This is a genomic window from Phaeobacter sp. B1627, assembly GCF_006265095.1.
Classification (GTDB): Bacteria; Pseudomonadota; Alphaproteobacteria; order Rhodobacterales; family Rhodobacteraceae; genus Epibacterium.
The window spans coordinates 1-115,343 of sequence record NZ_VCNK01000006.1 but is presented as its reverse complement, the minus strand read 5'-3'; the positions used below and the strand labels follow the sequence as shown (position 1 = coordinate 115,343).

Annotated in this window: 100 protein-coding genes and 3 pseudogenes (1 of these 103 running past the window's edge); 41 read left to right on the top strand and 62 right to left on the bottom strand. The window is 62.3% G+C overall.

Annotated features, from left to right (window positions below; translation table 11 throughout):
• From FGE21_RS05055 to trpE, 3 genes are all read left to right on the top strand, one after another.
• Positions 1–1,091: the 3' portion of an aminotransferase gene (locus tag FGE21_RS05055; protein ID WP_139662296.1), read on the top strand. Its footprint begins 85 nt before the window's first position; 1,091 of the gene's 1,176 nt are visible here — the last part of the coding sequence; the start codon falls outside the window, past its left edge; the stop codon is at positions 1,089–1,091.
• 172 nt (positions 1,092–1,263) lie between these two features.
• On the top strand, positions 1,264–3,099 hold the full coding sequence (locus FGE21_RS05050; protein WP_139662203.1) for a peptidyl-prolyl cis-trans isomerase: 1,836 nt from the start codon (positions 1,264–1,266) through the stop codon (positions 3,097–3,099).
• Between the two features lie 24 nt (positions 3,100–3,123).
• Positions 3,124–4,635 (top strand): anthranilate synthase component I, encoded by a 1,512-nt coding sequence (gene trpE, locus FGE21_RS05045; RefSeq protein ID WP_139662202.1) that lies wholly within the window; start codon positions 3,124–3,126, stop codon positions 4,633–4,635.
• Between the two features lie 35 nt (positions 4,636–4,670).
• Here trpE and FGE21_RS05040 read toward each other — a convergent pair whose 3' ends face one another.
• Positions 4,671–6,221, bottom strand: a complete 1,551-nt coding sequence (locus FGE21_RS05040) for a divergent polysaccharide deacetylase family protein (protein WP_139662201.1) — start codon at positions 6,219–6,221, stop codon at positions 4,671–4,673.
• A gap of 265 nt (positions 6,222–6,486) precedes the next feature.
• Between FGE21_RS05040 and FGE21_RS05035 the strand changes: the two genes are divergently transcribed.
• The 8 genes and pseudogenes from FGE21_RS05035 to FGE21_RS05000 all read left to right on the top strand — a co-directional run bounded on the left by FGE21_RS05035 (position 6,487) and on the right by FGE21_RS05000 (position 13,588).
• On the top strand, positions 6,487–7,068 hold the full coding sequence (locus tag FGE21_RS05035; protein WP_139662200.1) for an aminodeoxychorismate/anthranilate synthase component II: 582 nt from the start codon (positions 6,487–6,489) through the stop codon (positions 7,066–7,068).
• On the top strand, positions 7,065–8,087 hold the full coding sequence (gene trpD / locus FGE21_RS05030; RefSeq protein ID WP_139662199.1) for an anthranilate phosphoribosyltransferase: 1,023 nt from the start codon (positions 7,065–7,067) through the stop codon (positions 8,085–8,087). The genes FGE21_RS05035 and trpD overlap by 4 nt, the downstream gene beginning before the upstream one ends.
• A gap of 188 nt (positions 8,088–8,275) precedes the next feature.
• Positions 8,276–8,944 (top strand): uracil-DNA glycosylase, encoded by a 669-nt coding sequence (locus FGE21_RS05025; protein ID WP_139662295.1) that lies wholly within the window; start codon positions 8,276–8,278, stop codon positions 8,942–8,944.
• Entirely contained in the window at positions 8,937–9,749 is an 813-nt protein-coding gene (gene trpC / locus FGE21_RS05020) for an indole-3-glycerol phosphate synthase TrpC (protein WP_139662294.1), read from the top strand. Before FGE21_RS05025 ends, trpC begins: the two co-directional genes overlap by 8 nt.
• Positions 9,750–9,762: 13 nt before the next feature.
• Complete coding sequence (gene moaC, locus FGE21_RS05015; protein ID WP_139662198.1) at positions 9,763–10,239, top strand: cyclic pyranopterin monophosphate synthase MoaC; 477 nt, start codon at positions 9,763–9,765, stop codon at positions 10,237–10,239.
• Positions 10,236–11,408, top strand: a complete 1,173-nt coding sequence (gene glp / locus FGE21_RS05010; protein ID WP_139662197.1) for a gephyrin-like molybdotransferase Glp — start codon at positions 10,236–10,238, stop codon at positions 11,406–11,408. Before moaC ends, glp begins: the two co-directional genes overlap by 4 nt.
• Positions 11,409–11,535: 127 nt before the next feature.
• Complete coding sequence (gene lexA / locus FGE21_RS05005; RefSeq protein WP_139662196.1) at positions 11,536–12,282, top strand: transcriptional repressor LexA; 747 nt, start codon at positions 11,536–11,538, stop codon at positions 12,280–12,282.
• 284 nt (positions 12,283–12,566) lie between these two features.
• Positions 12,567–13,588, top strand: a pseudogene (locus FGE21_RS05000) (IS110 family transposase).
• 428 nt (positions 13,589–14,016) lie between these two features.
• On the opposite strand, the pseudogene FGE21_RS04995 reads toward FGE21_RS05000, so the two are convergent.
• Together FGE21_RS04995 and FGE21_RS04990 are read right to left on the bottom strand one after the other, a co-directional pair.
• Positions 14,017–14,914, bottom strand: a pseudogene (locus tag FGE21_RS04995) (IS110 family transposase).
• Between the two features lie 226 nt (positions 14,915–15,140).
• Positions 15,141–17,168, bottom strand: coding sequence for a ComEC/Rec2 family competence protein (locus tag FGE21_RS04990; RefSeq protein WP_139662195.1), 2,028 nt, complete (start codon positions 17,166–17,168; stop codon positions 15,141–15,143).
• Positions 17,169–17,247: 79 nt separating this feature from the next.
• On the opposite strand from FGE21_RS04990, the gene gltX reads away from it, so the two are divergent.
• Together gltX and gltA are read left to right on the top strand one after the other, a co-directional pair.
• Positions 17,248–18,648: a glutamate--tRNA ligase gene (gene gltX / locus FGE21_RS04985; protein ID WP_139662194.1), complete on the top strand. Its 1,401-nt coding sequence runs from the start codon at positions 17,248–17,250 to the stop codon at positions 18,646–18,648.
• Between the two features lie 143 nt (positions 18,649–18,791).
• Entirely contained in the window at positions 18,792–20,087 is a 1,296-nt protein-coding gene (gene gltA / locus FGE21_RS04980) for a citrate synthase (RefSeq protein WP_139662193.1), read from the top strand.
• Positions 20,088–20,353: 266 nt separating this feature from the next.
• Here gltA and FGE21_RS04975 read toward each other — a convergent pair whose 3' ends face one another.
• The 10 genes from FGE21_RS04975 to FGE21_RS04930 form a co-directional block, all read right to left on the bottom strand.
• On the bottom strand, positions 20,354–21,133 hold the full coding sequence (locus tag FGE21_RS04975; RefSeq protein WP_139662192.1) for an enoyl-CoA hydratase-related protein: 780 nt from the start codon (positions 21,131–21,133) through the stop codon (positions 20,354–20,356).
• Between the two features lie 185 nt (positions 21,134–21,318).
• Positions 21,319–21,810 carry a cytochrome c-type biogenesis protein gene (locus tag FGE21_RS04970; protein WP_139662191.1) on the bottom strand — a complete coding sequence of 164 codons (492 nt, stop codon included), beginning with the start codon at positions 21,808–21,810 and terminating at the stop codon, positions 21,319–21,321.
• Positions 21,807–23,774: a heme lyase CcmF/NrfE family subunit gene (locus tag FGE21_RS04965; RefSeq protein ID WP_139662190.1), complete on the bottom strand. Its 1,968-nt coding sequence runs from the start codon at positions 23,772–23,774 to the stop codon at positions 21,807–21,809. The genes FGE21_RS04970 and FGE21_RS04965 overlap by 4 nt, the downstream gene beginning before the upstream one ends.
• Before the next feature lie 79 nt (positions 23,775–23,853).
• Positions 23,854–24,387, bottom strand: coding sequence for a holin family protein (locus FGE21_RS04960; RefSeq protein WP_139662189.1), 534 nt, complete (start codon positions 24,385–24,387; stop codon positions 23,854–23,856).
• Positions 24,388–24,390: 3 nt separating this feature from the next.
• Positions 24,391–24,999, bottom strand: coding sequence for a holin-associated N-acetylmuramidase (locus FGE21_RS04955; protein WP_139662188.1), 609 nt, complete (start codon positions 24,997–24,999; stop codon positions 24,391–24,393).
• A 142-nt stretch (positions 25,000–25,141) separates the two neighbouring features.
• Positions 25,142–25,585 carry a cytochrome c maturation protein CcmE gene (gene ccmE / locus FGE21_RS04950; protein WP_139662187.1) on the bottom strand — a complete coding sequence of 148 codons (444 nt, stop codon included), beginning with the start codon at positions 25,583–25,585 and terminating at the stop codon, positions 25,142–25,144.
• Positions 25,586–25,601: 16 nt separating this feature from the next.
• Positions 25,602–26,630 carry an N-acetyl-gamma-glutamyl-phosphate reductase gene (argC, locus tag FGE21_RS04945; protein ID WP_139662186.1) on the bottom strand — a complete coding sequence of 343 codons (1,029 nt, stop codon included), beginning with the start codon at positions 26,628–26,630 and terminating at the stop codon, positions 25,602–25,604.
• A gap of 85 nt (positions 26,631–26,715) precedes the next feature.
• Positions 26,716–27,525 (bottom strand): glutamate racemase, encoded by an 810-nt coding sequence (locus FGE21_RS04940; RefSeq protein ID WP_139662185.1) that lies wholly within the window; start codon positions 27,523–27,525, stop codon positions 26,716–26,718.
• 27 nt (positions 27,526–27,552) lie between these two features.
• Complete coding sequence (locus FGE21_RS04935) at positions 27,553–28,431, bottom strand: lysophospholipid acyltransferase family protein (protein WP_139662184.1); 879 nt, start codon at positions 28,429–28,431, stop codon at positions 27,553–27,555.
• 139 nt (positions 28,432–28,570) lie between these two features.
• Positions 28,571–31,990, bottom strand: coding sequence for an indolepyruvate ferredoxin oxidoreductase family protein (locus tag FGE21_RS04930; protein ID WP_139662183.1), 3,420 nt, complete (start codon positions 31,988–31,990; stop codon positions 28,571–28,573).
• Between the two features lie 169 nt (positions 31,991–32,159).
• Here FGE21_RS04930 and FGE21_RS04925 point away from each other — a divergent pair, with 169 nt between their 5' ends.
• The 4 genes from FGE21_RS04925 to grxD all read left to right on the top strand — a co-directional run bounded on the left by FGE21_RS04925 (position 32,160) and on the right by grxD (position 36,763).
• On the top strand, positions 32,160–33,065 hold the full coding sequence (locus FGE21_RS04925; RefSeq protein ID WP_139662182.1) for a LysR family transcriptional regulator: 906 nt from the start codon (positions 32,160–32,162) through the stop codon (positions 33,063–33,065).
• Between the two features lie 508 nt (positions 33,066–33,573).
• Positions 33,574–35,739: a phosphoribosylformylglycinamidine synthase subunit PurL gene (gene purL, locus FGE21_RS04920; RefSeq protein ID WP_139662181.1), complete on the top strand. Its 2,166-nt coding sequence runs from the start codon at positions 33,574–33,576 to the stop codon at positions 35,737–35,739.
• A gap of 266 nt (positions 35,740–36,005) precedes the next feature.
• On the top strand, positions 36,006–36,242 hold the full coding sequence (locus FGE21_RS04915) for a BolA/IbaG family iron-sulfur metabolism protein (RefSeq protein WP_139662180.1): 237 nt from the start codon (positions 36,006–36,008) through the stop codon (positions 36,240–36,242).
• A 158-nt stretch (positions 36,243–36,400) separates the two neighbouring features.
• Positions 36,401–36,763 carry a Grx4 family monothiol glutaredoxin gene (gene grxD / locus FGE21_RS04910; protein ID WP_139662179.1) on the top strand — a complete coding sequence of 121 codons (363 nt, stop codon included), beginning with the start codon at positions 36,401–36,403 and terminating at the stop codon, positions 36,761–36,763.
• 328 nt (positions 36,764–37,091) lie between these two features.
• Here the strand turns inward: grxD and FGE21_RS04905 are convergent.
• Both FGE21_RS04905 and FGE21_RS04900 read right to left on the bottom strand, forming a co-directional pair.
• A pseudogene (locus FGE21_RS04905) lies at positions 37,092–37,502 on the bottom strand (cell division protein ZapA); the annotation flags it as partial.
• Positions 37,502–38,347, bottom strand: a complete 846-nt coding sequence (locus FGE21_RS04900; RefSeq protein WP_139662177.1) for a hypothetical protein — start codon at positions 38,345–38,347, stop codon at positions 37,502–37,504. The pseudogene FGE21_RS04905 and the gene FGE21_RS04900, both read right to left, overlap by 1 nt.
• Before the next feature lie 329 nt (positions 38,348–38,676).
• On the opposite strand from FGE21_RS04900, the gene tkt reads away from it, so the two are divergent.
• Positions 38,677–40,698, top strand: coding sequence for a transketolase (gene tkt, locus FGE21_RS04895; RefSeq protein WP_139662176.1), 2,022 nt, complete (start codon positions 38,677–38,679; stop codon positions 40,696–40,698).
• Between the two features lie 129 nt (positions 40,699–40,827).
• Here tkt and FGE21_RS04890 read toward each other — a convergent pair whose 3' ends face one another.
• Positions 40,828–41,778: a DUF808 domain-containing protein gene (locus FGE21_RS04890; RefSeq protein ID WP_139662175.1), complete on the bottom strand. Its 951-nt coding sequence runs from the start codon at positions 41,776–41,778 to the stop codon at positions 40,828–40,830.
• Positions 41,779–42,042: 264 nt separating this feature from the next.
• Between FGE21_RS04890 and gap the strand changes: the two genes are divergently transcribed.
• Both gap and FGE21_RS20015 read left to right on the top strand, forming a co-directional pair.
• A complete protein-coding gene (gene gap, locus FGE21_RS04885; protein ID WP_139662174.1) occupies positions 42,043–43,044 on the top strand; it encodes a type I glyceraldehyde-3-phosphate dehydrogenase in 1,002 nt (333 codons plus the stop codon).
• Positions 43,045–43,143: 99 nt separating this feature from the next.
• Positions 43,144–43,287, top strand: a complete 144-nt coding sequence (locus FGE21_RS20015; RefSeq protein ID WP_176695363.1) for a hypothetical protein — start codon at positions 43,144–43,146, stop codon at positions 43,285–43,287.
• A 146-nt stretch (positions 43,288–43,433) separates the two neighbouring features.
• Here the strand turns inward: FGE21_RS20015 and coaD are convergent, their stop codons facing one another.
• The 3 genes from coaD to FGE21_RS04870 all read right to left on the bottom strand — a co-directional run bounded on the left by coaD (position 43,434) and on the right by FGE21_RS04870 (position 45,438).
• Positions 43,434–43,952: a pantetheine-phosphate adenylyltransferase gene (gene coaD, locus FGE21_RS04880; protein ID WP_139662173.1), complete on the bottom strand. Its 519-nt coding sequence runs from the start codon at positions 43,950–43,952 to the stop codon at positions 43,434–43,436.
• A 99-nt stretch (positions 43,953–44,051) separates the two neighbouring features.
• Entirely contained in the window at positions 44,052–44,486 is a 435-nt protein-coding gene (locus tag FGE21_RS04875; RefSeq protein WP_139662172.1) for a CBS domain-containing protein, read from the bottom strand.
• A 55-nt stretch (positions 44,487–44,541) separates the two neighbouring features.
• On the bottom strand, positions 44,542–45,438 hold the full coding sequence (locus tag FGE21_RS04870) for a LysR family transcriptional regulator (protein WP_139662171.1): 897 nt from the start codon (positions 45,436–45,438) through the stop codon (positions 44,542–44,544).
• 147 nt (positions 45,439–45,585) lie between these two features.
• Here FGE21_RS04870 and FGE21_RS04865 point away from each other — a divergent pair, with 147 nt between their 5' ends.
• Positions 45,586–47,085: a CoA-acylating methylmalonate-semialdehyde dehydrogenase gene (locus FGE21_RS04865; RefSeq protein WP_139662170.1), complete on the top strand. Its 1,500-nt coding sequence runs from the start codon at positions 45,586–45,588 to the stop codon at positions 47,083–47,085.
• Positions 47,086–47,258: 173 nt separating this feature from the next.
• Entirely contained in the window at positions 47,259–47,876 is a 618-nt protein-coding gene (locus FGE21_RS04860) for a L,D-transpeptidase (RefSeq protein ID WP_139662169.1), read from the top strand.
• Positions 47,877–48,029: 153 nt separating this feature from the next.
• Here the strand turns inward: FGE21_RS04860 and FGE21_RS04855 are convergent, their stop codons facing one another.
• A complete protein-coding gene (locus tag FGE21_RS04855; RefSeq protein WP_139662168.1) occupies positions 48,030–49,877 on the bottom strand; it encodes a glycosyltransferase in 1,848 nt (615 codons plus the stop codon).
• 269 nt (positions 49,878–50,146) lie between these two features.
• Here FGE21_RS04855 and FGE21_RS04850 point away from each other — a divergent pair, with 269 nt between their 5' ends.
• The 3 genes from FGE21_RS04850 to mmsB are packed head-to-tail and all read left to right on the top strand — an operon-like array spanning position 50,147 to position 53,229.
• Positions 50,147–51,292 (top strand): acyl-CoA dehydrogenase family protein, encoded by a 1,146-nt coding sequence (locus tag FGE21_RS04850; RefSeq protein ID WP_139662167.1) that lies wholly within the window; start codon positions 50,147–50,149, stop codon positions 51,290–51,292.
• Between the two features lie 16 nt (positions 51,293–51,308).
• Positions 51,309–52,352 (top strand): enoyl-CoA hydratase/isomerase family protein, encoded by a 1,044-nt coding sequence (locus FGE21_RS04845; RefSeq protein WP_139662166.1) that lies wholly within the window; start codon positions 51,309–51,311, stop codon positions 52,350–52,352.
• A 4-nt stretch (positions 52,353–52,356) separates the two neighbouring features.
• The gene (gene mmsB, locus FGE21_RS04840) at positions 52,357–53,229 is read left to right on the top strand and encodes a 3-hydroxyisobutyrate dehydrogenase (protein ID WP_139662165.1); all 873 of its coding nucleotides are present in this window, start codon (positions 52,357–52,359) and stop codon (positions 53,227–53,229) included.
• Positions 53,230–53,322: 93 nt separating this feature from the next.
• On the opposite strand, the gene FGE21_RS04835 is transcribed toward mmsB, so the two are convergent.
• The 8 genes from FGE21_RS04835 to FGE21_RS04800 all read right to left on the bottom strand — a co-directional run bounded on the left by FGE21_RS04835 (position 53,323) and on the right by FGE21_RS04800 (position 67,188).
• On the bottom strand, positions 53,323–54,036 hold the full coding sequence (locus tag FGE21_RS04835; protein WP_139662164.1) for a GIN domain-containing protein: 714 nt from the start codon (positions 54,034–54,036) through the stop codon (positions 53,323–53,325).
• A gap of 189 nt (positions 54,037–54,225) precedes the next feature.
• Entirely contained in the window at positions 54,226–57,093 is a 2,868-nt protein-coding gene (gene uvrA / locus FGE21_RS04830; protein ID WP_139662163.1) for an excinuclease ABC subunit UvrA, read from the bottom strand.
• Between the two features lie 92 nt (positions 57,094–57,185).
• Positions 57,186–58,370, bottom strand: a complete 1,185-nt coding sequence (locus FGE21_RS04825; RefSeq protein WP_139662162.1) for an MFS transporter — start codon at positions 58,368–58,370, stop codon at positions 57,186–57,188.
• 232 nt (positions 58,371–58,602) lie between these two features.
• Positions 58,603–59,997, bottom strand: a complete 1,395-nt coding sequence (gene lpdA, locus FGE21_RS04820; RefSeq protein ID WP_139662161.1) for a dihydrolipoyl dehydrogenase — start codon at positions 59,995–59,997, stop codon at positions 58,603–58,605.
• Positions 59,998–60,311: 314 nt separating this feature from the next.
• A complete protein-coding gene (locus FGE21_RS04815) occupies positions 60,312–60,890 on the bottom strand; it encodes a DUF924 family protein (RefSeq protein ID WP_139662160.1) in 579 nt (192 codons plus the stop codon).
• A 147-nt stretch (positions 60,891–61,037) separates the two neighbouring features.
• A complete protein-coding gene (locus tag FGE21_RS04810) occupies positions 61,038–62,312 on the bottom strand; it encodes an MFS transporter (protein ID WP_139662159.1) in 1,275 nt (424 codons plus the stop codon).
• 292 nt (positions 62,313–62,604) lie between these two features.
• Positions 62,605–63,663, bottom strand: a complete 1,059-nt coding sequence (gene queA / locus FGE21_RS04805; protein ID WP_139662293.1) for a tRNA preQ1(34) S-adenosylmethionine ribosyltransferase-isomerase QueA — start codon at positions 63,661–63,663, stop codon at positions 62,605–62,607.
• A gap of 93 nt (positions 63,664–63,756) precedes the next feature.
• Positions 63,757–67,188 carry an AsmA-like C-terminal region-containing protein gene (locus FGE21_RS04800; protein WP_139662158.1) on the bottom strand — a complete coding sequence of 1,144 codons (3,432 nt, stop codon included), beginning with the start codon at positions 67,186–67,188 and terminating at the stop codon, positions 63,757–63,759.
• A gap of 61 nt (positions 67,189–67,249) precedes the next feature.
• Between FGE21_RS04800 and FGE21_RS04795 the strand changes: the two genes are divergently transcribed.
• The 4 genes from FGE21_RS04795 to FGE21_RS04780 all read left to right on the top strand — a co-directional run bounded on the left by FGE21_RS04795 (position 67,250) and on the right by FGE21_RS04780 (position 71,141).
• Positions 67,250–67,711, top strand: coding sequence for a peroxiredoxin (locus tag FGE21_RS04795; RefSeq protein ID WP_139662157.1), 462 nt, complete (start codon positions 67,250–67,252; stop codon positions 67,709–67,711).
• A gap of 453 nt (positions 67,712–68,164) precedes the next feature.
• Positions 68,165–69,007, top strand: coding sequence for a ferritin-like domain-containing protein (locus FGE21_RS04790; RefSeq protein ID WP_139662156.1), 843 nt, complete (start codon positions 68,165–68,167; stop codon positions 69,005–69,007).
• Between the two features lie 279 nt (positions 69,008–69,286).
• Positions 69,287–70,618, top strand: a complete 1,332-nt coding sequence (locus tag FGE21_RS04785; RefSeq protein ID WP_139662155.1) for a M23 family metallopeptidase — start codon at positions 69,287–69,289, stop codon at positions 70,616–70,618.
• Positions 70,608–71,141, top strand: coding sequence for a polymer-forming cytoskeletal protein (locus FGE21_RS04780; protein WP_139662154.1), 534 nt, complete (start codon positions 70,608–70,610; stop codon positions 71,139–71,141). The genes FGE21_RS04785 and FGE21_RS04780 overlap by 11 nt, the downstream gene beginning before the upstream one ends.
• 233 nt (positions 71,142–71,374) lie before the next feature.
• Here the strand turns inward: FGE21_RS04780 and FGE21_RS04775 are convergent, their stop codons facing one another.
• Together FGE21_RS04775 and FGE21_RS04770 are read right to left on the bottom strand one after the other, a co-directional pair.
• The gene (locus tag FGE21_RS04775; protein WP_139662153.1) at positions 71,375–71,923 is read right to left on the bottom strand and encodes a peptidylprolyl isomerase; all 549 of its coding nucleotides are present in this window, start codon (positions 71,921–71,923) and stop codon (positions 71,375–71,377) included.
• Positions 71,916–72,422, bottom strand: coding sequence for a peptidylprolyl isomerase (locus FGE21_RS04770; protein ID WP_139662152.1), 507 nt, complete (start codon positions 72,420–72,422; stop codon positions 71,916–71,918). The genes FGE21_RS04775 and FGE21_RS04770 overlap by 8 nt, the downstream gene beginning before the upstream one ends.
• A gap of 236 nt (positions 72,423–72,658) precedes the next feature.
• Between FGE21_RS04770 and pgk the strand changes: the two genes are divergently transcribed.
• From pgk to FGE21_RS04740, 6 genes are all read left to right on the top strand, one after another.
• Positions 72,659–73,849 carry a phosphoglycerate kinase gene (gene pgk, locus FGE21_RS04765; protein WP_139662151.1) on the top strand — a complete coding sequence of 397 codons (1,191 nt, stop codon included), beginning with the start codon at positions 72,659–72,661 and terminating at the stop codon, positions 73,847–73,849.
• Positions 73,850–74,098: 249 nt separating this feature from the next.
• Entirely contained in the window at positions 74,099–75,883 is a 1,785-nt protein-coding gene (locus tag FGE21_RS04760) for a methyl-accepting chemotaxis protein (RefSeq protein ID WP_139662150.1), read from the top strand.
• 360 nt (positions 75,884–76,243) lie between these two features.
• Positions 76,244–76,543, top strand: coding sequence for a septum formation initiator family protein (locus FGE21_RS04755; protein WP_139662149.1), 300 nt, complete (start codon positions 76,244–76,246; stop codon positions 76,541–76,543).
• Positions 76,544–76,722: 179 nt separating this feature from the next.
• Positions 76,723–77,736: a pyruvate dehydrogenase (acetyl-transferring) E1 component subunit alpha gene (gene pdhA / locus FGE21_RS04750; RefSeq protein WP_139662148.1), complete on the top strand. Its 1,014-nt coding sequence runs from the start codon at positions 76,723–76,725 to the stop codon at positions 77,734–77,736.
• 17 nt (positions 77,737–77,753) lie between these two features.
• On the top strand, positions 77,754–79,133 hold the full coding sequence (locus tag FGE21_RS04745; protein ID WP_139662147.1) for a pyruvate dehydrogenase complex E1 component subunit beta: 1,380 nt from the start codon (positions 77,754–77,756) through the stop codon (positions 79,131–79,133).
• Positions 79,134–79,144: 11 nt separating this feature from the next.
• Entirely contained in the window at positions 79,145–80,455 is a 1,311-nt protein-coding gene (locus FGE21_RS04740; protein ID WP_139662146.1) for a pyruvate dehydrogenase complex dihydrolipoamide acetyltransferase, read from the top strand.
• A 294-nt stretch (positions 80,456–80,749) separates the two neighbouring features.
• Here FGE21_RS04740 and cysE read toward each other — a convergent pair whose 3' ends face one another.
• Positions 80,750–81,556, bottom strand: a complete 807-nt coding sequence (gene cysE / locus FGE21_RS04735; protein WP_139662145.1) for a serine O-acetyltransferase — start codon at positions 81,554–81,556, stop codon at positions 80,750–80,752.
• 368 nt (positions 81,557–81,924) lie between these two features.
• Between cysE and FGE21_RS04730 the strand changes: the two genes are divergently transcribed.
• Complete coding sequence (locus FGE21_RS04730) at positions 81,925–82,131, top strand: cold-shock protein (RefSeq protein WP_139662144.1); 207 nt, start codon at positions 81,925–81,927, stop codon at positions 82,129–82,131.
• 62 nt (positions 82,132–82,193) lie between these two features.
• Here the strand turns inward: FGE21_RS04730 and FGE21_RS04725 are convergent, their stop codons facing one another.
• The 24 genes from FGE21_RS04725 to fabD form a co-directional block, all read right to left on the bottom strand.
• Positions 82,194–82,532: a hypothetical protein gene (locus FGE21_RS04725; protein WP_139662143.1), complete on the bottom strand. Its 339-nt coding sequence runs from the start codon at positions 82,530–82,532 to the stop codon at positions 82,194–82,196.
• 10 nt (positions 82,533–82,542) lie between these two features.
• On the bottom strand, positions 82,543–86,466 hold the full coding sequence (locus FGE21_RS04720) for a glycoside hydrolase/phage tail family protein (RefSeq protein WP_139662142.1): 3,924 nt from the start codon (positions 86,464–86,466) through the stop codon (positions 82,543–82,545).
• Positions 86,467–86,477: 11 nt separating this feature from the next.
• On the bottom strand, positions 86,478–86,921 hold the full coding sequence (locus FGE21_RS04715) for an NlpC/P60 family protein (RefSeq protein ID WP_139662141.1): 444 nt from the start codon (positions 86,919–86,921) through the stop codon (positions 86,478–86,480).
• Positions 86,918–87,805 (bottom strand): DUF2163 domain-containing protein, encoded by an 888-nt coding sequence (locus tag FGE21_RS04710; protein WP_139662140.1) that lies wholly within the window; start codon positions 87,803–87,805, stop codon positions 86,918–86,920. The genes FGE21_RS04715 and FGE21_RS04710 overlap by 4 nt, the downstream gene beginning before the upstream one ends.
• A complete protein-coding gene (locus FGE21_RS04705; protein ID WP_139662139.1) occupies positions 87,805–88,437 on the bottom strand; it encodes a DUF2460 domain-containing protein in 633 nt (210 codons plus the stop codon). The genes FGE21_RS04710 and FGE21_RS04705 overlap by 1 nt, the downstream gene beginning before the upstream one ends.
• 13 nt (positions 88,438–88,450) lie before the next feature.
• Entirely contained in the window at positions 88,451–89,110 is a 660-nt protein-coding gene (locus tag FGE21_RS04700) for a phage tail tape measure protein (RefSeq protein ID WP_139662138.1), read from the bottom strand.
• Positions 89,111–89,113: 3 nt separating this feature from the next.
• Positions 89,114–89,320, bottom strand: a complete 207-nt coding sequence (locus FGE21_RS04695) for a rcc01693 family protein (protein ID WP_139662137.1) — start codon at positions 89,318–89,320, stop codon at positions 89,114–89,116.
• The gene (locus FGE21_RS04690; protein WP_139662136.1) at positions 89,320–89,640 is read right to left on the bottom strand and encodes a gene transfer agent family protein; all 321 of its coding nucleotides are present in this window, start codon (positions 89,638–89,640) and stop codon (positions 89,320–89,322) included. Before FGE21_RS04690 ends, FGE21_RS04695 begins: the two co-directional genes overlap by 1 nt.
• 13 nt (positions 89,641–89,653) lie before the next feature.
• A complete protein-coding gene (locus FGE21_RS04685) occupies positions 89,654–90,067 on the bottom strand; it encodes a phage major tail protein, TP901-1 family (RefSeq protein WP_139662135.1) in 414 nt (137 codons plus the stop codon).
• A 35-nt stretch (positions 90,068–90,102) separates the two neighbouring features.
• Positions 90,103–90,510, bottom strand: a complete 408-nt coding sequence (locus FGE21_RS04680) for a DUF3168 domain-containing protein (protein WP_139662134.1) — start codon at positions 90,508–90,510, stop codon at positions 90,103–90,105.
• Positions 90,507–90,845 (bottom strand): head-tail adaptor protein, encoded by a 339-nt coding sequence (locus FGE21_RS04675; RefSeq protein WP_139662133.1) that lies wholly within the window; start codon positions 90,843–90,845, stop codon positions 90,507–90,509. Before FGE21_RS04675 ends, FGE21_RS04680 begins: the two co-directional genes overlap by 4 nt.
• Entirely contained in the window at positions 90,842–91,447 is a 606-nt protein-coding gene (locus FGE21_RS04670; RefSeq protein ID WP_139662132.1) for a hypothetical protein, read from the bottom strand. The genes FGE21_RS04675 and FGE21_RS04670 overlap by 4 nt, the downstream gene beginning before the upstream one ends.
• A 165-nt stretch (positions 91,448–91,612) precedes the next feature.
• The gene (locus FGE21_RS04665) at positions 91,613–92,809 is read right to left on the bottom strand and encodes a phage major capsid protein (RefSeq protein WP_139662130.1); all 1,197 of its coding nucleotides are present in this window, start codon (positions 92,807–92,809) and stop codon (positions 91,613–91,615) included.
• Between the two features lie 24 nt (positions 92,810–92,833).
• Positions 92,834–93,415 carry an HK97 family phage prohead protease gene (locus FGE21_RS04660; protein ID WP_370285474.1) on the bottom strand — a complete coding sequence of 194 codons (582 nt, stop codon included), beginning with the start codon at positions 93,413–93,415 and terminating at the stop codon, positions 92,834–92,836.
• 47 nt (positions 93,416–93,462) lie between these two features.
• Positions 93,463–93,687 carry a hypothetical protein gene (locus FGE21_RS04655; protein WP_139662126.1) on the bottom strand — a complete coding sequence of 75 codons (225 nt, stop codon included), beginning with the start codon at positions 93,685–93,687 and terminating at the stop codon, positions 93,463–93,465.
• Complete coding sequence (locus tag FGE21_RS04650) at positions 93,680–94,888, bottom strand: phage portal protein (protein ID WP_139662124.1); 1,209 nt, start codon at positions 94,886–94,888, stop codon at positions 93,680–93,682. The genes FGE21_RS04655 and FGE21_RS04650 overlap by 8 nt, the downstream gene beginning before the upstream one ends.
• A gap of 221 nt (positions 94,889–95,109) precedes the next feature.
• Positions 95,110–96,411 (bottom strand): DNA-packaging protein, encoded by a 1,302-nt coding sequence (locus tag FGE21_RS04645; RefSeq protein ID WP_370285452.1) that lies wholly within the window; start codon positions 96,409–96,411, stop codon positions 95,110–95,112.
• Positions 96,380–96,733, bottom strand: a complete 354-nt coding sequence (locus FGE21_RS04640; protein WP_139662123.1) for a hypothetical protein — start codon at positions 96,731–96,733, stop codon at positions 96,380–96,382. Before FGE21_RS04640 ends, FGE21_RS04645 begins: the two co-directional genes overlap by 32 nt.
• 311 nt (positions 96,734–97,044) lie before the next feature.
• The gene (gene mltG / locus FGE21_RS04635) at positions 97,045–98,199 is read right to left on the bottom strand and encodes an endolytic transglycosylase MltG (RefSeq protein ID WP_139662121.1); all 1,155 of its coding nucleotides are present in this window, start codon (positions 98,197–98,199) and stop codon (positions 97,045–97,047) included.
• Position 98,200: 1 nt separating this feature from the next.
• Entirely contained in the window at positions 98,201–99,469 is a 1,269-nt protein-coding gene (gene fabF / locus FGE21_RS04630; protein ID WP_139662120.1) for a beta-ketoacyl-ACP synthase II, read from the bottom strand.
• Between the two features lie 354 nt (positions 99,470–99,823).
• Positions 99,824–100,567, bottom strand: a complete 744-nt coding sequence (locus FGE21_RS04625) for a HisA/HisF-related TIM barrel protein (protein ID WP_139662118.1) — start codon at positions 100,565–100,567, stop codon at positions 99,824–99,826.
• A gap of 183 nt (positions 100,568–100,750) precedes the next feature.
• Positions 100,751–100,984: an acyl carrier protein gene (locus FGE21_RS04620; protein WP_005645147.1), complete on the bottom strand. Its 234-nt coding sequence runs from the start codon at positions 100,982–100,984 to the stop codon at positions 100,751–100,753.
• Positions 100,985–101,363: 379 nt separating this feature from the next.
• Positions 101,364–102,101 carry a 3-oxoacyl-[acyl-carrier-protein] reductase gene (gene fabG / locus FGE21_RS04615; protein ID WP_139662116.1) on the bottom strand — a complete coding sequence of 246 codons (738 nt, stop codon included), beginning with the start codon at positions 102,099–102,101 and terminating at the stop codon, positions 101,364–101,366.
• Between the two features lie 55 nt (positions 102,102–102,156).
• Positions 102,157–103,092 (bottom strand): ACP S-malonyltransferase, encoded by a 936-nt coding sequence (gene fabD, locus FGE21_RS04610; RefSeq protein WP_139662115.1) that lies wholly within the window; start codon positions 103,090–103,092, stop codon positions 102,157–102,159.
• A 198-nt stretch (positions 103,093–103,290) separates the two neighbouring features.
• On the opposite strand from fabD, the gene FGE21_RS04605 reads away from it, so the two are divergent.
• Positions 103,291–104,520, top strand: a complete 1,230-nt coding sequence (locus FGE21_RS04605; RefSeq protein ID WP_139662113.1) for a cytochrome b/b6 domain-containing protein — start codon at positions 103,291–103,293, stop codon at positions 104,518–104,520.
• Positions 104,521–104,677: 157 nt separating this feature from the next.
• Here FGE21_RS04605 and FGE21_RS04600 read toward each other — a convergent pair whose 3' ends face one another.
• The 3 genes from FGE21_RS04600 to FGE21_RS04590 all read right to left on the bottom strand — a co-directional run bounded on the left by FGE21_RS04600 (position 104,678) and on the right by FGE21_RS04590 (position 107,038).
• Positions 104,678–105,451, bottom strand: a complete 774-nt coding sequence (locus FGE21_RS04600) for a carbohydrate ABC transporter permease (protein WP_139662291.1) — start codon at positions 105,449–105,451, stop codon at positions 104,678–104,680.
• 207 nt (positions 105,452–105,658) lie between these two features.
• On the bottom strand, positions 105,659–106,234 hold the full coding sequence (locus FGE21_RS04595) for a YceI family protein (RefSeq protein ID WP_139662112.1): 576 nt from the start codon (positions 106,232–106,234) through the stop codon (positions 105,659–105,661).
• A 270-nt stretch (positions 106,235–106,504) separates the two neighbouring features.
• Positions 106,505–107,038, bottom strand: coding sequence for a hypothetical protein (locus tag FGE21_RS04590; protein ID WP_139662110.1), 534 nt, complete (start codon positions 107,036–107,038; stop codon positions 106,505–106,507).
• A gap of 324 nt (positions 107,039–107,362) precedes the next feature.
• Here FGE21_RS04590 and rpsF point away from each other — a divergent pair, with 324 nt between their 5' ends.
• From rpsF to rplI, 3 genes are read left to right on the top strand one after another with little or no spacing between them, the layout of a single operon-like run.
• Positions 107,363–107,731: a 30S ribosomal protein S6 gene (gene rpsF, locus FGE21_RS04585; protein WP_139662107.1), complete on the top strand. Its 369-nt coding sequence runs from the start codon at positions 107,363–107,365 to the stop codon at positions 107,729–107,731.
• Between the two features lie 28 nt (positions 107,732–107,759).
• Positions 107,760–107,987 (top strand): 30S ribosomal protein S18, encoded by a 228-nt coding sequence (gene rpsR / locus FGE21_RS04580; RefSeq protein ID WP_068246410.1) that lies wholly within the window; start codon positions 107,760–107,762, stop codon positions 107,985–107,987.
• A 12-nt stretch (positions 107,988–107,999) separates the two neighbouring features.
• A complete protein-coding gene (gene rplI / locus FGE21_RS04575) occupies positions 108,000–108,626 on the top strand; it encodes a 50S ribosomal protein L9 (RefSeq protein ID WP_139662103.1) in 627 nt (208 codons plus the stop codon).
• Positions 108,627–108,791: 165 nt separating this feature from the next.
• On the opposite strand, the gene FGE21_RS04570 is transcribed toward rplI, so the two are convergent.
• Positions 108,792–109,643 carry a flagellin gene (locus FGE21_RS04570; protein WP_139662102.1) on the bottom strand — a complete coding sequence of 284 codons (852 nt, stop codon included), beginning with the start codon at positions 109,641–109,643 and terminating at the stop codon, positions 108,792–108,794.
• Between the two features lie 308 nt (positions 109,644–109,951).
• Positions 109,952–110,797, bottom strand: a complete 846-nt coding sequence (locus FGE21_RS04565) for a flagellin (protein ID WP_139662099.1) — start codon at positions 110,795–110,797, stop codon at positions 109,952–109,954.
• A gap of 719 nt (positions 110,798–111,516) precedes the next feature.
• Here FGE21_RS04565 and FGE21_RS04560 point away from each other — a divergent pair.
• Complete coding sequence (locus tag FGE21_RS04560) at positions 111,517–111,999, top strand: lytic transglycosylase domain-containing protein (protein WP_139662097.1); 483 nt, start codon at positions 111,517–111,519, stop codon at positions 111,997–111,999.
• A gap of 191 nt (positions 112,000–112,190) precedes the next feature.
• On the opposite strand, the gene tig is transcribed toward FGE21_RS04560, so the two are convergent.
• On the bottom strand, positions 112,191–113,522 hold the full coding sequence (tig, locus tag FGE21_RS04555; protein ID WP_139662290.1) for a trigger factor: 1,332 nt from the start codon (positions 113,520–113,522) through the stop codon (positions 112,191–112,193).
• Positions 113,523–113,821: 299 nt separating this feature from the next.
• On the bottom strand, positions 113,822–114,937 hold the full coding sequence (locus FGE21_RS04550) for a porin (protein ID WP_139662095.1): 1,116 nt from the start codon (positions 114,935–114,937) through the stop codon (positions 113,822–113,824).
• Positions 114,938–115,343: the final 406 nt, after the last annotated feature.

Here is a 115,343-nt window from a genome sequence, read left to right as displayed (position 1 = left end):
ACGCACCCTTGTTGAACCTGAGCCAGGCCGCCCCCGCCGACCCGCCACCAGACGGATTGCGGCAGGCCATGGCCGAGGCCGTCCTGCATCAGACCAGCGCCCATCTCTATGGTCCGGTGCTTGGCAATGATGATCTGCGGGCCGCGCTGGCCGCGCAGATGAGCCGCCACTACGACGCGACGGTGCGTGCGGATGAAACCGCGATCACATCCGGCTGCAATCAGGCCTTTGCGGCGACCATCGCCAGCCTCTCTGGCGAAGGCGATGAGGTCATCCTGCCAACGCCCTGGTATTTCAACCACAAGATGTGGCTGGATATGCAGGGCGTGACCACCCTGCCCCTGCCCGTCGGGGCCGGTATGCTGCCAGAGGTCGCCCGCGCCGAAGCCATGATCACCGAACGCACCCGCGCCATTGCGCTGGTGACGCCGAACAATCCATGCGGTGTGGAATATCCCGCCGACTTGCTCGACGGGTTTTTCGATCTGGCGCGGCGTCACGGGCTGACGCTGATCGTGGACGAGACCTACCGGGACTTCGACAGCCGCAGCGGGGCTCCGCATCGGCTGTTTCAAACCGAAGGATGGCAGGATACGCTCGTTCATCTTTATTCGTTCTCAAAGGCCTACCGGCTGACCGGGCACCGTGTGGGCGCCATCGCGACCGGCAGGGCGCGGTTGATGGAAATGGAGAAATTTCTCGACACCGTCACCATCTGCCCCGCTCAGGTCGGACAGATCGGGGCCACCTGGGGCATTGAAAACCTGGATCAGTGGCTGGCGGGCGAACGCGCTGAAATCCTCGACCGGCGCGCCGCCATCGAGGAGGGGTTTGCTCCGTTGGCTGAGAAGGGCTGGACCCTGTTGGGCGTGGGGGCCTATTTCGCCTATGTGGCGCACCCCTTCGATCAGAGCGCCGACGTGATCGCGCAAAAGTTGTTGAAAGAGGCCGGTGTTCTGCTTCTTCCGGGCACGATGTTCTCGCCGGAGGACGCGCCAGAGGGGCAACGTCAGTTCCGGGTGGCCTTTGCCAATGTCGACCGCGCCGGGATCTCGGAAATGCTGCGTCGGCTCGCGGATTTCACCGGATAACGCCGAACCACCGATATCCCTCCCCCATCCGCCCTCTGTGCTTGCTCCTGCTGGAACAGACGCGTATTCAGGGCGGCAACAGCACAATGCCGACCCTATCGGCAGCATCAGGCCGCCCGGGCCGAAACCGGCAGGGCGCGCCGCAGAAGACGAATATAAAAGGGCCGCAGGCATGAAAAACCTCTCCAAGACCTTCGTTTGGATCCTCATGGGTCTGTTGTTCGTGGGGCTTGCGGGCTTCGGCGCGATCAATGTGACCGGCACCACCCGCACCCTCGCCACCGTGGGGGAGGCTGACGTCAGCGTCGACGACTATGCGCGCGCCCTGCAACAGGAACAACGCGCCATTCAGGCCCAGTCGGGCCAATCCATCCCCCTCAGCCAGCTGATCGCAATGGGGGTCGACCGCAGCGTCCTGTCCCGTCTGGTCGCCACCGCCGCACTGGATGACGAGATGCAATCCATCGGCCTGTCCGTGGGCGACGAAACGCTGCTGGCGGAAATCACCGAGATCCAGGCCTTCCACGGCTCTGACGGCACATTCAGCCGCGACGCTTACAAGTTTGCGCTGCAGAACGCGGGCCTGTCTGAAACCGAATTCGAAGAGGACATGCGCGCCGAAACCGCCCGCACCTTGCTGCAGGGCGCGATCATCGGTGGCGCCCGCATGCCTGAGGTTCTCGGCGATACACTCACCGGCTACATCGGTGCGCGCCGCAGTTTCCGCTATGTGCGCCTGTCCGAAGACGGGGTGATCCTCCCCATGGTCGAGCCCACCGAGGAGCAGCTTCGCGCCTTCTACGACGCCAATATCGACGACTTCACCCTGCCGGAGACCAAGGTCATCACCTATATCTCCCTCAGCCCCGAGACCCTGATGGATGAGGTCGAGGTGGATGAAACCGCCCTGCGCGCCCTCTATGAAGAGCGGGACGCCGAATTCAATGTGCCGGAGCGCCGTCTGGTGGAGCGTCTCGTTTTTTCCGACCAGGAAGCCGCGGCGACGGCCATGGCCCAGTTGGAACTCGGCGGGACGAGCTTTGAAACACTGGTCGCGGACCGGGGCCTGTCGCTGGGCGATGTGGATCTTGGCGATCTGGCGCAGGGCGATCTCGGCGGCGCGGCAGAGGCGGTCTTTGCCGCTGATATCGGCGCGGTGGTCGGCCCCCTGCCCTCTGATCTGGGACCGGCGCTGTTCCGGGTGAATGGTGTTCTGGACGCAAAGTCCACGAGCTATGACGACGCCTTGCCGACCCTGCGCGAAGAACTGGCGATGGACCGCGCCCGCCGGGTGATTGAAACCCGCGCCGAAGGGCTCGATGATCTGCTGGCCGGGGGCGCAACGCTCGAAGAGCTGGCCGAGGAGGAACCGGGCGTGGAGTTGGGACAGCTGGACTGGACCGCGACCACCACCGATGGCATTGCCGCCTATGACGAGTTCCGCGATGCGGCGCAGGCGCTGACGGCCGATGATTTCCCCGCCGTAGCCTTTCTCGATGACGGGAGCCTCTTTGCCCTGCGTCTGAACGAGATCCTGCCGCCGCGACCGGAACCCTTTGACACCGCCCGTGACCGGGTCACCGAAGCGGTCAAGGCCGACCGCCTTGCCAGCGCTCTTGCGGCCCAGGCCGAAGACCTGAAAGCTGCCGCCGAAGCCAACGGCGGTGAGTTCCCGGAGGGCTCTGACGTGGTCACCGAGACCGGGTTGACGCGCACGGCCTACCTCGACCTGACGCCTGTTGACCTGATGAATGAGGTTTTCGGGATGGAGCCTGGCGAACTTCGCGTAGTCTCCGGCGCCGAGGGCACTGTGGTGGTGCGCCTGGACGAGGTTCTGCCGGCAGATGACAGCGACGACATGCAGTTCCTGTCGCAGGCGCTTGGCGAGCAGCTCGACCAATCTCTGTCGTCGGAGTTGTTCCAGATCTACATGCAGTCGGTGCAGGCCAACGCGCGTCCGCAGATCAACCAGCAGGCCGTGAATGCCGTTCACGCGTCCTTTCAGTAACCTGAGTTCAAGGCGCACCGCCCCATGGTCCTGATTCCCGATTTCGATACTTTCGCCAAATCCTATGAAGCCGGCGAAAACCAAGTGGTCTACACGCGGCTGGCGGCGGATCTGGACACGCCCGTTTCGCTGATGCTGAAGCTCACCGGCGCCCAAAAGGATGCCTTCATGCTGGAATCGGTGACCGGGGGCGAGGTGCGCGGCCGGTATTCGATCATCGGCATGAAGCCGGACCTGATCTGGCAGGCCCGGGGCGAGACGTCCGAGATCAACCGGGCCGCACGCTTTGATCCCGATGGCTTCGTGCCGCAACTCGGCAACCCGCTCGACACGCTACGGGCGCTGTTGGCCGAGAGCCGCATTGATCTGCCCGAAGATCTGCCCCAGGCCGCCGCAGGTCTGTTCGGCTATCTCGGATATGACATGATCCGCCATGTGGAGCACCTGCCCGGGGTGAACCCCGATCCGCTTGGCTTGCCCGATGCGGTGATGATCCGGCCTTCGGTGGTTGCGGTGCTCGACGGGGTCAAGGGCGAGGTGACGGTGGTCTCGCCGGCCTGGGTCAGCGACGGCCAATCCGCGCGGGCGGCCTATGCGCAGGCGGCCGAACGGGTGATGGATGCGGTGCGGGATCTGGAACGCGCCATGCCCGCAGAGACCCGCGATCTCGGCGAGGCGCATGAGGTGGCCGCGCCGGTGTCCAATTTCACCAAGGACGCCTATATGGCGGCGGTGGAAAAGGCCAAGGACTACATCCGCGCCGGCGACATATTTCAGGTGGTTCCGGCCCAACGCTGGACGCAGGAGTTCTCTCTGCCGCCCTTTGCGCTCTATCGCAGCCTGCGGCGCACCAACCCGTCGCCGTTCATGTTCTATTTCAACTTCGGCGGTTTTCAGGTGATCGGTGCCTCGCCGGAAATCCTCGTGCGGGTGTTCGGCAATGAGATCACCATACGGCCGATCGCAGGCACCCGCCCCCGTGGCGCGACGCCGGAAGAGGACAAGGCGTTGGAGCAGGACCTGCTGGCGGATAAAAAGGAGCTGGCCGAGCATCTGATGCTGCTGGATCTGGGCCGGAACGATGTCGGTCGTGTGGCCCGCATCGGCACCGTGCGCCCGACCGAGGAGTTCATCATCGAACGCTACAGCCACGTGATGCATATCGTGTCCAACGTCGTCGGGGAATTGCACGAGGACAAGGACGCATTGGATGCCTTCTTTGCAGGCATGCCGGCGGGCACTGTCTCCGGTGCGCCCAAGGTGCGGGCGATGGAAATCATCGACGAACTCGAACCGGAAAAACGGGGGGTCTACGGTGGCGGTGTCGGCTATTTCAGTGCCGGTGGCGACATGGATATGTGCATCGCCCTGCGCACCGCGATCGTGCAGGATCAAAAGCTCTATATTCAGGCCGGCGGTGGCGTCGTTTACGACAGTGACCCCGAGGCGGAATATATGGAGACCGTGCACAAATCCAACGCGATCCGGCGGGCTGCTGCGGATGCGTCTCGGTTCACCGGTCAGGGCAATCGCTGATCGCCGATGCGACTGGCGAGCGGATATGCCGGTCGCTATTCGCCCACCGGTTCCAGCAACCGGCTGAGACTGGCCGAGACCGGGACCAGCGACACGCGACTGGCGCGATCCTGCAGCCCCCAGATCAACAGCGCTGAAATCGTGTCGGGTTTCAGCCGTCCCAGCATCACCACTGCGCCCTCCTGACCGGCACGGAACGCGGCCTGATCAAGAAAGCGCCGCATCGCGCGGGGATCCTGGCCTGCGCCGTCAAAATCGCGGAAAACCACCCCCGCCGGGACGCCATCCCGCAGCGCCATCTTCTGCACCGTGTTGAGACCATTGTCCTGAAACACCAGCCCGTAGCCGGCATCGGCCGCAATCGCCGAGATCTGATCGGCCAGTTCCCGATTTCCCTGCACGCCGGTCTCGATCCCTTCCAGCACGCCCATGGCCTCCGGCAGTCGGTCGAACCAGATCGGCAGAGCCGTTTCGGCATCCTGCGCACTGGCCTCGCGCGGGAGATCGGCAAGGATCATCACCTCGAACCCGGCCGCCCGGCGGGCCTTCATCCGCTCCGTGGCCCTGGGATCGGCAGGGTCGATGGCGAAGGTCAGCGGATAGGGGAATTGCTCCAGCGCTTCGGCCCCCACCGCGCCCTCTTCCTCGATCAGGACGATCGACATCATCGGCAGCCCAGGAGGCGCATCGGAGGGTTCGGCGTTTTTCCGGAACGGTGCGGCCGAGGCGGGGTCTGCCCCCATGCCGGTGCCGACTTCTGTGGTGGCCTTGTCGCGCTCGGTCAACGGGATCACAGGGGTGCCGACGCGCGGACCATCATTGGCTGTCGCGTCTGTGGCGCCGTTGGCCTGCGGCAGATCCGCGATCCGGCGGGTGTCCTGCGGCTCTGTGGTGCTGTCGTCTTCATCCGTGACGCTGGCCTGATCCGATTGAACCGCGGGCGCGGGGGCTGGCGTTGCGATGCTGGGCGGCAGCGTGGTGTCAGGCGCGTCGCCGAGATCAGGCGGCTCTATGGCGGCCACCAGCGGCGGGACCACGGCTGCGGTTCTGTTGTCTTCGGCGTCGCGCAGAAGCGGCCCGTCGGCGGAGGCATCCGGCGGCTGGATCACCGGGGCTGCGCTGGTCGCCGGTTCCGGCAGCCGCGCGGTTTCGGTCGGCACGCTTGGGTCGGTATGATCCGCCGGAGCGGTCAGCGTGTCCAGGCTTTCGGTGGCAACGGGCGTATCGCTCGCGGCTTGGATCTCGGGCGATGCGCCGGGGTCGGACTTGGGATCGGGGGACAGGCGACTGTCGACATCCGTCGTGACATCGGGTTTCGCGGCCGAGTCTGTGTCGATCCCTTCGGGCCCCCCGTCGCTGCCGGACGCATCCTGATCCGGGCCAACCGGCGCCGCCTCAACCAGATCCGCATCGCTTTGCGGCGTGTCGCCTGGCACAGTCCCCTCGTCCCGTGGCGCGAGGATCGGCGCAGGCGTGTCGCCCGAGACCTCAACCGGTGGATGCAGGGGGGTCGACAACGACCAGACAGCGGCCCCGGCCACTGCCACCAGTGCGCCGATGCTGACGCCTCCCAGAAATCCTCTCATGCCTGTGTCGCCTTCTGCCCTAAGCCCGTTCTGCGCTACCACCCTGTCCGAGCCTGTCCGAGCGCCCCATTCAAGCGTCCTGTCCAAGACCCTGTTCAAGCGTCCCGTCCAAGACCCGGTCGCTCTCACCTCCGGTATCTGCAGCCTCTGCGGGCCTCAGGACCGGATGTGCTCTTGACGCTGCCTTGCATCCCTGAACATGTATGGTGCGTCCACTATATCTCGGCGTGGCCCCGGCCCGCCACCCTTAAAAGAGCGTGCCAAGATGTTGCTGCTAATCGACAACTACGACTCCTTCACCTACAATCTCGTGCATTATCTCGGCGAACTCGGTGCCGAGATCGAGGTCTGGCGAAACGATGCGTTGAATGTGCAGCAGGCCATGGCGATGAACCCTGCAGGCATCCTGCTGAGCCCCGGCCCCCGCGACCCCGATCAGGCCGGGATCTGCCTGGCGCTGACCGAGGCGGCTGCCGAAACGCGGACCCCTCTGATGGGCGTCTGTCTCGGGCATCAGACCATCGGCCAATCCTTCGGCGGCAAGATCGTGCGCTGTCATGAAATCGTCCATGGCAAGATGGGCCAGGTGAATCACAGCAATTCCGGTCTTTTCAAAGGGCTGCCCTCTCCGTTTGCGGCGACGCGTTATCACTCGCTGGTGGTGGAACGCGACAGCCTTCCCGACTGCCTTGAGGTCACCGCAGAGCTGGAGGACGGCACCATCATGGGCCTGCAGCACAGAGAGCTGCCCATTCACGGCGTGCAGTTTCATCCGGAATCCATCGCCTCCGAGCATGGGCATGCGCTCCTGCAGAACTTCCTGAATGATATGAAAGTCCCGGCATGAGCACTGAATTCAAGCCACTCATCGGTGTGGCCGCAGACCGCGCCCTGACCCGAAACGAAGCCGAAACCGCCTTTTCCGCCCTGTTCAATGGCGAGGCAACGCCAAGCCAGATCGGCGGCTTCCTGATGGCCTTGCGGACCCGTGGCGAGACGGTGGATGAATATGCCGCCGCTGCCGCCGTGATGCGGTCCAAATGCCACAAGGTCACAGCGCCTGCGGGGGCCATGGATATTGTCGGCACCGGCGGAGACGGCAAGGGGACCCTGAATATTTCCACCGCGACGGCCTTTGTGGTGGCCGGAACCGGGGTGCCGGTTGCCAAACACGGCAACCGCAACCTGTCGTCGAAATCCGGTGCCGCCGATGCGCTGACGGAAATGGGCATTCAGGTCATGGTCGGCCCGGACGTGGTTGAGAAATCGCTGAACGCCTGCGGCATCGGCTTTATGATGGCGCCGATGCATCATCCCGCGATCGCCCATGTGATGCCGACCCGGCAAGAGCTGGGCACCCGCACGATTTTCAACATCCTCGGCCCGCTGACCAATCCCGCTGGCGTCACGCGACAGCTGACTGGTGCGTTCACCCGGGATCTGATCCGCCCCATGGCGGAGACACTCCGGCAGCTCGGGACCGAGAAGGCCTGGCTCGTGCACGGGTCCGATGGCACGGATGAGCTGACCATCACCGGTGTGTCCTGGGTCTCGGCGGTGAACGAAGACGGCTGCCTGTCCGATTTCGAGCTCCACCCCGAAGAAGCAGGCCTGCCCGTGCACCCCTTCGAGGCGATCCTCGGCGGCACGCCCGCGGTCAATGCGGAGGCGATGCGGGCGCTGCTGGACGGAGCACCCTCGGCCTACAGGGATGCGGTCCTGCTGAATTCAGCCGCCGCCCAGGTCGTCGCAGGCACCGTCTCCTCGCTGCGCGAAGGCGCAGAGAAAGCGGCCGAAAGCATCGATAGCGGTGCGGCTCTTGCAAAGGTAAAGGCCGTCGCCCGGATCACCTCCGGAGCGGCATAATGGCATCGAGCGACACGGTTCAGACAGGGCCCGCGCGGGCGTCCGTTCCGGAACGGATCGCGCAGGATCCGGGCCTCACTGATAGGGCCTGCGGGACCCTCGCGCGACTGCCCCTGTCCACCCTGCCGAACCGAGCCTAGAAAGGGGAGATCTCCGTGCTTTCCGAACCAGCGGATCACATCCCCGATATGCCCGCAGGCTGGGCCGACCTGCCGTTCTTCAGCGCGGATCTGCCGGCCATCCGGACCGCGCTGGCGGGCGATCCGCGCCAGATCCTGCCGCCCGCCCCGCAGCGCTTTACGGCGCTGGCCCTGACGCCGCCCGAGGCCACCCGGGTTGTGATCCTCGGACAGGATCCCTATCCCACCCCGGGCCATGCCCATGGGCTTGCGTTTTCCGTGGACCCCGAGGTCAGCCCCCTGCCCCGGTCGCTGCGCAATATCTACAAGGAGCTGCAGGCGGACCTCGGCGCCTGCCCCGATACCGGCGATCTGCGCCCCTGGGCACGGCAGGGCGTTTTACTGCTGAACACCGTGCTGAGTGTCCCCGCAGGCGAGGCGAATGGCCACAAGTCGCTGGGATGGCAGGAGCTAGCGCATCAGGTGCTCGACCATAGCTCACGCCGCCCGACGGCCTATGTTCTGTGGGGAAAACAGGCACAGGCCCTTGCCAAACACATCCGTCCCGGCGATCACCTGATTATAGAGACCGCCCATCCCTCGCCGCTGTCGGCCCGGCGCGGCTTTTTCGGGTCGCGGCCGTTTTCGACCATCAACACCTGGCTGGCCGCGCGCGGCGAGCCCCCCATCACATGGACAGCCCCACGGGCAACAACAAGGAGCCCAAATGATGTCTGACACCATTCTGGACAAGATCAAGGCCTACAAGCTTGAGGAAATTGCCGCCGACAAAGCTGTCAAACCGCTCAGCGATGTCGAGGACGAAGCCCGCGCGGCCGATCCCGTCCGGGGATTCGCGGAACGTCTGATCCAGGCCACCCACGAGGGCTATGGTCTGATCGCGGAAATCAAGAAGGCCAGCCCCTCCAAAGGGCTGATCCGTGAGGATTTCAATCCCGCCGAACTGGCTCGCGCCTATGCCGAGGGCGGCGCCACCTGTCTTTCGGTGCTGACTGACACGCCCAGTTTTCAGGGCGCCAAGGATTTTCTGGTCGAGGCCCGCGCGGCCTGTGATCTGCCGGCCCTGCGCAAGGATTTCATGTATGATCCCTATCAGGTCGCAGAGGCCAGGGCGCTGGGGGCTGACTGCATCCTGATCATCCTCGCGTCGGTGAGCGACGAACAGGCCGCGGAACTGGAGCACTGCGCGACGGAATGGGGCATGGATGTACTGCTGGAAGTCCACGACGAGGCCGAGCTGGAGCGGGCCTGCCATCTGAAATCTCCGCTGATGGGGATCAACAACCGCAACCTGAAGACCTTTGAAACAACTCTGGATACGACGCGGACATTGTCCCGGCTGGTGCCGCCCGACCGCTCCATCGTCTGCGAAAGCGGCCTGTCCACTCCGGCGGATCTGGCGGATATGGCCCGCTACGGTGCGCGCAGTTTTCTGATCGGCGAAAGCCTGATGCGTCAGGAGGATGTCGCCAGAGCTACCCGCGATCTGCTGGCCAATCCACTCGTTCCCGGCGCCATGTAACGGAGAACCCGAAATGTCGCTTACTCATTTTGACCAGAAGGGCGACGCCCATATGGTGGACGTCTCCGACAAACCCGTGACCTCCCGCATCGCGGTGGCCGAGGGTCATATCACCATGGCGCAGGCGACCTTTGCCACCATTTCCGAAGGCCGGGCCAAAAAGGGAGATGTTCTCTCGGTGGCGCGTCTGGCCGGGATCATGGGCGCAAAGAAGACGGCCGAGCTGATCCCCCTGTGCCACCCCCTGCCGATCACCAAGGTCGCGGTAGAGCTGACCCTTGATCCCGACCTGCCCGGCATCCGGGTTGCAGGCACGGTGAAAACCACCGGCCAGACCGGCGTCGAGATGGAGGCGCTGACGGCTGTGGCGACCGCCTGCCTGACCGTCTATGACATGGCAAAGGCCGTAGACAAGGCGATGGAGATCGGCGGCATTCGTGTTGTGCTCAAGGATGGCGGGAAATCAGGACGCTACGAGGCGGCCCCATGATCCCGGTGGCAGAGGCCCGCGCGGCCCTGCTGCACCTGGTCTCCCCGACCGGGATCGAGACCGTTCCCCTGGCCGAGGCCGCCGGGCGCGTGCTTGCACAATCGGTGATCGCCCGGCGCGACCAGCCCCCCTTTGACGCCTCTGCCATGGACGGCTACGCGGTGAATGCGGCCGAGGTTGAACAGCACGCCATGTTCAAGGTCATCGGCGAAGCTGCCGCCGGTCACGGCTATCCGGGCCGGGTTGGCGCCGGTCAGGCGGTGCGCATCTTTACCGGCGCTCCGGTGCCCGAGGGGGCAAGCTACGTTGTCATCCAGGAAGATGTCAGCCGCACCGGCGACCTGATCACGCTTGTCGATGCCCCGGATGGCGCGACGCATATCCGCCCGCTCGGAAGTGATTTTTCTGTCGGCCAAGAGGTCAGCGCGCCGCATCTTCTGCGCGCTGCCGATGTGGCACTCCTGGCGGCGATGAATATCGCAGAGGTGCCCGTCCGCCGCCGTCCGGTGGTCGCGCTGATGTCCACCGGCGACGAACTGGTCATGCCCGGTGACACCCCCGGCCCCGATCAGATCATCGTCTCCAACACCTTCGGTCTCAAGGCCATGCTGGACTCTCACGGTGCTGAGGTCCGGATGCTGCCGATCGCACGCGATACCAAATCCTCTCTCAGGCAAGCCTTTGACTTCGCAGGGGACGCGGATCTGGTGGTCACCATCGGCGGCGCATCGGTCGGAGATCACGATCTGGTGGCCGCGGTCGCGCAGGAACTCGGACTGGAGCGGTCCTTCTACAAGGTCGCCATGCGCCCGGGTAAGCCGCTGATGGCGGGCAGGTTCCGCCATGGCGCGATGGTGGGTCTGCCGGGAAATCCGGTCTCTGCCATGGTCTGCGGCCGCCTCTTTGTCGTCCCGATGGTCCGCGCCCTGCTCGGGCTGCCATCAGACCCCGACGCGATGTCGCGGGCGCCACTGGCCATTGCGCTGCCTGAAAACGGCCCACGCGCCCATTATATGCGCGGCTTTTGGTCGAACGGCGCGCTGCAGCCGTTTGACAGTCAGGACAGCTCGCTGTTGTCGGTTCTGGCGCAGGCAGAGGCCTTGATCCTGCGACCGCCCCACGCGCCTGCAGCAAACCCCGGAGACACCGTTGAATATCTCACGCTCTAGGTGAGCGGCCCGGCGCAAAAGCGCCATGTTGGTGAATTTTGTGTTCTCCTATCGGGCGGCCCTGTTGACACAAAACGGGAACATGACTAGAACAAAGTCACAGGTATCATCCGAAGGGGCCCGTTCAATGCTGACCAAGAAGCAATTGCAATTGCTGGAATTTATTCACAAGCGCCTGCAAAAGGACGGCGTGCCGCCCAGCTTTGATGAAATGAAGATTGCGTTGGATCTGCGTTCGAAATCCGGCATCCACCGGTTGATTACCGCCCTCGAAGAACGCGGTTTCATCCGGCGCCTCGCCCATCGGGCCCGCGCGATTGAAATTATCCGTCTGCCGGAGAGCCTCGGCACGCTGCCCGGCCGCGCGGCTGGCGACAACGGATTTCGGCCGCAGGTGATTGATGGGGGCCGGTCCGACCTGTCAGACGCGCCGGGCACACCGGAGACCGACCCGAAACACACCGCCCCGAAATCGGTCCCGAATACTGGCGTCACAGAGCTGGCCATTGTCGGTCGTATAGCAGCCGGTGTTCCGATCGAAGCCATCAATCAGGCCTCGGCGCATATCGCGGTTCCGAACGCAATGCTGTCCAGCTCCGGACAGCACTATGCGCTTGAGGTGCGAGGCGACTCGATGATTGAGGCCGGCATCAATGACGGTGACGTGGTCGTCGTGCGCGAAAGCGGCGTTGCCGACAATGGCGAAATCGTCGTGGCTCTGGTCGAGGGGCACGAGGCGACGCTGAAATATTATCATCGGAGGGGCAATTCCATCGAACTGCAGGCCGCCAACCCGGCCTACCCGAACCGGGTTTACCCTGAAAGCAAGGTCGAAGTGCAGGGGCGCCTTGTTGGCCTGATCCGCACATATTGATCCGCACTTATTGATCCGGGACTGATTGGCTATGACTGTAGGTCGTAGGAGCTGAATAGCGCAGGGCAAGTTTAATCTCGCGGCGCTGTTTCGGGGCTGGTGAAGGCCAGCTGCCGTCCGGAACAAACCGACCCTTGACATGTATGTACCGGCTGCTGTTCGCAATCGAGAATTTGGCACGATTTTGGAAATCGCTCATATGTATCCGATGGGGTGGACGCCCCTCCGACGGCATCGATGTGCCAGACTGGTGGTGTGATCACCATGTTGAGGAGGAGACGTCCATGGAAGAGATTAGCGTAGTCGGCGTAGATCTGGCAAAAAACTATTCCAAGTTCACGGAGCTACAGCCGATGGCAGGCCCGTATTCAGCAAGAAGGTACGGCGGTCAAAGCTGCTGTCTCTACTGACTGGCATTCCGACTTGCACCGTGGCCATGGAGGCGTGTGCCAGTTCTCATCTTTGGGGGCGCGAGATCGGATAGCTTGGGCATACCGTTAAGATGATCCCACCGATCTACGTGAAGCCTTACGTCAAACGACAGAAGAACGATGCCAATGATGCGGAAGCGATCGCTGAGGCGGCATCTCGTCCCACCATGCGTTTTGTCGCCGTGAAGAGCGCGGAGAAACAGGCATCAGGCTTGGCGCTGCGAACCCGTGACCTGCTCGTAAGGCAGAAGACCCAAACGATTAATGCGCTGCGTGGGCATCTGGCAGAATACGGGCTGGTAGCTCCTTCTGGCACAGTTCATCTCAACCGGTTACAGGCCGCGATCAGTCATCCAGAAACAGAACTGCCAGCCGCCGTCATTAACCATGCCCAAGTGCTTTTGGATCATATCGAGATGCTTGCAGGCAAGATCGACAAATTGGGTGCTGAGCTACGCGCTGGTGCCCGGCAGGATCCAGCAGCAAAGCGCTTGATGACGATCCCAGGTATCGGGCCGATCACGGCCATGGCCCTTACCGCTCTCTCTCCAGACCCAAGCACTTTCAGCAAAGGGCGGGACTTCGCCGCCTGGACCGGGCTCACGCCCAAGCAATTCTCATCGGGCGGCAAAGAACGGATCGGACGCAGGTCGAAGATGGGCCAGCGCGACCTGCGCCGCCTTCTTGTCATCAGTGCGGCATCTGTCGTGCGGTGGGCCATTCGACGGGGTGCGGATCAGAGTGGTTGGCTCGGGCAGATGCTGGCACGTAAACCAAGGATGCTCGTGACCGTCGCACTGGCCAACAAGTTGGCACGCATTGCCTGGGCTCTGATGACGAAGAATGAGAATTACAAGAACCCGGCTTTCGCCTAACCCAGTAGGGTGGCTTTTGCCGGTCATGTGAGAAGGTCGGAGGTGAAGTAAGGACAAACGGTCAATGAGACGGGATCAGGGAAACCAGGCACCAGGCCGTGCGCCTTAGAGCGCGCGTATCCGAGTTGGACCTGATCCGCGCATCTCCATACGGGCCCGTGGCGTGTCAAAGCTACATTCAGAGGCCGAACACACGACAGCACCTGACCACATGTTCATACCTGCCAAAAACTTCTTGCATTCACCGGGGCGTCCACACACGGCCTGTTGATGGACTCGCGGGTCGTGGCCTAGTTGGGGTTACGCACGCGCCGTGATCTCACTACCGGCAAGGTCCATCACGACCGTTAGGGCTGTCAGATTCTGGGGGCGTGATTGTTCCGTTCCATGCTTTCGATCTGTCGCGAACTCCTTTGGGTCACCCCGGCTCAGTTGACGGCGGCGACCTCGTCTCGTGGTGCGTCAAACGCGGTTCTGTGCCTCAGAATGCTCCAGGCCAGGCGTGCCCGCTTGTTGGCCAGTGCGACGGCCAGCTTGTTCCTGTCCAGCCTTTCCGATGCCGGATCAGCCGATCACCAAAGCTGAAGTCCGGCCATCGATTAGCCCGCATCAAGATGACCTTTGCGGCCTGGACGACGAGCATCCTCAGGTATCGGCTGCCGCGTTTGGAAATGCGGCCGAGCCCCGTTCGCCCGCCCGTGCTGCATTGTCTGGGAACCAGGCCGATCCATGCGGCGAAATCCCGTCCTCGCCCGAATGCGTCCCCTGTGCCGATTGCTGCAACCATGGCCGTCGAGATCATCGGCCCGATTCCGGGGATGGCCTCGAAGGAGTTCTTCAGGGCCCGCAAACCCTTGCGCACCGTGATCCCCTGTTCGATCAGGAAGGCACGGATCTGGTTGATTGTCGCGGTCCGGCCTGACACCAGACGCGACCGCGCCCGATGGAGGGCCTGCAGGTCGAGCGGGTCCTGGCTTTTCTCAGGCACGATAAGCAGGTTCGGACGCAGCGCCGCCTCCGCGATGGCCTCGGCGTCATTGTAATCGTCTTTTGCCCCTTGATGAACGGCTGCACGTAGATCGCGGGGATGAGGCGCGGCTCGAACCCCATGCCCCGCAGAGTCCGACTGACCAAATGGGCGCTCAGGCAGGCGTCCATCCCGAGGATGCATCGCGGCAACGTCCTGGATGTCGCGACCAGCGCCAACCGCTTGATCTGTTTGCGCAACACCAATCGTCCATCCCGGTCGGACCCGACGAGGTGGAACATATCCCTGCCGATGTCGATCCCGATGGACATCAGCTGATCGAAGGTTTTCTTCTCCATGCTACTTCTCCTGCTTGCAGACGTAGACACAGCCGAACCTGCTGGGTGAAGCAGCCGGTACATCCCATTGTCGGAGAATTCAGGCCCAGTTCTTGGACCCAGTTCCCGGCCCCTATGCGGATATCAGTCCCGGTTCAGGTCCCCAGTTCAGGTCTCTGTCCCGGTTCGGATCCTATCAAATGCGGCAGAGGGGGCGGCGGCCGTTGGGAGCCTGAGCCGAGCCAGCTCAGCCGGTGCCAGACCATAGTCGGAGCCGGGCCTCGTCGCGACTTTTCACCATCCCCCCATCTGAGGTGAAGGCGACACTGCCGGTCCGGCGCAGCGTCTTCGGCGACAGCACCATGCAGTCGCCTTCGGGCATTTCCGCATCCACCGTCAAAATGATGACCGTCCCGCTCTGGCAGGGTGCCGAGAGTTGCGCGGCCCCCGTCTTTCCAATGGCGTGAACAAAGTGGTGTCCCGCGGCGGTCATTTCCTGAACCTTGCTGTTCGCTGTTCCCTGCCAGCGACTGAATGCTGTTTCCTGATCCCCCCCATCGCCGTCATTCTCCAACCAGACACCCGCGACAAAACTCTTGCCGCTGGGACGAGACACAGCGCGCCCCTCCGGGGTCAGTATCCCGACAATTCCACCATCGGCCGCGATCAGAACGTCCGGGCGCTGCGACCCCGGCCAGAAGGCAAGTGCCACGCAAACCGGTATCAGCCCCAGCGCCCGAAGCCGCCCTTGCCACAACAGCAGGACCAGCCCACCAAGAACAAGCACCGGCAGGATCCACGCCTCCGGAGCCACCACGAAGCCTTTGGCCCCCGGCCAGGATGACACCGTCTCTGCCACCGTCAGGATCCAGTCCAGTCCCAGCGTCATGATCCAAAATCCGATGGCGCTGGCTCCGATCGGGGCCAGGCAAATCGCGAAAACCGCACCGGGCACCACCACCGCCCCCATGACCGGCACCGCGACGAGATTGGCGATCAACCCGTAGTGCGAAACCGTATTGAAGTTCGCCGCGCCAAAGGGCGCCGTGGCCAACCCTGCAACGAGTGAGGACAACACCAGCGCGCCGATCCAGCGCCCGACACTGCCAAGCGCACCGGACTGCCCCGGCGCAAACCACGGCTGCACGGTCTGAAAGGCCGCGACCAGGGCGAGGGTCGCCGCAAAACTCATCTGGAAACCGGCACTTAACAGGGTTTCGGGACGTCGCAGCAGCACAAGACAGGCGGCAAGGGCGACCGCACGTATCGACAGCGCACGGCGATCAAGCACCACCGCGATCAAGACCATCGCAACCATCAGAAAGGCGCGTTCCGTTGCGACATTGGCTCCGGAGAGCAACAGGTAGCCGAAACTCGAACAGAGCGCGATGCAGGCGGAGATTTTCTTGACCGGGTAGCGCAGCGCGACGGCCGGCCAAAGCGCAAGCCCGCGGCGCAAACTGGCGAATACAAGCCCGGCAAACAGGCCCATGTGCAAACCCGAAATCGCAAGCAGATGCGCCAGGTTACTGGCCCTCAAGGCCTCGATCACATGACGCGGCACATGCGCGCGATCACCGGTGACAAGCGCGGCGGCCACGCCTGCCGTGCGCTCCGGCATCCCCTCCCGGACCCAGCGTGATACCCGCATCCGCAGCGTTGCGACCGGAAGCCTGCCCGGCGCTGCGGTTTCCAGAACAGGCACGCGGCTGTAGCCGACCGCGCCCAGCTTCTGGAACCAGGCGTGGCGCCGGAAATCGAATCCGCCTGGTTCTGCCGGTCCTTGAGGCGGCGACAGATGCGCTGTTGTCATCACCCAGGCGCCGGGCGCAGGCGCCGCGCCATCAAACAGTGACAGCCGGACACGATGCGGAGTCCGCTCTGGCGCGACATTATCCAGCCGGACATGCCGCAGGGTAATCCGCATGGCATCCGAAGCAGAGCGGTCCACCTTGACCACCTGCCCCTCGACCGCGCCATAATAGCGGAATTTCAACACCGGCGCGGCCACGAGATTCGCGCGGGCCCCCATGTAGCAAAACCCGATCCCCGTCAGCAGCAGGGCCGTCGCGCAAAGTCCGAGCACATCACCGCGACGCGCCACAAGCCCCAGGAGGCTCGTCAGCATCAGCACCACGGCAAAGACCGAAAAGCCGGGTTCCTGCGGGGGGATGAAGTAAAATGAGATCCCCAGGCCGAAGAAGACCGGAACCCAGGGAAACAGATGTCCCCGCTGGGCTTGCAACAATCCATCGAGGGCGCTCCAGATGCGCACGCTTGCTCCCTGCCTTCTGGCTCGGTACACAGGCGCAAAATATACGCCTCACAAGGTTTCCAAAAGGTAAATGCCCCACATGTCCCAACCGGTCGTCACCCGCTTCGCTCCCTCGCCAACCGGCTTTTTGCACATCGGTGGCGCCCGGACCGCGCTGTTCAACTGGCTCTATGCCCGGGGCCGCGGTGGTAAGTTCCTGCTGCGCATCGAAGATACCGACCGCGCGCGCTCCACCCCCGAAGCAACCGCCGCAATCCTGCAGGGCCTAGCGTGGCTGGGTCTGGATCACGATGGTGAGGTCGTCAGCCAGTTCGAAGGCGCGGCGCGCCACGCGGAAGTCGCCCATCAGCTGCTGTCCGAAGGCAAGGCCTACAAGTGCTTCTCAACTCAGGATGAAATTGCCGCGTTCCGCGATGCGGCCAAGGCAGAGGGGCGCTCCACCCTGTTCCGCTCTCCCTGGCGTGACGCGGCCGACACCGATCACCCGGACGCGCCCTACGTCGTGCGCATCAAGGCGCCGTTGGACGGGGTGACGGTGATCCGCGACCAGGTTCAGGGCGATGTGACCATCCGCAATGACCAGCTCGACGATATGGTCCTGCTGCGCTCCGACGGGACGCCCGTCTATATGCTCGCCGTTGTCGTGGATGATCATGACATGGCCGTGACCCATGTGATCCGGGGCGATGACCACCTGAACAACGCCGCGCGTCAGATGATGATCTATTCGGCGATGGGCTGGGATATTCCGGTCTGGGCGCATATTCCGCTGATCCATGGCGCCGACGGCAAGAAACTGTCGAAACGTCACGGGGCGTTGGGGGCGCAGGAATACCAGGCGATGGGATATCCCGCGGCCGGCATGCGCAACTACCTCGCGCGTCTTGGCTGGTCCCACGGCGATGATGAATTCTTTACGGACGAACAGGCCCGGGAGTGGTTCGATCTGGATGGCATCGGCAAGAGCCCGGCGCGTTTTGATACCAAAAAGCTGGAAAACCTCTGCGGGCAACATATTGCAATTGCAGGGGATGCTGCATTGCGGCAGGAAATTGAAGCCTATCTGACCGCAGCCGGCCTGCCCGCGCTTTCGCCTGCGCAGGCAGACGGGTTGGAGCGGGCCATGCACTGCCTGAAAGATCGCGCAAAGACCTTCCCGGAACTCCTTGAAAAAGCGCATTTTGTGCTTACATCCCGGCCTTTGGAGCGAGATGCCAAGGCGGAAAAGGCGCTTGATCCAGTATCCCAAGGTATACTGGGTGAATTGACGCCGCATCTGCAAAATGCTAGCTGGACCCGAGACGCTCTGGAGACTGCTTTGAATGATTTCGCAGCGGCCAGAGATACGAAATTTGGTAAATTGGCAGGCCCGCTTCGGGCTGTGCTGGCGGGCCGGGCGGTGACCCCTTCGGTCTTTGACATGATGATGATTCTGGGCCGGGATGAAACCCTGGCCCGGCTAGAAGACGTAACTGGCTGATAAATCTCCCACACGATCTCACGTTAAGATCAGGGTAAGCCCGTTCGGATAGGACTTTGCCTGCGCCACTGACCGGCGCGGGCTCCCCGCTGCGCGGAACGGGCCTGCCGCCTTTTCTGCGCCTGTAACAGGAAGGGACATCTATGACCGATACACAGAAAACTGCCCAGCTTTCCCTCAATGGTGAAACCTACGAGCTTCCCATTTTCTCGCCAACCGCCGGGCCCGATGTCCTGGACATCCGCAAGCTATATGCGCAGGCCGGCGTGTTCACCTATGATCCGGGCTTCACCTCCACCGCGAGCTGTGACAGCACCATCACTTATATCGACGGCAACGAAGGTATCCTGCTGCACCGCGGCTACCCGATCGATCAGCTGGCCGGTAAATCCCATTATCTCGAAGTCTGCTATCTGCTGCTTTATGGTGAGCTGCCGACCGCAACTCAACTGGAAGATTTCGAGACACGGGTGACCCGTCACACCATGGTGCATGAACAAATGCACAACTTCTTCCGTGGGTTCCGACGCGATGCGCATCCGATGGCGACCATGGTCGGTGTGGTTGGGGCCATGTCTGCCTTCTATCACGACTCCACCGATATTGCCGATCCCTGGCAGCGCGAAGTGGCGGCGATCCGGCTGATCGCAAAACTGCCGACGATTGCTGCGATGGCCTATAAATACTCCATCGGTCAGCCCTTCGTTTACCCCCGCAACGATCTCGACTATGCGGCGAATTTCCTCAACATGTGTTTTTCGGTCCCGGCCGAAGATTACGTGGTTGATCCGATCCTGGCCCGCGCCATGGACCGGATCTTCACCCTGCATGCGGATCACGAGCAGAACGCCTCCACTTCGACCGTCCGTCTGGCCTCGTCCTCGGGTGCCAACCCGTTTGCCTGTGTCGCAGCCGGTATTGCCTGCCTCTGGGGCCCGGCCCACGGCGGCGCCAACCAGGCCTGCCTTGAAATGCTCAAGGAAATCGGCTCGGTTGACCGCATTCCCGAGTACCTCGAGCGGGCCAAGGACAAGAACGATCCCTTCCGTCTGATGGGCTTTGGCCACCGGGTCTATAAAAACACCGACCCACGGGCCAAAGTGTTGAAACAATCCGCCGACGAAGTGCTGGAATTGCTGGGCGTCGAAGACAACCCGCTGCTGCAGGTCGCCAAGGAGCTGGAACAGACCGCGCTCAATGATCCCTATTTCATTGAGAAGAAACTGTTCCCGAATGTGGATTTCTATTCCGGCATCATTCTGGAGGCCATGGGCTTCCCGACCTCGATGTTCACACCGATCTTTGCGCTGTCGCGCACGGTGGGCTGGGTGTCGCAGTGGAAAGAAATGATCGGCGATCCGCAAAACAAGATCGGCCGTCCGCGTCAGCTCTATCTGGGTGAAACCACCCGGGACTACGTGGATATCGAAAACCGCTGATCATTGCCTCAAGGCCGCTACAGACCTCCATCAGCTCTGTAGCAGCCCTGAAGTAGACGAGAATCAACGCGCTATCTGATGAACGCCCTGCCGACTTTCGGTGGGGCGTTTTCTTGTCGGCCGCAGGTGCCAACAGAAGCCGAATTTGGACCGGGCGCCCTCTGCCGGGGGACTGGAATGACACCACCGGGATGAACTCGGCAAGGGTCGAGGCAAAACGGCCAGCGGAGCGCACCGCTGGCCGTTTCCTGTCTTGTGTCAATGGCTCAGCGGCCTTCGAAATCAGGCTTTCGCTTTTCCATAAAGGCTGTGACACCTTCCATGAAGTCACGACTGCGGCCCAATTCCCCCTGCAGATGCGCCTCCAGCGACAGCTGATCGGGGAGGCTGTTGATGGTCGATTGCCGCAACGCCTGCTTGATGGCTCCGAAGGCTTTGGACGGGCCTGTGGCGAGGTAGCCAGCACGGGCCTTCCAATGGGCTTCGAAGTCCGCGTCACCGACGCATTCCCAGATCATCCCCCAATCGCTGGCCTGCCGGGCAGTGATCTTGTCGGCGAACAATGCCGCCCCCATCGCCTTGGCCAACCCCATCTGGCGCGGCAGGAACCAGGTTCCCCCGGCGTCCGGCATCAGTCCGATCCGCGCAAAAGCCTGCAGGAAATAGGCGCTTTCGGTTGCGATCACCACATCCGCCGCCAACGCGAGATTGGCCCCCGCCCCGGCAGCGGGACCGTTGATGGCTGAAATCGTCGGCACCGGGCATTCAAAGATTGCTTCCAGCATCGGCGTGTATTCATCCCGCAGGGTCCGCTCCAGATCAATCTGGTTCCCCCCCGACGAGGCGTCCTTCAGATCCTGACCGGTGCAAAACGCATTGCCTGCTCCGGTCAGAACCACGGCGCGGGCCTCCGTTGCGGCCGCCTTCATGGCGTGGGTGATCTCCGCCCGCATCTGGCTTGTCAGCGCATTCATGCTCTGTGGGCGGTTCAAGGTGACGGTCGCAAGCCCGTTGTCGAGCGAATACTGAATGTCGCTATAGTCCATGCGTAAAATATCCCTGTTGCGGTATGCGCATGTTGACCTAAGCATCCGGGCCCGAAAAGACAAACGCCGCGTCAGGATATGTTTGGTTGTTTCGGGCTTTTCCGCTCTCCGATGGCAAGGCCGCGCCCTGTGGATCGTTGGGGCGTCTGTGGCCAGGGCCTGGTCTGCGCCCGCATCCGCGCAGGCTAGTCCTTCAGGATCTCCTGCAAACGGGCCGCTTCGGTGGCGTTGAGCGCCTCGCCTGCGCCCCCCCTCTCCGGTTCTGATCGCTTGCGCAGGTAGACAAAAGCCAGCAGCAGCGCGACCAGCAACATCAACGGCCCCGAGGCCCACAGTAGCCAGTTCGCGCCCCGTGTAGTGGGTTTCAGCAGAACAAATTCGCCATAGCGATCAACGATGAAGTCGATGGCTTCGCTATCGCTGTCGCCTGCAAGCAGCCGCTCGCGCACCAGCAGGCGCAGGTCACGCGCCAGATCGGCATTGGATTCGTCAATGCTCTCGTTGCGACACACAAGGCAACGCAGATCCCGGGACAGCGCGCGGGCGCGGGTCTCAAGCGCGGGGTCGGCGAGAACCTCATCCGGCTGCACCGCCCGCGCGGGCGAGAGTGCCAGAAGACAGAACACCAGACCGGCCATCAGACAGACCACCAAACGGGCACAAAACAGCCGCTTCATTCCGCAGGTACTCCCTGAGGTCGCGCCTTCCTGGCTCCGGCCGCGACGCGGAACCGGCGGTCCGACAGGCTGAGTGCGCCGCCAAGTGCCATCAGCAGGCAGCCGCCCCAGATCCAGTTGGCAAAAGGTTTGATATAGGTCCGTATGGTGAAGCCGCCGCCCTCCTGTGGGTCCCCGAGCACCACATAGAGATCTCGGGTGAACCGGAAATCGATCGCCGCTTCGGTGGTCGGCATCTGGGCCACCGGGTAGACGCGTTTCTCCGGTCGCAGGGTCGCAACAGACTGCCCGTTGCGGCTCACCTCGACGACGCCCATGGAGCTGAAATAGTTTGGCCCCTGTCCATCCTCGACTCCGGTCAGCACCAGCTGATAGGGGCCGACCTGGTACGGCACGTCGATTTCGGCAACGCGAATGTCCTCCTGCTGCCAGGCCGTCAGCCCCGCAATGGCAAAAAGAGTGACGCCAAATCCGCCATGCGCCACCGCCTTGCCCCAATCCGCGCGCGGCAGCCGCAACAGGCGCTCCAGGCGCCCCGATCTGCGTCCGACCCGCGTCCATAGGTCAACCACAGAACCGGATAGGATCCAGGCACCCAGCAGGACTCCAATCGGCCCCAGCAGGCTGTGATCGCCCTGCATCGCCCATGCCAGCCCCGCCAGCGCAACCGCCAGCGCCGCCGCGTAGCGCAGCGACCACAGGGTCCGGCCCAGCCTTGCGCGCTTCCACGGCAGCAGCGCCCCCACCGGCATCAGCACGCCGAGCGCGACTGCAAAGGGGGGGAAGGCTGCGTTGAAAAACGGCGCCCCAACCGAGAGTTTCCGGTCAAAGGCCATCTCTGCCACAACCGGCCAAAGAGTGCCCACAAAGATCACAAAGCAGCTCACCGCGAGAAGGAGGTTATTGGCCACCAGCCCGCTTTCACGGCTGACCATGGAAAACACGCCCCGGGCCTCCAGCGCCTGAGCGCGCAGCGCAAACAGCATCAACGCGCCGCCCGTGAAAACCGCCAGGATCATCAGGATCACAACGCCGCGTTCGGGATCGTTGGCGAAGGCATGGACCGAGGTCAGCAAGCCGGATCGCACGATGAAGGTGCCGATCAACGAGAAACCGAAGGCAAGGATCGCCAGCAGGATCGTCCAGCTTTTGAGGCTTTCGCGCTTTTCGACCACAATGGCCGAGTGCAGCAGTGCCGCCGACAACAGCCATGGCATGAAAGAGGCATTCTCAACCGGGTCCCAGAACCAAAAGCCGCCCCAACCCAATTCGTAATAGGCCCACCAGGAGCCGAGCGCGATGCCGATGGTCAGAAAGATCCAGGCCGCCAGCGTCCAGGGCCGCACCCACCGCCCCCAGGCCGCATCCACGCGCCCTTCGATCAGCGCCGCCACGGCAAAGGAAAACGCCATACTGAGGCCTACGTAGCCGAGATAGAGAAACGGCGGATGAAACGCGAGGCCCGGATCCTGCAGCAAGGGGTTCAGATCCTGCCCGTCAAACGGTGGGTTCACCAGCCGCAGAAACGGGTTTGACGTAAACAGGATGAAGCCGAAGAACGCGACCCCAATGGCGGCCTGTACCGCCAGAACGCGGGCCTTCAACGTCGGCGGCAAGCCATCGCCAAAGACCGACGCCGCAGCGCCGAAAAGGCTGACAATCAGGACCCACAGCAACATGGACCCCTCGTGGTTGCCCCATGTGCCGGAAATCTTGTAGAGCATCGGCTTGGCGGAATGGCTGTTCAGGGTGACCAGTTGCAGCGAGAAATCCGAGGTCACAAAGGCCCACATCAGCGCACCGAATGAAAACGCCGTGAACAGGAATTGCGCCTGCGCGGCCGGTTCGGCAACGGCCATCCAGCCGGGCCAGCGTTTATGGGCCCCGATCAGGGGGACGACCATCTGTATGATGGCGATCATGAAGGCTAGGATGAGGGCGAAGTGACCGAGCTCTGTAATCATGCTTCTTTCTATATCCTCCGCGCCCCTCACCGCCAATCACAAACGACTGCGCCGTGCCGTCGCAGCCCGTGCGGGGATCTCAGGCCCCGGGGCTGCGGTGCCATTCGGCCAGAGCGGGGTTTTTCGACCCCTCTTGCGGATCCCCGGCGGGGGGGCTGGTCAGCCGTTCAATCGAGCTGACCGCCTGCGGCACGCGGGCCAGGCTGCGGGCGATGCCTTCCTGAAACGCCTGCGTCTTGGCCTGACTGCGGGCACCGAAATAAAACGAGACAACAATCCCCAACAGCCACCACAGCGGCTCCGGCACCAGCGCAATGCCCTGCATGCGCGCGGCGAACCACAGCGGATCGACCATTGCCGAGACCATCAACCCGAGCGTGCCCAGGGCAAGCATCGGCCGAGGCAGCCGGTTGACCCCGTCCATCACCTTGTCAAACCTGCCCTTGTCCGAGGTCGCAAATTCCGCCGCAAACTGGGCCAGTGCCGCGCCCTGCAGGTCATGCGCCCGCACCGCTGATCGTTCGGCATTCTCGCGAAACACTTCGACCGTGTCGCGGACCACATTCTTCTGATTGGCGAACAACATGCTCCAAAATTCTGAAAACAAACCCATTTTCTACCTCCAACCTGCGGTACGAGCGGCGAATTCATCATCGCTCAGTTGGTAACGGGGGGAGATGAACGTCTCGGCGCGCCGGATCCAGCCGCCTTTTTCACCGCCACGGGTGCGGGCGTATTTCCGACTGCGCGGACGCCTGTCGGCGATGTCGAAATAATAGTCCCGCCGCGCGATCCCATAGGCATCCACCAGGGCCGAGATATTGATCGCGGCTGCAGCCTCGGCCGCCTTTGCGGTCTGCGCTCCGAGGGTTCCGTCAACGGCGATGTCGAAATTCATCCGGACCAGAAGCCGTTGCAGCAGGCGCACCGCATTGGCGCCTGCATTGACATACATGTCAAAGACGCTCGGCTGCAGAGGCTCCGGCAACAGATGCAGTCGCGGGCGATGGAAATATTCCTTGAGAAAGATCTCGACCGCCTGATCCCGGGTCAGGGCCTGCACATCCCGCGCGGTCACAGCGCCGTCGCCCGTCAGGTCGAGCCCGAGGCGACGCATCGTGCCAATCGTCACGCCATGATTTGTCGCCCCACCCGGATCGTCGGGATCGTTCACATAGCCCCCTTCGCGGGCGACAATTTCATTGGCAATACGGGATACATCCATGCTGTGTCCTCCACCTGGATTCGCAGGCAGAGGCTAGCAACGGGAGTTTGACAACCGGTGCCGGGGGCGTACGTCCCACCTGCAACAGCGCGCCGGTCACCAGTGGTGCGTCCATCAGCGGGCCAGTCAACAGGCGGGGCGTTCAGCTGTCGCTTTCGCGAAACACGCCCTGTTCCTTCAAAGCGTCAGTGACTTCTTTCGGCATGTAGCTTTCGTCATGTTTCGCCAATATTTCAGAGGCTTCAAAGACACCGTCAATGTAGCGGCCAGTCCCGACCATCCCCTGATTTTCCGCAAACAGATCCGGCAGCACCCCTTTGAAAGTCACAGGGACAGTGGCACCGCCATCGGTGACGGAAAAGGTCACGACCTCCCCCTGTCCGCGCTTCAGTGTGCCCTCTTCCACCAAGCCGCCAATCCGGAAGGTCTCAGAAGGGGGCGGCGGCAGCTCCATCACCTGCGAGGGCGAGCGAAAGTAATTGATCCCGTCGCGCATGGCGTATCCAATCAGCGCCGTGGCGCCGACCAACGCCACGGTGGCCAATGCGATGATCTGCATTCGGCGCTGTTTCTTCAAGGATTTCATAGGCCCCTCCGGATCGTCACGGGAACAGTGGCGCCATCATCAGCCCCGCAGTCTCGTCCTCACCTAACATCAGATTGGCATTCTGCAAGGCCTGCCCGCTGCTCCCCTTTGTCAGGTTGTCCAGCGCAACAATCACGATCGCGCGACCGGAGATCCGGTCGGCCGTAACGCCGATATGGACAAAGTTGGAGCCGCGCACATGGTGGGTCGAGGGTGCCTCGCCAAGGGGCAGAAGCTCCACAAAGGGTTCATCGCCATAGGCGTGTTCGAAGGTCCGGTAGATTTCCTCCGCATCGCCTTTGACATAGGTGGTCGCGAGGATGCCACGGTTGACCGGCAGCAGATGCGGCGTGAATTGCACCCGGACAGGCCGCCCCGCAAGCAAAGAGAACTCCTGATCGAATTCACCAAGATGGCGGTGCGTGCTGCCGATGGCATAGGCGTGATAGCCCTCGGACAGCTCGGCATGCAGCAGGTTTTCCTTCAGCGCCCGCCCGGCGCCGGAGACGGCACATTTCATATCGAGGATAATGTCATCCAGATCCACCACCCCGGCCGCGATCAGAGGCCGCAGCGCGAATTGCCCGGTCGCTGCATTGCAGCCCGTGCCCGCCACCAGCCGCGCGGTGGTGATTTCCTCGCGGTAGAATTCGGTCAGGCCATAGACCGCCTCTTGCTGTTGCGCGACAGCGGCATGGGGATTGCCGTACCATTTCTCGTAGTCGGCGGGATCGCGCAGCCGGAAATCCGCCGACAGATCCACGATCTTCAGATCGCCCGGCAGGTTTGCGATCACCTGCTGGCTGGTTTTATGGGGCAAGGCACAGAAACAGAGATCGATCTGAGAGAAGTCGATTTCGTCGATTGTGCAGAGGGTTGGAAGCGAAAGGTGACGCAGGTGCGGGAATACATCCGCCATCTGCATCCCGGCTTTGCGCTCCGCCCCGAGGGCTGCGATTTCGATATTCGGATGCTGAGAGATCAGCCGGATCAGTTCGGCGCCAGTGTAGCCGGATGCGCCAAGAATTGCCACTTTATGGGCCATGTCAGGTCCTCGGAAGTTCACGTGTGGGAGGCGCCCGCGAGACGAAACGGGCGAAACGTAGGGTCGGGCGGCAGGTCAGGCAACCTCAGGCCGCGTCAAAAGAGATTTCTCGTCGGAGAAACTGTGTCGCGCGGCTGCTGACGCGCGCCGGAGTGCCGGTGGTGAAGTAGCCCCCCTGCCCGGTGCCGAGCATCTGCGGATGACGCCCGAGATAATCCGCGAGGCTGTCCGCGACCAGCTGTCCCTGGCTGAATACCTTGACCTCCGGCCCGAGCGCCCGCTGGAAAACCTCTTCCATCAGCGGGTAGTGCGTACAGCCGAGAATCGCCGCCTCCGGTTTTGGCATCTTGCGCAACAGGGCATCGACGTGGCTTTTGACCAGCGCTTCGGCGAGGATCATGTCGCCGTCTTCGATCGCATCCACCACGCCGCCGCAGGCCTGCGCCTCCACATCGACGCCAATCGCACGAAAGGCCAGTTCCCGTTGAAAGGCCCGGCTGGCGACGGTGGCGGGAGTGGCAAAGAGCGCGACATGTTTGACGGCCACCTCACGGGGCGGAGAATTGTCGCCCCACTGACGCTCGGTCAGGGCCTCGATCAGGGGGACAAAGACGCCAAGCACGCGTTTGCCTTTCGGCACGCCAGCCTCCTGCATACGCCGCAGCGCGGCCGCCGAGGCGGTGTTGCAGGCCAGGATCACAAGGTCGCAGCCCCGCGCCCACATGTCATGCACCGCGGCGCTGGTCAGCTGGTACACGTCCTCGGCGTCGCGCACGCCGTATGGGGCATGGGCGTTATCGCCAAAATAGAGGAAATCCACATCCGGCAGGCGCTTTTGCGCCGCGTCCAGAACGGTCAGACCGCCCAAGCCGGAATCGAAAATACCTACTGCCATAATCAACTGCCTTGCGGATGAGCCTTGTCAGGCCCGGTGTTTTTCTTCGAACTCGAACCCGTAGTCATAGGACTTGAGCGGTGTCGGAGACAGCTCATACGTGGCTTTTCGCAAAAAATCCATCATTGCTTTGGAATCCCTGGACAGCGGATCCAGAACATCCCGCCCGATGGGCTCACCTATTGCGACTTTGACCGGCGTATCCACCCGTTTGCGGAATTCCTTGATCAGCAGCCCCATCCGCAGGGTGCAGTGCAAATGCGAGGCGATCTGAAACAGCCGCGAGGTGTGGCCGTCAAAATAGAGCGGCACGACGACCGCATCGGATTTTGCCACCATCCGCGCCGTGAACCCACGCCAGCCCGGATCCATCGGATGGGCAAAGGGTTTGGCCGCAGTGGACACGGTGCCGCCCGGGAAAATCCCGATCGCGCCGCCATTGCCAAGATACTCCAGCGCATCCTTGCGGGTGTTCAGATTGGTTCTCATCGCCTCTTTGCTTTGATCGAAAGAGATCGGCAGGATGACCTTGTTCAGATCTTCGGCCTTGCGAAACACGTGATTGGCCAGAATGCGGAAATCACCGCGCGTCCGCGACAGGATATGCCCCATCATCATCCCGTCGAGGATCCCGTAGGGATGGTTCGCAATCAGGATCACCGGTTTGTCGCGCGGAATATTGTCGAGACTGCCGCCCGTCACATCCAGCGTCAGCCCGTAGCGCTCGACGATCACATCCCAGAAGCTGCGACCGGACGCGACTTCGCTGTCATATCCCTTGGCGCGTTTGATCAGGCGCAGACGGCCGGTGGTATTTTCCATCAACCGGATCATGATCCGCCCCGGCCGGGTCTCGGCGGAGTGGGAATAGGAAATATCGCGAGCGATGTGGCGACGCTCAATCATGTCAGGGGAGTCTCCATAAAGACGACAGATAGTGCACCTGTGCGACAGATGCCCGCCCTCCTAAGGTGGCGCGCTCTCTTTGCCCAGCCTTGATACCATATTCGCGCCAGCAACAGAAGCGACAGTGGCCGCCCCGCCACTATTCGGCGGCTGACTTCATCGGCGATGTACCCTGCGCCAGCGCCACCAGCAACTCCTCGCGCCGTTTGGCCGCCTGTGCTTCGTTCTGCATCTTGACCGGACCAAAGCCCCGGATCTGCAGCGGCAGTTCCGCAAGCGCGATCAGCGCCTCCAGATCCACATCCGCCGCTTTGCCAAGCCAGGTGGCCATATCGGCCTCATATTGGCGGATCAGCGCCCGTTCCATTTTGCGCTCCGCCGTATAGCCGAACAGATCCAGCGGCGTGCCCCGCAGCCGCTTCAGCCGGGCCAGAAGCCGGAACACGCGCTCGGTTCCGGGACCGAACCTGCGCTTCTTCGGTCGCCCGTTGGCGTCCTTTCCACCAAGAATCGGCGGGGCGAGATGAAAGGAAATCTTCAGTTCGCCGTCAAATTCCGCCTCCGCCTTTTCCCGGCTCGACAGCAGCAGCCGCGCCACCTCATATTCATCCTTGTAGGTCAGGAGCTTGTGATATCCTTTGGCGACCGCGTCCTTCAACCGGGGATCTTCGATCCTGTCGAGCATCCGCTGATACCGCCGGGCCAATCCCTCGCCCTGATACTGCACCAGATGCGCGCGGCGGTAGGCGATCTTGTCGTCCAGCGTTTGCGGCAGGGTCACGACATCCGCCGCAAGCATACGCTCCGCCTCCTGTGGATAGAGCACCGCCCAACGACCGATATCGAAGGCGCGCAGGTTCTTCTCCACCGCCGCCCCGTTCAGTTCGATTGCCTGCTTTATGGCCTCAAAGGACACCGGAATGAGCCCTCGCTGCCAGGCGGCGCCAAAGACCATCATATTGGAGAAGATCGAATCTCCCATGGTGACCCGGGACAGTTCCGAAGCGTCAAAGAGGTCAACCCGGTCCCGTAGCCGCGCCTGAAGTGCAACCTGCAAACGGTCACTGGGCAAAGAGAAATCCGTGTTCCGTGTGAAGTCACCCGTGATGATTTCGTGACTGTTGACCACGGCGCCGGTCCGCCCCGCAGAGGTGAGCCCCAGCGTCTTGGCCCCGGCACTCACCACCAGATCGCCGCCGATCAGCGCATGGGCCTCGCCGGTGGCAACGCGGATGGCGCTGATGTCTTCGGGCGCCTCGGCGATGCGGCAATGGATGTGAACCGCGCCTCCCTTCTGGGCGAGGCCTGCCATCTCCATCATGCCGGCCCCCTTGCCATCGATCTGAGCCGCCTGCGCCAGCACCGCGCCGATGGTCACCACCCCCGTGCCACCGACACCGGTGATCACCACATTGTGGGTTCCGACGATCTTTGGCAGCTCGGGCTGCGGCAGCTCCGGCAATTCCAGCGTCGCGGTGGCGTTCTTTTTGACCGTCGCGCCCTCAATGGTCAGGAACGAGGGGCAAAACCCGTTGACGCAGGAAAAATCCTTGTTGCAGCTGGACTGATCAATCGCACGCTTGCGCCCCAGCTCCGTCTCTTTTGGCACAATCGAGACGCAGTTTGACTGCACCCCGCAATCCCCACAGCCCTCGCAGACATCCGAATTGATCAGCACGCGCTGGTCGGGATCGGGAAACAGGCCCTTTTTGCGCCGCCGCCGTTTTTCCGCCGCGCAGGTCTGAATGTAGATGATCGCAGACACACCCTCGGTCTGTTCCAGCCGTCGCTGAACCGACATCAATTCGGCCCGCTCATACATGGGGATGCCGTTGGGAAACAGCTTGACGTCAACCTCTTCCTTTTCGTCATAGACAACGGCGATGTTCTTCATCCCCATCGCGGCCAGCTCATGCGCGATCTGATGCGCCGTGAGCGCCCCTTCGGCCTGCTGCCCCCCGGTCATGGCGACCGCATCATTGAACAGGATCTTGTAGGTCATGGTGGTGCCCGCAGCCAGCGCAGCCCGGATCGCCATGACCCCGGAGTGGTTGTAGGTTCCGTCTCCAAGGTTTTGAAAAACATGGGTTCTGTTGGAAAATGGCGCCTCGCCGATCCAATTGGCCCCCTCGCCGCCCATATGGGTGAAACCGACGGTTTCGCGGTCCATCCACTGCACCATGAAGTGGCAGCCGATCCCGGCATAGGCCCGCGATCCCTCCGGCAGTTTGGTCGAGGAATTATGGGGGCAGCCGGAACAGAAATAGGGCAGCCGGGATGCGATGTCTTCGGCATTGTCGGCCCGCTTCGCATCGTCCAATGCCGCCAGCCCGGCCTTCACCGCCTCTGTGTCACGGCCCTCTTCTATCAGGATGTTGCCCAGTTTTTCGGCGATCATGATCGGATCGAGCGCGTATTTGGTCGGGAACAACTCCTCGCGATGCAAGGACCCCGCGCCGCCTTTGTACCAGCCATACACCCGCCGTCCACGGCGATCATCAAAGAGCGCTTCCTTGATCTGGATTTCGATCAGTTTCCGCTTTTCCTCGATCACCACGATCAGGTCCAGATCCTCAGCCCAATCGTGAAACCCTTTCATATCCATGGGCCAGGTCTGCCCCACCTTATAGGTGGTGATGCCAAGGCGGTCAGCCATGTTTTCGTCGATATTCAAGAGGCTTAGCGCGTGAACCAGATCCAGCCAGTTCTTGCCCGCGGCGACAAATCCGATCTTGGCACCGGGCTTGCCCCAGACCCGTTTGTCCATCTTGTTGACATGGCTGAAGGCCTCGGCGGCAAAGCGTTTGTAGTCGATGATGCGGTCTTCCTGACGGAAGCGGTCATCATCGAGACGAATATTGAGCCCATCCGGCGGCAAATCCATTTTGGGTGTCTGCAGCGAAATCCGCCCCGGGTCGCCGTCCACGACAGAGGTCACCTCGATGGTGTCCTTCATCGTTTTCAGCCCCACCCAAAGGCCGGAAAAGCGAGACAAAGCATAGCCATAGATGCCGTAGTCGAGGATTTCCTGAACGCCTGCCGGGCTCACGATGGGCAGGTAGCAATCCAGCAGCGACCATTCGGACTGATGCAGCACGGTCGAGCTTTCGCCAGTGTGGTCATCACCCATGGCCACCAGCACACCGCCATGTTTCGACGAGCCCGCCATATTGGCGTGACGCAACGCATCGCCAGACCGGTCCACCCCCGGCCCCTTGCCATACCACAGCCCAAAGACACCGTCGTATCTACCCTCGCCCCGGATCTCGGCCTGCTGCGCGCCCCAGAGTGCCGTCACCGCAAGATCTTCGTTCAGGCCGTATTGAAAGGTCACATCGGATTGGTTGAGCAGCTTCTCCGCCCGCTTCATCTGCATGTCGACGGCACCGAGCGGTGATCCCCGATAGCCGGTGACCAGACCCGCGGTGTTCAGACCCGCCGCCACATCGCGGGCCTTCTGCATCAGCATCAACCGGACCAAAGCCTGCGTCCCATTCAAAAGAATGGGCGACTTTTCAAGATCATAACGGTCATTGAGCGAGATCTTTTGCGTGCTCATCCGGTCCTCCTCAACCATGACTAGCGTGCATATTGGATCCAATAATAGGTCATAAGTGCTGACCTGTATAGCCATTTCTCAAAGAATTCACCTTGGTGCCCGGTAACGTTTGAAACTATGACCATCTTTCATGTAGTTTGGCCGAAAGAGGCAGAAAGAGAAAAATACAATGGATTGGGACAAGCTAAGGATCTTTCACGCAGTGGCGGACGCCGGCAGCCTGACCCATGCGGGAGACAGGTTGAATCTGTCTCAATCTGCCGTGTCACGCCAGATACGGGGGCTCGAAGAGAGCCTGAACGCAACATTGTTTCATCGCCATGCACGCGGGTTGATCCTGACCGAGCAGGGCGAATTGCTGTTTGACGCCACCAAGACCATGGCGAAGCGACTGGAAACCGCCTCGGCCAGGATTCGCGACAGCGAAGAAGGCGTGTTCGGCGAGTTGCGGGTCACCACCACCACCGGATTCGGCACGCTCTGGCTGGCGCCACGTCTGGCGAAACTCTACGAACAATATCCCAACCTCAAGATCGACCTGATGCTCGAAGAGCGGGTGCTTGACCTGCCGATGCGCGAAGCGGATGTGGCGATCCGCATGAAAGAGCCAAGTCAGGCGGATCTGATCCGCAAGCGACTGATGACCGTGCAGATGCGGCTTTATGCGTCGCGGGGCTATATCGACAAGAACGGCTGGCCAGAAACCATAGAGGAGATCAGCGAACACCGCCTGATTTGCCAAAGCCTGCGCTCGGCGCAGGTGGGGTCTGCTGCGGTGATGGTGCAAAAGCTGATGACCCACAATCCCCAGTCGATGCTGACGGTCAACAACTACTTCGGCGTTCTTCAGGGGGTGATTCAGGATCTCGGCATCGGCGTTCTGCCGGACTATGTCACCGAGGATTTCCCGGACCTCGTTCAGGTTTTACCGAACGAAGACGCCAACGGGGTCCCGGTATATCTCGCCTACCCCGAGGAATTACGCCACTCGCAGCGCGTTTCCGCCTTTCGCGACTTCGTGCAGGATGAAATCATCACCCACCGCAAGCACATGAAAGAACTCGGAAAAATATAGGTCTCGCCCATTTTTTACACGCCATGCCTCAAAGCTATGCATATTATGCATGGCGGAATTGAGTTAACATGTGTTCCAAAACCCTTGCGAGACCGGGAAACGCACCCTAAATGCATCTTTATGAAGAGCGCGGCGCAAGTCGCACTTCATACCTCCCTGTTGGACTTCGGCCGAGCTTAGTGCTCGGCCTTTTTTTTGGGGCATGGCCCAACCGGAAAAAATAGATCCGGCCCATCAGTCGCCTGCGAGCGACATCTCTCCCATGCGGCATTCGGGCGCTGATACTCCAGATTTTTATGCAGGTCGCCGCTCTGCCGCGCCTGAGACCCGCCGCGACGCCCTCAATGCAGGCAGCGCGCCCCGTGGTGCATATATTTTCGGCATCGAGCAAAGCACGGACAGAGATCGGCTACAGACAGCGACAGCGTGTGATGCCCCCTTTCCCCGCCGCGGGGCTTGCTCTAAAAGGCCGGACAACAGAAGCGACCCGGGGGGCCATCAAAGCGCCATGCAGGAACCAGCCATTACGCCTGAAGTGATCGAGAGCCACGGTCTGAAACAAGATGAGTACGACCAGATCCTTGAGATCATCGGTCGCGAGCCGACCTTTACCGAGCTCGGTATCTTTTCTGCCATGTGGAACGAGCATTGTTCCTATAAATCGTCGAAGAAATGGCTGCGGACCCTGCCGACCTCTGGTCCCCAGGTGATTTGCGGCCCCGGCGAAAACGCGGGCATCGTTGATATCGGGGATGGCGACGCCGTGGTCTTCAAAATGGAGAGCCACAACCACCCCTCCTATATTGAACCCTACCAGGGGGCCGCGACCGGTGTGGGCGGTATTCTGCGTGATGTCTTCACCATGGGCGCAAGGCCCATCGCGTCGATGAACTCGCTGTCCTTCGGGGAGCCGTCCCACCACAAGACGCGCCAATTGGTGAATGGTGTGGTCGCAGGCGTCGGCGGCTATGGCAACTGCTTTGGCGTGCCCTGCGTCGGCGGTGAGGTGCGCTTTGATCCGGCCTATAATGGCAATTGTCTGGTGAATGCCTTTGCCGCCGGTCTGGTGAAGACCGATATGATCTTTTATTCCGCAGCCTCCGGCGTCGGCATGCCGGTTGTCTATCTTGGCGCGAAAACCGGTCGGGATGGGGTTGGTGGCGCGACCATGGCCTCGGCCGAATTTGACGACACCATCGAGGAAAAACGCCCCACGGTGCAGGTCGGCGATCCCTTCACCGAAAAACGCCTGATGGAGGCGACGCTCGAGCTGATGCAGACCGGCGCGGTGATCTCGATCCAGGATATGGGCGCCGCCGGTCTGACCTGTTCGGCGGTCGAGATGGGCGACAAGGGCGGTCTCGGCGTCAAGCTCAACCTCGAAGACGTGCCGCAGCGCGAAGAGAATATGACGGCCTATGAGATGATGCTGTCGGAATCTCAAGAGCGCATGCTGATGGTGCTGAAGCCAGAGCTGGAAGCTGAAGCCAAGGCCGTGTTCGAGAAATGGGATCTTGATTTTGCGGTTGTGGGGGAAACCATCGCCGAGGATCGCTTCCTGATTCTGCATCATGGCGAAGTGAAGGCGGATTTGCCGCTGTCAAAGCTCTCCTCTTCGGCGCCAGAGTATGATCGGCCATGGGTCGAGACCCCTGCCCCGGAGCAACTGACCGACGCCGATGTTCCGACCATAGATCCCATCGACGGATTGAAGGCGCTGATCTCCTCGCCCAATTATGCCGGAAAACAATGGGTCTATGAACAATATGACACCACCGTCATGGGCGACACCGCCCGCCGTCCGGGCCTCGGCGGCGGTATGGTCCGGGTGCACGGAACCGACAAGAAACTGGCCTTCACCTCTGACGTGACCCCGCGCTACGTCAAGGCCAATCCCTTTGAGGGCGGCAAGCAGGCCGTGGCCGAGGCCTATCGCAACCTCTGTGCCGTTGGGGCAAAACCTCTGGCCACGACGGATAACCTCAACTTCGGAAACCCCGAGAAGCCCGAAATCATGGGCCAGTTTGTTGGCGCGCTGAAGGGCATCGGCGAGGCTGTGTCTGCTCTCGATATGCCGATCGTGTCGGGGAATGTCTCGCTCTACAATGAAACCGATGGTCAGGCCATTCTGCCCACGCCGACCATCGGCGCGGTGGGGCTGGTGACTGCCGGTGAGGAGCCCATTCTGGGCGAGGCCCGCGAAGGCCATGTGCTGTTGCTCGTCGGTGACACTCTGGGCCATCTCGGGCAATCCGCCCTGCTGCACGAGGTGTTCAACCGTACGGATGGCGACGCGCCCGCGGTTGATCTTGCCGTCGAGAAAAGGAATGGCGAGTTTATCCGCGCAAATCGTGAGTTTATCCGGGGCTGCACCGACCTGAGTGACGGCGGCCTGGCACTGGCAGCCTTTGAGATGGCCGAAGCGGCGGGCGTCGGAGTGCATATTGAGGCCTCCGATACCCCAACCCTGTTCGGTGAAGATCAGGCGCGCTATCTCGTCGCCTGCAACTTTGACCAGGCTGAGGGTCTGATGATTGCCGCAGGCCAAGCGGGCGTGCCTATTGTCACGGTCGGGCGTTTTTCCGGAGACACAGTCAAGATGGGTGGCTCCGAAGCGCCCTTGGCCGAATTGAGCCGGATCTTCCGCAGCAGTTTTGCAGAGGCCGTTGCATAGCGAGACCAAGTCCCGGTGAACTCCCGCGCCCGCAGGTGCCTTTGCCTTGGCAAAGATCCCCTTGGCGGCCTTGGGCGTGGCACCGCGCCTCCGGCGCGGTGCCACGCCCAACTGTGTTGGGCGGGTCCGTTCGGACCAGTCCAAAAGCGGGCGGGAGCACCACCGGGTCTACCGTGCGAGACCTAACAATCCGGGTAGAGCTGCTTGCGTCCGCTGCGGCGCCGCCCTACATTTTGCCAGAAGAACACCATAGCAAGGATGAGCCAATGCCAATGCAGGCCCATGAAATCGAAGCCCTCTTGCGCGAAACCTTTCCTGACGCTGAAATTCAGGTTGGGGGCAGCGATGGCGTGCACATGTCCGCCATGGTCGTGGATGAGAGCTTTCGCGGGAAGAACCGGGTCCAACAACAACGCGCGGTCTATGCGGCCCTGAAGGGCAAGATGGACGGCCCGGCCGGCGAACTGCATGCTCTGGCTCTGACCACCAAGGCGCCAGAATAGCCAGACCGGACGAGCCAGCGGGCCTTGACGCCGCAAGATGTCAGACCGCGCCCCCCGCTCCGGCCGACGAAAACCAGACTGATCCACCGAAATTTGACCTCAGATACTGGCACGCGGCCCGCTCCCATCAGACGGCCTGCCAGCAAACGGAGAACAAGATGACCGACGCAAAAAACCGTATCGAAGAAACCGTAAAGGCCCATGACGTTGTGCTCTACATGAAAGGCACAAAGGAGATGCCCCAATGTGGTTTCTCTTCCCGTGTGGCAGGTGTGCTGAATTACATCGGGGTGGATTACACGGACGTAAACGTCCTTGCCGATGAGGAAATCCGCTCGGGTATCAAGGAATATTCGGACTGGCCGACCATCCCGCAGCTCTACATCAAGGGCGAATTCGTGGGCGGCTGCGACATCATCACCGAGATGACCCTCTCTGGTGAGCTGGACGGTATGTTCGAACAACACAGCATCACCTTCGACAAGGCTGCAGCCGACAAGATCCGCGAAGCAAACGGCTGACCGCCGCCTCCCGCGCTCTCCGAACGATCCTTTTCAATGTCGAGAAGGCCCGCCAACCAAGAAGTGGCGGGCCTTTTTGTAGAAACGCCCTTGCAGCAGGCGACTGGGCGGGAAGCGACTGGGCAGGAAGCGTCAATGTCAGGTCCCGTCGTCAGGTCCCGTCGTCAGGTCTCGTTGTGTGACAGTGGTGTGAGAACGACCTGATCACCCCAAAGTCAGGGGCTGAAACTTTCCTTCAGACCTCTTCAGCAGATGGCTGAGGCGCAACAGGCGCTCCGGTGCTGCCTTCTGCGACTCCTTCATCGGAACCTTCCGCGTCCTCATCCGGCGCGGCTTTGGCTTCGATTTCATGCGCCAGATATTCCGCGCGCTCTGCCAGAGCGGCCAGCGTATCGGCGACCTGCGGCGGCACCACGGGGACTTCGATATGTTCCGGCTCCGGCGGCGGCGCCGAGCGCAACTCTTCCAGCTCAGCCTCTTTCTGCGCGACTTCGGCCTCTTTTTCAGCGAGCTGGGCCTCAACCTCTTTGATCTTGTCCTCAACCGCGGCCGTTTTGTCCGCCAGCATCAACCCCGCCATCAACAGCATCCGGGCCTCCGGCATCCGCCCGATTTGATCGGACAGAACCTGTGCCTCGTCGTTGAGCATACCCGCAGCCATCTGCAGAAAGCTCTGTTCGCCCTCCTGACAGGAGACTTCGAAATCGCGGCCTCCGATATGAATGGTGACTTCGGGCATCAGGCTTCTTCTCCTTCCGGCAGATTTGGGGCGGTCGCCAGCAGCGGCTCCAGCCGCGCCAGGACCGCGTTGACTTCTGCCTGGTCCGTCGCGCGGGCCGCGCGCAGTCCTTCGACTTCTGCTTCGAGTGCGGCGTTGATCAGGGACGCGTCGCCGATACCCTCGGCATTTGCCGCACGCAAAGCGGCATTGGCCTCGCGCAGCTGATCATTGCTGGCGCGCAGCGATTGCAACTCCCCGTCGAGTTCCGACAGGCGCATATCCAGTTCTGCGCCAGCCCCGGCATCGACAGCGCCGACATCAACGGCACCAACCCCACTGGGCGCAGGCTCCGCCATTGCGGAAGCACCGGATGCTGCCCCCTCCTCGGCAGCCGCGTCAAGCTGCGCCTTGAACTGTTCAATCTGGGCGTTGGCTTCGGTCAGATCGTCCTGAAGCTTTTCGGTCTCCGCCGCCGCGACATTACCGGCATTCTCCAATTCCTGTTTGAGCCGGTCCACTTCCGCCTTGAGGGCCGAGACTTCCTCCGGCGCGGGGGCCGTGTCGCGGGCCTCTGCCAGTTCGGCCTGGAGGGCAATCAGATCGGCGCCTCCCTCCACGGCCGTCACCGTTTCCTCCATTTCCGACAGGCGGTGATGCAGCAGCTTCAGGCGCTCTTCAAGCTGCGCATTGGCGATTTTTTCGTCTGCGATCTCGGCCAGCAATTCGGCATGCTTTTGCATGTCCAGCTCTTCCAGCGTCGGCACAGGTCGGCTGGCGTGCTTGTCCTCCAGAGCCGTGACACCGCCCCCGATGCGATCCAGCGCAGCCTCGATCCGGCTCTGCAATTCTTCGATCTGCTCCATGCGTTCCTCTTCGCCTCGTCCCCTCGGTTGCCTGCGAACCTGCACTCGCGCGGCCTTGTTCGGTCTTTCGCCGCTACAGCGATATCTGCTTGCGGATCGCTCCGCCGGACATTGCTCCCGATGCCTCAGGCGCAGGCCCCGAATCGCTGCAAAAGCCATCAGCTTAGGTCAGCTTATCTCAAGATCGGTTAAAACACCCCCTCATTGCTTTCAACCACTTGCACGCGGACCTTCGCGCAGAACCGCTCAAAACAGGCTTCGACGCTTGATCTTTGGCCACAGGCTGCTATCCAGCCACGAACCCCGAGAACCCAAAGAGGAACAGTTCAGTGGATCTGACAGCCCTGCGCTCTGAAAACCCCGACCATTGGAACAAAGCTGCCGCTATTCGCGCGTTGACACTGGATGCCGTTGCCGGCGCGAATTCCGGCCACTCCGGGATGCCGATCGGTATGGCCGACGTGGCAACCGTGCTGTTTGAAAAGCACATGAAGTTTGACGTAGCGGCTCCCAAATGGGCAGACCGCGACCGGTTCATCCTGTCCGCCGGTCACGGCTCCATGCTGATCTATTCGCTGCTGTACCTCATGGGCGACGCACAGGTCACCCTGGATCAGATCAAGAATTTCCGCCAGTCCGGCGCTCTGACGGCGGGGCATCCGGAAAACTTCCTGCTAGACGCGGTCGAAGTGACCACCGGCCCGCTGGGTCAGGGTATTTCCAACGCCGTCGGCTTTGCCATGGCCGAGGAAATGCTGCGCGCGCAATACGGTCGCAAGGTCGTCGATCACCACACCTATGTGATTGCCGGTGACGGCTGCCTGATGGAAGGTGTCAGCCACGAGGCCATCGGGCTTGCCGGCCGCCACCAACTGGGCAAGCTGGTGGTGTTCTGGGACAACAACAACATCACCATTGACGGCAAGGTGGATCTGTCCGACCGGACCAATCAGGTGCAGCGCTTCAAATCGGCAGGCTGGCACGTGCAGGAGATCGACGGCCACAACCCGGGTGAAATCGACGCCGCGATCGAAGCCGCCAAGAAATCCAAGAAGCCATCGATGATTGCCTGCAAGACCCATATCGCATTGGGACATGCGGCACAGGATACCTCGAAGGGGCATGGCGCGCTGACCGATGCGGATCAGCTGCAGGCTGCAAAGGATGCCTATGGCTGGACCGGAGGCGCCTATGAGGTGCCCGGCGAGATCAAATCGCAGTGGGAGGCGATTGGTGCGCGCGGCGCCACCGAGCGGGCCGAATGGGAAGGCCGTTTTGCCGAGATGTCTCAGCAGAAGCAGGATCGTTTCAACCGCACCTTTGCCCTCGATGCGCCGAAGAAACTCTCGGCCACCATCAAGGCGCTGAAAAAGCAGATCTCGGACCAAAAGCCGAAGGTCGCCACCCGCAAAGCGTCGGAAATGGCGCTGGAGGTGATCAATCCGATCATGCCCGAGACCATCGGTGGCTCTGCGGATCTGACCGGGTCCAACAATACCAAGACCGGCGATCTGGGCGTCTTTGACACCGACAACCGCAAGGGCCGTTATGTCTACTGGGGCATCCGGGAGCACGGTATGGCGGCTGCGATGAACGGGATGGCGCTGCACGGCGGTATCCGCCCCTATGGCGGTACGTTTTTCTGTTTCACCGATTATGCCCGTCCCGCGATGCGTTTGGCGGCGCTGTCAAAGATCCCGACCGTGTTCGTGATGACCCATGACTCTATCGGTGTTGGCGAAGACGGCCCGACCCACCAGCCGGTCGAGCACCTGGCGATCTGCCGGGCCACCCCCAACACCTGGACCTTCCGCCCCGCGGATGCGGTGGAAACCGCGGAAGCCTGGGAAATTGCGCTGACGTCGAAAGAAACACCCTCGGTGATTGCACTGACCCGTCAGGGCCTGCCGACCCTGCGGACCGAGCACAAGCTGTCCAACCTGACCGAGAAAGGCGCCTATGTTCTGGCCGAGGCCGAGAGCAAGCGTCAGGTGATCCTGATGGCCTCCGGCTCCGAAGTTTCGGTGGCGATGGCGGCGAAAGACATCCTCGAGGCGCAGGGGATCGGCACCCGTGTCGTATCTGTTCCCTGCATGGAGTTGTTCCATGCTCAGGACGAAGCCTACCGCAGGAAAGTCCTGCCGGCCGGTCCTGTGCGCGTGGCGATCGAGGCGGCTGTGCGCGACGGCGGCTGGGATCGCCTGCTGCTTGGCGAACGGGGTCAGGAAAAGAAGGCAGGATTTGTTGGCATGACCGGTTTCGGCGCGTCGGCGCCGGCCGGAGAGCTCTACGAGAAGTTCGGCATCACCGCCGACGGCACCGTCGCCAAGGTCAAGGCGCTGCTGGGATAAGGTACACGCGCAGGGAGGGGGCGCTGCCCCCGGCCCTTTGTGGGCCTCCCCCGAGGTATTTTCAAAAAGATGAAGAGCGCGCTCGGCTGTGGCGCGCTCTTTTGTTTTGTTGGGGGCGGGACTTGTCGGTCAGTGGGCGCTTTTCTGACCGACCAGGGGGGCGATGACCTTTGTTGCGACCGGGATCAGCAGAAGTCCGATGCCGAAGCCGAGGACGCCATCGATCAGCGCCTTGACCACCCATTCCACGATGGCGTCACCGTGACCGACGGCATGGGCCAGCGCATGGATGGTGTCCTCGGGCCAATGCCAGCCCATTTGATGGGCGGAATGGACGATAATTGAGCCACCGACCCAGAGCATCGCTACGGTGCCGACGACAGACAGGAAGGTCAGGAACCAGGGCATGAAGGCCACGATGGCTGCGCCCAGGCTCCGGGTGGCCCCGAAACGGCCAACCCGTGTCAGCCAAAGGCCGATGTCATCCATTTTCACGATGATTGCGACCACGCCGTAGACGGCGATGGTGATCATGATCCCCACCACAGCCAGCGTCGCGGCCTGGATCCACAGGACGTCGCTTTCGATGGTCGAAAGGGCAATGGTCATGATTTCCGCCGACAGGATGAAATCGGTCTTGATCGCACCTTTTACCTTTTCTTCTTCGAGATGCGCGGGATCCCCGACCGCATGGCTGCCGTCCGGCCCTCCCGATTGGTCATCATGTGGCGTCAGCACATGGACGATCTTTTCAGCCCCCTCGAAGCAGAGATAGCATCCGCCCAGGATCAGCAGCGGTGGCACCAGCCAGGGGGCAAATTGTGACATTAAAAGCGCGACGGGCAGCAGAAACACCAGCTTGTTGATGAAGGAGCCACGGGCGATCCGCCAGATCATCGGCAGCTCTCGTGCAGGTTGGAACCCTGTCACATATTTCGGCGTCACAGCGGCGTCATCGATCACGATGCCCGCAGCCTTTGACCCCGCTTTCATCGATTGCGCCGCCACATCATCCACCGAGGCGGCCGCGACCTTTGCAATCGCCGACACATCGTCCAGAAGGGCAAGAAGACCGCTCATGCGTTACCTCATAGTTTGCGCGACAGTCGCGCCGCTTTCACCCGTCCTACCTAGCGCGCCGGGCTGTGCCTTTTCAAGCATGCTGCCTTGCAGCAATCTGATACTGCCTTCTGGAAAGCTGTTACCGCCAACGGTCGGGCACTGTTAACGCCACCATAAAAGTTTTGCGCTAACAGTCTGTGTTTATTAGCATTTTCTCTTTTTGCCAGGGGCAATGACGGCTATAGCCAGCCCAGATCACAGGCGTTGCGTGGGGATGCACAGATGACAATCAAAGTTGGAATCAATGGCTTCGGTCGTATTGGTCGCTGCACTCTGGCGCATATCGCCGGCAGCTACCGCAATGACATCGAAGTCATCAAGGTCAACGCAACCGGCCCCATCGAGACCGCCGCGCATCTCATCAAATACGACAGCATCCATGGCCGCTATCCCGGGCAGGTCGATTTCAGCGAAGGCCGGCTGAACCTGGGGCGGGGCGACATGCAGATGTTTTCCACCTACGACATGGATGCGCTCGACTGGGAGGGCTGTGATGTGGTCCTCGAATGCACCGGCAAATTCAATGATGGGCGCAAGGCGCGCAAACATCTGGAGCGCGGCGCCGGCAAGGTTCTGCTGTCCGCACCGGGCAAGAATGTCGACCGCACGGTTGTGTTCGGCGTCAATGACGAAGAGCTGCAGCCGCGCGATGTCATGGTGTCCAACGGATCCTGCACAACCAATTGCCTGGCGCCGCTGGCCAAGGTTCTGGACCAGGCTTTCGGAATCGAGAGCGGTATCATGACCACCATCCACTCCTATACCGGGGATCAGCCGACGCTGGACCGGCGCCACGATGATCTTTACCGCGCGCGCGCGGCGGCCATGTCGATGATTCCCACCAGTACCGGCGCGGCCAAAGCGCTCGGTGAGGTGCTGCCGAATCTCAAGGGGCGGCTCGACGGTTCCGCGATCCGGGTCCCTACCCCCAATGTCTCCGCTGTGGATCTGACCTTTCAGGCCGGTCGGGACGTCACGGTGGAGGAGGTCAATGCCGCCGTCGCCGAAGCCTCGACCGGTCCGATGTCTCGGGTCCTTGGCTATGAGCCCGCGCCGCTGGTGTCGACGGATTTCAACCACACGGAGGAAAGCTCCATCTTCGCGCCGGAGCAAACCCGTGTCGTCGGCGGCCGCATGGTACGGGTGCTGGCCTGGTACGACAATGAATGGGGATTTTCGGTTCGCATGGCCGATGTCGCAACCGCCATGGGACGCCTGAACTGAGGCCTGACCAACAGCGCAGGGCCACCGGCGTTCGGCGGGTTGAGATTTCCCACCCGGTCAGGCATATCTGACCGGGTGTTTTCATGCGAGCAATGCCAAATGTCGAACTCTCTCGCCGTCACTCTCGGACTGATCATCCTGACGGCCATTGCCGTGGACATGATTTTCTTCGACACGCAAAACCTGCTGTTTCTGGGCAAGAAGCTGTTTTTGCTCATTGAATGGGTGGCCTTCTGGCGGTGAGCCCGCGCCGCCCTCAGTATTTCGCACGCATTTCAGACCACATCAGGCCACATCAGGCCAGCCGCCGCTCCCTTCGCACAAGAATGCCCGGCGCGCTGAACGGGCCGGGCCTGAAATGTTTCAACCGAGCTCCCAGCTGATCGCGCTCAGAGCGCCGCCGCCTGACCCGAAACCGCGCCCAGACGCGCCTGCAGCCGTTCATTGACCAGAGGGGTGACGAATTTGCTCACATCCCCGTTCAGACGGGCGATTTCCTTGACCAGCTTGCTGGCGATGGCCTGGTGGCGCGCCTCGGCCATGAAAAACACGGTCTCTATGCTGTCATCCAGCGCCCGGTTCATGCCGACCATCTGAAACTCATATTCGAAATCGGCCACCGCCCGCAGCCCACGCACGATCACCTGCGCGCCGACGTCGCGGGCACAGTCGATCAGCAGGTTTTCAAAGGGATGCGCCACGATCTCGGTTCCGGTCTGTTCGGAGAGTTTGGCACATTCCGCCTCGATCATCTCGACCCGTTCTTCGAGCGGAAACATCGGCCCCTTGTCGCGGTTGATCGCCACGCCGATCACCAGCCTGTCCACCAAAGCGGCCGCCCGGCGAATAATGTCGATATGCCCGAGGGTTATCGGATCGAACGTCCCTGGATACAAGCCTATGCGCATGGGCTCCCCTCCTGCCTGCGTCATGTCTGAGCGCACGCAACCATGTTGCGTGACGCTTTGCAAGTGCGTGGAAATACCGAAACGCGCAAAGGGGCGGGCTCAATGCCCCATGATCATGCCCTCAAGAGCGGATTTCTCCATGGCGACCTCGGTCAGTTGCGCTTTGACCACATCGCCGAGGGAAATGATCCCGACCAGGACACCATCCTCCACCACCGGCATGTGACGGAAACGGCCCTCGGTCATCTTGGTCAGGGCATTCTCGGCATTTGAGTCCAGCACACAGGTCACGAGGTTGCGGGTCATATAGGCGTCGACCTTGTGACCGAGGCAAACGGCCCCCGTTTTTGCCAGCTGGCGCACGATGTCACGCTCGGACAGGATGCCCAGCGGAGTCTTGTTGTCCGCTGACACAACAACTGTGCCAATGCCATGATCTGACAGCAGTTTCGCAGCAGCCTCGATCGTGGCATCTGGTCCGATCGTGACAACATCCGTGACGCCCTTGGACTTCAGTATCGACTTGACGAGCATTTTACGCACCCTCGAAATATAATTTCACGTTCCCAAGCGTTGCCGCAAGATCGCTTCAAGTCAAGCCTTCCAGCCTTTCAACCTCCGCGCGAATTCCTTTTGACAGGGCATCGGCAAAGCGGTTCAGCCGTTCGCTGCGCTGATCGCCCTGATGCCGCACCAGATAAAAACTCCGCGTCAGGCTGAAGGCCTCCTTCAGGATCTTTCGCAGGGGCCGGTGACTTGGCAGGGCAAAGTCATGCACCACGCCCAGAGCCCCGCCTTCGGCCAGCATCTTGATCTGCACAGAGACCGAATTCGACGCAAGCTGCACCCGTTCGATGCCAAGGTCGCTCAGATAGTCCAGCTCCTGATCAAAGATCATGTCCGGGATATAGCCGATGATCTTGTGATCGCGCAGATTCTCGAGGGTCTCAATCGGATGCACATCCCGCAGATAATAGCGCGAAGCGGCCAGATGCAGGTGATAGTCGGTGATCTTCTGCACCAACAGCTTGCCGGCCGTTGGCGCGCTGACGGTCACCGCCATATCGGCCTCCCGGCGGGACAGGTTGATCAGCCGCGGCAAGGCGACAATCTGGATGTCCAGATCGGGGTTGTCCTGTGAAATCGCAGAACAGACCTGCGGCAGGATGTAATTCGCACAGCCATCCGGTGCGCCGATGCGGATCTGGCCTGACAGGGTGTCACTTGGCCCGGTCAGCGCCTCCTCGCCTGCCCGCATGGCCAGCTCGGCGGCTTCGGCATGGGCCAGCAGCCGATCCCCGGCCGCGCTGAGCGCATAGCCCTGGGGGGATTTTACAAAGAGTGAGGTCTTCAGCGCGGTCTCGAACCTGGCCACCCGACGGCCCACCGTGGCAGGATCCATCTTCAGGATACGACCGGCGCCAGACAGGCTGCTTTCGCGCGCCACGGCCAGAAACACCTTCATATCGTCCCATTGGGGTTCCATCTTGCGGGATCCTCCGATTGGTTTCAGTCCAGCGGGTTCTCGTTAACCATTTGCGTTCCTGCAAAACCCGTTTGAAACCTTTCCCCTTTTCCCGTCGTTTTTGCAAGCCTACGATAGGCGCGAAATTGACCCGCTGGAGGATGTCCGATGCAGGAACTCACACATTATATCAATGGAGAACACGTCAAAGGCACGTCTGGCCGCTTTGCCGATGTGTTCAATCCCGCCACCGGTGAAGTGCAGGCCAAGGTCCCGCTGGCGTCCAAATCCGAGATGGAACAGGCCGTTGCCGTTGCCGCCGCCGCACAGCCCGCCTGGGCCGCCGTCAACCCGCAGCGCCGCGCCCGGGTGATGATGAAATTCGTGGATCTTCTGAACCGCGACATGGACAAGCTCGCCGAAGCACTGAGCCGCGAACATGGCAAGACCCTGCCGGATGCCAAAGGCGACGTGCAGCGCGGCCTCGAAGTGGTTGAGTATTGCATCGGCGCGCCGCAGATGCTGAAGGGGGAATTCACCGACAGCGCGGGCCCCGGCATTGACATGTATTCCATGCGCCAGGCGCTCGGCGTCACCGCCGGGATCACCCCTTTCAACTTTCCCGCGATGATCCCCATGTGGATGTTCGCGCCGGCGATTGTCTGCGGCAACGCGTTCATTCTGAAGCCGTCCGAGCGTGATCCCTCTGTGCCGCTGATGCTGGCGGAACTGCTGGAAGAGGCAGGCCTGCCGAAGGGTATTTTGCAGGTTGTGAATGGCGACAAGGAAGCGGTGGATGCGATCCTCTTTGATCCGATCATCCAATCCGTGGGCTTTGTCGGCTCCACTCCGATCGCCGAATATATCTACGGCACCGGCTGCGCCCAGGGCAAACGCGTGCAATGTTTCGGCGGTGCCAAGAACCACATGATCATCATGCCCGACGCGGATCTCGACCAGGCTGCAGATGCGCTGATCGGTGCCGGCTACGGCGCTGCAGGCGAACGCTGCATGGCGATTTCGGTCGCGGTTCCGGTGGGGGATGAAACCGCTGATCGGTTGATCGAAAAACTGGTGCCACGCATCGAAAAGCTGAAGGTCGGACCCTATACCGCCGGCGCCGATGTCGACTATGGCCCAGTGGTGACCGCCGCCGCCAAGGAAAACATCCTGAGGCTGGTACAATCAGGGGTGGATCAGGGCGCGAAACTCGTCGTCGATGGCCGCGATTTCAACCTGCAGGGCTATGAGGACGGGTTTTTTGTCGGCGCGCATCTGTTTGACCATGTGACGACCGATATGGACATCTACACCAAGGAGATCTTTGGGCCGGTCCTCTCCACCGTGCGTGCCAAAACCTACGAAGAGGCGTTGGGCTATGCGATGGACCACGAATACGGCAATGGCACCGCGATCTACACCCGCGATGGCGACACCGCCCGTGACTTTGCCAATCGCATCAATATCGGCATGGTCGGCATCAACGTGCCAATCCCGGTGCCACTCGCCTATCACACCTTCGGGGGCTGGAAAAAATCTGCCTTTGGTGATCTGAACCAGCACGGACCCGATGCGTTCAAGTTCTACACCCGGACCAAGACCATCACCTCGCGCTGGCCGTCGGGGATCCGCGAAGGCGGCGAATTCAACTTCAAGGCGATGGATTGATCCCCGGAGCCCCTTGACCTCTGAGGCCGCCCCGCTCCGGGCGGCCTTTTTTGTGGCAGCGGCTCCGCATCTCGCGGGTTCACGCAAATGTCACCCGGCGCCCCTCTGGCGGGAGCGGCTCCAGTTTCATAATGTCTGCGACAGATCGAGCCCAACCACATGAGGACGGACCCATGTCCCGTTTTACCAAGTCCCGTTTGCCCATCTCCCGCCGTGCGCTGATTGCCAGCGCCGCCGCCAGCCTCGCGACGCCCACTCTCTTGCGGGCGCAATCCAACGATGCCTTCCCCCAGGATGAGCCAACCATCCGCGAACAGATCCCGGTGCAGCGGAATGTCTCGTCCTTCCAGCAACAGAAATGGCAGGATCATTTCGAACAGCTGGGCGTGGGCTGTCTGCTGGCCGATATCAGCAGCCGGGCGCTTCATTACTGGGGCGAAGACGGCCAGACCTATTTGCTTTTCCCCTCATCTGTGCCCATGAGCGAAGAGCTGACCCGGCGCGGATATTCAGAAATTGTCCGAAAGACGGAAAATCCGAGCTGGACCCCGACGGCCAACATGCGCGAGCGCGATCCCAGCCTTCCGCAGCGGATCGAGGGAGGCGCAGCCGGCAACCCGCTTGGCACCCGGGCGATGTATCTGGATTGGCCCGCCTATCTGGTCCATGGCACCCATGATACCCGCAAAATCGGCCGGCAAAGCTCGTCCGGATGTATCGGTCTCTATAACCAACACGTGGAAAAACTCTATCCGATGGTCAAGGTCGGCACCCAGGTGCGATTGCTGTAACCCGCGTCCGCACAGACCTCCTCCGGGACGAGAGTGATCGCGACGAGAGACAGCGGGCCGAGAGCACATAGAACGAGAGCAAACGCGAGAAGACCGCAAACCGCGCCCTTTGTCGGGGCGCGGTCTTTTCTATTGCAGCGTTGAACCGTCCGCTCAGGCAGAAAGGGCCATGGATTTCGGTGCATGCCCGTCGCGGTAATTTTGAAATGCCTTTTCCAGCAGGCGTTCAAAATCCCTGGTGTAGCCCTTGGTATCAAACAGTGGCGCAGAGGTCCGCGCCGCTGCCAGCCGGGTCCTGATATCCGCGAGATAGTCCGGATCCTGCGCAATCCGCAGCGCAACATCGTGGTATTTCTTCTCGGTAGGGGTCACCAGATCGTCCAGCCCGGCAGCCGTCAGGATGCTACCCGCGACCCGCGCGGCAAATTGCTCTCCGGTTTTGGTCACCATCGGCAGCCCGGACCAGAGCGCATCGCTGGCTGTGGTATGCGCGTTCACATTGAAGGTGTCGAGGAACAGATCCGCATATTTCAGACGCGCAAGGTGCCGTTCCGGCGTCATGCGCCCCGTGGGAATGATCCGATCGGGATCGACGCCGCGCTTTTCCGCTTCGGCGCGAATGACGCCACGGATTTCCGCTTTGGACACGTAGAACCACAAGACGCTGTCCGGGACCTCCTTCAGAAGGTTCATCCAGATATCATATTCGCGCGGCGTCACCTTGTAGGGGTTGTTGAAGGAGGAAAACACAAAGCCATCTTCCGGCAACCCATAGGCCGCCCGGCAATCGTCGAGCTCTTCGATATAGCGGGTGTCGTCATTGGGCTGGTAGCAATTGGGCATATACAGGATCGATTCCGTGAAATGCTTGCGCAGCTGCGGCGGAACCGTGACCCGGTCAGCGACCATATAGTCCATGGATTTCAGACCGGTGGTGCCCGGATACCCGAGGTAGGCGATTTGTACGGGCGCAATGCGGTCATTGAAGATGTCAAGCCGCCCGCCTTCGGTAAAGCCCTTGAGGTCGACCGCGATATCGATCTCGTCACGGCGGGCAAGATCCACCAGCTCGGCCGTGCTCATGGCGCGCACGTCCTGGAATTTGTCGGCGTTGCGACGGGCGCGCTTGTGTTCAAAGTCGTCTGCCTTGGAGCCGTAGTCATAGAGGTAGATCTCAAACTTCTGGCGGTCGTGGGCCTCCAGCAGCCCCGCCATCAGGTGCATCGTCGCGTGATTGTAAAAGTCGTTCGAGAAATAGCCGATGCGGATCTTCTGGCCCTCGGCCCGCACCCCGGTGGGTTTGCGCGCCTTGACGGGATTGCTGAATTTCGCCCGGATCAGACATTCCGACCGCAGCCGCTGGAATGCGCCATCGTCACAGAGGGACAGGAACGCAAACGGATCGGAGACAACATTCTTGTCGTTGAACACCTTCAGGTAGGTGGGGATCCGGTCGAAATCGTTCCACCGCAGCCGGTGCGCTTTGAGGTGCATCATCCGCGACAGGGCAATCAGGTTCTTGGGGTCGAATTTCACCGCAATTTCGAAGTATTCGATCGCCTCCTCGAACTTGTTCATTTTCATCAGGAGCGTCGCCACACAGGCGTAGTGACTGCCCTTTGTCGGCTCCAGCTTGATCGCTTTCATATAGCTCGACAAGGCAACGCCGAGGTTCTCGATGTCCTTGATCAGAACATCGCCGAGCTGCGCATGCAATTCGCCATTGTCGGGGTCCAGCTCGATGGCCTTGCGCAACAGGGTCACCGCCTGCTTGTTGTCGTGTTTCAGAACAAGCTTTCGCGATTTCGCCAAGAGTTTGAGCGCCCGGCTCCGGTCGGTTTCATCCCGGCCCATACCGCTGCGCAGGTCATTCTTGAAGTCATAGGCGAACCGCGCCCGCTCCTGCGACTGGATCGACTTTGCAAATTCTTCGAATTCCGGAAACTTCTGTTTCCCCGTCTGGGTCAGGGCGAGTTTGCTGTTTTGGACGGGCTGCGACACGGCGATCACGCTCCTATTCAAGGTGGTATTTGCACCCTCACCTTCTGGAGAGGACACACGATTTGCACCAAGTTGTGGCAAGGAGTTCTTAAAAAACTCCTCAAAACAAGGCAGAAGTTGCAAATAAATGTCCGGCCTCCTGCGGTGATGACTGCGGCCTGCGCAGGAACGCAGGACGATCTTGCAGATCCGCGCCTTGCGCCGCACCGATGTCCCGCGTATTAAATAAACAGTCGTTCAATTCTTGCAGCTCAAGGGGAGGAGAGCCCATGGACTTCGCAATGACAGAAGAACAGACGGCCATTTTCGACATGGCCTATGGCTTCGGACAGGAGCATATCGCGCCCTTCGCCCGTCAATGGGAGGCGGAGGGGACAATCCCCAAGACGCTCTGGCCCAAGGTTGGTGAGCTCGGATTCGGCTCCCTCTATGTGAGCGAAGCCTCCGGTGGCTCCGGTCTGTCGCGGCTGGATGCGACACTGGTGTTTGAGGCCCTGTCGATGGCCTGCCCGTCGGTCGCCGCCTTCCTGTCCATTCACAACATGTGTGCCAAGATGCTCGACATGTTTGCAGGCGACGAGCTCAAATCGCGGGTGATGGAGGACGTCATGAGCCTCAACACCGTGCTGAGCTACTGCCTGACCGAGCCCGGCTCCGGCTCTGATGCGGCGGCTCTCAGCACCCGCGCAGAGCGCAGCACTGACGGCTATGTCCTGAACGGAACCAAGGCCTTCATCTCTGGTGGCGGATATTCCGACGCCTATGTCTGTATGGTGCGCACCGGCGCGCAGGGCCCCAAGGGGATCTCCACCCTCTATGTCGAGGACGGCACGCCCGGCCTGTCCTTTGGGGGCCTGGAGGACAAGATGGGCTGGAAGAGCCAGCCGACCGCGCAGGTCCAGTTCGACGATTGCACCGTGCCCGCGGCCAACCTCGTCGGGCAGGAAGGCGAAGGGTTCAAATACGCGATGAAGGGGCTGGACGGGGGGCGCCTGAACATCGCATCCTGCTCTCTCGGCGCGGCGCAGGCCGGGCTGAGCCAGACCCTGCAGTACATGTCGGAGCGCAAGGCCTTCGGCAAGTCGATCGACCAGTTTCAGGGCCTGCAATTCCGGCTCGCGGATATGGAAATCGAACTGCAGGCCGCGCGCGTCTTTCTGCGGCAGGCGGCATGGAAGCTCGATCAGGGCAGCCCGGACGCCTCCAAATTCTGCGCCATGGCAAAGAAATTCGTGACCGAGACCGGCTCCAAAGTCGTGGATCAATGCCTGCAACTGCACGGCGGCTATGGCTATCTGGCGGACTACGGCATTGAAAAGCTGGTTCGGGATCTGCGCGTGCATCAGATCCTCGAAGGCACAAATGAGATCATGCGCGTGATCGTTGCGCGCCATATGCTGGCGGAGCATCACTGACAGAAGGCCGCAGACCATGACAGATATTCACATCCGCATCGAAGGTCGCGCAGGGCGGATCACGCTGACGCGGGAAAAGGCGCTGAACGCGCTCAGCTATGACATGTGTCTGGCCATCGACAGGGCGCTGAAGGACTGGGCCGACACGGAGGCCGTCGCGGTGGTGATCCTGGATGCGGCGGGGCCAAAGGCCTTCTGCGCCGGGGGCGATATTGCCGAACTCTATGACACCGGACGCAAGGGGGACTTTGCCTACGGGCGGCGGTTCTGGCGCGACGAATACCGTATGAATGCGCGGATTTTCGAATACCCGAAACCCGTTGTCAGCTTCCTGCAGGGGTTCACCATGGGGGGCGGCGTCGGCATCGGCTGTCACGGCACCCATCGTATCGTTGGCGACAGCAGCCGGATTTCGATGCCGGAATGTGGCATCGGTCTGGTTCCGGACGTGGGCGGATCGCTTCTGCTGGCGCTGGCGCCGGGCCGGCTTGGCGAGTATCTCGGCACGACGGGCTATCGGATGGGGCCGGGAGATGCGGTTTTCGCAGGCTTTGCGGACCATTTCATACCCGAAGCGCTCTGGCCGGAGCTGATCGCCACGCTGGCACGCACCGCGGATCTCGCGATCCTCGCCGAGGCCGCCACGCCGCCGCCCGAAAGCCCCCTCGCCGCCCTGCAAACGGACATTGACGCCTGTTTCGCAGGCGAGACCGCCGGGGATATCCTGACGGTGTTGCAGCAACGCGGCGATGATTTTGCGGAACAGTGCCTGGCCTCCCTCTCCCGTGGCGCTCCCCTGTCGGTCGCAGCCACGGTCGAGATGATACACCGGCTGCGCTCCACCACCGCCACGATGCGCGCGGCTCTGGAGCTGGAATACCGGTTCACCTGGCGCGCGATGGAACATGGAGATCTGCTGGAGGGGGTGCGTGCATTGATCATCGACAAGGACAAATCGCCAAAGTGGCAATATGCGGACGGGTCCGTGCCGGGTGTCGCCGTCAGTCAGATGCTGATGCCTCTGGGTGCCGATGCGCTGACCTTTGAGGAGGAGGAGTGAGCAAATGAAAATCGGATTTATCGGGCTGGGGAACATGGGGGCGCCAATGGCCGCCAATCTCGTCAGGGCCGGCCATGAGGTGACGGGTTTTGACATGGCGGAGGTCTCGGTCGAAGGCGTCACCATGGCCTCCTCTGCCGCCGAGGCCGCGACCCAGGCACAGGTGGTGATCACCATGTTGCCAAACGGGCCGATCCTGCGCCATGTCGCCAATGAGATCATCCCCGCCATGACCCGCGGCGCGGCCTTTGTCGACTGTTCGACGGTTGATGTGGACAGCGCCCGCGCCGTGGCATCACAGGCCGACAAGGCGGGCCTGCTTGCGGTCGATGCGCCGGTCTCGGGCGGGATCGGCGGGGCGTCTGCCGGAACGCTCACCTTCATGGCGGGCGGGTCAAAGGCGGCTTTTGCCATGGCTGCCCCGCTGTTTGAGGTCATGGGCCAAAAAGCTGTGCATTGCGGGGCCTCCGGCGCCGGTCAGGCGGCCAAGATCTGCAACAACATGATCCTTGGCGTCACCATGATTGCCACCTGCGAGGCCTTCGCCCTTGCCGACAAGCTCGGCCTGGACCGGGACCGCATGTTCGATGTGGTGTCCACCTCCTCCGGCTACAGCTGGTCGATGAATGCCTATTGTCCGGCCCCCGGTGTTGGCCCCCAATCGCCCGCCGACAACGGCTACCAGCCCGGTTTTGCGGCGGAACTGATGCTGAAGGACCTGCGCCTGTCGCAACAGGCCGCAGGCAGCGCCGATGCCGACACCCCGATGGGCAAGCTCGCCGAGGCGCTCTATACGCAGTTTGTCGAAAAGGAGGACGGGCTGGGCAAGGACTTCTCGGCCATGCTGCCCCGGTTTGAACACCGCGGTCGCGACTGACCCGAGCGTTCGGACCGCACACTGATCCGGACATCCGCTGCGCCTGCGCAGATCGGCCCGCCGCCGCGTGCGGGAAGGCCGATCTGGCCTCCCCTACCCGTTGATACGCACCGCGCCGCCGATGGTCTGGGTCACATCCGTCACCGCCGGGCCGCCATGGACCGAGATGTCACCGCCGCTGGAGGCGTTCGCCTGCACGCGTTCTGTGGCCGTCGTGTCGATGTCCGCCCCGCTGGTGGCCGTCACCCGCACGTCCTTGCACCGCAAAGCCGACGCATCGAGTTCGGCGCCGCTTGATGCGATGATTTTCGCCTGATCGCAGCGCCCGTCAATGGACATTTTTGACCCCGCACTGATCCCGATTGCCAGTGTTTTTGCGTCACTCCCCGCAACCTCCAGGTGGCTGCCGCTGGTGACGTCGAATGCCACATCCTGCGCCAGCCTGCCAGACACCTCCGCTGCGGACCCTGCCTGAACCGACAGAGCGACCAGTTCAGGCAGTTCCACCGTGACCCGCAGCTCCCCGTCCAGCAGCCCCATCATCGGCGACCAGCGGTTCTTTCTGTCGATCACCAAGAGCGGACCGTCCTGCGAGATCTTCAATCGCGAAACACCCGATATCCCCGCCGCCTGCGCCTCGACCCCATAGCTGCGGGCCCCCGACACCACGGTCAGATCGATATTCTCGGCGACCTTGATGCTGTGGAAATTCTCAAAATCATAATTCTTGTCCTCTGCCTGGGCAGAGGTGGCGGCCACCGCAGTCATCAAAATGGCGCCATATGTGGCGTTGTGGAAAAATGACATGTTTCCATCCTCTAATGTAAACCCTATTTACATTAGGTGATGTTACGGTGCGTAACATTCAAGGGCCCGAGACAGATAAAAAGTGGATATCCTTCTGCTGGCCCAGCAAAGGCGAAAAAACCGACAAAACCGCCCCCACAAAACCGCCCCCGGAGGCCCCACCCGATCAACAGACGGGGCCCTGACAGATCACTCGGCTGCCACTTTCTTGCGCGATTTCGCATCCAGCATCGGTTTCAGGTAATGCCCGGTGTGGCTGCGCGGCTCCTCGGCCACTTTTTCCGGCGTTCCCACGGCGACAATCTCGCCGCCGCCATCACCGCCCTCGGGGCCAATATCGATCAGCCAATCCGCCGTCTTGATCACATCCAGATTGTGTTCGATCACAACCACGGAATTCCCCTGCTCCACCAGTTCATGCAGCACCTCCAGCAGCTTGCGCACGTCCTCGAAATGCAGACCCGTGGTCGGCTCGTCAAGGATATAGAGCGTGCGCCCGGTGGACCGCTTGGCCAGCTCCTTGGAGAGTTTCACCCGCTGCGCTTCGCCTCCCGAGAGGGTCGTGGCCTGCTGACCGACCTTGATATAACCGAGCCCCACCCGCATCAGCGCATCCATCTTGTCCCGGATCGAGGGCACGGCAGCAAAAAAGGTCTGCGCATCTTCCACTGTCATATCAAGCACATCAGCGATGCTTTTGCCCTTGAACTTGATCTCCAGCGTTTCGCGGTTGTAGCGCGCGCCCTGGCAGGTTTCGCAGGTGACATAGACATCCGGAAGGAAATGCATCTCGACCTTCAGGACACCATCACCCTGACAGGCCTCGCAGCGCCCGCCCTTGACGTTGAAGGAAAACCGCCCCGGCTTGTAGCCCCGCGTCTTGGCCTCGGGCAGCCCCGCGAACCAGTCCCGGATCGGGGTGAAGGCGCCGGTATAGGTGGCCGGGTTGGAGCGCGGCGTGCGCCCGATGGGACGCTGGTCGATGTCGATGACCTTGTCGAGATGCTCCAGCCCCTTGATCGTTTCACAAGGAGCGGGTGTCTGTCGCGCGCCGTTCAGACGCATGGAGGCGGTCTTGAACAGGGTTTCGATCGTCAGGGTCGATTTCCCGCCCCCCGACACCCCCGTGACACAGACGAATTTGCCCAAAGGGAACTCTGCCGTGACATTCTTGAGGTTGTTGCCGGTGGCCTTCACCACCTTGATCTTCTTCTTGTTGCCCTTGCGCCGTGTGGCAGGAACGGCGATTTCCCGCGCCCCGGACAGGTATTGCCCGGTCAGCGAGGCCGCGTCCGCAATGATGGTGTCGGGCGGGCCGTGGCTGATCACCTGTCCGCCATGCACCCCGGCGCCGGGGCCGATGTCGAACACATAGTCCGCCTGGCGGATCATATCCTCGTCATGCTCCACCACGATCACGGTATTGCCCTGATCGCGCAGGTTTTTCAGCGTCGTGATCAGCCGGTCGTTGTCGCGCTGGTGGAGGCCGATGGAGGGCTCGTCCAGCACATAGAGCACCCCGGTAAGGCCCGACCCGATCTGGCTTGCCAGACGGATCCGCTGGCTTTCGCCCCCCGACAGCGTGCCGGCAGCGCGCGACAGCGTCAGGTATTCCAGCCCCACGTTGTTCAGGAACCCGAGGCGTTCGCGGATTTCCTTTACGATGGCACGGGCGATTTCCTGCTTTTGCGCGGTCAGGTGGTTCGGCACATCCTCGATCCAGGCCAGCGCTTCCCGGATGGATTTTTCCACCACCTGCCCCACATGCAGCCCTGCAATCTTGACCGCAAGTGCCTCCTCCCGCAGCCGGTATCCGCCGCAGGTGCCGCAGGAGCGGTTGTTCTGATAGCGTTCGAATTCCTCGCGGACCCAATTGCTGTCGGTTTCGCGGTAGCGGCGTTCCATATTGGGGATCACCCCTTCGAACACCCGCGTGATATTGTAGACGCGGCCGCCCTCATCATAGCGGAACTCCAGCTCCTCTTCGCCGGAGCCATAGAGGAACACCTGTTTCACATGCGCCGGAAGATCCTTCCAGGCGGTGTTCTTGTCGAATTCATAGTGGCGGGCGATGGCTTCGATGGTCTGCAGGAAATAGGGCGATTTTCCCTTGCGCCAGGGGGCCAGAGCGCCGTCATAGACCTTCAGCCCCTGATCGGGGACCACCAGCCGCTCGTCAAAGAACAGCTCCACCCCGAGACCGTCACAGGACGGGCAGGCCCCAAAAGGCGCGTTGAAGGAGAACAGCCGGGGCTCAATCTCGGGAATGGTGAAGCCACTGACAGGGCAGGCAAAATTCTCCGAGAACGTCAACCGGTCCGGCTCGCCCTCGCGGGGGGCTGTCTCAAGGATCGCAATGCCGTCCGCTAGATCGAGCGCGGTGCGCAGGGAATCCGCCAGACGGGTTTCCAGACCTTCGCGCACCACCAGACGGTCCACCACCACATCGATATCGTGGCGGTATTTCTTATCCAGCGTCGGCGGCGTATCCAGCTCGTGGAATTCGCCGTCCACCTTCACCCGCTGAAACCCCTGCTTGCGCAGCTCCAGCATCTCCTTGCGGTACTCGCCCTTGCGGTCCCGCACGATCGGCGCCAGCAAAAAGCCCCGGGTGCCCTCCTCCAGCGCCATGATCCGGTCGACCATATCCTGCACCTGCTGCGCTTCGATCGGCAGGCCGGTGGCGGGGCTGTAGGGCGTGCCTGCGCGGGCAAACAACAGCCGCAGATAGTCATAGATTTCCGTCACCGTGCCAACGGTCGAACGCGGGTTCTTCGAGGTGGTTTTCTGCTCGATGGAGATCGCAGGCGACAGGCCCGAGATGTGATCCACATCCGGCTTTTCCATCATGTCGAGGAACTGACGCGCATAGGCGCTCAGGGATTCCACATAGCGGCGCTGCCCTTCCGCGTAGATGGTATCAAACGCGAGACTGGATTTTCCGGACCCCGACAGGCCGGTGATCACCACCAGCTCATCCCGTGGGATGTCCACATCGATGTTCTTCAGGTTGTGTTCGCGCGCGCCGCGGACTTCGATATTTTTCAACTCTGCCATATCACCCTCAAACTTTGCTTAACACATAGGGGACACCCTGCGACTATCCAAGCAAAAAAGAAGAACAGATACGGAACGCGCGAAATCTCTGTTCAGTCCGTGGTCGCCATCTCGCGGGCGCGCCGGGAAGCGAGGATCTGATGCACCGCCGCGCCGCCAAGAAACAGCAGCCCCGTCATCGCGACCAGCCCGCCGTAGCCAGCCACCGAAATCATCGCCACCATCAGCGGGGTGCCGATGGCGTTGCCAAAATTGCCGGCCTGGGACATCACGCCATTGGCCTCGGATTGGGCGGCCGAGGTGTGGTTCAACTGCGGCACGGCCGCGAAACTCGCGCCCTGCACCAGCCCGAAGGCCCCCGCCAGCGCCAGACAAGCCGCCCCGTCGCCCGGCGCGCCCCACAACCAGACCATCGCCGCCGCGCATAGCAGGAAACCGATCTGAATCACTCTGATCGCCGGCAGGAACCGCAGCATGAAGACCCCCAGCGTCATTGACACTGCAATCGACACCAGCGGCATCGCTCCCATGACAAAGGTGCGGATCTCGGCGGGAATAAACGGCGGCAGGACGGTCAGCACCGACACGAAACAGCAGGTATAGAACACCCAGCCCGCTGCCGGCGCGATCTTGAACGGCGAGCGGTAGATCGACAGGTGAAGCCCGGGCATATCCGCCAGCGGGGGATAGGCCGTTCGCGCCGGCACCGGCAGATTGCGCAGGGCCCGCTGCAGGATCACCGCCAGCACCGCCATCACACCGGCATGGGCACCAAAGAGCGCCAGCACCCCCTGCGAGGCCACCAGCGGCAGGCCGATCCAACTGAGAATGGCAAAGGCGACGCCGAAAAACGTGCTCCAGATCGTCAGGGCCACGCCACGCGCGGGTCCTGTCGCCAAGAGTGCGATCAGCGTCGGGCCTGCGACCACCACCCCCAGATGCGAGATCCCCTCGACCACCCGCGTCAGCAGGAAGAGGCCAAACGGCAGGTGCAGCACTTGCAGCGCCGACATCGCCGCACCCAACCACAGACAGCAGACCAGAGTGCGACGATAGCCAAAGGCCGACACGAACAGCCCCGCCACCACGCCAAAGAGAATGCCTAGAACCCCGACCAGAGAAACGGCCCAGCCGAGCGACGCCCCGAGCCCCGGGTAGAGGTCAGGCAACCGGTCAAAGACCACGCTGATCTTGCCATATTGCGCCGCAGCCCCCAGGCCCGCAGCCCAGATCAGCAGCACCATGCCCCAGTTCACGCGCCCCTGCTGCTGTTCCATCCGCCTGCCCTCATTCCGCTGAAACCGAGGCGCAAAACCTAGTCGAGACCGCAGAGGGAGGCCAGAGGGACCCCGGACGGAGGCGCAACTATTTTGTACCGACACAAAGCCAGCCCGCTGGCGATCTCGGACGCGTGATCTGCGGCTCGCACCAGATGCCCGCCATATGCAAAAGGCCGGGCGTGGGGCCCGGCCTTTGACTTGCGATCCGATCAGCAGCCCGCAGGATGCGTCAGATGTGGATGACCCGGTCAAAGGCATCCAGCACGCTTTCATGCATCATTTCCGACAGGGTCGGATGCGGGAAGACCGTATTCATCAGGTCCTCTTCGGTGGTCTCGAGCTGTCGGCCCACCACATAGCCCTGGATCAGCTCGGTGACTTCCGCCCCCACCATATGGGCGCCGAGCAACTCGCCGGTCTTCTCGTCAAAGATGGTCTTGATCATGCCTTCGGGTTCGCCCAAGGCGATCGCCTTGCCGTTGCCGATAAAGGGGAAACGCCCGACCTTGATCTTGTAGCCCAGCTCTTTTGCCTTGGCTTCCGTATAGCCGACCGAGGCCACTTGCGGATGGCAATAGGTGCAGCCCGCGATGCTTTCGGGTTTCACGGGATGGGCATGTTTGCCCGCGATCAGCTCCGCGACCATGACGCCTTCGTGGCTCGCCTTGTGGGCCAGCCAGGGCGCGCCGGCGATGTCGCCGATGGCATAGAGCCCCTCGACACCGGTGCGGCAGAATTCATCGGTGATGACATGGGTCCGGTCAATCTTCACCCCCAGCGCCTCAAGGCCAAGCCCCTCGACATTGCCGACGATCCCCACGGCCGAGATCACCGTGTCGAACTCGTGTTTTTCCACTTTGCCGCCAACTTCGATATGGGCGGTCACCTTGCCGGCACTCCGGTCGAGCTGCTTGACCATGGCTTTTTCCATGATCTTCATACCCTGTTTCACAAAGGCCTTCTTGGCGAATTTCGAGATCTCCTCGTCCTCCACCGGCAACACCCGGTCCATCACCTCAACCACGGTGGTGTCCGCACCCAACGTATTGTAGAAGCTGGCAAATTCGATCCCGATGGCCCCCGATCCGATGACCAGAAGCTTCTTTGGCATACGCGGCGGCTGCAATGCATGTTTGTAGGTCCAGACCAGATCACCGTCGGCCTCCAGCCCCGGCAGTTCCCGCGCACGGGCCCCGGTGGCGAGGATGATGTTCTTGCCCGACAGCTCTTCGCTGCCCTTGTCGGTTTTCACCGTGACCTTGCCCTTGGCGGGGATGCTTGCGGCGCCCATGACCACATCGACCTTGTGCTTTTTCAACAGCCCCTTGACCCCGGCAGACAGCTGTTTCGCCACCCCGCGCGAGCGTTTCACAACCGCGTCCAGATCGTAGCCGATGTTATCCGCCTTGAGGCCAAAGTCCTTGGCGCGTTCCATCAGGTGAAAGACCTCCGAGGACCGCAGCAGCGCCTTGGTCGGGATACAGCCCCAGTTGAGGCAAATTCCGCCAAGATGTTCCCGCTCCACCACTGCAGTCTTCAATCCGAGCTGCGCGGCACGGATCGCGGCGACATACCCGCCGGGACCGGCGCCAATGATGATCACGTCATAGGATGCTGCGGCCATAGTGTTCCCTCATGAACAAAGATCCAAAACTAGTTTACCGTTAAACTAAATATTCGCAGGCCGCAACAACCGAAGGCTATGGAAGGCGACCCCGTCACAACCGGAACCCACCCCGGCCGCCCGACCCGTACGGCAAAGTGGGCAGGGACGCTCAACCCTGGAGAGCCGGACCGTCAGAGAGAGTGATAGAGAGCAAAAAGCCCCGCCGATGGCAGGGCCCCAGCCTTTGGTTCATGCCAATCCCCGCAGGCCCTGATGTCCATTCAGATCCGGCCTTGCGATAAGGCCCTGCGATGATCCCGCCAGAGCCGGGATCAGACCGCCGCCTGCAACTCGCGCAGCGTCGAGCCGTAGCCGCCAGCCGCAACATAGTCGCGTTCGGGGGCGGTGCTGTGGCGATGGAGGGCTTCGTTGCGATATGGGAAGCGGCCGAACAGGCGGATGACTTCGCGGTGCGCCCGGGCGTGGACCAGATTGCTGCCGCCCGTCTCGGGGAGCCGTTCATGCATCAGGCGGACACAGCGTTCCTGATCACAGAGGCTCTCGGAATGCATCAACGGCAGATAAAAGAACTGGCGCGCCGGTTCATTGAGCCGCAGATCCCACTTGCGATCCACCGCCGCCTTGGCCGCTGCCAGCGCCGCCGGATCGGTGGCAAAGGCCTTGCTGTCGCCACGGAACATGTTGCGCGGGAACTGATCGAGCAGAATGATATAGGCCAATACGCCACTGGGATAGGTGAGCCACAGCGAATAGCTGCCCTCGCTCGCCATTTTCCATGTTTCTTCAAATCGGGAACGGATCTCCGCATCCAGCGCATCGTCCTGGCGATACCACCCGTCCTCGCCGACTGTGTCGAGCCAGAAATCAAGTATCTCTTCGGGGCCTGCCATTGGGTTCACTCCACCGGCTGTAAAAGTAACAAACAGATCCAGATGACGCTGATTCACCCCGCAAGTACAAGTGACGTTAGGTTACAAATCCTGCCATCTGAGGTATTTTTGTGATCAGATGGCAGGATTTTCGGCATGTTGGCGCCATCACCCTGCGTTGGCGGCGTTTTCCTGCTCTTCCAGTTCGGTCTCGATGGCATATTCCTGCGCGACTTCCGCCGCCACTGATGTGGCGCTCGGGCTCATCGCGGCCATGACGCCGGTCTCTTCGACCGGGATCGTGGCCCGCTGTGTCGACCGGTAGAGCGCGTAAAGCACAAGCGCCCCGAGCAGCATGCCCATGAAGAGGAAAAACCCGTTCGGGCCGAACACCGCGTCAGACATCAGCCAGCCGATGATCAGCGGCCCGGTGGAGGCGCCAAGCCCGTTGATAAAGATCAGCCCCCCCGAAGCCGCCGCCATGTCGTCATGTTCGAGAAAGTCGTTGGTATGGGCCAGCAGCAGGGAATAGAGCGGGTTGACCATGCCGCCGATCACGAAGGACAGGGTCAGCAGCACGATGAAATGGCCGCCAAAGATCATCGCCAGCGCCGAGGCCGCAGCGCCGGTTCCGGCGACAAAGATGACCAACACCCGGCGATCCATCCGGTCCGACAGCAGCCCGAGCGGGAACTGAAGGAACAGCGCCCCGACATAGAAACTGGCCGCAAACAGCGAAACCTGATGCAGCTTCAGACCGGCTTCGGTCGCATAGACTGCCGCCATGCCGAACTGGGCCGCAAAGACGCCACCGATCAGGAACATGCCGACACAGCCCAGCGGCGAGGCCTCCATCAGCTGCCGAAGTGTCATCCGCTTGGCGGTGCCAAAGGCCGGCGTGGGCGAGATCGACAGCAGAATGGGCGCGAAGGAGATCGAAACCGCAACCGAGGCAATGATGAACGGCAGATAGCCCGCCGGATCCCCGATCAGGATGAACCCCTGCGCCGCCACCAGCCCGAGGGTCATGACGATCATATAGAGCGAGAGCGCCTTGCCGCGGTTCTCGTTGTCGGCGGCGTTGTTGAGCCAGCTTTCGGCGGTCACATACACACCGGAGAAGCAAAAGCCCACGATCAGACGGCCGATCATCCAGACGATCGGGTTCGGCAGCGCCGGGTAGATCACCATGACCGCCGAAATCAACGAGGCCAGCGCCGCAAACACCCGCACATGGCCAACCCGGCGGATCATCCCCGGTGCGATCCACGACCCGATCAGAAGCCCGACAAAATATGTGGACATCACGAGGGACATCGTGAAAGTCGAATAGCCCTCGATGCCGCCGCGCACGCCCAGCAACGTCCCCTGCAGGCCGTTACCCAGCATCAAAAGCCCGATCCCCAACAGCAGCGCCCATGCGCTGGACAGAACCTGGAACATGTCGTTTCGTCTCCTTCAGTCTTTGTCGGGAACCCAGCGGCCTTTTGCGGGGGCGCGGGGGAATTGGAATGACCCTGGCACATGACGCATCATGACCGGGAAGCTGTACTCATCTGAGCCGCCGTCTGCACTGCGGGACGCCGTCTGCACTGCGGGACGCCGTGGGTATCGGCAATTTTGCCCCCGCGCGGCCCGGCGTTTCCGACTCGCGGGGGGACAGGAACGACGGGGCCTGCGATTTTCACCGCTTTCCCCCCCGCATCTCTTCCCTGCCACAGGGCGGGTGAAATGACTACGCAGATTTCGGGATCAGCAGGGAGGCGTCGCCGTAGGAGAAGAATCTGTAGCGCTCACTCACTGCATGCGCATAAACCCTGCGCATCCGCTCCTGCCCCATCAAGGCCGAGACCAACATCATCAGCGTCGATTTAGGCAGGTGGAAATTGGTCATCAGCGCATCTGCGACGCGAAATTCGAACCCCGGATAGATGAAGATATCCGTCTCGCCCTCCCAGGGGGCGATTGTACCGCTGTCGCGTGCCGCGCTCTCGATCAGCCGCAGCGCCGTGGTGCCGACCGGGATCACCCGATGCCCGGCCGCACGGGTCGCCGCGATGTCCTGCGCCGCCTCTGCCGTCACCTGGCCCCATTCCGCATGCATCCGGTGCGAGGTGACATCCTCCACCTTCACCGGCAGGAAGGTCCCGGCCCCCACATGCAGGGTCACATAGGTGAACTCCACCCCCTTGGCCGCCAATGCCGCCAGGAGCGGCGCGTCAAAATGCAAGGAGGCCGTCGGTGCGGCAACCGCGCCGGAGTGTTTTGCCCAAACCGTCTGATAGTCGGTCTTGTCCTGCGCATCGGCGGGGCGTTTGGCCGCGATATAGGGCGGCAATGGCATCGCCCCGGCCTCGGCCAGGGCCGCGTCGAAATCGGAGCCGGTCAGGTTGAACCGCAGCCGCGCCTGGCCGTCGACCACCTCGGTCAATTCGCCCGACAACCCGGCGCCAAAGCGGATATGCTCACCCGGTTTGATCTTTTTCAGCGGCTTCAGAAGCGCCGCCCAGGTTCCGTTTGCCTGCGGCTCCAGCAGGGTGACATCGATGCGTGCCGCAACCGGCCCCTGCGCCGAGTCCCGGTGCCGCTTGCCACTCAGCCGCGCGGGGATCACCCGGGTGTCGTTCAGCACCAACCGGTCCCCCGGCCGCAGCCACTCGGTCAGATCGGTGACCCGGGCATCGGTGATCCGGTCCTGCTCGGCCACCAGAAGACGTGCCGAAGAGCGCGGCACGGCAGGCCGTGTCGCAATCAGATCCTCGGGCAGGTCAAAGTCAAAATCGCTCAGTTTCATGCAGCGCGCGATACTGCGGTGGATTGCCAATGTCCATGGTCTTTGCGCCATTTGCAGCAGGCCGCCCCGGCCCGCAGGCGGCAGATCGCCGCCCTAGCGGTTTTCATTGCGCAGCCTGCGTTCCTCGCGCTGTTCTTCGGGCGTGGCGATCTGTTCCGGCTCCTCCCCCGGCGCGGTGGGTTGGGCGCCGCGAAAGATCTCGCGCAGGAACCCCGGTGCGATCCCCGACAGCGGGTTGACCGATACCTTGGGGTCATCCGCCGTGCCTTTGAGCGTGAAGGAGAAGCCGAACAACCCCTCTCCCTTGCGGGTCAGCACGCTGCCGATCGCATTGACCAGATAGATCGGCGACAGCACGCCCCGCATGTTCATGTTGCTGGTGCTGAGATCATAGATACCATCCAGCGACAGCCCGATGGAGGGCCCCACCGCAGAGCCGCTGTTGACGGTCAGATAGCGCGGCCCGAGCCTGAAATCCGCCTCGACCGCCGTGAACAGGATCCCCTGCCCCGACAATTCGTCAAACAGCCCCACGAGGCTCAGTGAATTGATCAGCGCGGCAATCGCCGGCGCCCGTTTGATCCGGATGTTCTTGACCAGCACCTGACCGTTGTATTCGCCTGCCGTCTGCGAGGGCACCATGGTCATCTCGAAGCTGCCGCCAAAGCCATGGCGCATCACCCCGGCAGAGCGAAAGACCCCGCCGGCATCCTGTGATTTCACCCGCATCGCCATGCCGCCGTCCTGCGGCACCACCACGCCCTCGACCGGGGTCAGGGTGTTGAGATTGCCGGTGAACGACCCGTTGAAGCCGCCACGGGTGTCAAACCGCCCTTCAAACCGGGACAGGGCGATGTCATCGGTCACCTGCAGCTCTGCCAGCGCCAGGGTGATGGGCGTATTGCCACCGGAACCGCCCCCGGCACTCCCCCCGGCCCCGTCACTGCTGCTGAAGGGCGCCTTGCGCAGATCGACGCGCCCCCCGGACATGGCAATCGCAGGCGCGGCCTCGCCCCGGCCGGTCAGGGTCACCGGCCCCTGCAACCACCCCCCAAGCGAAACAGAAGAGAACTGCGCCTGATCGAAGCCGCCATCCGGGTTGAGGATCACCCGCCCGGACAGAGCCAGACCGTTGGCCTCCAGTGACAAGTCCTCGATCGTCGGCGTGTCGTCCAGCTCTGCGGCAAAGGACAGGGATCCGGTCGTGGATGCGGCCTTGCGCCAGCCCAGCTCGGCCACCCAGAGGCCCACCCCCTCAAGATCACTGTTCACCCGCAGCCGCACCGGCGCGCCGGGCGGCAAGGTCACCTCGAAATCCGCCAGCCCCTCGCCGCTCACCGCGCCCTCGGGCAGCCCGATCCGAAACACGTCGATGGTGCGGTCAGACAGTTCGATCTGCCCCGTCACCCGCCCCGGTTTTGCCCCGTCTCCCCCCGCCCCGAGCGCCTGGCTCCAATGCGCGGTGACCGGCAGCCCGCCGATGAAGCCCGGACCGGAGATTTCCACATGGGTATTGTCGCCCGACAGCTCAAGCCGGTCCGAGGCCAGCCCATAGCCCGGCACCAGCACATCGCTTTCGACAGCGGTCAGACTGCCGCTGTAGTGATAGTCCACCTCGGAGATCTCAAGCTTGTCCCGCAGCGGCATTGAGGCGGTCGCCGTCACCGTCACCTCACCAGATCCCAGATCGACCGGCAGTCCCGCCTTGTCCAGAATGCGCAGCGGCGCCCGGTTCAAGAGCGCCAATGCCGCCCGCGCCGATCCGCTCGCCTGCGCACGCAGGATGCCGATGCTGTTGCCATCCTTGAGCGAGGTGTCGGGAATAATGAACGAACTGCCCCCCAGATCCACATCTCCGCCCTGCTCCGGCTGCAGCCAGCCTTCGGTCGCGGTCGCCACCAGACGCGTGCCGTAGATGCTCAGCTGACCCTTGGCCCGTTCCAGCAGCGGATAGAATTTGTTGAACTTCACGGCGCCATTTTCGAACCCCAGATCCAGCGCCAGAAAGGGCCGTTCGCCGTTGCGTGACCGCAGCGCCACCTGGGCGTCACGGATCTCGCCAGAGCTGACATTGTCGATAAACCACTGGCGCGGTTTTGTCGGCGCCGAGGGCGGCCACAGGGCCTTGACCATGTCCACATCGAACCGGTCCGCCGCGCCCTCCAGATCGTAGTCCCAACTGACCTCGCCCGCGCGGACCTCGCCGCTGATCAGGATATCCGTCTCCTCGCGCTGGATCAGCATTTCGCCCAGACGCAGGCGAAAGGGCGACAGCTCCATGCGGAAATCGGCGCTCACCCCGGCAAAGGACAGCGGCTCGGGATAGAGCCTCAACGGGTTGACCTTCAGATCGGAGAACCGCAGCTGGCCCACCAGTTCGGTCAGCCTGCCGTCGCGCACCCCGACCAGTTCCGCCCGCCCCTCCATCTGTCCGGTGACCCAGCCGCTGTCGACGGAGAGGTTCGAGAATTCCAGCTCCTGTTGCGCGGGATCAAAGGTGAAGAAGCTGCGCGCGGACCGGATCGGCACCGGTTTCAGGGCTTCGTTCGGCTGGATCACCCCGGTGCCGATTTCCAGGCTGGCGGTCAGCGGCATCAGCGCGCCGTCGCTGTCCACCGCCCCGCGCAGCGACCCCGAGATCGGCGCCCGCAGCACATCGAGCCAGCCGAAGGCCGGGCTCTGACTGGCAATATCAGAGCTTGCCACCTGATCGACCACCACCGCAAATTCGGCCCCCGTATCGCCAATATCGGACCGGTAGGTGGCCTCGACCGTGCTGGCATACTCGCGGCCGCTGAGAATCGAGAACCCGGCCTCGATCCCGATACTGTTTCCGTTGCGTGCGAGCTGTACCGTGCCACCGTCCAGCGTCCAGGCCTTGCCGATCCGCAGATCCTCATAGCGCAGGGTCACGGCCTGGGTCTCGACGCGGGTCAGAGCCGACAGAATCGGCAATTCGAGGTGGCGGTCCCAGGCATCAATCAGCTGCGGCAGGTTGCTGGCCTCGCGAAACGGTGTGCCGCCGTCCGAGAAACTCAACGCCACCGCGCCACCGCTGTTGCGCTGCAGGGTGGCAAACAGCCCGGTCAGAGAAATCGTCTTTGGCCGCACGTGCCCTCGCAGCAGCGGCCGCATCGCCAGCGCCGCCTGCGCATCCTCCAGCCGCATCGCAGGCGTGCCGTCGGGATAGAAGACGGTCACATCCCGAAGCGACACCCGCGGCCGCCAGCCCCGCCGCACCACCAGCTGGATCTCTCCGAATTCGATCTGGAGCCCGCCCAGTTGTTCCTCGATCCGTTCCTCGGCTACGGCGCGCACCCATCCTGGCGCGTCAAGGCGCTTGTCCAGAAGGACCGTTATGGCGACGGCCACCACCGCCGCCAGCGCGATCAGCCAGCCCCCTGCCTTGCCGCATCGCCGCCACCGGCGACGCCTGCGCGCGGCCTTCAGATCCGCCGGCGTGACGAACTGAGGCAAGTCTTCCTGCGGTGGTGCAACAATCTGTGCTTTTTCTTCGCCGGACATGATCTATGTATGGCTCGCAATAGCAATAAACCTTGCGCGATACCGTCTGGAGACCCAAAACATGCTCGAACCCTCTGACCTTGCCCCTGCGTTCACCCTGCCCCGCGATGGCGGAGGTGAGGTATCCCTATCGGACCTGTCGGGTCAGGTCGTTGTTCTTTTCTTCTACCCGCGCGATGATACGCCGGGTTGCACCAAGGAATCCATCGGATTTTCCGAACATCTGCAAGCCTTTGCCGATGCGGGTGCCGCCGTTTTCGGCATTTCCCGCGATACGGTCGCAAAACATGACAAATTCGTCGCCAAACATGAGCTGACGGTTCCGCTGCTTTCGGATGCCGAGGCCACCACTTGCGAAGACTACGGCGTCTGGGTGGAAAAGAACATGTATGGCAAAAAGAGCATGGGGATCGAACGCGCGACATTTCTGATCGCTCAGGATGGCCGGATCGCCCGGATCTGGCGCAAGGTCAAAGTGCCCGGACATGTCGAAGAGGTCCTGGAGGCGGTCAAGGCTCTCTGAAGAACTCAAAAGGCAGCGCTCCCGCCCCATTCGGGCAGAGGCAAAGCCTCGCCACAAATGCGTTGGGCCGGGCGGGGGCCGCGCCGAAGGCGCGGCCCCCGCCCCCCCGCGATGCGTCTCACGCAGCGCAATCCCTCAAGGTCGTACTTCGCTCGCGCCACCCCGGTCGCTCGGTCCGGCGATGTTTCAGTCGCCTTGATCCCGGCTGGGGTCAGGTGAATTCGCGCCTGGCCTGCGCCCCAAACCTCTGCCCCAGACTCCACCACCCCCTCCGCCTCGCCCCCTGTGTCTGTGTGATCACTGTTCATCTCTGCGCCCGGATGCTGTAACTGCGGTGCTGACAGAGCCTGCCGACACCTGCCAAATGCGACAGCGCCGCCTCCCGCCGGAGCGCATGACAGGTGACCTCAGCGCGCAGGTACCGACCACAATACAGCGAGACCAGCACAGACAATGACCGAACCTCAGCTCACCCTTGCCCAGATGGCCGTCAATGTACTCACGACCGCCGATGGTCACGAGAAAACAGCGCTCTCCCGGCGGTATGCCGCCGCCTGGCGGGCCGCGCGCACTGGCGAGACCGCAGCAATCGAGGTCGGTCAGGCAAGCCCGCCGCTGCATCCGAGCCGCCCCGACGCACCGGAACTGCTGCATCCCCGCGATGTGCCCAAACGCAAGCCCGGCTCGCCGCAGGGACGCATTGCCCTCCTTCATGCGGTGGCGCACATCGAGCTCAACGCGGTCGATCTCCACTGGGATATCATTGCGCGGTTCACCCATGTGCCGATGCCGCTCGGCTTCTATGACGACTGGGTGAAATCCGCAGATGAGGAATCCAAGCACTTCAACCTGATGTGCGACTGCCTGGCCTCGCTCGGCAGCCACTACGGCGCCCTGCCCGCCCATGCCGGAATGTGGCGCGCCGCCGAGGATACCGTCGATGATCTGATGGGACGCCTCGCGGTGGTGCCGATGGTGCTCGAGGCCCGCGGCCTTGATGTCACCCCCGGCATGATCGCCCTGTTTCGAAAGGCAGGCATGACCGAGGCCGTCGACGCGCTTGAGGTCATCTACTCCGAAGAGGTCGCCCATGTGGCCTATGGCGCCAAATGGTTCAATTTTCTCTGCGGGCGCGACAATCTCGATCCCAAGGCGGAGTTTCACGCGCTGGTCCAGACCTATTTCCACGGCGCGCTGAAGCCCCCCTTCAATGAGGAAAAGCGCGCCGATGCCGGGCTGCCACCGGATTTTTACTGGCCGCTCGCAGATGGCGAAGCCCCGGCCTACGCCCGGTGATGCCGACTGGAGTGCGGGGCTGACGTGAGGGGTTGAGGAACGCGACCTCGGGCGTATCTCGGGCTGTGCACCCGGGTTCGCCATGGCGCAGCCGAACAGGTTGATATCGGCAGTTTTCTGCCCAAGGCCAAGGAATGCCGCAACTTTATTGCAAACGGGGCGGAACAGGGTTGCCGGATGGCCACAGTCTGGCTATTCCAATTGGCCAAGACCGGTCACAGCCGCGCGCCAGAGGCAGGCGCGCCATCCGGTCATGGAATAGAACAAGGATTGCGGATCGTGAGACGCGGTTTGACACTACGGGTACACGCGTTCTTTGAACGCCGCTTTCCCGAACGCCGGGTGTTCCTGAAGTCAGACAGCGACACGCGCTTTATCCGGCTCAGCTCCGAAACCCAGATCATCGCTGTCGCAGGGCTGGCGCTCTTTGTGTCATGGTCCATCGTTGCCACTGCCATCGTGCTGATGGACAGCATCGGCTCCGGCAATTTCCGCGATCAGGCACGGCGCGACCAGCAGGTCTATCAGGAGCGGCTGAATGCGATGTCCTCCGAACGCGACCGCCGCGCGGAGGAGGCCCTTGCCGCGCAGGACCGGTTCAATGCCGCGCTGGAACAGATTTCCACCATGCAATCCGAGCTGCTCAGCTCCGAGACCCGCAAGCGTGAGCTGGAAACCGGCATTGACGTCATTCAGGCCAACCTGCGTCAAACCATGCGCGAGCGCGAAATTCTGCGCCGCACGGTGCTGGATCTGCGCAAGCAATCGGCCCCAGACAGCCCGGAGCAGGTACTGGCGGCCACCGCGCCCGAACAGCTCGACTTTCTGACCACGGCGCTGGCCGAAACCGCGGCCGAACGGGACCAGATCCAATCGGATGCTCAATCCGCGCTGGCCCAGCGGGACGATCTGGAACTGGAACTGCAACTGGCAGCACAGCGCAACGACCAGATCTTTCGCCAACTGGAAGAAGCCATGGCGATCTCGGTCGAACCTCTGACCAAAATGTTCTCCAGCGCCGGCTTGCCACCGGACCGGATTCTGGAACAGGTGCGGCGCGGCTATAATGGCGAAGGCGGCCCGCTGGAGCCTTTGTCCCTGTCCACCCGCGGCGAGGAACCCTCGGCGGACGAGGTGCGCGCCAACGAGCTGCTGAACCAGATGAGCCAGCTCAACCTCTACCGGATCGCGGCCGAACGGGCGCCCTTTTCGACGCCGGTCAATCTCGGCCATGTGCGCCAGTCCTCGGGGTTCGGCTATCGTCGCGACCCGAAAACCGGCGGTCGGCGGCTGCACAAAGGGTCTGATTTCGCAGGCAGCACCGGCACCGATATCTTTGCCACCGCAGACGGTGTGGTGACCCATGCCGGTTGGCAATCCGGCTATGGCCGCCTCGTCACGATCCGGCATGCCTTTGGCATTGAAACCAGATACGCCCATAATTCCAACATCCGCGTCAAGGTCGGTCAAAGGGTCTCGCGCGGGGATCATATTGCTGATATGGGTAGCACCGGACGGTCCACCGGGACCCACCTCCACTACGAGGTCAGGGTCAATGGCAAACCTGTAAACCCCATGATCTATATCAAGGCTGCGAGAAATGTTTTCTAAGAGCAAAATCAACGAGCCCGGCCCAAAACAAGCCGATACATCACCGGCGGCGATGCCGACTTCCAGCGCAGCGCCCGCAACGGCGTCCGGCAGCGCTTCTTCTGGTGCCAGCGAGTATAAAAAGCCCGCCGCACCAAAGGCAAAGCCCCCGGCGTCGCTGCTCAGCTCGGACCTGCACATTACAGGCAACGTCAAGACGACCGGCGACATTCAGGTCGAAGGCACTGTCGAAGGCGACATTCGCGCGCATCTGCTGACCATCGGCGAATCTGCCACCATCAAGGGTGAGATCACCGCCGACGACGTGGTCATCAATGGCCGTATCGTGGGCCGTGTCCGTGGCCTCAAGGTGCGCCTGACCTCCACCGCCCGTGTCGAAGGCGACATCATCCACAAGACCATCGCGATCGAGAGCGGCGCCCATTTCGAAGGCTCCGTACAGCGTCAGGATGACCCGCTGAGCCCCGGCAAAGGCGCCCAGAAGCCGATCCCGACAGGCGCGCCTGCGAAGATCGACGGCTGATCGGCGCGGCTCCGGCAACGGATGCACCCGTGATCAGGGCTGCCTGACGGCACGTCCCGCCACATCAAAAGGCGCCCCGGCATCGGCGGCGCCTTTTCTGTATAGTTTTTCCCGCCCACATTGCACAAAAAAGCCGCACCGGTTGTGACGGGGGCGGCTTTTCTACAGAGCCCGCCGGAACCGGTCGCCCCGCCCTTGGACAGGCCGACCGCGTGCAGGTTCTATCGCAGCTTCTATTCGGTCACGGTGACCTTTGTCATCACGTCGGGCTTGCCGGTGACGGAACCGGAGCGGGGCTGGCCCCGTTTGATCGCGTCAACCACATCCATGCCCTCGGTCACCCGCCCCACGACGGTGTATTGACCGTTGAGGAAATGGCCGGGTTCGAACATGATGAAGAACTGCGAATTGGCGCTGTTCGGGTTCTGCGATCGCGCCATGCCCACGACACCGCGATCATAGGGCAGATCCGAGAATTCCGCCGGCAAATCCGGGCGGTCCGACCCGCCTGTGCCGGCCGCGCGCATGTCCTCACCGAGACGGCCGAACTCCACGTCGCCCGTCTGCGCCATGAAGCCGTCAATTACCCGGTGAAAGACCACGCCATCGTATTTGCCCTCGGCCGCCAGCGCGGTGATCTGCGCCACATGTTTGGGCGCCACCTCTTCCAGCAGGTCGATCCGCACGGTGCCATTGGCCTCGCCCTCGATCTGGATTTCGAGACCGGAGGCAAAGGCTGGCGCGGCGGCCAGCACCGCCAGGATGCTCAGCGCCTTACGCATCCGCAGCCACCTTGACCGAGATCATCCGGTCCGGCTCCGCAGGCGGCTCGCCACGGGTGATGGCGTCCACATGCTCCATCCCTTCGATCACGCGGCCATAGACCGTGTACTGACCGTTGAGGAAGTTGTTGTCCTTGAAATTGATAAAGAACTGCGAATTGGCGGAATTCGGGTTGGAGGACCGCGCCGCGCCCAGCGTGCCCCGGTCGTGCGGCAGTTTGGAAAATTCGGCCGGAACGTCCGGAAGATCGGATCCGCCGGTGCCCGCCATACGGATATTGAAGCCGTCTTCCATATCGCCGTGCTGGACGTCGCCGGTCTGCGCCATGAACCCGTCGATCACCCGGTGAAAGGCCACGTTGTCATATTCGCCGGCCCGCGCCAGTTCCTTCATGCGCGCGGTGTGCTGGGGCGCGACATCCGCCAGCAGCTCGATGACGACCGTGCCGCCCTTCAGCTCCATGATGATTGTGTTCTCTGGATCCTTGATCTCGGCCATGAGGCCCTCCTGTCATTTTCAACTTGGCCGAATACCTAAGGCCCCTGCCCGCCCTTGCCAAGGGAACAATGTACCAAAGCCTCTGGCCTGCGGGATCCGGCCATTGACGACAGGCGCAAAACACTGGACACCAAGACTGGACACCAAGACAGAGCGAACCCCTCCGCGGTGGTCGGCCAATGCGACAGGATCGCACCCCGAGACGCCGCGTATGCACCAATATAGAGGAGCCGGATATGGGCTGGAAAACACTCGACGACATGGACCTGCAAGGCAAAACTGTTCTGACCCGGGTCGATATCAACGTGCCGATGGAAGAGGGCGCCGTCACCGATGACACCCGCATCCGCCGGCTGATCCCGACCCTGAAGGATCTGCTGGACCGGGGCGCCCGGCCGGTGCTGCTGGCGCATTTCGGCCGTCCAAAAGGCAAGGTCGTGGCCGAGATGTCGCTGCAGCCGCTGGTGCCCACTCTGGAGGCCGCCTTTGGGGTGCCGGTGGTGTTTGTGGCCGACTGCCGGGGTCCCGCCGCCGAGGCCGCCGTGGCCGCATTGCAGCCCGGTCAGATCCTGCTCCTTGAAAACACCCGCTTTCATCCGGGCGAGGAAGCCAACGATGCCCAACTGGCGCGCGAGATGGCCGCGCTTGGCGATCTCTATTGCAACGATGCCTTCTCCGCCGCTCACCGCGCCCATGCCTCGACCGAGGCGCTCGCCCGCCTGCTGCCCGCCTGTGCCGGACGGCTGATGGAGGCAGAGCTCAAGGCGCTCGAAGCGGCACTGGCGACGCCGGAACGGCCCGTCACCGCTGTTGTCGGAGGCGCCAAAGTGTCGTCCAAACTCGACCTCCTCGGCAATCTGGTGGCCAAGGTCGACAGGCTGGTGATCGGCGGCGGCATGGCGAACACCTTTTTGGCCGCTCAGGGGATCGATGTGGGTAAATCCCTCTGCGAGCACGATATGACCGACACCGCCCGCGACATCATGGCGCGCGCCGAGGCCGCCGGCTGCACCATCCTGCTGCCCACCGACATCGTTGTGGCCCGCGAGTTCAAGGCCGGTGCCGCCAGTGAAACCGTTGCCGCCGACGCCTGTCCGGCCGATGCGATGATCCTGGACGCAGGCCCCGCCACCGTGGATGCGATCGCTGAGGCCCTCGCCACCACGCGCACCCTGATCTGGAACGGCCCCCTCGGCGCTTTTGAGATTGCGCCGTTTGATATCGCCACCAACAAAGCGGCCCAAAAGGCGGCGGAATTCACCGCCGCTGGGCAGTTGATTTCGGTCGCCGGTGGCGGTGATACGGTCGCCGCGCTGAACCAGGCGGGTGCAGCCGATGCCTTCACCTATATCTCCACGGCGGGCGGCGCTTTCCTTGAATGGATGGAAGGGAAGGACCTGCCGGGCGTTGCCGCGCTCAACCAATGAAATGGCAGCCTCGGCAAAATAACCTATGAATATCAGTAGGTAAAATCCATTATCCCAAAAGACGGCGCGAGACACTCGCCGCCGTCTTTTTCATAAGCTGAAATATATCAGTTGAACGATATTTACGGTGTACCAAGCGGGAGAGCCGCCTGTGGCAACCGTTTATTCATACTGTGTGCGGTAGAAGAAATCATTGCGCGGTTCAATGTTCCGGTACTTTCCGCGCGCAGCACACGTCAGGTATCCGTTATGAGTAATTACACCCTCCGTACCCAGGTTTTTATGTTTGCCGGTGCATTTATCGCGATGCTGGCCACGATCTCTACGCTATCCTGGGTGACCAATGCCAATCTCACCAATGCGATCCACCTCTTGCGGCTGGGAAATGTTCAGCTCAAAAGCCTTGACGACATCAAGGAAGATGTCGAACAGGGGCTCGGCGACATTCTGTCCTACTCGCTGGGCCTGCCCGATGGGGTGGACCGGCTACGCGGCAACGCCGACGAGGTCCGCGCAGAAATCGCGCTTGCGGGTGAGCGCTTTATCGAAGTTGCATACCCGGAGGCCCGCGACCAGGTGGCCTTCGACGCTCTGACCGGTCTCGGCAGCAATCTCGACCGCCTTGAGGTCGAACTCAAAAAAATCGAAGCGGCAGAAGGCGATGCCAAGCGGGAGCTGACCTTCGCCAACGCGGTCCCGATCATCGGAGAAGTCCGCGATGTGGTCAACGGCCTGCAGGACGCCATCGGCGCCCGCAATGAAGCAGCCTCGGCGAAAGTCACCCGCCTGATCGAGACCAGCCAGTCTATCCAGCTGGGCAGCAGCCTGGCCGCCGCCCTGATCTCCATTGCGGTCGCCGTGTTCTTTGCGCGCCAGCTGAGCCGGCCCATGGCACGCACCGTTCAAACCATTCAGGCGCTTTCGGACAAGAACTATACCCGTGAGATCAGCGACACCAACCGCAAGGACGAGGTGGGCATGATTGCCCGCAACCTTGAGGAGCTGAGCGGACGGCTGTCCGAAGCCGATGCGGCGGAACAACGTACGCGTGACGAAAATGACCGCCGGGGCGAGCTGTTCGATACCCTCGGCAGGGCCATGAGCAACCTCAAGAGCGGCGATCTTGAACAGGAAATCCCCGTAGACGACTGGGCCGATCTGGGCACCGGCTACACCGCCCTTTGTCGCGATTTCAATGCCCTCTCGACCTCATTGGCAGACCTTGTGGCGCAGCTCAACAAAAGCTCGGACGTGGTGGACAAGAACGCCCAGGAAATGGAACGGATGTCTGACCGGATGTCCCATCGCGCGGAAACGCAGGCGGCTACGCTCGAAGAGTCGGCGGCCGCGCTGGAGGAGATGTCCGCCAGTGTCCAATCCACCGCGGAACAGGCCCAGGCCGCAGACCGCGAGGTCGAAGAGGGCCGCCGCCGCGCGGAACAAGGCGGGCTGGTGATGGCTCAGGCGCGGGAGGCAATGACGTCTATCGCCAGCTACTCCGAACAGATCAGCCAGATCATCACTTCGATTGACGACATCGCCTTTCAGACCAGCCTGCTGGCACTGAACGCCGGCGTTGAGGCCGCTCGTGCCGGCGAAGCGGGCCGTGGGTTTGCCGTCGTGGCGTCAGAGGTTCGTGGACTGGCGCTGAAAGCTGCGAAATCGGCCAGCGAAATCAAACAACTGGTCGCCGACAGCTCCAACCAGGTGAACGAAGGCGAACGATTGGTGCAAGCCACGGCCGAAACCCTGAGCAACATCGTCGAGAGCGTCACCAATGTGTCAAGTCTGGTGTCCACCATCGCCTCCTCCGCAAGCGAGCAGGCGTCGGGGATCAAGGAGATCAACATCGGTGTCGCGCAACTGGACACGGTTACTCAGGAAAATGCCGCCATGGTGCAGGAAACCTATTCCGCCAGCCAGGAAATGCGGGCTCAAGCCGGCCATTTGACCAACCTGCTGCAGAGTTTTCTGGGCCATCGCGCGCCCCCCGAGCGCGACGACAAACACCAGGAAAGGCAAGCCGCCGCCTGATCCGTTCCCGGGGAGGGAGCCGTTTCGGACCCAGTTTCGCCAGGCTAGTCTCGTCAGGCAAGCCGCCCTCCGCAAGATCAATCCGCCAGCGCGCTTTTGCCCTGGCGGATCAACCCGTGTCTGGCGAGCTATCTCCAGCGAGACAGCCCCGGCGGATCTCTTCGACTTGCCGTGTCACCCCCTAGTGTTCGAGGAACCAACCGCCCGTTTCGGCGAGCTTTTGCCGCCCCGGACAAAAGCACCGGCAGACGGGATCATTTAAGGGATTCACAGCAGAATGTCCCTGTGACATAACTGGGTCAGACGCCGGACCAACCGGCGCAGCAATCTGTTCGAGCCCCTCATACAGGCCAATCTGACGTGACCCGAAATTCGACTCCCTCTCTGGGCAGCCTCTTGTTCTTTGCCGCCGCCTTCTTGCTGAGCGCCTATTTCACCTTTGCGGCGGTGCAGGGCGATTTCGGTCTGTTCCGGCGGGTCGAAATCCAGGCCGAAGCGGATGCGCTTGCCCGGGATCTCGATCGGCTGCACCAGGACACAGCTCGGATGGAAAACCTTACCCGGCGACTGTCCGACGACTTCCTTGATCTCGATCTTCTGGATGAACAGGCCCGTTCCGTTCTCGGACTGGCGCGCCCGGACGAAATCATCATCGACTGAGCTGTGGCATCCGGTCCCTTCCCTGCCCCTGCCCTATCCCCATGATCTTTGGTGACAATTCCCGGCACAACACTGCCGTTTGTACCGTAGCGTCACTTTATCACTCGCATGCCGAGGCAAAATGCTCTAGAAGATAGTTTAGTGTTAAACTACCTAAGCTTTAGGGAGAGCCTGCTGACATGGCCGCAAGAAAAAGCGCTCAGAAATCAAATGTTTCCGCCGAAGAACTGACCAAATACTACCGCGAAATGCTGCTCATCCGGCGATTCGAGGAAAAAGCGGGTCAACTTTACGGCATGGGCCTCATCGGCGGCTTCTGTCACCTGTATATCGGTCAGGAAGCTGTCGTCGTCGGGCTCGAGGCCGCGACAAAGGAAGGCGACAAACGTGTGACCTCCTACCGCGACCACGGCCATATGCTGGCCTGCGGCATGGATCCCGATGGGGTGATGGCCGAGCTGACCGGCCGCGAGGGGGGCTACTCCAAGGGCAAGGGCGGCTCCATGCATATGTTCTCGAAGGAGAAGCATTTCTACGGTGGCCACGGCATCGTCGGCGCTCAGGTGCCGCTGGGTGCGGGACTTGCCTTTTCGGACAAATACAAAGGCAACGACAATGTCACCTTCACCTATTTCGGTGATGGTGCGGCCAACCAGGGGCAGGTCTACGAGACCTACAATATGGCCCAGCTCTGGGATCTGCCGGTTGTTTTTGTCATTGAAAACAACCAATACGCCATGGGGACCTCGGTCCAGCGGTCAACCAAATCGCCGGCGCTGTGGAAACGGGGCGAGGCCTACGGGATCGCGGGCGAAGAGGTCGACGGCATGAATGTGCTGGCGGTCAAGGAAGCAGGCGAACGCGCCGTGGCCCACTGCCGCGAAGGCAAAGGGCCCTATATCCTCGAAGTGAAGACCTATCGCTACCGCGGCCACTCCATGTCCGATCCGGCCAAGTACCGGACCCGGGAAGAAGTGCAGAAAATGCGCGAGGAACGCGATCCGATTGAACAGATCCGCGGCATGCTCCTGACCGGCAAACACGCCACCGAAGACGATCTCAAGGCGATCGACAAGGACATCAAGGACATCGTGAACAAATCCGCAGAATTTGCAAAAACCAGCCCGGAACCGGCGCTCGACGAGCTCTGGACCGACATCTACGCCGATGACGCGCCGCAGAAAAGCGCCTGAGGGGAGAGATAAAGACTATGGCAACTGAAATTTTGATGCCCGCCCTGTCGCCAACCATGGAGGAAGGCACGCTGGCCAAATGGATGGTCAAAGAGGGTGATACCGTGGCCTCCGGTGATATTCTGGCCGAGATCGAAACCGACAAGGCCACCATGGAATTCGAGGCCGTGGATGAAGGGATCGTCGGCAAGATCCTGATCAGTGAGGGCGCGGAAGGTGTGAAGGTGAACACCCCCATCGCGATCCTGATCGAAGAGGGCGAAAGCGTGGAGGATGCTGTCGCATCTGCACCTGCGGCGGGCGGTGAAGCGCCGGCGGCAGAGGCACCTTCGGCGCCCGCTGCCACCGCCGCTGCTGCCGCAGCTCCCGCCGCCCCGGTCGTGGATGACAGCCCCGATTACCCCGAGGGAACCGAGCTGGTGCCCACAACGGTCCGGGAGGCTCTGCGCGATGCAATGGCCGAAGAAATGCGCCGCAGCGACGATGTCTTCCTGATGGGGGAAGAAGTGGCCGAATACCAGGGCGCCTATAAGATCAGCCAGGGCCTGCTGGACGAATTCGGCGCCAAGCGGGTCATTGACACGCCGATCACCGAGCACGGGTTTGCAGGCATTGCCACCGGGTCAGCCTTTGGTGGCTTGCGGCCAATCGTGGAATTCATGACCTTCAACTTTGCCATGCAGGCGATCGACCACCTGATCAACTCGGCCGCCAAGACGCTCTATATGTCCGGCGGACAGATGGGCGCTCCGATGGTGTTTCGCGGTCCCAACGGGGCGGCTGCCCGCGTCGGCGCCCAGCACAGCCAGGACTATGCCGCCTGGTATATGCAGATCCCCGGTCTCAAGGTGGTGATGCCCTATTCTGCCGCCGATGCCAAAGGGTTGCTCAAGACCGCGATCCGCGACCCGAACCCGGTGATTTTCCTCGAGAACGAAATCCTCTACGGCAAGTCCTTTGATGTGCCCAAGCTGGATGACTACACGGTTCCCTTCGGCAAGGCCCGGATCTGGCGCCAGGGCGAGGATGTCACCATTGTCTCCTTCGGGATCGGCATGACCTACGCCCTTGAGGCGGCGGAGAAACTCGCCGCCGACGGCATCAGCGCCGAGGTCATCGACCTGCGCACCCTGCGCCCGATGGACCTGCCCACGGTGATCAAATCGGTGATGAAGACCAACCGTCTCGTCACCGTCGAAGAAGGCTGGCCGCAGGGCTCTGTCGGCAGCTACATCGCCTCCGAGGTGATGCAGCAGGCGTTTGACTATCTCGACGCGCCGGTGATCACCTGCACCGGCAAGGACGTGCCCATGCCCTATGCTGCCAACCTGGAAAAACATGCGCTGCTGACCACCGACGAGGTGATCGACGCGGTGAAACAAGTGACCTACCGGTAAGGAGAGCGCAGATGCCCATTGAAATTCTCATGCCCGCCCTGTCGCCGACCATGGAGGAAGGCACGCTGGCAAAATGGCTCGTCAAAGAGGGGGATACCGTGTCCTCCGGCGATCTGCTGGCCGAAATCGAAACCGACAAGGCCACCATGGAATTCGAAGCCGTGGATGAAGGTGTGGTCGGCAAGATCCTCATTTCTGAGGGTTCCGAAGGCGTGAAGGTCAACACGCCGATTGCGGTCCTGCTGGGCGACGGTGAAAGCGCCGATGACATCTCCTCCGGCGCCGCGCCGGCTGCCCCTGCAGCCGCAGCTGCCGAGGAGGCCCCCGCGGCCACCGAGAAAGCTGCAGCACCCGACACCTCTCCATCCCCTGCCCCGGCAGCGCCTGCAGCAACGGACGGATCGCGCATCTTCGCCTCGCCACTGGCGCGCCGGATCGCCGCCGACAAGGGTCTCGACCTGGCCAGCCTCAAAGGCTCCGGTCCGCGCGGCCGCATCGTCAAGGCCGATGTCGAGAGTGCCACCGCAGCTCCCAAGGCGGAGGTGAAAACACCCGCAGCAGCCCCGGCTGCCGCCGCAGCCGCGCCCTCAGGCGCCACTGCGGATGCGGTCGCCAAGATGTATCAGGGACGCGACTTCGAAGAGGTCAAGCTCGACGGGATGCGCAAGACCATTGCCGCACGTCTCACCGAGGCCAAACAGACCATCCCGCATTTCTACCTGCGCCGCGACATCCAGCTCGACGCCTTGCTGAAATTCCGTGGCGAGCTGAACAAGCAGCTCGAGGGACGCGGGGTGAAACTCTCCGTCAACGATTTCATCATCAAGGCCGTCGCCCTCGCGCTGCAGACCGTTCCGGACGCCAATGCGGTCTGGGCGGGCGACCGCGTTCTGAAGATGAAGGCCTCCGATGTGGCCGTGGCAGTCGCGATCGAAGGCGGGCTGTTCACGCCGGTTCTGCAGGATTCGCATATGAAATCCCTCTCGGCGCTCTCCGCCGAAATGAAGGATCTGGCCAAACGCGCCCGTGACCGCAAGCTGGCGCCCCATGAATATCAGGGGGGCTCCTTTGCGATCTCCAACCTCGGCATGTTCGGCATCGATAATTTCGACGCCATCGTGAACCCGCCGCACGCGGGCATCCTCGCGGTTGGCTCCGGGGTCAAGAAGCCCGTCGTCGGCACCGATGGCGAACTCAAGGTCGCCACCGTGATGAGCGTCACGATGTCAGTCGACCACCGCGTCATCGACGGCGCGATGGGGGCAGATCTGTTGAAAGCCATCGTCGAGAACCTCGAAAACCCGATGATGATGCTGGCCTAGCCGGTCCCGGTCCCGCGTTCCGGACCGATCTTGAGGACCAGATGATCAGGACCCACAACATGGAGGGCCGGGTGGAAACGCCCGGCCCTCATGCCCTGGACAGCACACGCCTGACCGACACGCCTGACCTCGCCTCTCTGCGAACTGTTGTACAACGCTGTCCTGCTGTCTCTCCGCACGCACAAACCGCAAAACCCGTGAAAACCGCAAAAAAAGACACCCGCTGCGGGTGCCTTTTGATCTCATGCATCACACGGGTGGTGCTCTCATGCGGCGCCGGTTCCGCTCGGGCGGCTACTTCCCGGCCAGCACCTGGTTCATGCTGACAGAAGGCTGCTCGCAGCCCGCCTCACCGACGATCCTGGCGGGCACGCCGGCCACGGTCTTGCAGGGCGGCACATCCTGCAGCACCACCGACCCGGCCGCGATGCGCGAGCAATGACCGATGCGGATATTGCCCAGAACCTTGGCGCCGGCCCCGATCAGCACCCCGTCTTCGATCTTGGGATGACGATCCTCTTCTTCCTTGCCGGTGCCGCCGAGGGTCACGGAATGCAGCATGGAGACATTGTCGCCCACCACAGCCGTTTCCCCGATGACGATCGAATGGGCATGGTCGATCATGATCCCCTTGCCGATCCGCGCCGCCGGATGGATATCGGCGCCAAAGATCTCGGAAATCCGCATCTGGAAGAAATAGGCCAGATCCCAGTCGCCCTGCTGCCAGAGCCAATGCCCGACGCGATAGGCCTGTACCGCCTGGTATCCCTTGAAATACAGCACCGGCTGCAACAGCCGGTGGCAGGCGGGATCGCGTTCGAATACCGCCATCAGATCGGCCCGTGCCGCCTCCACCAGCTCGGGTGCCGCCTCATAGGCGCCGTCCACGATTTCGCGCAGGATCACCATCGACATCTCGTTCGAGCACAACTTTGCGGCGATTCGATAGCTCAGCGCCTTGTCGAGAGTCTTGTGATGCAGGATACAGGCGTGGATCAACCCGCCCATCAGAGGTTGCTTTTGTACCGCTTCTTCGGCTTCCTGGGTGATACGGCCCCAGACGGGGTCGATCTGCCTGACGGCCTTATGCGTGTCCAACATCAGCTTGATCCTTCTGTCACGGCCAATCCGTGTACCTGGAGGTCCCGGCGGCCGGCTCATTCCGGCCCCATGGGTTCCTAACTTAGCGATCTAAGACCTCTGTTGCCAAGCGCAATCCCGTGATTGCCCCGATCAGCGTTTCTGATCAGCCAAACAGATCCGAAATCACCGAAAAAAATCGCAATCTACAGTGGAAAAGCGCGGAAAATCTCAATTTTACCCACTTGCCACAGATAAAAAATCGCGGCAAAAAAGGTCTGCAACCTTATCCTATCGAAGTTCTGTTCCCTGCCGACCAGCTTTCGACGTTAAGCTGCCGGGCCGCCACGTCGTGTGGGCGGCATACTAAAACGACAAGGAACTTTGAAATGGCAAACGGTACCGTCAAGTGGTTCAACTCCACCAAAGGTTACGGCTTCATCGCGGTTGAAGGCCGCTCCAACGATGTCTTCGTGCACATCTCTGCGGTTGAGCGCTCCGGCCTGACCGGTCTGGCCGATGGCCAAGCCGTGACGTTCGAAATCCAGTCCGGCCGCGACGGTCGTGACTCTGCCGTCGATCTGCAGCTGGCCTGATCGCCGCCTCATCGACGACCTGACATTGAAAACGCCCTGACCGATCCGGATCAGGGCGTTTTTCATTTTTCATCCGGCCGTCGCGCGGTTTCCGACCCGGATCCGCACCTGCGGGGCCATGCCGCCCCTGCCACGCTCGCCGTCAGGGCAAGACAGAGACAGGCGGCATAGTCGGGCTCGCCGGGAAAGGGTTCCGGCGCCAGTGGGAACCACCGGGCCGCCGCCCCCAGAGAGCCGTCCCCCCAGCGCGGATGACATCGCCCTGTGGCACGCGCCTGCCGCCGGGCCCGCGCCGCGCCCGCGAGGATCTGGCGGCACAGCTCTGGCCTGCGGGGGGCCGGATGCGCCAGCAGAGCCCGCGCCAGGCTGCGTATATCCTCCCACAGGACCGGCTGCCGCATTCCTGCGGGCTCAGACAAGGCTCAGGGCGGCCACCGGTCCCGCGCCGTAGCGGGCCGAAATCTGTGCCACCTCGATCCGGTCACCGACACCGGCCCCGTCGGCGGCCTGTGCAGCACTGTCATAGGTCCAGGACGGCCCCGTCACCCGCTCATCGCGCAGCACGGCCGCCCCGGATATGACACGGATCCGGTAGGCTTCGGTCTCTTCGCCCAGTGGCACCTCCTCCAGATCCCAGCTGTCGCCCTCGATCCGGGTGCGCCGGATCCAGCTGACGGCGAGATCATCGCCAAGCACGCCATCGGCGCGCAGATGCACCGGTGCATAGGGACGCAGGCCGTTGCCGTCGAAACTGGCGGTCAGCGCCACGAAGGACGGGTCATCATAGGCGCGGCGCGCAGGTCCCACGCGATAGTCCCGCGCCAGCCGCCGTTGCGACAGCGCCAGATCCAGCTGCTCGACCGCCGCATCCAGCAGCACCACATAGGAGCCCTCGGGCCAGACATCGGGCATCTGCGCGTCACTGCCGTATTGCCCGCGCAGACGGCCGCGGATCAGATAGCGGTTCGGCGCAATCAGCTCCGCCTCGGCGAATTGGATCACCTCCCACATGTCCGGGCTGCCATCGCCGATGGCCAGGCGGTTGGCGCCGTTCAGCACCGATGCCACCTCCGCACTGTCGAGACTGCCCCCGATCAGCTCCACCTCCAGATCGGCGCCCCGGTCCCAGCGCCCCACCGGCCCCGCCGCAAGCGGCCTCCGGGTGAGCCCGACAGTGGCGCGGGCGGGCAGGATCTCCTGGAGCGCGAAGGCGCCGCCCAGATCGGCGCCGTAGACCGCCACCGATCCGGGCCAGTTGCGCGCCGTCGCGCAGAGATGCGGCGCATGCGCAACCTCATCCCCCCGCATCAGCGGCAGATCGAGAAACAGCGGCAGCACCGGCGCGGGCGCGGCAAAGGGATCGCTGCGCGGCTGATCCTCCGCCACCTGCAATGGTTGGTAGACCACCGGCTCGATCCGCACCGCCTCGATGATCTGCGCCTCTGCCTGTTCGACCCGGTCCACCCGGTAGAGCGCCGCGCCTTCGCCGTCCTGTCCCGGCAGCCGCACCACGTCACCGGCCCCGAGATCCAGCGCTTGCGAGGGCGGCAGCGCAAAACGCGCGCTGTCTCGGGAAATCCGCGCCTCCGCCAGCCACCGCTGCACCACCTGCCGCCCCTCGGCGCGGGTTAGCGCCATCGCCAGCTCGTTCTGGCTGACCGCATGGGTGGCATCATCGGGCAGCACCGCCTCTTCGGCGACCGTATCATGCGAACCGCCCCATTCGACGAACCGCAGCCGCACCCGGCCCGTCAGCTCCGCCTCGGGGATCCGGGTCTGTTCCTGATCGCCCTCCAGCTCCTCCAGCACGGCGAAACTCTCGGCGTTCAGCCCCTGCGCCCGCAGACCGTCGCGCAGGCGGAACACCAGCCGACCCTCGCGCTCCACCGCGTCAAACCCGTGCCGCAGCATCAGCGGCTGCAAGGCGGCGCGCGCGTCGGTGACGTCATAGATCGCATAGCCGCGCACAATACCCCAGAGCTGGCTCACGTCGATCTCCGTCACCCCGGCTCCCTCGCAGATCTCCGCCACGACGGAGGCCAGCGTCCGCTGCCCCGCGCGCCCGTTCAGCCAATGCCCCCGGGCGTAATTGTCGCCATCGTCCCAGACCTCGCCGCGATTGGGAAAGGCGGGAAAGGGTCGCGCGTCCCAGGCCCAGACATAGGCATGGCCCAGATCCACCATGGCACCGCCATAGATATCCGAGACCGGGTTGTTGACGGCCTCGGCCCAATAGGTCAGCTGCGCCCGAAGGTATTGCTGCTGGATCAGATCATCCCGCATCCCATTGGAGAATTTCGGCAATTTCGACTCGGAGCTTTTCGGGTCGAGGAATTTGTTCGGCTCGTTCGTCCCCTTGTCGATCGCCGCACAGCCCAGTTCCGTGAACCAGATCGGTTTCGATTGCGGCACCCAGTCGGTCGCCGTGGCAGCGCGCGCGCCACCAATCCGGTCGAAATGTTCGCGGCTCCACCAGTTGCGGATATCCTTGTAGCGGTAGATCCACGCCTCGTTATGGGCACCATCGGTGATCTCGGTGCGGATCTGCGCGGCCTCGGCCTCGGGCGAATGGTAGTACCAGTCAAACCCCTCGCCGCCTTCGATATTTCCCTTCAGATAGTCCAGATCATAGATCGACAGGGCGGTCTTTGCATCCAGGTGGCTGTCGCCGTCGCGCCAGTCGGACAGGGGCATGTAGTTGTCGATGCCGACAAAGTCGATTTCCGGATCGGCCCAGAGCGGATCGAGATGGAACAGCCGGTCGCCCTCCGGGGTCTGATAGCCCCAGTATTCCGACCAGTCGGCGGCATAGCCAAGGTTGACCTCAGGCCCCAACAATGCGCGCACCTCGGCCGCGATGTCGCGCAGCGCGGTGACAAAGCCGAACCCCGACGCGCCCCGGATCTGTGTCAGGCCCCGCAGCTCCGACCCGATGCAAAAGGCATCCACCCCGCCTGCCGCAGCACAGAGCGCGGCATAATGCAGGATAAACCGGCGAAAGCTCCATTCGGCTGGGCCGCTATAGGTCACCTGCCCCTGCGAGACCGTGAAATCAGCCGCAGTGGCGGTGCCGAGAAACGCCGCCAGCTCCTGATCCGCCGCCGCGCTGCCATCGGGGCTGCCGGCCTGACCCGGGGCCAGCGACAGGGTGATGCGGCCACGCCATGGCAGAGCCGGCTGGCCCTCGCTGCCACTATAGGGGTCGATCCGGGTGTTGCCTTCCTGCTGCTCCATCAGGATGAACGGGTAGAACATCACCCGCTTGCCCTGATCGTTCAGATGGCGGATGCCCTCGATCACCGCAGCATCCGCCGGGGTGCCGCCATAGACCGATGCGCCTTCCGGGGTGCGGATCACCGGTTCGGCAGCGGCACGCGGCAGGCCCGATACCGCCCAGGGCATGGAGCCATCGGCCACGGTCTGTTCCACCTTCGGCTTCAGGCTGCATTCGCCGCATCGCAGGTCGTCGCCGAACCAGCAGACCACCATCGACACGGCCTCGGCGCGGGGCAGCTCTTCGGACAGGGCCGAAACGGAGGCCACCAGATCGCTCTGACCGGTGATCTGGTTGATGTTCACCGCCCGACTGTCGCCGGGGCCGTGCTGCATGTAGACCGGACCGCTCGCGAGGCTGTATTCGCCGGTGCCGGGGATCAGCGCGACTCCGGGCACGATCTGACCAAGATCCTGATCGTAGGTGGCGCTCTGCGGCTGTTCGGCGCGCAGCACCTCGAAGGAGAACTGCGGCACCCGATTGCCGAACCGCTCCAGGTCGAGGTTTTCGAACACCACATAGGCGGTGCCGCGATAGGCCGGAACCTGACCCGCGCCCTCGACCGCCTCCATCAGCGGGTCGGGCAGCTGATCGGCGCTGCCGGAATGCACCGTCATGTTGAGATCCGCGAGCGCGACCTCCTCGCCATCGGCCCAGACCCGGGACACCGAAGCGATCTCGCCCGCGCAGATCGCGACCGCCATCGACAGCATGTAGGAATAGCTGGTGGTGGTCTGCGTCGGCGCGGAGCCCTTGCCGCCCGAGGTGGTGGTGGTGGCCGTTTCGGCAAAGCTGGTGGCCCAGATCACCTGCCCGCCCAACCGCATGCGGCCAAACAGCTGCGCCATCGGTTCGCCATCGCTGGCGTTGGTGATGCGGAACCGGTCGACCTTGCCGGTCTCCACCGCCGCGCTGCCACTGCCGAGGAGCCGTTCGTCGATCGCCCGGCCCAGGGTCGCGCCCACCGCACGTCCGAGCACCGCCGTCGACAACCCCGCAACAGAGCCGCCAATCGCGCCCCCTACCGCAGAGCCCGCTGCCGCCAGAACCAATGTTGCCATGTCGTATCCTCCTAGGGGGTCGTGGTGTCGGGGAATTCAAATCGCGCCACGATGCGGCGCGACCACGCAGGTGTCAGCGCGCTTTCGACAACGCCGTGGCCGCTATAGGCGTGGATGAACCGGTCGCGCCCGCTGGCGAGGCCGAGGTGTTTGGCCACCGCGCCGCTGCGCATGCGAAACAGCAGCACCTGACCGGCCCGCTCCTGTCCCGCTTCAACCTCGCACAGATGCCGCAGCGCCGCCCGCCACAGCCGTTCATCGCTGTCCCGCTCCGCCCAGTCGCGACTATAGGGCGGCACCCGTTCCGGCTCCTCGGCATAGAGCGCCTGCCAGATGCCCCGGATCAGCCCGAGACAGTCGCAGCCCGCACCCTGCACCGCCCCTTGATGGCGGTAGGGCGTGCCGAGCCAGCGCCGGGCCTCGGCCAGCGCGCGGGTATTGATGTCGCCGCTCATCTGCGGCTGCCGCCGGTGTTCTGGCCCGCACGTTTGGGCACCGCCACCATCCAGTCCTCGCCGGGAATGTCGGGAAATCCCTGATAGTTCATCAGGTTGTCGAACTTCAGCCGGCAGGTCGCCTGGCGTTTGTCGCAGCCTGCCGTCAGCCGCACCCGGTCCCCCGCCGTCACCGCTGCGCGGAGCGGTTGCCACAGGGTGATCCGGCGGCCCTCCGGCACGCTCGTGTCGCTGCGGATCGCGGACCACAGGCCCTGAGCCGGCCCGTCCAGAACCGTCAGCCGACCGCCGGCGAACCACTCGGGGCCGAACCCGTCCAGCTCGGCCCAGGTGAAGCTCTGCCCCTCCTGCACCTCCTGAACGGCGACCTCGGCGCTATAGCCCGCCGTGGTCACGTCAAAGCGGCAGGCGCTATCGCCCAGAACCGCGCTGCAGGGTTTTTGAAACACCCGTCCCAGCGGCTGGTTCAGCCCCTCGGTCAGGCCCCGCAATTCGGCCTCAAACGCTCCACCGGCGCGACGGATCTCGCCCAGGGCACCGCGAAACTGCAGCACCCGCTGGGTCACATCCGACCAGTTCACCAGCCAGGCGCGGACCTCGGCGCTGTCATAGCGGCCGGCCTCGATGTCGGCCTCGCGGACGGCCTCGGAGTTCAGCGCCCCCAAGGCCTCGGTATTGTCGACCGACAGGCCGGTGCTTTGCATCAGACTGCGCGCGGTCAGCCCGGTCCCGGCGCGAAAGACGATACCGTCAAAGCTCAGGTCGCGGTCATGATCGGTGAAGCCAAGCGCCACCCCATCGGCCCGCGTGACCGCCCAGGCCCGGCACAGGCTGGTCGTCCCGGTTTTCAGATGCGCCGCCAGCGCGCTGGTGTCCCCCGCCATCAGACCCGGACCTCGACAACGGGCACATTCGGCGCTTCGCCGGCCTGAAACGAGGCCACGCTGGTCAGGATCCGGTCGGTGTCAAACCGCACCGGCACATCAAATTCAAAGCCCGCATTGATCCGGCGGCCGATCTCCGGCGCGTAGCTCAGGGTGACCAGACCGGTTGTCAGGTCAAGCTCGTAATCCACCCCCTCGACCAGCGCTTCTTCGTCGATACCGAGCCGCACCGTCCCCGCCACAGGTTTCGCAATCGGGCGTAGATAGGTATAGGCGCCGGAGCGGTATTGCTTGGCCAGCTGGAACACCTGGGTGGCACCGTCGCAGGTTGCAATCGTCTGGTCCTCGAATGTGACCTCATGGCCGGGAACCGCCGAGGAATAATCGGTCCAATCCTTCCAGCGAAATCCATGCAACTGCCCCTGACGCGCCTCGAAAAAGGCGATCAACTGGGCGATATCCTCCAGCGCCCGTAGCCCCAGCCCCGCATCATAGCGCCGCCGGGAATGGGCCCAGGGGGTGTTGCGTTCCTCGTGACCATTGGCCAGGGTGACCACATCCGTGCGCCGTTCCGGCCCGCCAACAGAGCCGAAAGAGAGCGTCTCCGGGAAGCGAATTTCGTGAAAACTCATGACATTACCCTCCTTACCTGTTGCGGTTGCCACGGGCGAGCATGCGGCTCATCTGCGCGGCGATCTGACCTTTGGACCGGGCAAAACCCGCGACATCGGGGCTGGTGACATTCATCACCACCGTGGTGCCGCCACGACCGGACTGGGATTTGACACCGAGGCTGCCGTCAGCCCCGCGCGCCAGCGGCAGGATCGCCTCCGGCCCCGCTTCGCCCATCAGCCCGAGTCCGCCGCGCATGGGAAACTGCACCGGCGACGACACCACGCCACCGCGCGCAAACGGGGTGACCTTGCCCTGGCTGAAGGCCGCGCCGTCGGCAAAGGGCAGGATGCCGCCCACAAGCGCGCCGATCCCATCGCTGACCAGGCCGCCCAGATGGTCCGTCACCGGCCGCATGGCGGAATTATAGGTGGTGCGGATCATGCTGCGGGCGAGCCCTTCCAGCGCATCGCCGAGCGAGTCGCCATCGACCACCAGATCCTTCATGGCGCGCCGCAGACCCCGGCTGAGCCCGGTTTCGAAATCCGCCGCATCGGCCTGGGTTGCCGCAAAAGCGGCGCGCACCCGGTCCATTTCCGCGGTGAACTGAGCGGCCATTCCCGCGGCGTCACCAAGGCTGTCTTCAAGTTGCCCACTCTGGGCATCGAAGTCGGAAAATGTCTGTTCGGCCATGGGTTACTCCATCTTGTTCGTATTGTGATCCCGGTCGGGAAAAGCGGCCATCAGACGGGACAGGCGATCCCGGTCCATGGGCGCGGCGTCCGGATCCAGATTGAGCATCAACCGCAGCTCCGCCGGAGTCAGACGCCAGAAGGCTTCGGGCGTCAGCCGCAGCCCCACCAATCCCGCCCGCATCAGCGCAGGCCAGTCGAGCGCCGCCATCAGGGCGCCACCGGAGCCGCGAAACTGAGCGCGAGGAGCTGGGCCGCGACGCTGGCCGCCTGCATCACGCCACCGTCGATCCCGGCGGTGGCGAGGGTTTGACGCGACATCTCTGCCCCGCCGCCCCGCATGCCCGCCGCCAGCAGCGCCAGCAGATCGCCCGAGGAAAACCGCCCGGTTTCAAAGCGTTGCACCAGAGAGATCAAGTCACCCTCGCCGAGCTCCGCTTCGAGTTCCGCCAATGCGCCGAGGGTCAGCTTCAGGATATGACGCTGCCCATCCACCACCAGTGCCACTTCGCCTGCCAAGGGATTGGCCATTGCGCTCCCCTCCTCAGGCTGCGGTAAAGGTCAGCGCACCGGCGGAGGCCAGCGACAGCTCGTAGGTGGCCTCACCATTGTGGCTGCCCGCGTATTCCAGGGCGGTCAGTTGAAACAGCCCCTGCACGGTGCCGAAATCGGGGATCACCACCTGGAACTCCGGTGTTTCGCCCTCAAAGAACAATTGCCGCGCCCGTTCATCCGTGTCCGCGTCGCGAAACACCCCCGAGCCGGACAGGTTAGCCGATCGCACCCCGGCGCCGCCGAGCAGCTCACGCCACCCGCCCGCACTGTCGAGGCTCGTCACATCGACGCTTTCCGCATTGAAGCTGATACGCGTGGCGCGCAGCCCCGCAATTGTGGTGAAACTGCCGGTGCCGGTCATGTCCACCTTGATCAGAAGGTCCTTGCCGTTTTGAGCGGTCATCTGTTTAGCTCCTTATGCTAACGCATTCAAAAATATCAAGAGTCTTCGAGTCTCGCCGAAAACCGCAGCGCAATGCTGCGATCGCCGTTGGACTGCCGCGCCGCCGTGGCCCGGTCAAACCACAGCCCCACCAGCTGACCGCGGATCAGGGTCAGGGGCGCATCGACAAGCGCATCCGAGACCGCCGCCGCCGCCCGTTTCGCAGCGCTGAATCCGGTGGTATTGGCAACCACGGTCACGGTGAAACGATGGAGCGCCCCCGCACCGCTGACATCAGAACGGTCCCGCACCGTTTCCGCGCCGAGCGTCACATAAAGCGCGGGCAAGCTGCCTGCGGGCAACATGTCGTAGATCGCGGTGCCGACCTCGGCGGTCAGTGCCGGATCTGCGATCAGCTGTTGGTACACGGCCTGCTGCAGGGCCTCGGACAGGGCATAGGTCATGTGGCCAGCTCCTCGGTGGCAAGACAGGTCAGATACCGCCCATCGCGATCATGTTCAGCCACGGCATCGATCTTGAACAGGCGGGTTCCTTCGCGAAACCGCTGGTCCGGTTTCGGACGCGCAGGCGAGCCCACAGGCGCCGCGCGCAGGGTGATCCGATAGCGTTGCAGCGACACCGGCGTGCCGCGGCGTCCGGTTTCGCGGCCGCTGAGCGCCTCGACATCGGCCCACAGGACCCCGAGCTGAGCCCAGTTGATCCGAAAGCCTCCGGCGCCGTCGCCAATGGCCTGCGGATCTTCGAGACGAAGCGGCCGGTTCAGGCGCGGCGCAGTCATCGCTGCCCCCCGGCCGAACGGCCCAGGCTCAGGCGCGGAACGCGGTGGCGATCCAGCAGGCTGGCCACACCAAACGGCATGCAGCCCGCATGCAGGCTGGTGTCATCGCGGTATTCGTAATAATGGGCCGCCAGCAGGAACACCGCCTGCGCCAGATCGGCGGGCAAGTCGTCCCAGGTCTCGCCCAGCCCCGCAGCAAAGCGCAACAGCACCCCTCCGCCCGTCGGCACGGCGGGAAACTGGCCGGACAGCGGCTCCAGCCGCGGCGCGTGGCTGTCGGGCGCGACGCTGTAGCTCTCGGCAGGCAGTACCGTTTCCGCGCCGGTTGGACCGACCATGGCCACCTGCGAGACGTCGCGCACCGGCGCCACCGGCAGGGTCACTGTCGCAGGCCAGGCGTTCAGTCGCCATTCAAACGTCCGCGCCAGCAGGGCCTTGCCGGTGCGCCCCTCCACTGCCGCAAGACTTGCCCGCAAAAAGGCCAGGAGCACCGCATCCTGCAGGCTGTCCTCGCCAAAGCCAGTCCCGAGTCGCAAATGCGCCTTGAACGCCTCAAGCGGCAAAGCGCTGTCGGGCACCGGTGTTGTCTCGTGCAAAATCATGCCTTCACTCCGCTGGAATACCGTTTCTCCGTCATGGATAGGGTTGGGACGGGTGCGCGCCGGGTCTGCCGCTCGGACGGAGGGGAGCAACTGGACGACAGCCCCTGGGGGCACGCACCCGCCGACGAAACCGGGCTGCCGGTTCCGTCATCCGGAAATGAGCGGTCAGCTCACCCCGAATTTCATCAATTTGATCGCGGCAAAGTCGCTGACGTCCCCGCCGACCCGCTTTGTCGCGTAAAACAGCACATGCGGTTTCGCCGAGAAGGGATCACGCAGGATGCGCAGGTCCGGGCGTTCGGCAATCGTGTAGCCCGCGCCAAAATCGCCAAAGGCCATGGAAAAGCTGTCAGAGGCCACATCCGGCATGTCTTCGGCCACCAGAACCGGATAGCCCATCAACCGCGCAGGCTCCCCCGCTGCCAGACCATCGGACCAGAGGAACCGGCCATCGGCATCCTTCAGCTTGCGGATCAAACCGGCGGTTTTGGAGTTCATCACAAAGCTCGCACCGGCCCGGTAGCGGGCATCCAGCGCATAGACGAGATTGATGATCGCATCCGCCGACCCGATGTCGCCGTCGGTGCCGGTGGCCACATAGCCAAGCGCGCCCCAGGTCCAGCTGTCATTGTCAACCGCTGTGTGATGCAGAATGCCCGTCGGCTTGTCGACCCCGTCGCCCGAGATGAAGGACTGTGCCTCGGCGCGGGCAAATTTATCCGCGATACGGCCCGCAAGCCAGCCCTCGATATCAAAGGCGCTGTCGTCCAAAAGCCGCTGCGAGGCCTTTGGCAAAGCGGAGAGTTCATGCAGCGGAATGACGATACGGTCGATCACCGGGCTTGCCGTTTCGGTCACGGAGCCAGTTTCCGTCGCCCAGCCGGCGCCCACGTCCGTATGGTCGATCAGCACGTCAAAGGAAGTCGCCTCCACATTGACCACAGAGGCCACTGCCCGGATCGAAGCGGTGGACTGCAGCACCGATTTCACCACATCGGCGGTCTGCGGGTCGACCAGAAAGCCACCATCGGAGTTCACGGCGCTGGACAGGGCCTTGCCCTCCAGCTCAAGGCCGCGAAAGCCATCTTCATTGCCAATGCGCAGATAGGCCTGCATGGCCTTCTGATGCGGTGCGCCTTCCGCCTCTGCGGCAGCCAGATGCGGCCGTGCCGCAGTTTGGGTTTTACGATCCAACATGGTCATACGCTCTTCCGTCTGTTTGAGTTTACGTGCAACGTCGTCTTGAAACCCCTTGAAATGCTGCACAAATTGGGAAACGGCCTGTTTCACCTCCTGTGCAGCACCCGGCGGTGGGGAGGCCGCATCGGGCCCCTCGTCGGCCACGAATTGATGATCTGTCATGCTCTGGTCCTTTCCTCGTCTGGATCAGCAAGTGATGGCTGCGCGCAGGGCTTCGGCCAAGGCCCGCAGACCTTCGTCCGGGGCGTCGGATTTTGCCGATTGCGCAGGGGGCGCTGACGGGTGTGACGCCTGTCGCACCAGCCGCGCCGATGGCAGCATCGGGAAGGTCACCAGCGACACCTCCCAAAGTTGCAGCTCTTCAAGACGGCGATGGCCTTCCTTGTCGCGGCTGGCCCTTACCGTTCGGTAGCCGATGGACAGCCCCTCGATTGCCCCCGCCCGCACCAAAGCCGCGGCTTCGGCCCCCTTTTGGGTTTCGGTCAACAGGCGGCCCTTGACGCGCAGGCCGACCTCATCTTCGACCACCTCATCCCAGACGCCGATGGGATGGGCCGGATCATGCTGCCAGAGCATCTTGATCTTGCTACCGCGCTTGGCGTGCAGGGCAAGGGAGGTCGCATAGGCCCCGCGATTGACGATGTCGCGGCCTTGATCCGGTGTGCCGAACAGGCTGGCATAGCCATCGATCACTTCGCCCTCGGTCAGCGCGAGCCCTTCGCCGAAACGGGCGAATTTGGTTTCCAGATGCGGCTCTTCCTGTATCATCATGTCACTCTACCCTTCTGAAAGGTTGTCATTTTTACCGAACTCCCTCAGGGAAGCTGCACGGCGATAAAGCCCTGGAACGCCTGTGCCAGGATCACCGCCGCGACGCCGTAAACGGTGAGCCAGAGCCGCTTTTCCAGCCGCTCCATCATCCGTTCCATCCGATCCAGACGCCGGTTGATCGCCTCCTGTCGGATCTCCGAGACACGCTCGTGCGCACTCAGGCGCATCCCCGGGGTGCAGTCGAAGGGTGGCATCGGGATGTCACTCATTGTCGCCCTCCATGGGCCGGGCCGGCAGGCCCAACAGCTGACGTTTTTCAGCCTCGCTGAGGAAATCCGCCTCTGACACGCGCCGCCACTGCGTTTCGCGTTCCGCCGCCAGCGCCTGGACCTGATCGATATCGGGTTTCAGCTCCACCACCTCGTCGCCAAAGCGCATCAGCCAGTCGGAGAGTTTGGCCGCCACCCGCGTCGCCAGCGGCAGCACCGTCAGGCGATAAAAGGCGCGGTTGGCCTCCTGGTAGTTGGCGTAGGTCGCCTCGCCCGGGATCCCGAGCAGCATCGGTGGCACCCCGAAGGCCTGTGCGATTTCCCGTGCGGCGGCGTCCTTGGTGCGGTGGAATTCCATGTCCGACGGCGAAAATCCCATCGGTTTCCAATCCAGCCCCCCTTCGAGCACCATGGGCCGGCCGGCATTGCGCGCGCCCTGGAAATTGGCCTCGATCTCTTCGGTGAGGCGGCGGAACTGATCGTCGGCCATCAGCCCCTGCCCGTCAGATCCGGACCACACCAGCGCGCCCGAGGGTTGGGCGGCATTGTCCAGCAATGATTTCGACCAGCGCGCCGCAGCGCCGTGCACCTCGACGGCCATCGCCGCAGCCTGCATCGGGGCAAGGCCGTAGTGATCGTCAAGCGGGTGAAAGCTCTTGAGATGGCAGATCGAAGGACGCGCCGGGTCGATGCCAAAGCGGTGGGTCCTGGCGCCGACGCTATAGTCATAGGCGACGGGCCAGCCGTCGGCGCCCGGCACCACCCGCATCCGGTCGGGCCGCAGCACATGCAGCTCCACCGGCCAGCCGTCCTCTGCCGCGACGGCCTCCAGATAGGCGTTGCCGGACAGCAGCAGGTTCGCATAGAGCGCCTCTAGCATCTCGGCCCGCGCCATCGCCGCGTTGGGACGGCTGAGCAGGGTCAGCAGCGGATGGCTGTCGAACCGTTGTTCGGCGTTCTGCAACACCAGCGGCAGGGCGGCGGCAGCCTCGGCGATGAGCTTTACCGCGCGGTGGCCGACCGGGTTGCCGAGAAAGCCGACGCGGGTCAGTGACACCGTATCCCGAGGACCCCAGGCGGCCTGGGTGCCCGCGCCCATCGGCAAGACCCGCGCCGCAGCGCTGGCCTTTTGCTGCGGGACATCGCGGTCCGCAGCCTGTTCAATTCCCTGTCCCTTGCGCCGCAGCAGGTCAAAGACCATGGTCCACTCCTTTGCTGTCCGTCTGATCCATCGGGGCATCTGCCCGTCGCTTGAGACACAACTTGCCAAATGCGTCTGAAGATCACCCCAGCAGGGCGTACGCCGGGAGCGCAACAGGCGGGCAACAGGGGGCACGGGTGGGGATGTATCCAGTTGATAAAAAAGCAAAACGCCCGCGAGATGCGGGCGTTTCACAGGTGTTATGCCTGGGCGGAGGTGGCTCAGATGGCGCGTGCCCTAGGGCAGCGGAGCCGCGCGGCCGGTTCGACCAGCAGCGCATAGAGCGCCCAGACCAGCGCATCGAGGCGATCCGGGGAGCCATCCCCCTGATAGCCCTGCGGCGTCATCTGGCACATCTGGTCTTCGAGGGCGTTCAGGCCCGGCAGATGGAAGACCCGCCCCTGTTCATAGAGCGCGGAGACAGGCTCGGCGCGGGCGGCTTTGCCCCGGCTTGCATGCAGCGGCGTGAAGGGCACCATCGGATCGACCTGCCGCAGCACCGTTTCCACCAGAGCGCCGCCCTGGTTGACCTCTGCCACCAGCCGGTCGGCCTGAAACCGCTCGCGCGCGGCGATGGCAGCGGTGGCCCAGCCCAGCGGGCCCTCGCCCTGCACCGTGCAATCGGCCAGCACATAGGCCCGCCAGTTCTGCGGCGGCCCCTGAATCTGTGCGCCGACCACGACAATACCGCAGGCGTCCGATCCCTTGTGGGCGCTGACGGCCGGGTCCACGGCCACGACGATGCGGTCGAGCGGCGGCGCTTCGGTCCGCATCAGCGCCTCGATCTGTGCCGCCGACCAGAAGGCCCCTTCCACATCCACCAGCATCAGCCCGTCCAGTTCCTGACGCGCCAGACGCGAGCCTGCATAGCGCGCCCGCACCTCGGTGAGGAAGGAGGCCGCCAGATTGGCCCGGTTGGCCTCGGTCGGGGCATGGGTGGTCACCGTCGAGGGGCTGTCCAGAAGCCGTCGCAAAACAGCCGCGTTGCGCGGGGTGGTGGTGACACAGACCTGCGGCGATTGCCCGAGTCGCAGGGCGAATTGCAGCATGTCCCAGGCCTCCTGGCCGCGCTTCCATTTCGCCAGCTCATCCACCCAGGCCGCATCGAACTGAGGCCCGCGCAGGGCTTCGGGGTCCGAGGCCGAGAAGGCCTGCGCGGTTGCCCCATTCGGCCAGCACAGCTTGCGTTCGCCCGCGCGCCATTCCGGGCGGCGGTCCGGCGGCGAGCAGGCGAGGATGCCGCTGTCGCCCTGGATCATGACATCGCGGACCTGATCATAGGTCTCGCCCACCAGCGCCACCCGCCGGGACCGGCCGGCATCGAAGCGGCCCGGGCCTTCGACCTGGGCGCGCACCCATTCCGCACCGGCACGGGTCTTGCCCGCACCACGGCCGCCGAGAATGACCCAGGAGCGCCAGTCTCCGTCCGGGGGGGCCTGATGCGGGAAGGCCCAGAGATCAAACAGGTAGGGCGCTGCCGCCAGCGCTGCCTCATCCATCTCCTCCAGCAGCATCCGCGTCATGAATGGCGGCACGCAGGCCAGCCAGGCGGCGCTCGATCTCATCGCGGGCGGCACGGAGGTCGAAGGCCACCATGCCGGTGGCACCAGAGGTTTTTTCATGATCGACAAGGGTTTTCTCCACCTTCTGGATGTCACGGATGAGACCGTCGAGCTTGGCGATCTGCGGCTTCAGGGTTGCGGTGTCGGGATTGATGTCCTGCTCTGCTTCGAATTGGGCGAGGTAGGTTTCGCTCGCCTTGCGCGCCCGTCGGAGACTGTCGTGCAGAGATCGCAAAAGGTCCGCGCTGATGTCGATCAGCGTTTCGGAAGTATGTGAAGTCATGAGGGGGGAAGCCTCTGTTCTGAGGTCCGAAAAGAGAAACGGGAGGCTGGATCAGCGTCCGTCCAGACGGCTGACCCTGACCTCCACGTTTTCCAGTTGCCGGAAGTAGCTATAGCGGATCCGGATTTAGATACGGTGCCCCCGGAGTCCGCGCCGCCCGCAACATCCGCCACAGATGCGAGGCTCTGCCTCGCGCTCCGAGGTATTTAGGTGAAAAGATGAATGGAGAATGGCAAAAGGGGCGCCGTGCAGCCCCCCTTTTGAGTGTCGTTCATTTGGTGTCGTCCGTTCACGGAGGCCGGTGAAGGCGGTCAGTCGTTGCCCGCGCCCGCCTCGATCTGGCGCCATTTCGCCACATTGCGGTTGTGCTCTTCGAGGGTTTTGGCAAAGGCATGCCCGCCGGTGCCGTCGGCGACAAAGAAGACAAAGTCTGTCTGCTCCGGGTTCACCGCAGCCAACAGGCTGTCGAGACCCGGGTTGGCGATGGGAGTGGGGGGCAGACCTTCGATCACATAGGTGTTCCAGGGGGTGACGCCGCGCAGCTCGCTCTGGCGCAGGCCGCGTCCCAGAACGCCTTCGCCCTTGGTGACGCCGTAGATCACCGTGGGGTCGGTCTGCAGGCGCATGCCGCGCTGCAACCGGTTGGTGAAGACCGAGGCGACCAGGCCGCGTTCTTCGGGCACCCCGGTTTCCTTTTCGATGATCGAGGCCAGGATCAGCATTTCCTCGGGGCTGTTGACGGCGGCGTCCGGGCTGCGGGTTTCCCAGACTTCGGCAATGCGTTTGTCCTGGCGGGCCTGCATCTCTGCAAGGACGGCGGCGCGCTCGGTGCCCGGGCGTACCTCGTAGCTATCCGGTGCCAGGCTGCCCTCCTCCGGGCGGCGACCGGGATCGCCCGCCAGCACATCCATTGCATTGAGCGCCTGTACCACCTGCCAGCTGGTCACCCCTTCGGCGAGAGCGATCCGGTAGCGGGTGTCGGCATCGGCCTTCTTTTCAGTGTAGACGGCCGGAACCGCGTCGACGCCGGGGGTGAATTCCGCCCGTTCAACATAGGCATTGGTGGCGGGATCCAGCTCGCGGACTTCGGCGAGAATGCGGGTGACCCCGACGCGGTAGACGATTTCCGTGCCGCAGGTGGAGGCGCCGCCACGGGTGATCTGATCCACGATGGTTTCCATCGAAGCGCCGGGTTGCACCAGATAGCTGCCGGCTTTCAGGTCCTGCTCTTTTTCGGAATATTTCACCCCGATGCGGAAGATGGCCCCGTTGGACAGGGCGCCATCGCGCTGCAATTGCTGACTGACCCGGGACATATTGGAGCCGCGTTCCACCCGCAGGCAGATGGCCTCTGCCAATGGTCCCTCGGAAGAGAATTCCCTTTTGCCCCACAGGATCAGGCCTGCGAACAAAAAGAGCCCCACGATCAGCACCGTGAGCATATTCGAGGCCAGGCTGCGCCACATGTCAGTCGCTCACTTTTCCGAAAACCACCGAGGCATTGGTGCCACCAAAGCCGAAGGAGTTCGACAAGGCCACGTCAATCTTGCGCGGACGTTTGGCGTTGGCCGCGAGATCCAGCGGGGTCTCCACTGCCGGCGTGTCGAGGTTGATGGTCGGCGGCGCGACCTGGTCGCGGATGGCCAGCAGCGAGAAGATCGCCTCGATTGCGCCGGCCGCGCCCAAAAGGTGTCCGGTGGCCGATTTGGTCGATGACATGGTGGCCTTGGCTGCAGCCTCCCCCAGCAGGCGTTCGACCGCCGCAAGTTCGATGGTATCGGCCATGGTCGATGTGCCATGCGCGTTGATATAGTCGACATCGGCCGGGTCGAGGCCCGCATTGGCGAGGGCTGCGCGCATCGAACGCTCGGCGCCGTCGCCGTCCTCGGAGGGCGCGGTGATGTGATAGGCGTCGCCGGACAGACCATAGCCCAGCACCTCGCCGTAGATCTTGGCGCCGCGCGCCTTGGCGTGTTCGTATTCCTCGAGCACAACGATGCCCGCCCCCTCGCCCATGACGAAACCGTCGCGGTCCGCATCATAGGGGCGCGAGGCCTTGGCGGGATCCTCTGCGAATTTGGTCGACAGGGCCTTGCACGCGTTGAAGCCCGCGATGCCGATTTCACAAATGGCGGCCTCGGCGCCGCCCGCGATCATCACGTCGGCATCGCCGGAGCGGATCATCCGGGAGGCGTCGCCAATGGCGTGGGCCCCGGTGGAGCAGGCCGTGACGACGGAATGGTTTGGCCCTTTAAAGCCGTAGCGGATCGAAACCTGGCCGGAGATCAGGTTGATCAGAGCACCGGGAATGAAGAACGGAGAGACCCGGCGCACGCCGCGTTCCTTGATCAGGACGGCGGTATCGGCAATCGAGCTGAGGCCGCCAATCCCGGATCCGATCATCACACCGGTGCGCAACAGGCTCTCTTCGTCCTCGGGCGTCCAGTTGGCATCCTTGACCGCCATTTCCGCCGCAGCAATACCGTAGAGGATGAAGTCGTCGATCTTCTTCTGATCTTTCTTCACCACCCAGTCATCCGGGTTGAAGGTGCCGTCCGTGCCGTCACCGCGGGTCACCTCGCACGCATAGGTTGTCGCAACCCCGCTGGCGGCGGTATCGAAGCGCGTGATCGGACCACCGCCCGACTGGCCGTCCAGAAGCCGCGCCCAGGTCTCCTCGACACCGGTGGCCAATGGGGTCACAAGACCCAATCCGGTAACAACTACTCGACGCATTCCTTGCTCTCCTCAGACTTAAGCAATTCGTCCACCCAAATAGCTTGGAATGGCCAAAAGGTGCAAGAGCAGGAAATTCTTCTGACGGCATCCGGCGGAATTACCTCAATTCATAAGGAGTTATCCACAGCCCCTAAGATTTTGGTAACATTCTCGGCCAATACTTGAAAGTGGACGAAGCAAAGAACCGGAGTTCTCCAGCATGAGGCTCTTTCGATCAGGCAGGCCGTAGGCGGAGAATTCGTCGGCGGCCTGTTCTTTGTCGGTGGACATCTGGTGTCAACGCAAATCCGCTCTTTGTCAGACCAATTCGCGGCGATCCCGGACTGCTTCGGGGCGGAGGTCCGATCCGGGTCAGAGGAATTCGGCGACGGGTTCGGCCTCGGGCTGGGCGATGGCCAATGCGGCCTCGACCGACAGCGTTTTGTTGAACAAGGCCCGCCCCACCAGTGCGCCTGCGATATTCTGGACGTATTTCAACCGCGAAATGTCATCGCCGGTCCGCACCACGCCGCTGGCAATCACCGGCGATTTGGCCTTGGCCGCCAGCCCGGAAATCAAGCCGAGCTGCGCCTCGACATCGCTCATATCACTGTCGATGTCGGTCACCAGAATGCCTGCAAAGGGGAGGTTTTCAAAGGCGTCGATAAAGGCCTCCGGCGTCCAGGCGCCGGCCTTGCGCCAGCCTTCGGTCATCACCTGCCCCTGCCAGATGTCGATGGCCAGAACGATCTGATCCGGGTGATATTTGGCCAGTTCCGCCACCGCTGCGGGATCATAGGCCGCCAGCGTGCCGATCACGACGCGGCCTGAGCCTTTGCCGATCCAATGTTCTGCGCGCTCCCGCGAGCGGATGCCACCGCCGAGTTGCACCGGAATGCCTGCGGTGCGAATGATCTCTTCGACGAGCGCCTCATTGCTGTTGTCGCCCTGCAGCGCATTGAAGTCAGTCAGATGCATCCACTGCGCCCCGGCCTCCGCAAAGCCCCTGGCCGTCGCGACAGGGTCCACATGCCAGACCTGCGGCGCATCAAGGTTTCCCTTGTCGAGGGTGACGCAGTGCCCGTCCAGAAGTTCCATCGTGGGATAAATCATCATGGTCCGTCGTCTCCGCGTTGTTCATTTTGGCGAGAAGTATAGCACGGGACGGCCTCTGTGTGAGCAGAACCAGTCGGGCAGAGGCTGACACGGAGGGCCTCGGCAACAAAAAAACGGCGCTTTCCTTGAGGAAAGCGCCGTCTCAGCAATCACGAATTCGTGAGCTTCTCGAAACTGTCCGGTTCAGGACGCTTCGGAGATGAATTTCACTGCGTCGCCGAAGGTCTGGATGGTTTCGGCTGCATCGTCCGGGATCTCGATGCCGAACTCTTCTTCGAACGCCATGACCAGCTCAACGGTGTCGAGGCTGTCCGCACCGAGGTCGTCGATGAAGGAGGCGCTCTCGGTCACTTTGTCCTCTTCCACACCCAGGTGCTCTACAACGATCTTCTTCACGCGATCTGCGACGTCGCTCATGTCTATTCCTCATTTTTTCAGGGCTCTGTGCCCGGTGTTGCCCTTGCCCACTCGGGAGGGTTATTCGTTGCCCAGGCGGGCGGTGGGTACCCCATATAACATGAGGCTGCGTCGGCGCCGCACAAGGCAGGCCAACACGAAAGATGGTGGGCCTATAGCACAGACACAAGCCAACGCAAATGATTTCCAGCCGGTAAAATCCCATTGCAGGCGCGGCATCCGCTCTTCACCGCATGATCCGGGGCAACCTGGGCATTTCCCCCATCCGAAGCCGCTTTCCTGCAGGACGCAGCGCACAACAGAGAGGGTTAACCCATTGATTATTATCAAAATCAGCGAAGCCCATGCGCAGCTTTGAACGCCCGCGCCGAAGATGCCGTCAGATCATCGCCATGCCGCCGTTCACATGCAGCGTGGTACCGGTAACATAGGCGGCCTCTGGCGAGGCCAAATAGAGCACTGCAGCAGCGATTTCCTTCGAATCCCCCATCCGGGCTGCGGGAATCTGCGCCAGAATTGACTCTTTCTGCGTGTCGTTCAGCTTGTCCGTCATCGCCGTCGCGATAAAGCCGGGTGCCACTGCATTGACGGTGATGCCACGGTTGGCGACCTCATATGCCAGCGATTTGGACATGCCGACCATGCCCGCCTTGGAGGCCGCATAGTTGCCCTGACCGGGGTTGCCGGTCGTCCCGACGATCGAGGAGATGTTGACGATCCGGCCCCAGCGCGCCTTCATCATGCCGCGCAGGACGCCCCGGCACAGACGCATGGTGGAGGTCAGGTTCACATCCAGAACGCTCTGCCATTCCTCGTCTTTCATCCGCATGAACAGATTGTCCTTGGTGATGCCTGCGTTGTTCACCAGAATATCGACAGAGCCCATCGCTTCTGCCGCCTGTTTCGGCAGCGCCTCCACCGCGTCCTTGTCGGACAGGTTGCAGGTCAGCACATGGGCCCGTTCGCCCAGTTCGGCCGCCAGATCCTGCAGCGGACCCTCCCGTGTGCCAGAGAGCGCCACAGTGGCACCGGCACCATGCAGAGCGCGGGCAATATCGCCGCCGATGCCGCCCGATGCCCCTGTGATGAGCGCGTTTTTGCCAGTCAGATCAAACATGTCTTCTTCCCTATCTCAGAACGGGGTGCGACCGCCTGGGCGCACCTGAAATCTCTCATGCCTCGAGCGCGGCCTTGACGTCGGTATCCGTCCCCACCTGACGCGAGGCGAGAGTGCGGTCGATTTTTCGGATCATGCCGGACAGAGCCTTGCCCGCGCCGATTTCCCAGAATTCAGTGACCCCTTTGGCGGCCATCGTCTGGACGCTTTCGCGCCAGCGCACGGAGCCCGTGACCTGTTCCACCAGAAGCGCCCGGATGGTGTCCGGGTCGGTCACCGCCTCGGCCCGGACGTTGGCAATCAGGGGAACGGCCGGGGTCTTGATCTCGACCGCGGCGAGGGCTTCGGCCATGACATCGGCCGCGGGCTGCATCAGCGCACAGTGAAACGGCGCCGAAACCGGCAGCATCACGGCCCGCTTTGCGCCCCTGGCCTTGGCGATCTCGGCGGCGCGCTCGACGGCGGCCTTGTGTCCGGACACCACGACCTGCGTGGGATCATTGTCATTGGCGGCCTGCACAACCTCGCCCTCGGCGGCGGCCTCGGCAGCCACGACCTTGACGGTTTCGAAATCCAGCCCCAGCAGAGCGGCCATCGCACCGACACCCACGGGAACCGCGCTTTGCATCGCCTGCCCCCGGGTCCGCAGCAGACGGGCAGTATCCGCGAGGCTCAGGGCGCCCGCCGCCGCCAGCGCGGAATATTCGCCGAGCGAGTGACCGGCGACAAATGCGGCGGTGCTGATGGTGATGCCCTCGGCCTCCAGCGCCCGCATGGCCGCCATGGAGGTGGCCATCAATGCAGGCTGTGCGTTCTGCGTCAGGGTCAGAGTCTCGATCTCGCCCTCCCAGATCAAAGCGCTCAGCCGTTCACCCAGAGCCTCGTCCACCTCGTCGAACACAGCGCGCGCGGCCGGATAGGCCTCTGCGAGGGCCTTGCCCATTGTGATGGTTTGCGCGCCCTGTCCGGGAAAAACGAATGCGATCGACATGCAGGCCCTCATTCATAAAACTGTCTTTCCCGGTGGTTTAGACGGGGCTGACGCTGCGTACAAGCATTCGGTTCCGCGAAATCTGTGCCCGCGGCCTGCGCACCTGGTCTGTGCAGGAACGAAGGGTTGTGAATATTGCACCGATCTGACGTGTTGCTACGTTATGACGAGTTAGACATCCAAAAGGACCCCTGCCCCATGTCCCGCCAAAACACTCATCTCAGCTACGGCGCGGTGGCCAAGAGCTTTCACTGGCTGACGGCGCTGTTGATTTTGACAGCCTTTCCCCTCGGCTATTTTGCTCATGAAACGGCCCACCATATCCAAAGCCCGGAATTCGATGGCGCGCAATCCACTATTGATCGCGCTATCTTGCTATTCTCATTACATAAAACCATTGGCGTCGCGGTGTTTTTCACAGCCCTTCTGCGCATTCTCTGGGCCCTCACGCAGGAAAAGCCGGGGCTGTTGCACCCGGACCGCAAACTGGAATCCTGGGCCGCCGAAACCGCGCATTGGGTGCTCTATGGCTCGATGGTGATCGTGCCTCTGTCGGGGTGGATCCACCATGCGGCGGCAGCCGGGTTTGCGCCGATCTGGTGGCCCTTTGGCCAGAATCTGCCATTGGTGCCAAAATCGGACTTCATCTCGGAGCTGTTCGCGACCATCCATTATTTCGCCATGGTGCTTTTGGCTCTGACGCTGATCGCACATGTTGCGGGGGCGCTGAAACATCACGTCATCGACAAGGACAGCACCCTGCTCCGCATGTTGCCGGGGCAGCGCGCCTTGCCGGAACCGCCCGCGCAGCATCATTCGGCCCTGCCCATGGTCACCGCCATACTGGTCTGGATATGCGTCCTCGGCGGCAGCAGCGGGCTGTTCCTCAGCACCCAAGGCGCCCCGGTCGCCGCATCGGGTGGCACCGCCTCCGCCGCAGAGTCGGGCTGGATCGTGGACAGCGGCACCCTCGGCATAGAGATCGTCCAGATGGGCAGCGCGGTCAGCGGCAGCTTCGCCGATTGGAGTGCCAACATCAATTTCGACGCCCCTGCCGCGCCCGGTCCCGCAGGCGATGTGGAGGTGACGATCGCCATTCCCTCGCTGACGCTGGGATCCGTGACGGGACAGGCCATGGGCGCCGACTATTTTGACGCCGAGACCTTTCCCACGGCGGTCTTTGCGGCGGACATCATGAAGCTCGAGGATGACAGCTACGAGGCGCGGGGGACACTGACCATCCGCGACCAGACGGTGCCGACCACCCTGCCCTTCACCCTTCAGATCGACGGCGACATCGCCAGTATGAGCGGGCGCACCACGGTCAGCCGCATGGATTTCAACGTCGGCGCCGGCACCAAGGATGAGGCCACGCTGGCCTTTGATGTGGATATCACGGTAGATCTGCAGGCCACCCGGCAGCGGTAGATCAGGGCCGAAATCAAACCGCCGCGCGATGTATCCCTGCGCGGCGGAGTGGACAGAGAGGTCAGAGAGATCGGGGCGGACAGAACGGATGGGGCCCTCATGAAGGCCTCTCGCGGCTGCTCCGATCCCTTCGCTGACCCTTCTGGCTGCGCCCGGATCAGTGAATGCCCGAGGTCAGCCCGCGCATCAGCCAGCGCTGCGATACCAGCATCACCACCCCCGGTGGCAGCAGCGCCAGAAGCGCCAGCGCCTGGCCCTCGACAGCGCCCGGCCCGGCACGCGCGACGCCACTGACCACCGTCACCATGTCCTGACGCGTAGTGGCCAGCATCATCGGCCAGACATATTGGTTCCAGCCCATGACAAAGAAGATCGCGAACAAGGCCGCCAGCATCGGCGCAGACATCGGCACCAGAATATCCCACAGACACCGGAGCGGCCCGGCCCCGTCCAGCCGGGCGGCCTCGATCACCTCGTTGGGGACCTGCCGGAGGAATTGGCGAAACACCAGAACGCCAAAACCGCTGGCGACAATCGGCAAAACCATCCCGGCGCGCGTGTTCAGCAGCCCCAGTTCATGCACCACCGCAAAACTCGGCAGGATGCGGGTCTCAATGGGGAAGAACATCGCCAGCAGCATGATCCCGAAGATCCACTCGCGCGCGGGCAGTCGGAAAAATACCAGCGCATAGGCGGCCGGCAGGGACAACAGACAGGCCAGCCCCGCAACGCCAAGCGCCAGCAGGAGCGAATTCATCAGCATCGGCCCGAGGCCCAGCCGATAGCCGAGAATCTGGTCCGCCGCCACAAGGTCCCGCAGCTGAGGCCAGATGTCGCCGCTCGACAGAAGCTCTGCCCCAAGGGCGACCACCGGTCCCACCATCACAATGCAACCGCACAGAAGGATCAGATGATCAAATACCCGCGTCACGCGCCACGCCGCCATATGTCACCCCGTGTCACCCCAAGTCCCCCGTCTGTCTGCATATCTCCGGTATCCCCTCGGCTTCCCTTCGCCCCCCGGCAGCAGTTGCACCGGGCCGATACAGGCTTGTCAATCAGAGCATTGACCCCAATACAAAAAACCACCGGCCCTGGTCAGACCGATGGCTCTTTGAGCATCGCGAAGGCGATGTGATTATTCGGCCTTCATCGCCTCGATAGAGATGAACAGCTGCACTTCGTCGCTGACGAAGGGGGCGAATTGGCCCAGTTCGTATTCGGAGCGCACCAGCGTCGTGGTGGCATCGAACCCGGCCCAGGGTTTCTTGGCCATCGGGTGTTCGCCGGTCTGGTTCAGTTTTGCGTTGAGAACGACGGATTTGGTCACACCATTCAGTGTCAGATCGCCGGTGATGTCGGCGGTATTTTCGCCGGTCACTTCGATTCCGGTCGAGGTGAAGGTGACCATCTCGTCATCGGTTGCCCCAAAGAAGTCGTCGGACATGAAGTGACCGAAGCGCGCCTCCCAGCCGGTGATCATCGAGGTGACCGGCATGGAAACGGACACAGAGGACTGCGCCGGATCTTCCTGATCGAACATGATCTCGCCTTCGAAACCGGAGAACATGCCGTAGGTGGTGGAATAACCGAGGTGGTTATAGTTGAAAACAACCTGGCTGTGGCTTGCGTCCAGAACATATTTCTCCGGCGCGGCAAAGGCAGAGGTCGCAACGGTGCCGATGACAGCGGCAGCAAGCAGGATCTTTTTCATGGGTCTGGGCTCCAGATATCGTTGATGAATGATCGTCAGGCGGTATGTACACAATGTCGGCCATGCACGCAGTGTCTTCTATTCTGCAAATCCCAACATAGTCTGTTGGTACATGAACACCTGTAGCCGGGAAATTATTCGCGGGCATGTCACATCAAAGTGACCACCCCGCGACGTTCCTGCCGGTCAAAGGCAAAAAGGCGCATGAATGCACCCTTTTCTCTCTCTTCCAAAGATGTCCAGAGGCACGCCCCCGCCAACGTTCCTGCGCTAGGTCACGACATGCAGATGCGGTTTCAACTGTGCCAACAACAGCTGCCGTGTGCTGCGCCCGTCCAGCGGCACCTCGATCAGCAAGGTGCCGTCGTGCTCCAGGATCTGAACGGACCTGTCGGTAAACCGGACAGCCCCCATCGACGCATAGCTGCGCCGCAACAGCACCACCACACGCCCGTCAGCGTCGGTCTCCTCCGCGCGCATTTCCAGGTTGCGGGAATCGAACTGAAACTCCGGCAGGATTGTCCGCTCGCGCGATAGCATCAGACACAGGCCGAGAAACAGCAGAACCACGGAAATGCCAATCCGGATCAGCGCCAGACTGGGATCTTCGCCGGCATTGGGTACCAGCCAGATACCGGTCGAGGACAACACCATGCAGCCACCGAGCAGGCGCAGCAACATGGAAGAAAAGGACTCGCCCGGCCGCACACTGACCTGCACAGGCGCACCGGCGGGAAAGCCCGACACCCTGCCAAACGCGGCGACTGGGCTGTAATTGGCAACGTTCTGATCAAGCGCGGTCATGGCGGCCTCCCTCGTGGATCTGCAGGCACCGGATGGCACCCATTCACGTTCTGTTAACCAAGACTTCTCCGAAAATTGGGGCGGCAGTATGGCATCCCTTTGGAAATCCGTGCACGCTCCCCCCGCCCCCGCGCGCGATCCAGACGATTGCCTCTACTCTGTGCAGGGAATCTGTGCGGGCGATGGCTTGCGCTTTGAGGCAAAGCCGTCTATGCGGTGGCTTCCTTCCGTATCTATTTGATCCGCGCAGACTCTCGTGGTGGGGCAGCGGAAGGCCTATTTGCCCTGCCTATGAAATGCGCCCAGACACAAACAGGAGATCGCATGCCTTTCTATGAGCATGTTATGATTGCGCGTCAGGACTTGTCCAACACGCAAGCAGAGGGCCTCATCGAACATTTCGGTGCTGTACTGTCCGACAACGGCGGTAAGCTGGTCGAGCAGGAGTACTGGGGCGTCAAAACGATGGCCTACAAGATCAACAAAAACCGCAAAGGTCACTATGCCTTTCTGAAGACCGACGCACCTGCTGCGGCGATCCAGGAAATGGAGCGCCTGATGCGCCTGCATGACGACGTGATGCGCGTTCTGACCATCAAGGTCGAAGAACATGCAGAAGGCCCGTCCGTGCAGATGCAGAAACGTGACGAACGCGACCGTGGTGACCGTGGCGACCGCCGCGAGCGCCGTTGATCTGAGCTTGAGAAAAGGACGCTAAATCATGGCAGCCAAACCGTTTTTCCGCCGCCGCAAAGTTTGCCCCTTCTCGGGCGACAATGCACCCAAGATCGATTACAAAGACACCCGTCTTCTGCAGCGCTACATCTCTGAGCGCGGCAAGATCGTTCCCAGCCGTATCACCGCCGTTTCGGCCAAAAAGCAGCGTGAACTGTCCCGTGCGATCAAACGCGCACGTTTCCTCGCCCTGCTGCCCTACGCTGTGAAGTAAGGAGACTGACACATGCAAGTTATCCTTCTTGAACGCGTTGCAAAGCTCGGCCAGATGGGCGACGTCGTAGACGTCAAACCCGGCTTCGCGCGCAACTTCCTGCTGCCGCAGGGCAAGGCGAAGACCGCTTCTGAAGCGAACATCGCATCCTTTGAGGCCCAGAAAGCGCAGCTTGAAGCACGCAACCTGGAAACCAAAAAAGAAGCCGAAGCCCTGGGCGACAAGCTCGGTGGTCAGCAGTTCGTTGTGATTCGCTCCGCTTCCGATGGGGGCAACCTCTATGGCTCCGTGTCCAACCGTGACGCGGCTGATGTTGCAACCGAGGAAGGCTTCACGATCGACCGCAAGCAGGTCATCATTCGTGAGCCGATCAAATCTCTGGGCCTGCACGAAGCAGAAGTTCACCTGCACCCTGAGGTGATGGTGACCATCCTGCTCAACGTAGCACGGTCCCCGGAAGAAGCCGAACTGCAGGCAACTGGCAAGTCCATTCAGGAACTGGCCGCTGAAGAAGAAGCCGCAGCAGAATTCGAAATCGCCGAGCTGTTCGACGACATCGGTGGCGCCGCTTCCGACGACGACGATGGCGATGTTCCGGCCGCTGCGGACGCTGCTTCGGAAGACGACGCAAACGTCTGATCCATCGGATCGACTACGTGTAAAACGTCAGGGCCGCCCCGATCGGGCGGCCCTTTCTTATGTCTTGGCAGTGTTTGTTCTGTGTTCGATGACAGGCGCAACTGCGGGACCGCGGTACTGGCGTCTATGGCGGAACTGCCCTTACGGGGGCCAGGCCCCACGTCGTTATGAACGGAACAGCTGCAGGATCTGTCGCGGGGCGTCATTTGCGATGGTCAGCGACTGAATTGCCAGCTCCTGCTGGGTCTTCAAGGCCGACAGGCGGGCAGACGCCTCTTCCATGTCGGTATCCACCATCGCCGAGACGCCAAGGCGCATAGAGTCCGCTAATTTGCTGACAAAATCAGACTGATCGGACAAGCGCGAGGCCGAGGCGCCCAGGGCCGCTGCACCGGTGATCGCCGTTTGCAGAAATGTTTCGATCTCCTCCAGCGCCGACGCGGCTGACGCAGTATCGGTGATATTGGTCAAATTGCTCGTCAGATCGAGGCTGGATTCAAAATCGACGGAGTTGACCGTGATTTCGCTCGCCGTGACTGTACCACCGGGTCCTACACGGCTGAGGGAGGCGAGAATTCCCAATTGGGTTCCCCCACTGCCGTCCAGGTCGCTCGACAAGAGGTTTGCCCCGTTAAACTGGGCTGCGGCAATAATCGCTTCGATCTGCTCCACTTTGGCGCTGATATCGGTCTGGATGGTGTCGTGATCCACGTTTTCCGACTGCGCCGAAACGATCAGCTCCTTGATCTCGGTGAGCGTTTCAACGATCTGCTCCGCCCCGGCCGAGGCGACGGCCACCGTTGCCTCGCCCAAAGCCAACCCATCCTCAATGGAGCGAAAGCCCGCGATATCGGACTCCATTGTTTTGGCGATGGCCCAGACCGCAGAGTTATCCTTGGCGGTTCCAATCTGTTTTCCGGTGGAGACGGCGGTTTGAACGTCTGTCAGCTCTGTATTCACGCCCTTGAGCGTGCGCAGGGCGATCATGGCCCCGAAATTTGACAAGATACTCGACATATTGGTGTTCCATCTCAGGGGGGACAGGTTTCGCACCCGTCCGTGTTCGTCCCTGTTCAGAGACTACCAATGCGCCCTTCAGACCCTACCGTCCCGGATTTATTGAGGATGGTGCCACCTTCATAGAGATGCGAAAATAAAGTTAACCAGTTGAGCTTACCAAAGTATTAACACCCCACCTGACGATTTTCGAAATATTCATATTTTGACGGGCGTTAGGGAAATATATAGATAAAATTCATTGATAAAAACGCGTAGCGCCGCCGATCCAAAGGGACCGGCGGCGGCAATCTGACGGATCAGATATTTTAGCGGAAGAGCTGCTGCAGCGAGCTCGGCGCTTCGTTCGCGATGGTCAGCGACTGAATGGCCAGATCCTGCTGTGTCTGCAGAGCGGAGAGGCGTGCGGAGGCTTCTTCCATGTTGGTGTCCGTCATTGTGGAGACACCCAGGGACATGGCGTCGACCAGTTCGCTGACGAATTTCGACTGATCTTCCAGGCGTGCAGCATCAGCACCCAGCGCAGCGGCGCCGGTGATTGCAGTCTGCAGGAATTCCTCGATTTCACCCAGAGCGGAGGCCGCGGTGTCTGTGTCGGTGATGGAGGTCAGGTCACTGGCGAGATCCAGGCTGGACTCAAAGCCCACTGCGTCGATGGAGATTTCAACAGCAGTCACGGTACCACCCGCGCCCACACGGTCGAGAGAAGCCAGAACACCCAGCGAAGATTCAGTACCGTCAACGGTGTCTTTCAACAGGTTGGCGCCGTTGAACTGCGCGGCGGAGATGATCGCCTCGACCTGCTCAACCTTGGAGTCGATGTCGGTCTGGATCGTCGCGTGATCAACGTTTTCCGACTGAGCAGAAACGATCAGCTCTTTGATTTCGGTCAGTTTTTCAACGATCTGCTCTGCGCCCGCAGAGGCAACGGCAACGGTTGCTTCACCAATTGCGAGACCTTCTTCGATGGCTTCGAAACCAGCGATGTCTGATTCCATGGTCTTGGAAATTGCCCAAACGGCAGAGTTGTCTTTCGCAGTCCCGATCTCTTTACCGGTGGAAATGCTGGTCTGTGTATCGTTCAGTTCGTCATTGACGGATTTCAGGGTCTGCAACGCAACCATTGCGCCGTTGTTTGTCAGAATGCTGGACATAGAGCACCTATCTTTAGTGGGAGGGTAGTATTTTTTATCTACCCTTATTCAGGTTTTCCCGTTGTACGGGGGCGAGTGGTCCCGTCCTAAACCTGCATCCCACCTCGCGGTGTCAGCGCCATCCGTTACCAGATGCACCGTGACATTGGCATATGGGAGCTTTCTCAATCCTTAACGGCCACAAGGACACTTCCTACAATTTTAACACTCCTGAATGAGTTCCTAATTTCCGAAAATGCATCGAAACTTTCGATCACCCTTGTTGAAAATTTGCGCCGTTTCGGAACGGATAGATCCCTGCTTTTGCAAGCGACAGAGCCGCATCCTCTTGCCTATTTCCGGCCGTGGGGCGATGTGCAAATATCCGGGTCCATTTGGGCGCCAACAGCGACACCTTTCCGTAGAGCACTGGTTTTGCGCGCAATTTCTGATGAGAGCCGCGCACGACCTGTCCACGGCCTGTTCCCGGCCTGTTTCCGACCTGCCCACACCCCCTCCACGGCCAGCGCCGCTCCAATCCAGGGCCAGCGCATGACAGGATATGTTCAAATGCAAGGCATCCCAGCTCCAAATGCACGGCACCCCGGCGCGTGACAGGCGGCATCCAGCCCATCCGAAAGCCAAATCGGCAAAGCTTTGCGCTCCGTGTTTTGCCGGACTTGCCGAGCAGAGATTCGTGACTAACCTGCTCGCAACGCAACAACTCCGAGATCCCATACATGCACCGTCGTCACTTTCTGTCCTCGCTGGCGGCCTTTTCCCTCAGCACTCTGGCCCTGAGTTCCGTGTCGGGCTGCGCCAGCACCGAGCCAGTCGCACGCCGCTACAGCCCGCCGCTCTTTCCCAATGAAACCCCGGAGTTGCGGAAAAAGATCAATTTCTGGGCAGATCACTACGACGTGCCGCGCAGCCTTGTGCACCGGCTGGCGATCCGCGAAAGCACGCATCGGCCCTGGGCTACCAACAGACCCTACTATGGGCTGTTGCAGATCCTTCCGGCGACCGCCCAATCCATGGGGTTCGATGGCCAACCTGCGGATCTGCTCGATGCGGATACCAACCTGAAATACGCGGTCCGCTACCTGCGCGGGGCATGGATGCTGGCGGATGGCAGTCAGGACAAGGCGGTCCGGCATTACTCTCGCGGCTATTATTATGAAGCCAAACGACGCGGACTGCTTGAGGAAACGGGGCTTCGGTGACCCCGGCGCCGCCCGAGCGCGAAAGGGCGTGCTGAGGACGGATACAGGACCGACCGCGGGCCAACACCCGAGCGGCCGAAGGTGCCGCGCACGATGGGCGCCCGCCTCTGCGCCTTCGAGCCACTCGCTTGACCAAAAAGGGCCGCCCCTTGGGGCAGCCCTCTCCGAAAACCGGTAGTCGGTGACCGGATTTATTCTTCTTCCAGAGCCTCGACGGCCTTCTGAAGGTCTTCTTTCGACACTTCTTTCTCGGTCACGTTGGCCTTTTCGAACACCAGATCGATCACTTTGTCTTCGAAGATCGGCGCGCGCAGCTGCTGCTGCATCTGGGCGTTCTGCTGAATGAACTCAAAGAACTGACGTTCCTGGCCCGGGTACTGGCGTGCCTGCTGCATGATCGCCTGGGTCATTTCCTGGTCGGTCACTTCGACTTCGGCTTTCTGACCCATCTCGGCGAGCAGAAGCCCCAGACGCACCCGACGCTCCGCCAGAGAGATGTGCTCTTCTGTCGCTTCGATTTCGGGGTGATCGTGGCCCTGAACCTCGGGGTTCTCTTCATGCCACAACTGGTGCGCAATCTGGTTGGCTTCGGCTTCTACCAGCGAGGGCGGCAGATCGAAGGAGACCAGATCGGCCAGCGCATCAAGCGCGGCGCGTTTCATCACCTGACGCGCAGCGCCTGCGTATTCGGCTTCGAGGCGCTCGGAGATCTGCCCCTTGAGCTGGTCAAGATCCTCGGCACCGAATTTCTTCGCCAGCTCGTCGTTGATCTCTGCCGCTTTCGGGGCTTTGATTTCCTTGACGGTGCAGGTGAAAACGGCGTCTTTGCCCGCGAGGTTCTCGGCGCCGTATTCTTCGGGGAAGGTCACGTTGACTTCTTTTTCGTCGCCGACCTTCACGCCCACCAGCTGCTCTTCGAAGCCGGGAATGAAGGAGTTGGAGCCCAGCGTCAGAGGATAATCTTCCGCAGAACCGCCGTCGAATGCTTCGCCGTCGACCTTGCCGACGAAATCGATCACGACCTGGTCACCATCCTCGGATGCGGCACCCTCTTCGCGGGCTTCGAAATCCTGTGCCGTGGCTGCGAGATTGTCCAATGCTTCGGTGACGGCTTCGGCTTCGGCCTTCACGACCAGCTTTTCCAGCGCCACGCCGGACAGGTCAACTTCGGGGATTTCAGGCAGCGCCTCGTAGGACATTTCGACCTGGACGTCGTCGCCTTCTTTCCAGTCTTCGTTGGTCATCTTGACGTCGGGCTGCATCGCGGGACGGTCGCCGGACTCTTCGAAGTGCTTGCTCATCGCACCATCGACAGCTTCCTGCATGACTTCGCCCATGAGGCGCGGGCCGAACTGTTTCTTCAGCAGCGGCATCGGAACTTTACCCTTGCGGAAGCCCTTCATCTCGATTTCGGGCTGCGCTTCGGTCAGTTTGACTTTGACCTTTTCTTCCAGGTCGGTCGCCGGAATGGTGATAGCGTAGCCGCGCTTCAGACCTTCGTTCAGAGTTTCAGTAACCTGCATCATATTCCCCATAGAGATTCGGGGCGCGCGCGCAGACTCCGCCCCCAGACAATTTGTGGCCTTCTATTGTTCCGCGCCGCGCGGTGCAAGGGCCATTGACCCCGAACGGCGCAAGAAGCTGCCCAAAGGCGCGGTTTGACGGGTTTTGGCCGGCTCTTTCACGAATGCCCCCGGGTGATCCCGCCCCCAAACAGCAAACGCCCCCCGGAGATGCTCCGGAGGGCGGTGCCGAATTGGGCTGGCCCAAACCGATCAGGTCACGAGGTAAAAAACCGACCGGTCGCGGGGGCCCGCAAGGGTCAGAACTTCCAGCGCGCGCCCGCGAGGATGGCCTGACCGTCCTGATAGGTGGTGGCGGTGTCATCGTAGGAATATTCGCGGTAGGCGACATAGGCCTCGAGGTTCTGTTTGTCGAACTTCTGCACCGCTGCGATGCCGAAGGATTCGGCGGTATCGCCCACTGACGCCATATCGGAGCCGTCATAGTAGTCCACTGAGAAGGACGTCTGGCCGACCGGCAGCAACGAGGCTGTGTAGCCGAGCTTCACAAATCCATAGTTGCCGCCCGTGTCACGATCACCGCCCGCAACGCTCAGGGACAGGCCGGTGGGTTCGTGCAGAACCGCGGCCGATGCGATGGTGTCGCGGCGCTCGGAGCCGGAGCGGTCGGTCCAGTTGACCGCCAGCGCACCCGCAACGGTGAAATCGCCGAGGTCTTCATTGGCGTAGTTCAGGGCAATGTCATACTGCTCGGTATCGGCATCTTCGGTCAGGATGTCCTCGCCATAGGAGGCAGAGACGGTAAATCCGGCGAAGCTCGGAGAATCGTAGCGGATCCGGCCCCGGCGCGAGCCATCATAGGTGGCAAACACGTCCCCGACCTCAACCCCGGTCAGATTGCCCGCCACATCGCGCAGGAAATAGCCGCCCGCGGCATCTGCCACCGACGCATTGGCGGCAACGCCCGTGCCCGACAGATCGATACCGGTGGCGCCGTCAGCCGCCATCGAGCCCTGACCGATAGAGAAGACACCGGCCCGCGCCGTGTGCCACTGCAGGTCGACATGGCGCAGATCGCTGCGGGTCCAGTCGGTGATATCGCCCTGACCGTTCTGGTTCACACCGTCAGAAGACCGCAGAGACAAGGAGGTCTCAAAGCGGAATTTCAATGTGTTCTCGCCAAAGGGCTGCTCAACCCAGAACCCGAGGCGCGAGCCGGAGTTGGCGTTGTCGACGAGACGGCTGAACTCTTCCTGTCCGTCGTCATAAGACTGGAACGTCGGGTTCAGCTGGCCATACCAGCGAAAGCTGCCGCCATTGTCCGATGTATAGGTGGGGCCCGCCAGTGCGGGAGCTGCGAGGAGGGCTGTCAGCGCAAGTGCGCTCGAACCCGCTGCAATCGTTTTGGTGCTCATCTTCTGAGTGCTCCTGTGTCAATTGTCAGTCGGCCATCCTCCATCCCCGGATGCGACCGATTGCAGGGCTAACACGTAAGAAATTCTGAAACAGGGCTTGAAAAATCTGCCCCCTAAACGGGTCGGTTCACTCTGCCGAGGTCGTTGTTATATCGGCACTTTCTTGCTGAAGCAGCCTGAACAACGGAATTCCGAGGCAGATTTTCAACCCTCCCACATTGCTTTTTTCAAAACACGGCCATGCGCTTGTTGCAACCCTCCAGTGGACGGGAATGTCGCCCCCTCGCGAATCGCGCCGGCGCCGTCAGAGCGCAGCGACCGGATCCGCGTCATGTCCCGCCAGATCGACGAAATCCACCGGCTGATATTCACTCCCTAAGGCTGATTGAAGTGGTCCCAGCTTTTC

Excerpts from the sequence above, each read along its gene's own strand:
- FGE21_RS05050 (WP_139662203.1), top strand. The coding sequence starts at position 1,264 with ATGAAAAACCTCTCCAAGACCTTCGTTTGGATCCTCATGGGTCTGTTG.
- trpE (WP_139662202.1), top strand. The coding sequence starts at position 3,124 with ATGGTCCTGATTCCCGATTTCGATACTTTCGCCAAATCCTATGAAGCC.
- FGE21_RS05040 (WP_139662201.1), bottom strand. The coding sequence starts at position 6,221 with ATGAGAGGATTTCTGGGAGGCGTCAGCATCGGCGCACTGGTGGCAGTG.
- FGE21_RS05035 (WP_139662200.1), top strand. The coding sequence starts at position 6,487 with ATGTTGCTGCTAATCGACAACTACGACTCCTTCACCTACAATCTCGTG.
- trpD (WP_139662199.1), top strand. The coding sequence starts at position 7,065 with ATGAGCACTGAATTCAAGCCACTCATCGGTGTGGCCGCAGACCGCGCC.
- FGE21_RS05025 (WP_139662295.1), top strand. The coding sequence starts at position 8,276 with ATGCCCGCAGGCTGGGCCGACCTGCCGTTCTTCAGCGCGGATCTGCCG.
- trpC (WP_139662294.1), top strand. The coding sequence starts at position 8,937 with ATGTCTGACACCATTCTGGACAAGATCAAGGCCTACAAGCTTGAGGAA.
- moaC (WP_139662198.1), top strand. The coding sequence starts at position 9,763 with ATGTCGCTTACTCATTTTGACCAGAAGGGCGACGCCCATATGGTGGAC.
- glp (WP_139662197.1), top strand. The coding sequence starts at position 10,236 with ATGATCCCGGTGGCAGAGGCCCGCGCGGCCCTGCTGCACCTGGTCTCC.
- lexA (WP_139662196.1), top strand. The coding sequence starts at position 11,536 with ATGCTGACCAAGAAGCAATTGCAATTGCTGGAATTTATTCACAAGCGC.
- gltX (WP_139662194.1), top strand. The coding sequence starts at position 17,248 with ATGTCCCAACCGGTCGTCACCCGCTTCGCTCCCTCGCCAACCGGCTTT.
- gltA (WP_139662193.1), top strand. The coding sequence starts at position 18,792 with ATGACCGATACACAGAAAACTGCCCAGCTTTCCCTCAATGGTGAAACC.
- FGE21_RS04975 (WP_139662192.1), bottom strand. The coding sequence starts at position 21,133 with ATGGACTATAGCGACATTCAGTATTCGCTCGACAACGGGCTTGCGACC.
- FGE21_RS04970 (WP_139662191.1), bottom strand. The coding sequence starts at position 21,810 with ATGAAGCGGCTGTTTTGTGCCCGTTTGGTGGTCTGTCTGATGGCCGGT.
- FGE21_RS04965 (WP_139662190.1), bottom strand. The coding sequence starts at position 23,774 with ATGATTACAGAGCTCGGTCACTTCGCCCTCATCCTAGCCTTCATGATC.
- FGE21_RS04960 (WP_139662189.1), bottom strand. The coding sequence starts at position 24,387 with ATGGGTTTGTTTTCAGAATTTTGGAGCATGTTGTTCGCCAATCAGAAG.
- FGE21_RS04955 (WP_139662188.1), bottom strand. The coding sequence starts at position 24,999 with ATGGATGTATCCCGTATTGCCAATGAAATTGTCGCCCGCGAAGGGGGC.
- ccmE (WP_139662187.1), bottom strand. The coding sequence starts at position 25,585 with ATGAAATCCTTGAAGAAACAGCGCCGAATGCAGATCATCGCATTGGCC.
- argC (WP_139662186.1), bottom strand. The coding sequence starts at position 26,630 with ATGGCCCATAAAGTGGCAATTCTTGGCGCATCCGGCTACACTGGCGCC.
- FGE21_RS04940 (WP_139662185.1), bottom strand. The coding sequence starts at position 27,525 with ATGGCAGTAGGTATTTTCGATTCCGGCTTGGGCGGTCTGACCGTTCTG.
- FGE21_RS04935 (WP_139662184.1), bottom strand. The coding sequence starts at position 28,431 with ATGATTGAGCGTCGCCACATCGCTCGCGATATTTCCTATTCCCACTCC.
- FGE21_RS04930 (WP_139662183.1), bottom strand. The coding sequence starts at position 31,990 with ATGAGCACGCAAAAGATCTCGCTCAATGACCGTTATGATCTTGAAAAG.
- FGE21_RS04925 (WP_139662182.1), top strand. The coding sequence starts at position 32,160 with ATGGATTGGGACAAGCTAAGGATCTTTCACGCAGTGGCGGACGCCGGC.
- purL (WP_139662181.1), top strand. The coding sequence starts at position 33,574 with ATGCAGGAACCAGCCATTACGCCTGAAGTGATCGAGAGCCACGGTCTG.
- FGE21_RS04915 (WP_139662180.1), top strand. The coding sequence starts at position 36,006 with ATGCCAATGCAGGCCCATGAAATCGAAGCCCTCTTGCGCGAAACCTTT.
- grxD (WP_139662179.1), top strand. The coding sequence starts at position 36,401 with ATGACCGACGCAAAAAACCGTATCGAAGAAACCGTAAAGGCCCATGAC.
- FGE21_RS04900 (WP_139662177.1), bottom strand. The coding sequence starts at position 38,347 with ATGGAGCAGATCGAAGAATTGCAGAGCCGGATCGAGGCTGCGCTGGAT.
- FGE21_RS04890 (WP_139662175.1), bottom strand. The coding sequence starts at position 41,778 with ATGAGCGGTCTTCTTGCCCTTCTGGACGATGTGTCGGCGATTGCAAAG.
- gap (WP_139662174.1), top strand. The coding sequence starts at position 42,043 with ATGACAATCAAAGTTGGAATCAATGGCTTCGGTCGTATTGGTCGCTGC.
- FGE21_RS20015 (WP_176695363.1), top strand. The coding sequence starts at position 43,144 with ATGTCGAACTCTCTCGCCGTCACTCTCGGACTGATCATCCTGACGGCC.
- coaD (WP_139662173.1), bottom strand. The coding sequence starts at position 43,952 with ATGCGCATAGGCTTGTATCCAGGGACGTTCGATCCGATAACCCTCGGG.
- FGE21_RS04875 (WP_139662172.1), bottom strand. The coding sequence starts at position 44,486 with ATGCTCGTCAAGTCGATACTGAAGTCCAAGGGCGTCACGGATGTTGTC.
- FGE21_RS04870 (WP_139662171.1), bottom strand. The coding sequence starts at position 45,438 with ATGGAACCCCAATGGGACGATATGAAGGTGTTTCTGGCCGTGGCGCGC.
- FGE21_RS04865 (WP_139662170.1), top strand. The coding sequence starts at position 45,586 with ATGCAGGAACTCACACATTATATCAATGGAGAACACGTCAAAGGCACG.
- FGE21_RS04860 (WP_139662169.1), top strand. The coding sequence starts at position 47,259 with ATGTCCCGTTTTACCAAGTCCCGTTTGCCCATCTCCCGCCGTGCGCTG.
- FGE21_RS04850 (WP_139662167.1), top strand. The coding sequence starts at position 50,147 with ATGGACTTCGCAATGACAGAAGAACAGACGGCCATTTTCGACATGGCC.
- FGE21_RS04845 (WP_139662166.1), top strand. The coding sequence starts at position 51,309 with ATGACAGATATTCACATCCGCATCGAAGGTCGCGCAGGGCGGATCACG.
- mmsB (WP_139662165.1), top strand. The coding sequence starts at position 52,357 with ATGAAAATCGGATTTATCGGGCTGGGGAACATGGGGGCGCCAATGGCC.
- FGE21_RS04835 (WP_139662164.1), bottom strand. The coding sequence starts at position 54,036 with ATGTCATTTTTCCACAACGCCACATATGGCGCCATTTTGATGACTGCG.
- uvrA (WP_139662163.1), bottom strand. The coding sequence starts at position 57,093 with ATGGCAGAGTTGAAAAATATCGAAGTCCGCGGCGCGCGCGAACACAAC.
- FGE21_RS04825 (WP_139662162.1), bottom strand. The coding sequence starts at position 58,370 with ATGGAACAGCAGCAGGGGCGCGTGAACTGGGGCATGGTGCTGCTGATC.
- lpdA (WP_139662161.1), bottom strand. The coding sequence starts at position 59,997 with ATGGCCGCAGCATCCTATGACGTGATCATCATTGGCGCCGGTCCCGGC.
- FGE21_RS04815 (WP_139662160.1), bottom strand. The coding sequence starts at position 60,890 with ATGGCAGGCCCCGAAGAGATACTTGATTTCTGGCTCGACACAGTCGGC.
- FGE21_RS04810 (WP_139662159.1), bottom strand. The coding sequence starts at position 62,312 with ATGTTCCAGGTTCTGTCCAGCGCATGGGCGCTGCTGTTGGGGATCGGG.
- queA (WP_139662293.1), bottom strand. The coding sequence starts at position 63,663 with ATGAAACTGAGCGATTTTGACTTTGACCTGCCCGAGGATCTGATTGCG.
- FGE21_RS04800 (WP_139662158.1), bottom strand. The coding sequence starts at position 67,188 with ATGTCCGGCGAAGAAAAAGCACAGATTGTTGCACCACCGCAGGAAGAC.
- FGE21_RS04795 (WP_139662157.1), top strand. The coding sequence starts at position 67,250 with ATGCTCGAACCCTCTGACCTTGCCCCTGCGTTCACCCTGCCCCGCGAT.
- FGE21_RS04790 (WP_139662156.1), top strand. The coding sequence starts at position 68,165 with ATGACCGAACCTCAGCTCACCCTTGCCCAGATGGCCGTCAATGTACTC.
- FGE21_RS04780 (WP_139662154.1), top strand. The coding sequence starts at position 70,608 with ATGTTTTCTAAGAGCAAAATCAACGAGCCCGGCCCAAAACAAGCCGAT.
- FGE21_RS04775 (WP_139662153.1), bottom strand. The coding sequence starts at position 71,923 with ATGCGTAAGGCGCTGAGCATCCTGGCGGTGCTGGCCGCCGCGCCAGCC.
- FGE21_RS04770 (WP_139662152.1), bottom strand. The coding sequence starts at position 72,422 with ATGGCCGAGATCAAGGATCCAGAGAACACAATCATCATGGAGCTGAAG.
- pgk (WP_139662151.1), top strand. The coding sequence starts at position 72,659 with ATGGGCTGGAAAACACTCGACGACATGGACCTGCAAGGCAAAACTGTT.
- FGE21_RS04760 (WP_139662150.1), top strand. The coding sequence starts at position 74,099 with ATGAGTAATTACACCCTCCGTACCCAGGTTTTTATGTTTGCCGGTGCA.
- pdhA (WP_139662148.1), top strand. The coding sequence starts at position 76,723 with ATGGCCGCAAGAAAAAGCGCTCAGAAATCAAATGTTTCCGCCGAAGAA.
- FGE21_RS04745 (WP_139662147.1), top strand. The coding sequence starts at position 77,754 with ATGGCAACTGAAATTTTGATGCCCGCCCTGTCGCCAACCATGGAGGAA.
- FGE21_RS04740 (WP_139662146.1), top strand. The coding sequence starts at position 79,145 with ATGCCCATTGAAATTCTCATGCCCGCCCTGTCGCCGACCATGGAGGAA.
- cysE (WP_139662145.1), bottom strand. The coding sequence starts at position 81,556 with ATGTTGGACACGCATAAGGCCGTCAGGCAGATCGACCCCGTCTGGGGC.
- FGE21_RS04730 (WP_139662144.1), top strand. The coding sequence starts at position 81,925 with ATGGCAAACGGTACCGTCAAGTGGTTCAACTCCACCAAAGGTTACGGC.
- FGE21_RS04725 (WP_139662143.1), bottom strand. The coding sequence starts at position 82,532 with ATGCGGCAGCCGGTCCTGTGGGAGGATATACGCAGCCTGGCGCGGGCT.
- FGE21_RS04720 (WP_139662142.1), bottom strand. The coding sequence starts at position 86,466 with ATGGCAACATTGGTTCTGGCGGCAGCGGGCTCTGCGGTAGGGGGCGCG.
- FGE21_RS04715 (WP_139662141.1), bottom strand. The coding sequence starts at position 86,921 with ATGAGCGGCGACATCAATACCCGCGCGCTGGCCGAGGCCCGGCGCTGG.
- FGE21_RS04710 (WP_139662140.1), bottom strand. The coding sequence starts at position 87,805 with ATGGCGGGGGACACCAGCGCGCTGGCGGCGCATCTGAAAACCGGGACG.
- FGE21_RS04705 (WP_139662139.1), bottom strand. The coding sequence starts at position 88,437 with ATGAGTTTTCACGAAATTCGCTTCCCGGAGACGCTCTCTTTCGGCTCT.
- FGE21_RS04700 (WP_139662138.1), bottom strand. The coding sequence starts at position 89,110 with ATGGCCGAACAGACATTTTCCGACTTCGATGCCCAGAGTGGGCAACTT.
- FGE21_RS04695 (WP_139662137.1), bottom strand. The coding sequence starts at position 89,320 with ATGGCGGCGCTCGACTGGCCTGCGCTGATGCGGGCGGGATTGGTGGGG.
- FGE21_RS04690 (WP_139662136.1), bottom strand. The coding sequence starts at position 89,640 with ATGGCCAATCCCTTGGCAGGCGAAGTGGCACTGGTGGTGGATGGGCAG.
- FGE21_RS04685 (WP_139662135.1), bottom strand. The coding sequence starts at position 90,067 with ATGACCGCTCAAAACGGCAAGGACCTTCTGATCAAGGTGGACATGACC.
- FGE21_RS04680 (WP_139662134.1), bottom strand. The coding sequence starts at position 90,510 with ATGACCTATGCCCTGTCCGAGGCCCTGCAGCAGGCCGTGTACCAACAG.
- FGE21_RS04675 (WP_139662133.1), bottom strand. The coding sequence starts at position 90,845 with ATGACTGCGCCGCGCCTGAACCGGCCGCTTCGTCTCGAAGATCCGCAG.
- FGE21_RS04670 (WP_139662132.1), bottom strand. The coding sequence starts at position 91,447 with ATGATTTTGCACGAGACAACACCGGTGCCCGACAGCGCTTTGCCGCTT.
- FGE21_RS04665 (WP_139662130.1), bottom strand. The coding sequence starts at position 92,809 with ATGACAGATCATCAATTCGTGGCCGACGAGGGGCCCGATGCGGCCTCC.
- FGE21_RS04660 (WP_370285474.1), bottom strand. The coding sequence starts at position 93,415 with ATGATACAGGAAGAGCCGCATCTGGAAACCAAATTCGCCCGTTTCGGC.
- FGE21_RS04655 (WP_139662126.1), bottom strand. The coding sequence starts at position 93,687 with ATGAGTGACATCCCGATGCCACCCTTCGACTGCACCCCGGGGATGCGC.
- FGE21_RS04650 (WP_139662124.1), bottom strand. The coding sequence starts at position 94,888 with ATGGTCTTTGACCTGCTGCGGCGCAAGGGACAGGGAATTGAACAGGCT.
- FGE21_RS04645 (WP_370285452.1), bottom strand. The coding sequence starts at position 96,411 with ATGACGCGGATGCTGCTGGAGGAGATGGATGAGGCAGCGCTGGCGGCA.
- FGE21_RS04640 (WP_139662123.1), bottom strand. The coding sequence starts at position 96,733 with ATGACTTCACATACTTCCGAAACGCTGATCGACATCAGCGCGGACCTT.
- mltG (WP_139662121.1), bottom strand. The coding sequence starts at position 98,199 with ATGTGGCGCAGCCTGGCCTCGAATATGCTCACGGTGCTGATCGTGGGG.
- fabF (WP_139662120.1), bottom strand. The coding sequence starts at position 99,469 with ATGCGTCGAGTAGTTGTTACCGGATTGGGTCTTGTGACCCCATTGGCC.
- FGE21_RS04625 (WP_139662118.1), bottom strand. The coding sequence starts at position 100,567 with ATGATGATTTATCCCACGATGGAACTTCTGGACGGGCACTGCGTCACC.
- FGE21_RS04620 (WP_005645147.1), bottom strand. The coding sequence starts at position 100,984 with ATGAGCGACGTCGCAGATCGCGTGAAGAAGATCGTTGTAGAGCACCTG.
- fabG (WP_139662116.1), bottom strand. The coding sequence starts at position 102,101 with ATGTTTGATCTGACTGGCAAAAACGCGCTCATCACAGGGGCATCGGGC.
- fabD (WP_139662115.1), bottom strand. The coding sequence starts at position 103,092 with ATGTCGATCGCATTCGTTTTTCCCGGACAGGGCGCGCAAACCATCACA.
- FGE21_RS04605 (WP_139662113.1), top strand. The coding sequence starts at position 103,291 with ATGTCCCGCCAAAACACTCATCTCAGCTACGGCGCGGTGGCCAAGAGC.
- FGE21_RS04595 (WP_139662112.1), bottom strand. The coding sequence starts at position 106,234 with ATGAAAAAGATCCTGCTTGCTGCCGCTGTCATCGGCACCGTTGCGACC.
- FGE21_RS04590 (WP_139662110.1), bottom strand. The coding sequence starts at position 107,038 with ATGACCGCGCTTGATCAGAACGTTGCCAATTACAGCCCAGTCGCCGCG.
- rpsF (WP_139662107.1), top strand. The coding sequence starts at position 107,363 with ATGCCTTTCTATGAGCATGTTATGATTGCGCGTCAGGACTTGTCCAAC.
- rpsR (WP_068246410.1), top strand. The coding sequence starts at position 107,760 with ATGGCAGCCAAACCGTTTTTCCGCCGCCGCAAAGTTTGCCCCTTCTCG.
- rplI (WP_139662103.1), top strand. The coding sequence starts at position 108,000 with ATGCAAGTTATCCTTCTTGAACGCGTTGCAAAGCTCGGCCAGATGGGC.
- FGE21_RS04570 (WP_139662102.1), bottom strand. The coding sequence starts at position 109,643 with ATGTCGAGTATCTTGTCAAATTTCGGGGCCATGATCGCCCTGCGCACG.
- FGE21_RS04565 (WP_139662099.1), bottom strand. The coding sequence starts at position 110,797 with ATGTCCAGCATTCTGACAAACAACGGCGCAATGGTTGCGTTGCAGACC.
- FGE21_RS04560 (WP_139662097.1), top strand. The coding sequence starts at position 111,517 with ATGCACCGTCGTCACTTTCTGTCCTCGCTGGCGGCCTTTTCCCTCAGC.
- tig (WP_139662290.1), bottom strand. The coding sequence starts at position 113,522 with ATGCAGGTTACTGAAACTCTGAACGAAGGTCTGAAGCGCGGCTACGCT.
- FGE21_RS04550 (WP_139662095.1), bottom strand. The coding sequence starts at position 114,937 with ATGAGCACCAAAACGATTGCAGCGGGTTCGAGCGCACTTGCGCTGACA.